The 110,622-nt window shown below is 70.9% G+C and carries 111 protein-coding genes and 1 pseudogene (1 of these 112 only partly in view); 62 read left to right on the top strand and 50 right to left on the bottom strand.

Features of this window, described 5'->3' with window-relative positions; genetic code table 11:
• A protein-coding gene (locus tag ABTX18_RS15285; protein ID WP_352123206.1) for a purine-nucleoside phosphorylase crosses the window boundary here: on the bottom strand, nt 1-497 show its 5' portion. The gene continues 328 nt to the left of window position 1, outside the view; only the first 497 of its 825 coding nucleotides appear in the window; it begins with the start codon at nt 495-497; its stop codon lies beyond the left edge, outside the window.
• 155 nt (nt 498-652) lie between these two features.
• Nucleotides 653-1,090: a gamma-glutamylcyclotransferase family protein gene (locus ABTX18_RS15280; protein WP_136327705.1), complete on the bottom strand. Its 438-nt coding sequence runs from the start codon at nt 1,088-1,090 to the stop codon at nt 653-655.
• Between the two features lie 264 nt (nt 1,091-1,354).
• Here ABTX18_RS15280 and ABTX18_RS15275 point away from each other — a divergent pair, with 264 nt between their 5' ends.
• Nucleotides 1,355-2,794, top strand: a complete 1,440-nt coding sequence (locus ABTX18_RS15275; RefSeq protein ID WP_352123205.1) for an NAD(P)H-quinone dehydrogenase — start codon at nt 1,355-1,357, stop codon at nt 2,792-2,794.
• 187 nt (nt 2,795-2,981) lie between these two features.
• On the top strand, nt 2,982-3,935 hold the full coding sequence (locus tag ABTX18_RS15270; RefSeq protein ID WP_352123204.1) for a DeoR/GlpR family DNA-binding transcription regulator: 954 nt from the start codon (nt 2,982-2,984) through the stop codon (nt 3,933-3,935).
• 21 nt (nt 3,936-3,956) lie between these two features.
• Here the strand turns inward: ABTX18_RS15270 and ABTX18_RS15265 are convergent, their stop codons facing one another.
• Both ABTX18_RS15265 and ABTX18_RS15260 read right to left on the bottom strand, forming a co-directional pair.
• Nucleotides 3,957-4,556, bottom strand: coding sequence for a TetR/AcrR family transcriptional regulator (locus tag ABTX18_RS15265; RefSeq protein WP_352123203.1), 600 nt, complete (start codon nt 4,554-4,556; stop codon nt 3,957-3,959).
• 170 nt (nt 4,557-4,726) lie between these two features.
• Nucleotides 4,727-6,481, bottom strand: coding sequence for an acetyl/propionyl/methylcrotonyl-CoA carboxylase subunit alpha (locus ABTX18_RS15260; protein ID WP_352123202.1), 1,755 nt, complete (start codon nt 6,479-6,481; stop codon nt 4,727-4,729).
• Between the two features lie 401 nt (nt 6,482-6,882).
• Here ABTX18_RS15260 and ABTX18_RS15255 point away from each other — a divergent pair, with 401 nt between their 5' ends.
• The gene (locus ABTX18_RS15255; protein ID WP_352123201.1) at nt 6,883-7,332 is read left to right on the top strand and encodes a hypothetical protein; all 450 of its coding nucleotides are present in this window, start codon (nt 6,883-6,885) and stop codon (nt 7,330-7,332) included.
• 9 nt (nt 7,333-7,341) lie between these two features.
• Here the strand turns inward: ABTX18_RS15255 and ABTX18_RS15250 are convergent, their stop codons facing one another.
• From ABTX18_RS15250 to ABTX18_RS15235, 4 genes are all read right to left on the bottom strand, one after another.
• Nucleotides 7,342-7,959, bottom strand: a complete 618-nt coding sequence (locus ABTX18_RS15250; RefSeq protein WP_352123200.1) for a nucleoside triphosphate pyrophosphatase — start codon at nt 7,957-7,959, stop codon at nt 7,342-7,344.
• Between the two features lie 52 nt (nt 7,960-8,011).
• Nucleotides 8,012-8,140, bottom strand: a complete 129-nt coding sequence (mmpB, locus tag ABTX18_RS15245) for a morphogenic membrane protein MmpB (protein ID WP_352123199.1) — start codon at nt 8,138-8,140, stop codon at nt 8,012-8,014.
• Between the two features lie 69 nt (nt 8,141-8,209).
• Nucleotides 8,210-8,416: an acyl-CoA carboxylase epsilon subunit gene (locus tag ABTX18_RS15240; RefSeq protein WP_352123198.1), complete on the bottom strand. Its 207-nt coding sequence runs from the start codon at nt 8,414-8,416 to the stop codon at nt 8,210-8,212.
• A 14-nt stretch (nt 8,417-8,430) separates the two neighbouring features.
• On the bottom strand, nt 8,431-10,014 hold the full coding sequence (locus ABTX18_RS15235; RefSeq protein ID WP_352123197.1) for an acyl-CoA carboxylase subunit beta: 1,584 nt from the start codon (nt 10,012-10,014) through the stop codon (nt 8,431-8,433).
• A gap of 157 nt (nt 10,015-10,171) precedes the next feature.
• On the opposite strand from ABTX18_RS15235, the gene ABTX18_RS15230 reads away from it, so the two are divergent.
• From ABTX18_RS15230 to hutH, 5 genes are all read left to right on the top strand, one after another.
• Nucleotides 10,172-11,035: a biotin--[acetyl-CoA-carboxylase] ligase gene (locus ABTX18_RS15230; RefSeq protein ID WP_352123196.1), complete on the top strand. Its 864-nt coding sequence runs from the start codon at nt 10,172-10,174 to the stop codon at nt 11,033-11,035.
• A 132-nt stretch (nt 11,036-11,167) separates the two neighbouring features.
• On the top strand, nt 11,168-12,352 hold the full coding sequence (locus ABTX18_RS15225; RefSeq protein ID WP_352123195.1) for an adenylate/guanylate cyclase domain-containing protein: 1,185 nt from the start codon (nt 11,168-11,170) through the stop codon (nt 12,350-12,352).
• A gap of 129 nt (nt 12,353-12,481) precedes the next feature.
• Nucleotides 12,482-13,294 (top strand): enoyl-CoA hydratase/isomerase family protein, encoded by an 813-nt coding sequence (locus tag ABTX18_RS15220; RefSeq protein WP_352123194.1) that lies wholly within the window; start codon nt 12,482-12,484, stop codon nt 13,292-13,294.
• A 100-nt stretch (nt 13,295-13,394) separates the two neighbouring features.
• Nucleotides 13,395-14,618, top strand: coding sequence for a GGDEF domain-containing protein (locus tag ABTX18_RS15215; protein WP_352123193.1), 1,224 nt, complete (start codon nt 13,395-13,397; stop codon nt 14,616-14,618).
• A 35-nt stretch (nt 14,619-14,653) separates the two neighbouring features.
• Complete coding sequence (gene hutH, locus ABTX18_RS15210) at nt 14,654-16,204, top strand: histidine ammonia-lyase (protein ID WP_352123192.1); 1,551 nt, start codon at nt 14,654-14,656, stop codon at nt 16,202-16,204.
• Nucleotides 16,205-16,276: 72 nt separating this feature from the next.
• Here hutH and ABTX18_RS15205 read toward each other — a convergent pair whose 3' ends face one another.
• Nucleotides 16,277-16,558: a hypothetical protein gene (locus ABTX18_RS15205; protein WP_352123191.1), complete on the bottom strand. Its 282-nt coding sequence runs from the start codon at nt 16,556-16,558 to the stop codon at nt 16,277-16,279.
• A gap of 139 nt (nt 16,559-16,697) precedes the next feature.
• Here ABTX18_RS15205 and ABTX18_RS15200 point away from each other — a divergent pair, with 139 nt between their 5' ends.
• The 4 genes from ABTX18_RS15200 (at nt 16,698) to ABTX18_RS15185 (ending at nt 21,118) form a co-directional block, all read left to right on the top strand.
• Complete coding sequence (locus tag ABTX18_RS15200; RefSeq protein ID WP_352123190.1) at nt 16,698-17,147, top strand: hypothetical protein; 450 nt, start codon at nt 16,698-16,700, stop codon at nt 17,145-17,147.
• 286 nt (nt 17,148-17,433) lie between these two features.
• A complete protein-coding gene (locus tag ABTX18_RS15195) occupies nt 17,434-18,699 on the top strand; it encodes a L,D-transpeptidase (RefSeq protein WP_352123189.1) in 1,266 nt (421 codons plus the stop codon).
• A 154-nt stretch (nt 18,700-18,853) separates the two neighbouring features.
• Nucleotides 18,854-20,308, top strand: a complete 1,455-nt coding sequence (locus ABTX18_RS15190; protein WP_352123188.1) for an ABC transporter permease — start codon at nt 18,854-18,856, stop codon at nt 20,306-20,308.
• 123 nt (nt 20,309-20,431) lie between these two features.
• On the top strand, nt 20,432-21,118 hold the full coding sequence (locus ABTX18_RS15185) for an ABC transporter ATP-binding protein (RefSeq protein ID WP_352123187.1): 687 nt from the start codon (nt 20,432-20,434) through the stop codon (nt 21,116-21,118).
• 54 nt (nt 21,119-21,172) lie between these two features.
• On the opposite strand, the gene ABTX18_RS15180 is transcribed toward ABTX18_RS15185, so the two are convergent.
• Nucleotides 21,173-21,832, bottom strand: coding sequence for an RDD family protein (locus tag ABTX18_RS15180; RefSeq protein WP_352123186.1), 660 nt, complete (start codon nt 21,830-21,832; stop codon nt 21,173-21,175).
• Between the two features lie 141 nt (nt 21,833-21,973).
• On the opposite strand from ABTX18_RS15180, the gene ABTX18_RS15175 reads away from it, so the two are divergent.
• Together ABTX18_RS15175 and gdhA are read left to right on the top strand one after the other, a co-directional pair.
• Entirely contained in the window at nt 21,974-22,357 is a 384-nt protein-coding gene (locus tag ABTX18_RS15175) for a DUF1330 domain-containing protein (protein WP_352123185.1), read from the top strand.
• Between the two features lie 234 nt (nt 22,358-22,591).
• The gene (gene gdhA, locus ABTX18_RS15170) at nt 22,592-23,965 is read left to right on the top strand and encodes an NADP-specific glutamate dehydrogenase (RefSeq protein WP_352123184.1); all 1,374 of its coding nucleotides are present in this window, start codon (nt 22,592-22,594) and stop codon (nt 23,963-23,965) included.
• 45 nt (nt 23,966-24,010) lie between these two features.
• Here the strand turns inward: gdhA and ABTX18_RS15165 are convergent, their stop codons facing one another.
• From ABTX18_RS15165 to ABTX18_RS15150, 4 genes are all read right to left on the bottom strand, one after another.
• Nucleotides 24,011-24,412, bottom strand: a complete 402-nt coding sequence (locus ABTX18_RS15165; protein ID WP_352123183.1) for a YrdB family protein — start codon at nt 24,410-24,412, stop codon at nt 24,011-24,013.
• A gap of 45 nt (nt 24,413-24,457) precedes the next feature.
• Nucleotides 24,458-25,123 (bottom strand): peptide-methionine (S)-S-oxide reductase MsrA, encoded by a 666-nt coding sequence (gene msrA, locus ABTX18_RS15160; RefSeq protein ID WP_352123182.1) that lies wholly within the window; start codon nt 25,121-25,123, stop codon nt 24,458-24,460.
• Nucleotides 25,124-25,197: 74 nt separating this feature from the next.
• On the bottom strand, nt 25,198-25,320 hold the full coding sequence (locus tag ABTX18_RS15155; protein WP_352123181.1) for a hypothetical protein: 123 nt from the start codon (nt 25,318-25,320) through the stop codon (nt 25,198-25,200).
• A gap of 82 nt (nt 25,321-25,402) precedes the next feature.
• Entirely contained in the window at nt 25,403-26,506 is a 1,104-nt protein-coding gene (locus ABTX18_RS15150) for a hypothetical protein (protein ID WP_352123180.1), read from the bottom strand.
• Between the two features lie 68 nt (nt 26,507-26,574).
• Here ABTX18_RS15150 and ABTX18_RS15145 point away from each other — a divergent pair, with 68 nt between their 5' ends.
• Nucleotides 26,575-27,723 carry a cystathionine gamma-synthase gene (locus ABTX18_RS15145; protein ID WP_352123179.1) on the top strand — a complete coding sequence of 383 codons (1,149 nt, stop codon included), beginning with the start codon at nt 26,575-26,577 and terminating at the stop codon, nt 27,721-27,723.
• Between the two features lie 75 nt (nt 27,724-27,798).
• On the opposite strand, the gene ABTX18_RS15140 is transcribed toward ABTX18_RS15145, so the two are convergent.
• From ABTX18_RS15140 to ABTX18_RS15115, 6 genes are all read right to left on the bottom strand, one after another.
• Entirely contained in the window at nt 27,799-27,990 is a 192-nt protein-coding gene (locus tag ABTX18_RS15140; RefSeq protein ID WP_352123178.1) for a DUF1059 domain-containing protein, read from the bottom strand.
• A gap of 57 nt (nt 27,991-28,047) precedes the next feature.
• Entirely contained in the window at nt 28,048-29,193 is a 1,146-nt protein-coding gene (locus ABTX18_RS15135) for an RNA polymerase sigma factor (protein WP_352123590.1), read from the bottom strand.
• Between the two features lie 32 nt (nt 29,194-29,225).
• The gene (locus ABTX18_RS15130; RefSeq protein WP_352123177.1) at nt 29,226-29,633 is read right to left on the bottom strand and encodes a YciI family protein; all 408 of its coding nucleotides are present in this window, start codon (nt 29,631-29,633) and stop codon (nt 29,226-29,228) included.
• Nucleotides 29,634-29,812: 179 nt separating this feature from the next.
• On the bottom strand, nt 29,813-30,064 hold the full coding sequence (locus ABTX18_RS15125; RefSeq protein WP_352123176.1) for a hypothetical protein: 252 nt from the start codon (nt 30,062-30,064) through the stop codon (nt 29,813-29,815).
• Nucleotides 30,061-30,555 (bottom strand): sigma factor-like helix-turn-helix DNA-binding protein, encoded by a 495-nt coding sequence (locus tag ABTX18_RS15120; protein WP_352123589.1) that lies wholly within the window; start codon nt 30,553-30,555, stop codon nt 30,061-30,063. Before ABTX18_RS15120 ends, ABTX18_RS15125 begins: the two co-directional genes overlap by 4 nt.
• Nucleotides 30,556-30,649: 94 nt before the next feature.
• Nucleotides 30,650-31,180 carry a MarR family winged helix-turn-helix transcriptional regulator gene (locus tag ABTX18_RS15115; protein WP_352123175.1) on the bottom strand — a complete coding sequence of 177 codons (531 nt, stop codon included), beginning with the start codon at nt 31,178-31,180 and terminating at the stop codon, nt 30,650-30,652.
• Between the two features lie 156 nt (nt 31,181-31,336).
• Between ABTX18_RS15115 and ilvA the strand changes: the two genes are divergently transcribed.
• The 3 genes from ilvA to ABTX18_RS15100 all read left to right on the top strand — a co-directional run bounded on the left by ilvA (nt 31,337) and on the right by ABTX18_RS15100 (nt 34,608).
• The gene (ilvA, locus tag ABTX18_RS15110) at nt 31,337-32,566 is read left to right on the top strand and encodes a threonine ammonia-lyase (RefSeq protein ID WP_352123174.1); all 1,230 of its coding nucleotides are present in this window, start codon (nt 31,337-31,339) and stop codon (nt 32,564-32,566) included.
• A gap of 189 nt (nt 32,567-32,755) precedes the next feature.
• Nucleotides 32,756-33,760, top strand: coding sequence for an ATP-binding cassette domain-containing protein (locus ABTX18_RS15105; RefSeq protein WP_352123173.1), 1,005 nt, complete (start codon nt 32,756-32,758; stop codon nt 33,758-33,760).
• The gene (locus ABTX18_RS15100) at nt 33,757-34,608 is read left to right on the top strand and encodes an ABC transporter permease (RefSeq protein WP_352123172.1); all 852 of its coding nucleotides are present in this window, start codon (nt 33,757-33,759) and stop codon (nt 34,606-34,608) included. Before ABTX18_RS15105 ends, ABTX18_RS15100 begins: the two co-directional genes overlap by 4 nt.
• A 57-nt stretch (nt 34,609-34,665) precedes the next feature.
• Here ABTX18_RS15100 and greA read toward each other — a convergent pair whose 3' ends face one another.
• Both greA and ABTX18_RS15090 read right to left on the bottom strand, forming a co-directional pair.
• Complete coding sequence (gene greA, locus ABTX18_RS15095) at nt 34,666-35,163, bottom strand: transcription elongation factor GreA (protein WP_352123171.1); 498 nt, start codon at nt 35,161-35,163, stop codon at nt 34,666-34,668.
• Between the two features lie 189 nt (nt 35,164-35,352).
• Nucleotides 35,353-35,763, bottom strand: coding sequence for a DUF4307 domain-containing protein (locus ABTX18_RS15090; RefSeq protein WP_352123170.1), 411 nt, complete (start codon nt 35,761-35,763; stop codon nt 35,353-35,355).
• Nucleotides 35,764-35,860: 97 nt separating this feature from the next.
• Between ABTX18_RS15090 and mca the strand changes: the two genes are divergently transcribed.
• Together mca and ABTX18_RS15080 are read left to right on the top strand one after the other, a co-directional pair.
• Entirely contained in the window at nt 35,861-36,742 is an 882-nt protein-coding gene (gene mca, locus ABTX18_RS15085; RefSeq protein ID WP_352123169.1) for a mycothiol conjugate amidase Mca, read from the top strand.
• A 1-nt stretch (nt 36,743) separates the two neighbouring features.
• Entirely contained in the window at nt 36,744-36,977 is a 234-nt protein-coding gene (locus tag ABTX18_RS15080) for a hypothetical protein (protein WP_352123168.1), read from the top strand.
• Nucleotides 36,978-37,185: 208 nt separating this feature from the next.
• Here ABTX18_RS15080 and ABTX18_RS15075 read toward each other — a convergent pair whose 3' ends face one another.
• The 3 genes from ABTX18_RS15075 to ABTX18_RS15065 all read right to left on the bottom strand — a co-directional run bounded on the left by ABTX18_RS15075 (nt 37,186) and on the right by ABTX18_RS15065 (nt 41,429).
• Complete coding sequence (locus tag ABTX18_RS15075) at nt 37,186-40,455, bottom strand: tetratricopeptide repeat protein (RefSeq protein ID WP_352123167.1); 3,270 nt, start codon at nt 40,453-40,455, stop codon at nt 37,186-37,188.
• Nucleotides 40,456-40,590: 135 nt separating this feature from the next.
• Nucleotides 40,591-40,842, bottom strand: coding sequence for a helix-turn-helix domain-containing protein (locus ABTX18_RS15070; RefSeq protein ID WP_352123166.1), 252 nt, complete (start codon nt 40,840-40,842; stop codon nt 40,591-40,593).
• On the bottom strand, nt 40,842-41,429 hold the full coding sequence (locus ABTX18_RS15065) for a DUF2975 domain-containing protein (protein WP_352123165.1): 588 nt from the start codon (nt 41,427-41,429) through the stop codon (nt 40,842-40,844). The genes ABTX18_RS15070 and ABTX18_RS15065 overlap by 1 nt, the downstream gene beginning before the upstream one ends.
• 181 nt (nt 41,430-41,610) lie before the next feature.
• Here ABTX18_RS15065 and ABTX18_RS15060 point away from each other — a divergent pair, with 181 nt between their 5' ends.
• Complete coding sequence (locus ABTX18_RS15060) at nt 41,611-43,632, top strand: thioredoxin domain-containing protein (RefSeq protein ID WP_352123164.1); 2,022 nt, start codon at nt 41,611-41,613, stop codon at nt 43,630-43,632.
• Between the two features lie 3 nt (nt 43,633-43,635).
• Here the strand turns inward: ABTX18_RS15060 and ABTX18_RS15055 are convergent, their stop codons facing one another.
• Together ABTX18_RS15055 and trhA are read right to left on the bottom strand one after the other, a co-directional pair.
• A complete protein-coding gene (locus ABTX18_RS15055) occupies nt 43,636-44,265 on the bottom strand; it encodes a TetR/AcrR family transcriptional regulator (RefSeq protein WP_352123163.1) in 630 nt (209 codons plus the stop codon).
• A gap of 96 nt (nt 44,266-44,361) precedes the next feature.
• Complete coding sequence (gene trhA / locus ABTX18_RS15050) at nt 44,362-45,063, bottom strand: PAQR family membrane homeostasis protein TrhA (protein WP_503061154.1); 702 nt, start codon at nt 45,061-45,063, stop codon at nt 44,362-44,364.
• A gap of 209 nt (nt 45,064-45,272) precedes the next feature.
• Here trhA and ABTX18_RS15045 point away from each other — a divergent pair, with 209 nt between their 5' ends.
• The 4 genes from ABTX18_RS15045 (at nt 45,273) to ABTX18_RS15030 (ending at nt 51,407) form a co-directional block, all read left to right on the top strand.
• A complete protein-coding gene (locus ABTX18_RS15045; RefSeq protein ID WP_352123162.1) occupies nt 45,273-47,099 on the top strand; it encodes a phosphoenolpyruvate carboxykinase (GTP) in 1,827 nt (608 codons plus the stop codon).
• A 279-nt stretch (nt 47,100-47,378) separates the two neighbouring features.
• Nucleotides 47,379-47,897: a hypothetical protein gene (locus ABTX18_RS15040; protein ID WP_352123161.1), complete on the top strand. Its 519-nt coding sequence runs from the start codon at nt 47,379-47,381 to the stop codon at nt 47,895-47,897.
• Between the two features lie 121 nt (nt 47,898-48,018).
• On the top strand, nt 48,019-48,846 hold the full coding sequence (locus ABTX18_RS15035; protein ID WP_352123160.1) for an ABC transporter ATP-binding protein: 828 nt from the start codon (nt 48,019-48,021) through the stop codon (nt 48,844-48,846).
• A complete protein-coding gene (locus tag ABTX18_RS15030; protein ID WP_352123159.1) occupies nt 48,843-51,407 on the top strand; it encodes an ABC transporter permease in 2,565 nt (854 codons plus the stop codon). Before ABTX18_RS15035 ends, ABTX18_RS15030 begins: the two co-directional genes overlap by 4 nt.
• Before the next feature lie 141 nt (nt 51,408-51,548).
• Here the strand turns inward: ABTX18_RS15030 and ABTX18_RS15025 are convergent, their stop codons facing one another.
• Together ABTX18_RS15025 and ABTX18_RS15020 are read right to left on the bottom strand one after the other, a co-directional pair.
• Nucleotides 51,549-51,968, bottom strand: coding sequence for an SCO4983 family protein (locus ABTX18_RS15025; RefSeq protein ID WP_352123158.1), 420 nt, complete (start codon nt 51,966-51,968; stop codon nt 51,549-51,551).
• A 100-nt stretch (nt 51,969-52,068) separates the two neighbouring features.
• A pseudogene (locus ABTX18_RS15020) lies at nt 52,069-52,407 on the bottom strand (Crp/Fnr family transcriptional regulator); the annotation flags it as partial.
• 234 nt (nt 52,408-52,641) lie between these two features.
• Here ABTX18_RS15020 and ABTX18_RS15015 point away from each other — a divergent pair.
• The 4 genes from ABTX18_RS15015 to ABTX18_RS15000 all read left to right on the top strand — a co-directional run bounded on the left by ABTX18_RS15015 (nt 52,642) and on the right by ABTX18_RS15000 (nt 55,207).
• Nucleotides 52,642-53,223 carry a COG4315 family predicted lipoprotein gene (locus tag ABTX18_RS15015; protein WP_352123157.1) on the top strand — a complete coding sequence of 194 codons (582 nt, stop codon included), beginning with the start codon at nt 52,642-52,644 and terminating at the stop codon, nt 53,221-53,223.
• Nucleotides 53,224-53,498: 275 nt separating this feature from the next.
• On the top strand, nt 53,499-53,993 hold the full coding sequence (locus tag ABTX18_RS15010) for a COG4315 family predicted lipoprotein (RefSeq protein ID WP_352123156.1): 495 nt from the start codon (nt 53,499-53,501) through the stop codon (nt 53,991-53,993).
• Nucleotides 53,994-53,998: 5 nt separating this feature from the next.
• Nucleotides 53,999-54,595, top strand: coding sequence for a DUF6529 family protein (locus ABTX18_RS15005; RefSeq protein WP_352123155.1), 597 nt, complete (start codon nt 53,999-54,001; stop codon nt 54,593-54,595).
• A gap of 66 nt (nt 54,596-54,661) precedes the next feature.
• Nucleotides 54,662-55,207 (top strand): MOSC domain-containing protein, encoded by a 546-nt coding sequence (locus tag ABTX18_RS15000; RefSeq protein WP_352123154.1) that lies wholly within the window; start codon nt 54,662-54,664, stop codon nt 55,205-55,207.
• A gap of 163 nt (nt 55,208-55,370) precedes the next feature.
• On the opposite strand, the gene ABTX18_RS14995 is transcribed toward ABTX18_RS15000, so the two are convergent.
• From ABTX18_RS14995 to ABTX18_RS14985, 3 genes are all read right to left on the bottom strand, one after another.
• Nucleotides 55,371-56,582 (bottom strand): pyridoxal phosphate-dependent aminotransferase, encoded by a 1,212-nt coding sequence (locus ABTX18_RS14995; RefSeq protein WP_352123153.1) that lies wholly within the window; start codon nt 56,580-56,582, stop codon nt 55,371-55,373.
• A 228-nt stretch (nt 56,583-56,810) separates the two neighbouring features.
• Entirely contained in the window at nt 56,811-57,023 is a 213-nt protein-coding gene (locus ABTX18_RS14990) for a DUF4287 domain-containing protein (RefSeq protein WP_352123152.1), read from the bottom strand.
• Nucleotides 57,024-57,089: 66 nt separating this feature from the next.
• A complete protein-coding gene (locus tag ABTX18_RS14985; protein WP_352123151.1) occupies nt 57,090-57,821 on the bottom strand; it encodes an SDR family NAD(P)-dependent oxidoreductase in 732 nt (243 codons plus the stop codon).
• Between the two features lie 102 nt (nt 57,822-57,923).
• Between ABTX18_RS14985 and ABTX18_RS14980 the strand changes: the two genes are divergently transcribed.
• From ABTX18_RS14980 to ABTX18_RS14955, 6 genes are all read left to right on the top strand, one after another.
• Nucleotides 57,924-58,814 carry a LysR family transcriptional regulator gene (locus ABTX18_RS14980; RefSeq protein WP_352123150.1) on the top strand — a complete coding sequence of 297 codons (891 nt, stop codon included), beginning with the start codon at nt 57,924-57,926 and terminating at the stop codon, nt 58,812-58,814.
• Nucleotides 58,815-58,901: 87 nt separating this feature from the next.
• Entirely contained in the window at nt 58,902-59,768 is an 867-nt protein-coding gene (locus ABTX18_RS14975; RefSeq protein WP_352123149.1) for an AraC family transcriptional regulator, read from the top strand.
• Between the two features lie 147 nt (nt 59,769-59,915).
• Nucleotides 59,916-60,755: a CPBP family intramembrane glutamic endopeptidase gene (locus ABTX18_RS14970; RefSeq protein WP_352123148.1), complete on the top strand. Its 840-nt coding sequence runs from the start codon at nt 59,916-59,918 to the stop codon at nt 60,753-60,755.
• Entirely contained in the window at nt 60,752-61,906 is a 1,155-nt protein-coding gene (locus tag ABTX18_RS14965) for a sensor histidine kinase (RefSeq protein WP_352123147.1), read from the top strand. The genes ABTX18_RS14970 and ABTX18_RS14965 overlap by 4 nt, the downstream gene beginning before the upstream one ends.
• Nucleotides 61,903-62,562: a response regulator gene (locus tag ABTX18_RS14960; RefSeq protein WP_352123146.1), complete on the top strand. Its 660-nt coding sequence runs from the start codon at nt 61,903-61,905 to the stop codon at nt 62,560-62,562. Before ABTX18_RS14965 ends, ABTX18_RS14960 begins: the two co-directional genes overlap by 4 nt.
• A gap of 114 nt (nt 62,563-62,676) precedes the next feature.
• Entirely contained in the window at nt 62,677-63,612 is a 936-nt protein-coding gene (locus ABTX18_RS14955) for a S1 family peptidase (protein ID WP_352123145.1), read from the top strand.
• Between the two features lie 59 nt (nt 63,613-63,671).
• On the opposite strand, the gene ABTX18_RS14950 is transcribed toward ABTX18_RS14955, so the two are convergent.
• The 3 genes from ABTX18_RS14950 to ABTX18_RS14940 are packed head-to-tail and all read right to left on the bottom strand — an operon-like array spanning nt 63,672 to nt 67,562.
• Complete coding sequence (locus ABTX18_RS14950) at nt 63,672-64,538, bottom strand: DUF1206 domain-containing protein (protein ID WP_352123144.1); 867 nt, start codon at nt 64,536-64,538, stop codon at nt 63,672-63,674.
• Nucleotides 64,539-64,582: 44 nt separating this feature from the next.
• Nucleotides 64,583-66,202: an N-acyl-D-amino-acid deacylase family protein gene (locus ABTX18_RS14945; RefSeq protein WP_352123143.1), complete on the bottom strand. Its 1,620-nt coding sequence runs from the start codon at nt 66,200-66,202 to the stop codon at nt 64,583-64,585.
• A gap of 43 nt (nt 66,203-66,245) precedes the next feature.
• A complete protein-coding gene (locus ABTX18_RS14940; RefSeq protein ID WP_352123142.1) occupies nt 66,246-67,562 on the bottom strand; it encodes an amino acid deaminase in 1,317 nt (438 codons plus the stop codon).
• 179 nt (nt 67,563-67,741) lie between these two features.
• On the opposite strand from ABTX18_RS14940, the gene ABTX18_RS14935 reads away from it, so the two are divergent.
• From ABTX18_RS14935 to ABTX18_RS14925, 3 genes are read left to right on the top strand one after another with little or no spacing between them, the layout of a single operon-like run.
• Complete coding sequence (locus ABTX18_RS14935) at nt 67,742-68,863, top strand: sugar kinase (RefSeq protein ID WP_352123587.1); 1,122 nt, start codon at nt 67,742-67,744, stop codon at nt 68,861-68,863.
• A complete protein-coding gene (locus ABTX18_RS14930; RefSeq protein ID WP_352123141.1) occupies nt 68,860-69,618 on the top strand; it encodes an IclR family transcriptional regulator in 759 nt (252 codons plus the stop codon). The genes ABTX18_RS14935 and ABTX18_RS14930 overlap by 4 nt, the downstream gene beginning before the upstream one ends.
• Before the next feature lie 6 nt (nt 69,619-69,624).
• A complete protein-coding gene (locus ABTX18_RS14925) occupies nt 69,625-70,053 on the top strand; it encodes a RidA family protein (RefSeq protein ID WP_352123140.1) in 429 nt (142 codons plus the stop codon).
• Nucleotides 70,054-70,105: 52 nt separating this feature from the next.
• Here the strand turns inward: ABTX18_RS14925 and ABTX18_RS14920 are convergent, their stop codons facing one another.
• Nucleotides 70,106-72,478, bottom strand: coding sequence for a protein kinase domain-containing protein (locus tag ABTX18_RS14920; RefSeq protein WP_352123139.1), 2,373 nt, complete (start codon nt 72,476-72,478; stop codon nt 70,106-70,108).
• A gap of 216 nt (nt 72,479-72,694) precedes the next feature.
• Nucleotides 72,695-74,362 carry a chitinase gene (locus ABTX18_RS14915; protein ID WP_352123586.1) on the bottom strand — a complete coding sequence of 556 codons (1,668 nt, stop codon included), beginning with the start codon at nt 74,360-74,362 and terminating at the stop codon, nt 72,695-72,697.
• Between the two features lie 840 nt (nt 74,363-75,202).
• Between ABTX18_RS14915 and ABTX18_RS14910 the strand changes: the two genes are divergently transcribed.
• From ABTX18_RS14910 to ABTX18_RS14845, 14 genes are all read left to right on the top strand, one after another.
• The gene (locus tag ABTX18_RS14910; RefSeq protein WP_352123585.1) at nt 75,203-76,063 is read left to right on the top strand and encodes a hypothetical protein; all 861 of its coding nucleotides are present in this window, start codon (nt 75,203-75,205) and stop codon (nt 76,061-76,063) included.
• A gap of 177 nt (nt 76,064-76,240) precedes the next feature.
• Nucleotides 76,241-76,951: a Flp pilus assembly protein CpaB gene (cpaB, locus tag ABTX18_RS14905; RefSeq protein ID WP_352123138.1), complete on the top strand. Its 711-nt coding sequence runs from the start codon at nt 76,241-76,243 to the stop codon at nt 76,949-76,951.
• 7 nt (nt 76,952-76,958) lie between these two features.
• Nucleotides 76,959-78,230, top strand: coding sequence for a CpaE/TadZ family protein (locus tag ABTX18_RS14900; protein WP_352123137.1), 1,272 nt, complete (start codon nt 76,959-76,961; stop codon nt 78,228-78,230).
• Between the two features lie 16 nt (nt 78,231-78,246).
• Complete coding sequence (locus ABTX18_RS14895; RefSeq protein WP_352123136.1) at nt 78,247-78,669, top strand: TadE family protein; 423 nt, start codon at nt 78,247-78,249, stop codon at nt 78,667-78,669.
• Nucleotides 78,670-78,672: 3 nt separating this feature from the next.
• Complete coding sequence (locus tag ABTX18_RS14890; RefSeq protein WP_352123135.1) at nt 78,673-79,041, top strand: TadE/TadG family type IV pilus assembly protein; 369 nt, start codon at nt 78,673-78,675, stop codon at nt 79,039-79,041.
• A 56-nt stretch (nt 79,042-79,097) separates the two neighbouring features.
• The gene (locus tag ABTX18_RS14885; protein ID WP_352123134.1) at nt 79,098-80,435 is read left to right on the top strand and encodes a TadA family conjugal transfer-associated ATPase; all 1,338 of its coding nucleotides are present in this window, start codon (nt 79,098-79,100) and stop codon (nt 80,433-80,435) included.
• 10 nt (nt 80,436-80,445) lie between these two features.
• Nucleotides 80,446-81,384: a type II secretion system F family protein gene (locus ABTX18_RS14880; RefSeq protein WP_352123133.1), complete on the top strand. Its 939-nt coding sequence runs from the start codon at nt 80,446-80,448 to the stop codon at nt 81,382-81,384.
• A 16-nt stretch (nt 81,385-81,400) separates the two neighbouring features.
• Entirely contained in the window at nt 81,401-82,285 is an 885-nt protein-coding gene (locus tag ABTX18_RS14875) for a DUF5936 domain-containing protein (protein WP_352123132.1), read from the top strand.
• Between the two features lie 52 nt (nt 82,286-82,337).
• Nucleotides 82,338-83,654 (top strand): sensor histidine kinase, encoded by a 1,317-nt coding sequence (locus ABTX18_RS14870; protein ID WP_352123131.1) that lies wholly within the window; start codon nt 82,338-82,340, stop codon nt 83,652-83,654.
• A gap of 47 nt (nt 83,655-83,701) precedes the next feature.
• A complete protein-coding gene (locus tag ABTX18_RS14865) occupies nt 83,702-84,799 on the top strand; it encodes a response regulator (RefSeq protein ID WP_352123130.1) in 1,098 nt (365 codons plus the stop codon).
• 252 nt (nt 84,800-85,051) lie between these two features.
• Nucleotides 85,052-85,282, top strand: coding sequence for a hypothetical protein (locus tag ABTX18_RS14860; RefSeq protein ID WP_352123129.1), 231 nt, complete (start codon nt 85,052-85,054; stop codon nt 85,280-85,282).
• Entirely contained in the window at nt 85,282-85,971 is a 690-nt protein-coding gene (locus tag ABTX18_RS14855) for a pilus assembly protein TadG-related protein (protein WP_352123128.1), read from the top strand. The genes ABTX18_RS14860 and ABTX18_RS14855 overlap by 1 nt, the downstream gene beginning before the upstream one ends.
• 32 nt (nt 85,972-86,003) lie before the next feature.
• Nucleotides 86,004-86,606, top strand: a complete 603-nt coding sequence (locus ABTX18_RS14850) for a hypothetical protein (protein WP_352123127.1) — start codon at nt 86,004-86,006, stop codon at nt 86,604-86,606.
• A gap of 8 nt (nt 86,607-86,614) precedes the next feature.
• Nucleotides 86,615-87,265 carry an OmpA family protein gene (locus ABTX18_RS14845; RefSeq protein ID WP_352123126.1) on the top strand — a complete coding sequence of 217 codons (651 nt, stop codon included), beginning with the start codon at nt 86,615-86,617 and terminating at the stop codon, nt 87,263-87,265.
• A 514-nt stretch (nt 87,266-87,779) separates the two neighbouring features.
• On the opposite strand, the gene ABTX18_RS14840 is transcribed toward ABTX18_RS14845, so the two are convergent.
• On the bottom strand, nt 87,780-88,703 hold the full coding sequence (locus ABTX18_RS14840) for a LysR family transcriptional regulator (protein WP_503061152.1): 924 nt from the start codon (nt 88,701-88,703) through the stop codon (nt 87,780-87,782).
• Nucleotides 88,704-88,845: 142 nt separating this feature from the next.
• On the opposite strand from ABTX18_RS14840, the gene ABTX18_RS14835 reads away from it, so the two are divergent.
• The 3 genes from ABTX18_RS14835 (at nt 88,846) to ABTX18_RS14825 (ending at nt 91,860) form a co-directional block, all read left to right on the top strand.
• Nucleotides 88,846-90,297: an MFS transporter gene (locus ABTX18_RS14835; RefSeq protein WP_352123124.1), complete on the top strand. Its 1,452-nt coding sequence runs from the start codon at nt 88,846-88,848 to the stop codon at nt 90,295-90,297.
• A gap of 19 nt (nt 90,298-90,316) precedes the next feature.
• Complete coding sequence (locus ABTX18_RS14830; RefSeq protein ID WP_352123123.1) at nt 90,317-90,859, top strand: pyridoxamine 5'-phosphate oxidase family protein; 543 nt, start codon at nt 90,317-90,319, stop codon at nt 90,857-90,859.
• 500 nt (nt 90,860-91,359) lie between these two features.
• Nucleotides 91,360-91,860, top strand: a complete 501-nt coding sequence (locus tag ABTX18_RS14825; RefSeq protein ID WP_352123584.1) for a hypothetical protein — start codon at nt 91,360-91,362, stop codon at nt 91,858-91,860.
• Between the two features lie 64 nt (nt 91,861-91,924).
• Here ABTX18_RS14825 and ABTX18_RS14820 read toward each other — a convergent pair whose 3' ends face one another.
• Together ABTX18_RS14820 and ABTX18_RS14815 are read right to left on the bottom strand one after the other, a co-directional pair.
• Nucleotides 91,925-92,116 (bottom strand): hypothetical protein, encoded by a 192-nt coding sequence (locus tag ABTX18_RS14820; protein ID WP_352123122.1) that lies wholly within the window; start codon nt 92,114-92,116, stop codon nt 91,925-91,927.
• Nucleotides 92,117-92,127: 11 nt separating this feature from the next.
• Entirely contained in the window at nt 92,128-92,979 is an 852-nt protein-coding gene (locus tag ABTX18_RS14815) for a DUF5753 domain-containing protein (RefSeq protein ID WP_352123121.1), read from the bottom strand.
• A gap of 313 nt (nt 92,980-93,292) precedes the next feature.
• On the opposite strand from ABTX18_RS14815, the gene ABTX18_RS14810 reads away from it, so the two are divergent.
• The 3 genes from ABTX18_RS14810 (at nt 93,293) to ABTX18_RS14800 (ending at nt 96,631) form a co-directional block, all read left to right on the top strand.
• Nucleotides 93,293-93,838 (top strand): ATP-binding protein, encoded by a 546-nt coding sequence (locus ABTX18_RS14810; RefSeq protein WP_352123120.1) that lies wholly within the window; start codon nt 93,293-93,295, stop codon nt 93,836-93,838.
• Between the two features lie 331 nt (nt 93,839-94,169).
• Nucleotides 94,170-95,612 carry a hypothetical protein gene (locus ABTX18_RS14805; protein WP_352123119.1) on the top strand — a complete coding sequence of 481 codons (1,443 nt, stop codon included), beginning with the start codon at nt 94,170-94,172 and terminating at the stop codon, nt 95,610-95,612.
• Nucleotides 95,613-95,899: 287 nt separating this feature from the next.
• Nucleotides 95,900-96,631 (top strand): Imm52 family immunity protein, encoded by a 732-nt coding sequence (locus ABTX18_RS14800; RefSeq protein WP_352123118.1) that lies wholly within the window; start codon nt 95,900-95,902, stop codon nt 96,629-96,631.
• 148 nt (nt 96,632-96,779) lie between these two features.
• Here ABTX18_RS14800 and ABTX18_RS14795 read toward each other — a convergent pair whose 3' ends face one another.
• The 4 genes from ABTX18_RS14795 to ABTX18_RS14780 form a co-directional block, all read right to left on the bottom strand.
• Nucleotides 96,780-99,119 (bottom strand): FG-GAP-like repeat-containing protein, encoded by a 2,340-nt coding sequence (locus ABTX18_RS14795; protein ID WP_352123117.1) that lies wholly within the window; start codon nt 99,117-99,119, stop codon nt 96,780-96,782.
• A gap of 143 nt (nt 99,120-99,262) precedes the next feature.
• Entirely contained in the window at nt 99,263-100,537 is a 1,275-nt protein-coding gene (locus tag ABTX18_RS14790) for a DUF1266 domain-containing protein (RefSeq protein ID WP_352123116.1), read from the bottom strand.
• A gap of 242 nt (nt 100,538-100,779) precedes the next feature.
• The gene (locus tag ABTX18_RS14785; RefSeq protein WP_352123115.1) at nt 100,780-101,772 is read right to left on the bottom strand and encodes a hypothetical protein; all 993 of its coding nucleotides are present in this window, start codon (nt 101,770-101,772) and stop codon (nt 100,780-100,782) included.
• A gap of 153 nt (nt 101,773-101,925) precedes the next feature.
• Nucleotides 101,926-102,264 (bottom strand): hypothetical protein, encoded by a 339-nt coding sequence (locus tag ABTX18_RS14780; protein WP_352123114.1) that lies wholly within the window; start codon nt 102,262-102,264, stop codon nt 101,926-101,928.
• 294 nt (nt 102,265-102,558) lie between these two features.
• Here ABTX18_RS14780 and ABTX18_RS14775 point away from each other — a divergent pair, with 294 nt between their 5' ends.
• On the top strand, nt 102,559-102,999 hold the full coding sequence (locus ABTX18_RS14775; protein ID WP_352123113.1) for a hypothetical protein: 441 nt from the start codon (nt 102,559-102,561) through the stop codon (nt 102,997-102,999).
• 56 nt (nt 103,000-103,055) lie between these two features.
• Here the strand turns inward: ABTX18_RS14775 and ABTX18_RS14770 are convergent, their stop codons facing one another.
• The 4 genes from ABTX18_RS14770 to ABTX18_RS14755 form a co-directional block, all read right to left on the bottom strand.
• Nucleotides 103,056-103,997: an FG-GAP repeat domain-containing protein gene (locus tag ABTX18_RS14770; RefSeq protein WP_352123112.1), complete on the bottom strand. Its 942-nt coding sequence runs from the start codon at nt 103,995-103,997 to the stop codon at nt 103,056-103,058.
• A gap of 124 nt (nt 103,998-104,121) precedes the next feature.
• On the bottom strand, nt 104,122-105,699 hold the full coding sequence (locus ABTX18_RS14765; protein WP_352123111.1) for an outer membrane protein assembly factor BamB family protein: 1,578 nt from the start codon (nt 105,697-105,699) through the stop codon (nt 104,122-104,124).
• Between the two features lie 323 nt (nt 105,700-106,022).
• Nucleotides 106,023-106,319 (bottom strand): hypothetical protein, encoded by a 297-nt coding sequence (locus tag ABTX18_RS14760; protein ID WP_352123110.1) that lies wholly within the window; start codon nt 106,317-106,319, stop codon nt 106,023-106,025.
• Nucleotides 106,316-106,708, bottom strand: a complete 393-nt coding sequence (locus ABTX18_RS14755; protein ID WP_352123109.1) for a hypothetical protein — start codon at nt 106,706-106,708, stop codon at nt 106,316-106,318. The genes ABTX18_RS14760 and ABTX18_RS14755 overlap by 4 nt, the downstream gene beginning before the upstream one ends.
• A 240-nt stretch (nt 106,709-106,948) precedes the next feature.
• Here ABTX18_RS14755 and ABTX18_RS14750 point away from each other — a divergent pair, with 240 nt between their 5' ends.
• Nucleotides 106,949-107,857: a YihY/virulence factor BrkB family protein gene (locus tag ABTX18_RS14750; RefSeq protein WP_352123108.1), complete on the top strand. Its 909-nt coding sequence runs from the start codon at nt 106,949-106,951 to the stop codon at nt 107,855-107,857.
• On the opposite strand, the gene ABTX18_RS14745 is transcribed toward ABTX18_RS14750, so the two are convergent.
• Nucleotides 107,854-108,357 carry a DinB family protein gene (locus tag ABTX18_RS14745; RefSeq protein ID WP_352123107.1) on the bottom strand — a complete coding sequence of 168 codons (504 nt, stop codon included), beginning with the start codon at nt 108,355-108,357 and terminating at the stop codon, nt 107,854-107,856. The two genes, ABTX18_RS14750 and ABTX18_RS14745, sit on opposite strands and share 4 nt — an antisense overlap.
• Before the next feature lie 316 nt (nt 108,358-108,673).
• Here ABTX18_RS14745 and ABTX18_RS14740 point away from each other — a divergent pair, with 316 nt between their 5' ends.
• Entirely contained in the window at nt 108,674-109,267 is a 594-nt protein-coding gene (locus ABTX18_RS14740) for a hypothetical protein (protein WP_352123106.1), read from the top strand.
• A gap of 60 nt (nt 109,268-109,327) precedes the next feature.
• Here ABTX18_RS14740 and ABTX18_RS14735 read toward each other — a convergent pair whose 3' ends face one another.
• Nucleotides 109,328-109,921: a hypothetical protein gene (locus tag ABTX18_RS14735; protein WP_352123105.1), complete on the bottom strand. Its 594-nt coding sequence runs from the start codon at nt 109,919-109,921 to the stop codon at nt 109,328-109,330.
• A gap of 243 nt (nt 109,922-110,164) precedes the next feature.
• Here ABTX18_RS14735 and ABTX18_RS14730 point away from each other — a divergent pair, with 243 nt between their 5' ends.
• Nucleotides 110,165-110,458: a hypothetical protein gene (locus tag ABTX18_RS14730; RefSeq protein ID WP_352123104.1), complete on the top strand. Its 294-nt coding sequence runs from the start codon at nt 110,165-110,167 to the stop codon at nt 110,456-110,458.
• Nucleotides 110,459-110,622: the final 164 nt, after the last annotated feature.

Below are 110,622 nucleotides of genomic sequence, written 5' to 3'. Positions count from 1 at the left end.
TACAAGTCGGTCAGGTCGACGAAGTTGGCGCCGATGATCGGCGACGCCGCCGTGAGGTTGATGTGGTCGCTGATCAGGACCGGCTGTCCGGGGCGCATGCCCTCGCGCAGACCGCCGCAGCCGTTCGTCAGCACGACGGTCTTGCAGCCCGCGGCGACGGCGGTGCGCACCCCGTGCGACACGGCGGCCACGCCGCGGCCCTCGTAGAAGTGCGTACGGCCCAGGAAGACCAGGACGCGCTTGCCGCCGATGCGGTACGAGCGGATCGTGCCGCCGTGGCCCTCGACGGCGGGGGCGGGGAAACCGGGGAGGTCCGTCACCGGGAACTCGGCCTCCGGAGTGCCCAGCGCATCGCCGGCGGGCGCCCAGCCGGAGCCCATCACGAGGGCGACGTCGTGGGTCTCGGCACCGGTCAGCTCGCGCAGGCGGGCGGCGGCGTCGGCGGCGGCGACGTGCGGGTCGCCCTGGATGTGGTCCGGAATAACTGATGCGTTCACGCCGATGAGCGTAACCGCAGAATCCCTACGCGCGTAGATGCTCCCGTACAGAGTCTTCTCGCGTTCGTTCGTGCGTTCGTACAGCCAAGCCGTCGGGATCTTGGAAAACCGCAGATCAGAGCGGGTCGGGGCGGGTCGGAGCGGGCTTGCGGCGCTCAGCAGGGGCGCTTGCGGAGTTCCATCACATAATCGTGCGGCGCACCCGCGGAATCGGCCGCGTCGGCCACCTCGCCCAGGTACCGGGCCGAAGGCAGTCCGCCCTCGTACCCGTTGAGTACGTACATCCAGGCCGGCTCCTCGCCGTCCAGCGTGTGCACCCGGACCCGCATGCGGCGGTAGATGTCGAGGCCCACGCCCTCCCAGCGGTCCATGGAGTCCTCGTCCATCGGCGCCAGGTCGTACAGCGCCACGAAGACCTGGGAGCGGGGCGCCTCGACCACCGTGGCCAGCGCGCCCTCCCAGCCCATCTGCTCGCCGCCGAACGTCAGCCGCCAGCCGTTCAGCCAGCCGGTGCCGCGCAGCGGGGAGTGCGGTGCGCGGCGCGTCATCAGCCGCGCGTCGAGGTTGCCGGCGTACGCGGCGTAGAGCGACATGAGATCGAGGGTACGGGAGGTGGTGGCGGGAGCGTCGATTCCTGAGAGGAACAACCGGGGGAACAATCCGGTCATGGTGCCCGGATTCACGGGCGGCCACCCTTGTGCGGGGCGCCCCTGCGCACGTATGGAGGGCCCCGGGGCGAAGCACCTTGGCGCGTGCGGGACAATGAAGTACGTACTGCATTCCCCCGGGGCGGCTCCCCGGACCCCCGGCCGGGGCAGCAGACGGCCGCGGGACGAGAAACGCGAGGCGGACTTTTCGTGACCCGGATCGTGATCATCGGCGGCGGACCCGGCGGGTACGAGGCGGCATTGGTGGGCGCCCAGCTCGGCGCGGAGGTGACCGTCGTCGACTGCGACGGCCTCGGCGGCGCGTCCGTGCTCACCGACTGCGTGCCCTCCAAGACCCTGATCGCGACGGCGGAGGTGATGACCACCTTCGACTCCTCGTACGAGGAGCTCGGCATCATCGTCGCGGACGACACGCCGCACATCGAGCAGGCGGCGCGTGTGGTCGGCGTCGACCTGGGCAAGGTCAACCGGCGGGTGAAGCGCCTGGCGCTCGCCCAGTCCCACGACATCACCGCCTCCGTCACCCGTGCGGGTGCCAGGGTGATGCGCGGGCGCGGCCGTCTGGAGGGCCTCCAGGCCGCCGACGGCTCCCGCCAGGTCGTCGTCACCGCGGCCGACGGCACGGCGGAGACGCTCACCGCCGACGCCGTGCTGATCGCCACTGGCGGTCACCCCCGGGAGATCCCGGACGCCCTCCCCGACGGCGAGCGGATCCTGAACTGGACCCAGGTCTACGACCTCGACGAGCTCCCCGAGGAGCTCATCGTCGTCGGCTCCGGTGTCACCGGCGCCGAGTTCGCCGGCGCCTACCAGGCCCTCGGCTCCCGCGTCACGCTCGTCTCCTCCCGGGACCGCGTGCTGCCGGGCGAGGACCCGGACGCGGCGGCCGTCCTGGAGGACGTCTTCCGCCGCCGCGGCATGAACGTGATGGCCCGCTCCCGCGCCCAGTCCGCCAAGCGGGTCGGCGACCGGGTCGAGGTGACCCTCGCCGACGGCCGGGTCATCACCGGCTCGCACTGCCTGATGGCGGTCGGCGCGATCCCGAACAGCGCGGGCATGGGCCTGGAGGAGGCCGGGGTCCGGCTCAAGGACTCGGGCCACATCTGGACCGACAAGGTCTCCCGCACCAGCGCGCCGGGCGTCTACGCGGCCGGTGACGTCACCGGGATCTTCGCGCTCGCCTCGGTCGCCGCCATGCAGGGCCGGATCGCGATGTACCACTTCCTCGGTGACGCGGTCGCCCCGCTGAACCTGAAGACGGTCTCCTCGAACGTCTTCACCGACCCCGAGATCGCCACGGTCGGCTACAGCCAGGCCGACGTCGACGCCGGCAAGATCGAGGCACGCGTCGTCAAGCTCCCGCTGCTGCGCAACCCGCGCGCCAAGATGCAGGGCATCCGGGACGGCTTCGTCAAGATCTTCTGCCGGCCCGGCACCGGCATCGTGGTCGGCGGCTGTGTCGTCGCGCCGAAGGCGAGCGAGCTGATCCACCCCATCTCGATCGCGGTCGACAACAATCTGACCGTGGAACAGATCGCAAAGGCCTTCACTGTGTACCCGTCCCTGTCGGGATCGATCGCGGAAGTGGCCCGTCAGTTGCACAGCCGCAAGACCGCGGGCGAGGGGTAGCCGTCCCGGGGAAACCGGCATTACGCGGCAACCCCCGGCAACTCAGGCGGCCCTCCTGCCGCCGTTCGATCAGTACGGAACAACAACGGGGCCGCCTATACCACTTGGCGGCCCCTTGTGTGTACAACTTCTGTTATTCGGCGCAAACAGCTGAAAACGTGCGTGCGGTGACGTTACTGTCAGTTCTGTGTTCGCTGCAGAACGTCGTCAGTTGATCCTCGAAATGGTGCGTGCCAACGGGGCGGTATCGCTCCGTGAGCTCGCCCGCGTCGTCCAGACCTCCGAAGTGACCGTACGGCGGGACGTGCGGGCACTGGAGGCAGAAGGACTCCTCGACCGCCGGCACGGCGGTGCGGTTTTGCCGGGCGGTTTTACGCGGGAGTCCGGCTTTCCGCAGAAATCCCATCTCGCCACCGCGGAGAAAACGGCCATCGCCGACCTGGCCGCCGGTCTCGTCGAAGAGGGCGAGGCCATCGTGGTCGGCGCCGGTACGACCACGCAGGAGCTGGCCCGCCGGCTCGCGCGGGTCCCCGGCCTGACCGTGGTCACCAACTCGCTGCTGGTCGCCCAGGCGTTGGCCCATGCCAACCGGGTGGAAGTGGTGATGACCGGGGGCACCCTGCGCGGTTCCAACTACGCCCTCGTGGGCAGTGGTGCCGAGCAGTCGCTCCAGGGCCTCCGGGTCTCGCGCGCCTTCCTGTCCGGGAGCGGGCTCACCGCCGAACGCGGGCTCTCCACGTCCAACATGCTCTCCGCGAGCGTGGACCGGGCGCTGGTGCAGGCCGCGGGGGAGGTGGTGGTCCTCGCCGACCACACCAAGCTCGGCTCCGACACCATGTTCCAGACCGTGCCGACGGATCTCATCACCCGTCTGGTGACGGACGAACCGGCCGCGCACGACGACCGGGCGGCCGCGGAGCTGCAGGCCCTGGCGGACCAGGGCGTGCAGATCGCGGTGGCGGGTGCGGGAGGTGGGCCCGCCTCGGCCGATGCCGGGCCGCCGGGCCGGTCCGCCCGTCGCGACATGCCCCTGCCGGGGCAGCGGCGCACGCACGCGCAGCCGTTGCGGGGGGCTTCGGTGCTGGCCGAGCAGGGGGGCCAGGGGGAGCGGGCTCGGGTGGCGGACCTGCGGCGGCGGTAGCGGGCGCGCCGGCCGCAGGGCTCAGGCCCCGCAGCTCAGCCCCCGTACCGTCAGCGTCAGCAGCCGGTCCGCCAGTTCCGGATCGTCCGGGAACTGCTCGGCGGCCAGTGCGATCGCGTTCGTCAGCTGCATCAGGTCGCCTATGGACACCTCGGCCCGCACCGCCCCGCTCGCCTGCGCCCGGGCCAGTAGCGCCGAACCGGCCTCGCGCAACGGCACGTTGCACGGGGACAGGGCCGAGGTCTCGTCCCGGCACGTCGACATGAGTGCCTGGGCAAGCCCCCGGTACTCACCCGCATGAGTGATGAGCGCGCCCAGCCACTCCACCAGGCCGGTGCACGGCTGCTCCACCTCCGCCAGTTCGCGGGAGCGGGTGATCAGGGAGGCCACCGCCTCCTGGAAGACCGCGCTCATCAGCGCGTGCCGGGTCGGGAAGTGCCGGTACAGCGTGCCGATGCCCACGCCGGCCCGTCGTGCGACGTCCTCCAGGGAGGCGTCGGTGCCGTGCTCGGCGAAGGAGTCGCGGGCCTCGGCCAGCAGCCGGTCGTAGTTGCGGCGCGCGTCGGCGCGCATGGGCCGGTCCGGCGCGCGGGCCGGTGTCCCTGCCGTACTCATCGCCATCGCGCAGTCCTCCCTGTGTCCGCCCCGGGGTCCAGGATGCCATCGCGCAACCGGAGGTGCCCTCCGTAACGCTGGACGGCCCGAGCCGCACCCCCGCAATGACCGGCGCCCCGCTCACGTCCGTGACGTGAGCGGGGCGCCGGTGGAACAGATGCGACGGATGCCGCGGATCAGTCCTTGATCTCGCAGATGACGGCGCCGGAGGAGACCGAGGTGCCGACCTCGGCGGCGAGGCTCTTGATGGTGCCGGCGCGGTGCGCGTTGAGGGGCTGCTCCATCTTCATGGCCTCCAGGACGACGATCAGGTCGCCCTCCTTGACCTCCTGGCCTTCCTCGACGGCGATCTTCACGATGGTGCCCTGCATCGGGGAGGCGAGGGTGTCGCCCGAGGCCGCCGAGCCGGACTTCTTGGCCGCGCGGCGCTTGGGCCTGGCGCCCGCCGCGAGCCCCGTGCGGGCCAGGCTCATGCCGAGCGAGGAGGGCAGTGAGACCTCGAGACGCTTGCCGCCGACCTCGACGACGACCGTCTCGCGGCCGGACTCCTCGTCCGTCTCCGTGTCGGCCGGAGCGGCGAACGGCTTGATCTCGTTGACGAATTCCGTCTCGATCCAGCGGGTGTGGATACGGAACGGGTCACTGGTGAACGCCGGGTCGGCGACGACCGCGCGGTGGAAGGGGATGGCGGTGGCCATGCCCTCGACGTTGAACTCGGCCAGGGCGCGGGCCGCGCGCTGGAGCGCCTGTGCGCGCGTCGCGCCGGTCACGATCAGCTTGGCGAGCAGGGAGTCCCAGGCGGGGCCGATGACCGAGCCGGACTCCACGCCCGCGTCGAGGCGGACGCCGGGGCCGGTGGGCGGGGCGAAGAGGGTGACGGTGCCGGGGGCGGGCAGGAAGCCGCGGCCCGGGTCCTCGCCGTTGATCCGGAACTCGAAGGAGTGGCCCCGCATCTCCGGGTCGCCGTAGCCGAGCTCCTCGCCGTCGGCGATGCGGAACATCTCGCGTACGAGGTCGATGCCGGTGACCTCCTCGGTCACCGGGTGCTCCACCTGGAGGCGGGTGTTGACCTCGAGGAAGGAGATCGTGCCGTCCGTGCCGACCAGGAATTCGACCGTGCCGGCGCCGACGTAGCCGGCTTCCTTCAGGATCGCCTTGGACGCCGCGTACAGCTCCGCGTTCTGCGCGTCGGACAGGAAGGGGGCCGGGGCCTCCTCGACCAGCTTCTGGTGGCGGCGCTGCAGCGAGCAGTCACGGGTGGAGACGACGACGACGTTGCCGTGGGTGTCGGCCAGGCACTGGGTCTCCACGTGGCGCGGCTTGTCGAGGTAGCGCTCCACGAAGCACTCCCCGCGCCCGAACGCGGCGACGGCCTCGCGGACCGCGGAGTCGTACAGCTCCGGGATCTCCTCCAGCGTGCGCGCGACCTTGAGCCCGCGCCCGCCACCGCCGAACGCGGCCTTGATCGCGATCGGCAGCCCGTGCTCCTTCGCGAAGGCGACGACCTCGGCGGAACCCTCGACCGGGTCGGGGGTCCCCGCCACGAGCGGGGCGCCTGCGCGCTGGGCGATGTGACGGGCGGCGACCTTGTCACCGAGGTCCCGGATCGCCTGCGGCGGCGGGCCGATCCACGTGAGACCGGCGTCCAGCACGGCCTGGGCGAACTCGGCGTTCTCCGACAGGAAGCCGTAACCCGGGTGGATCGCGTCCGCCCCCGAGTCCTTGGCCGCCTGGAGCACCTTGGCCATGTCCAGATAGCTGGCGGCCGGGGTGTCACCGCCCAGGGCGAATGCCTCGTCGGCCGCACGCACATGCAGAGCGTCGCGGTCCGGGTCTGCGTAGACGGCCACGCTCCCGATTCCCGCGTCCCGGCAAGCTCGGGCAACACGGACAGCAATTTCGCCACGGTTGGCGATGAGCACCTTGCGCACGATGGCTCCCTCCTTGAAACAAGCTGAGTTTAGGGACAACCGACACGGCCTAACGACCCGTCCCCACTCGTGAGCTTGCCCACACGGAGTGTGATTCGAGGCATTCTCGAGTCGCGAAATCCCTTGTGGCACCACGGTACGCCGGGGACCATGACCGCACAGTAGCCACGAGGTGTGGTCCAGGTCTCTGTCGGCACGGGCAGCGACCCCCCGTGATTCTTTGTCGGCTTCCTACTAAGCGACGCGAGATTCTTTGCGCGGCACACCCGGGCGTGCACAACAGGAGTGCGACGCCGCGGCGTCCGGGATGTGAAGGGGCCGCCCAACCCCTTGTCGTGGGCATTACCCGTTAGTAGGGTCCGCGCTATCGCAGATACTGCAGGTAACAGGGGGTGAGCTCCATGGTCCGCAGACCGGTGGCCTTCATAGCCGCGCTCGTGCTGTTCGCGGAGGCCGTGGGCATCGTGATCGTCAACGTGGTCCTCGGGACGGTCGTGAAGAACCAGGACATGTCCCTGGCGGGCACGGACCCCGATGTCATGTCCAAGGGCACCTGGGCGCTGGGCGCCGTCTCGGGACTCTTCCTGGTGCTGTGCGGCGTGCTGCTCCTGCTGGCCGGCATCCGCGACCGGGCCCCGGGGCGCGTCGCCCGGATCGTGCTCATCGGCTGCGCGGTCGTCCACGGGGTCCTGGGCGCGCTGACGGTCGGCCTGGTGGGCTGGCCGGCGTTCGCCTTCATGATGGTGGTGCTCGGCCTGATCGTGCTGACCCTGGTGGCGTACGGGCCCGGCGACGAGGAACCGGCCACCGGTGCCGAGCCCGAGCAGCCGGCGGCCCCCGCCCCCGCCTGAACGGGTCCCTCAGACCCAGAGGTCGGTGACCTGGATCCCGAGCTCGCCCAGCAGCCGCCGCAGCAACGGCAGCGAGAGCCCGATGACATTGCCCGGGTCCCCGTCGATGGAGTCCACGAACGGCGCGGAACGCCCGTCGAGGGTGAAGGCCCCCGCCACGTGCAGCGGCTCGCCGGAGGCCACGTAGGCGGCGACCTCGGCGTCCGAGGGCTCACCGAAGCGGACCGTCGTCGACGCGGTCGCGGCGGCGGTGCGCCCGCTCGCGGTGTCGATCACGCTGTGGCCGGTCCGCAGGACCCCGGAGCGGCCGCGCATGGACTTCCAGCGGGCCGTGGCCTCCTCGGCGTCGGCCGGCTTGCCGAGCGCCTCGCCGTCCAGTTCCAGTACGGAGTCGCAGCCGATGACCAGCGCCCCGGCGGCCTCCGGACGGGCGGCCACGGCGGCGGCCTTGGCCCGGGCCAGGACCAGCGCGAGCTCGGCCGGTGTCGGCGCGCTCAGCGCGTCCTCGTCGACCCCGCTGACGATCACCTCGGGCGCGAAGCCCGCTTGGCGCAGAAGGCCGAGGCGGGCGGGTGATTGTGAGGCGAGCACGAGGCGGCGGGGCGCGGGATCAGTCATGCGGGCCATCGTACAAATCGGCCGCCTGCGCGGTGCGCCGCCCTTGGCGCGGCTCGGCAGGTCAGTGGATTCCCAGGACGAACATCGCGACCACCATGGCCAGCGCGAGCACCAGACCGGCGCGCCGCAGCATCTCCTGGGCGTCGCGCAGTTCCTTCGGCGGCTCGTTCTCGGGGTCGGACCACAACATGATCCGATCCTGCCGCGCGAGCCGTGGCGGCGCCTGAGTACGCGTACTCAACCGCCGCCACACGCGCCCCTAAGCGGGCCAGTACGTACGTGCCCAGGCGCGCGGTCCCGGCAGGTGGCCGGCGCGCCGGGCCAGCCCGGCCGGGTCGGACCACTGCGCGGGCAGCTCCGGCGCGCCGGACGGCTCGGCGGACACCGCCGCGGCGCGCGCCCGGACCACCGCCAGTGCGGCGGCCAGCTCCTCAGGGGTCGGGTTGCCCCGTACGACCTTGATCATGGCCAGGACCCTTTCTAGAGGGGGATGTTGCCGTGCTTCTTCGGGGGCAGGGACTCCCGCTTGGTGCGGAGCTGCCGCAGCCCCTTCACCACATGGGCCCGGGTCTCCGACGGCATGATCACCGCGTCGACGTAGCCGCGCTCGGCCGCGACGTACGGGTTGAGGAGCGCGTCCTCGTAGTCCGCGATCAGTTCGGCGCGGGTCGCCTCCTGGTCCTCCGCGGCGGCGATCGTGCGGCGGTGCAGGATGTTGACGGCGCCCTGCGCGCCCATGACCGCGATCTGCGCGGTCGGCCAGGCGACGTTGATGTCGGCGCCCAGGTGCTTGGAGCCCATGACGTCGTACGCGCCGCCGAACGCCTTGCGGGTGATCACCGTGATCAGCGGGACGGTCGCCTCCGCGTACGCGTAGATCAGCTTGGCGCCGCGGCGGATGATGCCGCCGTACTCCTGGTCGACGCCCGGCAGGAAGCCCGGGACGTCGACGAACGTCAGCACCGGCACGTTGAAGGCGTCGCACGTGCGGACGAACCGCGCGGCCTTCTCGCTCGCGTTGATGTCCAGGCAACCGGCGAACTGCATCGGCTGGTTGGCGACGACGCCGACCGGATACCCCTCCACCCGGCCGAAGCCGGTGAGGATGTTCGGCGCGAACAGGGCCTGGGTCTCCAGGAATTCGCCGTCGTCCAGCACGTGCTCGATCGCGGTGTGCATGTCGTACGGCTGGTTCGCCGAGTCCGGGATGAGCGTGTCCAGCTCGCGGTCCTCGTCGCTGACCGCCAGGTCAGCCTCCTCCGGGAAGGCCGGGGCCTCGGAGAGGTTGTTCGACGGCAGGTACGACAGCAGCGACTTGACGTACTCGATGGCGTCCTTCTCGTCACCCGCCATGTGGTGCGCCACACCCGAGGTGGTGTTGTGCGTACGGGCGCCGCCCAGCTCCTCGAAGCCGACGTCCTCGCCGGTGACCGTCTTGATGACGTCGGGTCCGGTGATGAACATGTGCGAGGTCTGGTCGACCATGACGGTGAAGTCGGTGATCGCGGGGGAGTAGACCGCGCCGCCGGCGCACGGGCCGACGATCAGGGAGATCTGCGGGATCACACCCGAGGCGTGCACGTTGCGGCGGAAGATCTCCGCGAAGAGGCCCAGTGCCGCGACACCCTCCTGGATGCGGGCGCCGCCGCCGTCGTTGATGCCGATGACCGGACAGCCGGTCTTCAGCGCGAAGTCCATCACCTTGACGATCTTCTCACCGTAGACCTCGCCGAGCGAGCCGCCGAAGATGGTGAAGTCCTGCGAGTACACGCAGACGGGGCGGCCGTCGACCGTGCCGTACCCGGTGACGACGCCGTCTCCGTACGGCCGGTTCTTCTCGATGCCGAAGTTCGTCGACCGGTGCCGGGCGAATTCGTCCAGCTCCACGAAGGAACCCTCGTCGAGCAGGAGACCGACGCGCTCGCGCGCGGTCAGCTTGCCCTTCGCGTGCTGCTTTTCCACCGCGCGCGCGGACCCGGCGTGGGTCGCCTCGTCGATGCGGCGCTGCAGGTCCGCGAGCTTGCCCGCGGTGGTGTGGATGTCGGTCTCTTCCGGCTCGGACATCGGGTGGCGGCTCCCTGCCTGGTCACGGGGACGACGGTGCTGCTGGTCAGCGGACGGAACGGCTGACGGCCCGCACTGCGTACGGCTACTGATCCGTAGCGTATCGGCGCCGATACCGTTCGGCAGTGCGTCGTTTGACACACCTAGGGTGGCTTGCATGACACCCTCGGATGCGCCACAGAGCCGTTGGTCGGACCTGGACCGGCCGCCCCTGAACGTTCCCGCGCTGCGCCGCGGACTGCTGCTGCCGGGCGGGCTGTGGAGCGCCCTCGACGTCGTCGACAGCACCGGTTCCACCAACTCCGACCTCGCCGGGCGCGCGGCCTCCCTGGCCGAGGGCGCCGTCCTGGTCGCGGAGGAGCAGACCGCCGGCCGGGGACGCCTGGACCGCACCTGGACCGCCCCGGCCCGCTCGGGCCTGTTCTTCTCCGTCTACCTGACGCCGGGGGCCGTCCCGGTGCAGCGGTGGGGCTGGCTGCCGCTCCTGGCCGGAGTCGCCGCGGCGACCGGCCTGGCACGGTCGGCGGGCGTCGACACGTCACTGAAATGGCCCAACGACCTGCTGGTCACGGTCGAAGGACAGGAGCGCAAGACGGGCGGCATCCTCGCCGAGCGGGCCGGCGACGGCGTCGTCATCGGCATCGGCCTCAACGTCTCCCTGCGGGCCGACGAACTGCCCGCCCCCACCGCCGCCTCGCTCGCCCTCGCCGGAGCGGTCTCCACCGACCGCGAGACGCTGCTGCGGGGCGTACTGCGCTCCCTGGAGCAGTGGTACGGGCAGTGGAAGGCGGCCGACGGCGACGCGGCCGCCAGCGGACTCCAGGAGGCGTACGCGGCGGGCTGCGCGACGCTCGGCCGGACCGTACGGGCCCAGCTGCCCGGCGATCGCACGCTCACCGGCGAGGCGGTGGCGATCGACGGCGACGGCCGGCTGGTCCTGTCCTCGGACGACGGCCTGCGGGAACCGGTCTCGGCGGGCGACATCGTGCACCTGCGCGGCGCGGAGGGTGGACTGACGTGACTGGCGCGCAACCCGGCCCGCCCGTCCGGTAACGGCTCCACGACGTGAGGTAGGGCACACCTGCCGTATCGTTGAGGCGATCCACCGACAGATCGGCAGGGCAGTGCGCAGGGAACGGGCAGGAGGCGGCTGGTGACCGTCGACGACACGACCTCCGGAGCGGGCGACGAGCCCTCGCCGGACTCCTCGGTCCACGCGACACCGCATCACGAAGTCGACCACACGGCCGAGCCGACCGACGATCCCCTCGCGATCCGGCTGGAACAGCTGATCCTGGGCGCGGACCGGCGCTACACGCCGTTCCAGGCCGCCCGGACCGCAGGGGTCTCCATGGACCTGGCGTCCCGGTTCTGGCGGGCCATGGGATTCGCCGACATCGGCCAGGCCAAGGCGCTGACCGAGGCCGACGTCCTCGCGCTGCGGCGGCTGTCCGGCCTGGTCGAGGCCGGGCTGCTCAGCGAGCCGATGGCCATCCAGGTGGCCCGGTCGACCGGGCAGACCACCGCCCGGCTGGCCGAATGGCAGATCGATTCCTTCCTGGAGGGCCTCACCGAGCCGCCCGAGCCGGGAATGACCCGCACCGAGGTCACGTACCCCCTGATCGAGCTGCTCCTGCCCGAGCTGGAGGAGTTCCTGGTGTACGTGTGGCGGCGCCAGCTCGCCGCCGCCACGGGCCGGGTCGTGCAGGCCGCGGACGACGAGGAGATGGTCGACCGGCGCCTCGCCGTCGGCTTCGCCGACCTCGTCGGATTCACCCGGCTGACCCGGCGCCTGGAGGAGGAGGAACTCGGCGAACTCGTCGAGTCCTTCGAGACCACCTGCGCCGACCTGGTCGCCGCGCACGGCGGCCGGCTCATCAAGACCCTCGGCGACGAGGTGCTCTTCGCCGCCGACGACGCGCGCACCGCGTCCGAGATCTCGCTGCGCCTCATCGAGGCGATGGCCCTCGACGAGACGATGCCGGCGCTGCGCGTCGGCATCGCGTTCGGCACCGTCACCACCCGGATGGGCGATGTCTTCGGCACCACGGTGAACCTCGCCAGCCGGCTCACCTCGATAGCTCCGAAGGACGCCGTCCTGGTGGACGGGGCGTTCGCCGAGGAGCTGACCCGTACCGGCGACGCCCCGGTTTCCGAGGCCCGGGCCGCGGAGGAGGCGGCGGCCGCCGCCGAGCGGGCCGCGAAGGAGGGCGCGGACGGCGGGGAGCCGGCTCCCGCACCCAAATACCGCTACGGGCTCCAGCCGATGTGGCAGCGCCCGGTGCGTGGCCTCGGCATCGTCGAACCGTGGCTGCTGGCCCGCCGCGGCACGTCCTGACGGCTTCCTCGGCTCTGCTGCCGCGCCCTGTCCGGCACGTCCTGACCCGCGCCTGACCTCCCGCCCCGGGAGAGCTCTAGGATCCCTCCGGTAACGCTCGTTAACTCGTTGACCGACAGGGGTGCATTCATGACCGTCACGTCCGAGCAGCGGTTCGGGGAATTCGTCGTCGTACGGGGCCACGAGGGCCTGGAGCATGTGGCCGAGCTGGTCCTCGACCGGCCGAAGGCCATGAACGCCGTGTCCACGGACATGGCCCGGTCCATCGGCGCCGCCTGTGCCGCGCTCGCCGCCGACCCGGACGTCCGGGTCACCGTGCTCACCTCCAGCCACGAGCGGGCCTTCTGCGTGGGCGCGGACCTCAAGGAGCGCAACTCCTTCACCGACGCCGACCTGGTGCGCCAGCGGCCCACCGCACGCGCCGCCTACACCGGGGTGCTCGAACTGCCGATGCCGACGATCGCCGCGGTGCACGGCTTCGCGCTCGGCGGCGGGTTCGAGCTGGCCCTGTCCTGCGATCTGATCGTCGCCGACGCGACCGCCCTGGTGGGGCTGCCCGAGGTGTCCGTCGGGGTCATCCCGGGCGGTGGCGGCACCCAGCTGCTCCCGCGCCGGATCGGGGCGGCGCGCGCCGCCGAGCTGATCTTCACCGCCCGCCGGGTGGAGGCGGCCGAGGCGCGCGAGCTGGGTCTGGTCGACGAGCTGGTCGCGGAGGGTCAGGACCGGGCCGAGGCGCTCGCGCTCGCCGGCCGGATCGCGTCGAACTCGCCGGTGGGGCTGCGGGCGGCCAAGCGGGCGCTGCGGCTCGGCCACGGACTCGATCTGCGGGCGGGGCTGGAGGTCGAGGACGCGGCGTGGCGCTCGGTGGCCTTCTCGGGCGACCGTGCGGAGGGCGTGGCCGCGTTCAACGAGAAGCGGAAGGCGAACTGGCCCGGGGAATGACACCAGAGGTGACTCGCTGTGATCACTGCTCGACGACGCACCGCGCACAAGTCGGGTCGTGAACGGATCAATCCCTCGCAAAGCTACATAAGCTGGTGCGATGGGTGGTGACGATGCGCGACTGCGGGCCGTGGTCTCGCTTGCACAGGCGATGGCGGCGGCGCACACCCCGCGCGGGTGCTGGCGGGCGGCCGCGCTGGGGGCCTGCGAGGCGCTGGGCGGCAGCTTCTCCGCGCTGTCGGTCTGGGAGCGCGGCCCGGGCCGGCTGCGGGTCCTGGTCAACGCGGGCGAGCGGGCCGAGGGGGAGGAGGAGTTCCCCGACGACGAGACGTACCCGGTGCATCAGTTCCCGGAGATCACCGAGTTCCTCCACGAGCGGTGGGCCGGGGGCGGTGAGCCGGACGCCTGGGTGGAGACCGCCGAGGGGCCGGTGGAGCAGGAGCCCGGGGACGCGGACCCGGTGGACGAGGGAGGCGCGCACGGTTACGGACCCGGCTACTGCCACCAGCGGGTGGCGGCGCTGCGCCGGCGCGGGCGCGGGTGCTGTGTGGTCGCGCCGATCGTGCTGCACGGGCGGGCCTGGGGCGAGCTCTATGTGGCACGGCCGGTGGGGGAGCCGGTGTTCGGCCGCCGGGACGCGGACTTCGCCACGGTGCTGGCCGCCGTCGTGGCCGCCGGGATCTCCCAGACGGAGCGCCTGGAGGAGGTGCGCAAGCTCGCCTTCACCGATCCGCTGACCGGCCTCGCCAACCGGCGGGCCGTCGACATGCGGCTGGACGAGGCGGTGGAGCGTCACCGGGCGGACGGTGCGGTGGTGAGCCTGGTCGTCTGCGATCTCAACGGTCTCAAGTGGGTCAACGACACACACGGGCATGCCGTCGGTGACCGGCTGCTGGAACGTTTCGGCTCCGTCCTGTCCCGGTGCGGCGCCATACTGCCCGGGGCGCTGGCGGCACGGCTCGGCGGGGACGAGTTCTGCCTGCTGGCCCTGGGGCCAGGGGCGGACGAGGTGGTCGCGGTGGCGACGGAGCTGTGCGAGCGGGCCGCCGATCTGGAGTTCGGCAACGGGGTCGCCTGCGGGATCGCGTCCACGGGCGATCCCATCGGGCCGGTGGTCACCGGCCGGCGGCTCTTCCGGCTCGCGGACGCGGCCCAGTACCGGGCGAAGGCGGCCCGGTCCAGGACGCCCGTGGTGGCGGGGCGTGACGGCGAGGTCATCCGGCTGGCCGACTCCCCGCCCGGATCCGCCCACGACCGCCGCCGGCTGCGGGGAGCGGTCCCCGAGGCGGCGGACGAGGTAAGGGGTCATCCCGAGGACCACTAGTGACATGTGGGGTTTCAATCCGTACGCTTCTGAATATGGATATGCATACAGTCGTGGTGGGGACGTCCGGCACCACCGCTCAGGACGTCATCGCCGTGGCCCGCGGCAACGCCCGCGTCGAGCTCTCCGAAGCCGCGGTGAGCGCTCTGGCCGCCGCCCGCGAGATCGTCGAGGCGCTCGCGGCCAAGCCCGAGCCGGTCTACGGCGTCTCCACCGGATTCGGCGCCCTGGCCAGCCGCCACATCAGCCCCGAGCTCCGCGCACAGCTCCAGCGCAACATCGTCCGCTCGCACGCCGCCGGCATGGGCCCGCGCGTCGAGCGGGAGGTCGTCAGGGCGCTGATGTTCCTGCGGCTGAAGACGGTCGCCTCCGGTCACACGGGCGTGCGGCCCGAGGTCGCGCAGACCATGGCGGACGTCCTCAACGCCGGAATCACACCCGTCGTCCACGAGTACGGTTCCCTCGGCTGCTCCGGCGATCTGGCGCCGCTCTCGCACTGCGCCCTGACCCTGATGGGCGAAGGCGACGCCGAGGGCCCCGACGGGATCGTGCGCCCCGCCGGCGAGCTCCTCGCCGCCCACGGCATCACCCCGGTCGAGCTGCGCGAGAAGGAGGGCCTCGCCCTCCTCAACGGCACCGACGGCATGCTCGGCATGCTCGTGATGGCCCTCGCGGACCTCCGCAGCCTCTACACCTCGGCCGACATCACCGCGGCCCTCTCCCTGGAGGCCCTGCTCGGCACGGACAAGGTCCTCGCCCCCGAGCTGCACGCCATCCGCCCGCACCCCGGCCAGGGCGCCAGCGCCGACAACATGCTGCGGGTGCTCGCCGGTTCGGGCCTCACCGGCCACCACCAGGACGACGCGCCGCGCGTCCAGGACGCCTACTCCGTGCGCTGCGCACCCCAGGTCAACGGGGCCGGCCGCGACACCCTCGCGTACGCCGCGACCGTCGCGGAGCGCGAGCTGGCGTCATCCGTCGACAACCCCGTCGTACTTCCCGACGGCAGGGTCGAGTCCAACGGCAACTTCCACGGGGCGCCGGTCGCGTACGTCCTCGACTTCCTGGCGATCGTCGCCGCCGACCTCGGCTCGATCACCGAGCGCCGCACCGACCGGCTGCTCGACAAGAACCGTTCGCACGGACTGCCGCCGTTCCTCGCGGACGACGCCGGCGTGGACTCGGGTCTGATGATCGCCCAGTACACCCAGGCCGCCCTGGTCAGCGAGATGAAGCGGCTCGCCGTCCCCGCCTCCGCCGACTCGATCCCGTCCTCCGCGATGCAGGAGGACCACGTCTCGATGGGCTGGTCGGCCGCGCGCAAGCTCCGTACGGCCGTCGACAACCTCACCCGGATCGTCGCCGTCGAGCTGTACGCGGCGACCCGCGCCGTCGAACTGCGCGCCGCGCAGGGCCTGACCCCGGGCCCCGCCTCGCTCGCCGCCATCAAGGCGCTGCGTGCGGCGGGTGTCGAGGGCCCCGGCCCGGACCGCTTCCTGTCGCCGGACCTGGCCGCGGCGGACGCCTTCGTCCGCGCGGGCGGACTCGTCTCGGCGGTCGAGCCGGTCACGGGACCGCTGGCCTGAGCCGAGGGCCTCGCACGTACGCGCACCGGAGCGGCCACCGGGCGGACCGCCGGTGGCCGCTCCCGCGTACGGTCACAGGGCCGGCTGCGGACCTCCGCGACGGCCCGAATAGGTGACGACGCCGGCCCCCATGCCCAGGAACGCCATGCCGCCGATGACATACGGCGTCGTGTCGATGCCGGTCCCGGAGTGGGCGCCCAGGTCGGAGCTTGAGCCGGGGCCCGCGGCGCTGTGGCCTGCCGCGCCCGGCGCGGCACCCGCGTCGCCGGCGTTGGCCGACGGGACGAACCACAGGGCGCACAGCAGCGTTCCCGCGGCGGTGGCGGTCAGAAGCGGGCGGCGGGCGATGGCCACGGAATCGGTCCCCCTCGAGGCAGCCGTAAGGGAGAGGGCTCCGGCGAATACCGGGTCCCCTCAGGCCTGTTGCGCCGATGCTAATGAACGCAGCGGGTCGGGCGAAAGGCATGGCGGCCGACGGCTTACGCTCCGCCTCATGAGCACTTCTGAGACACCCCGATTCGTACGCCTTCGTGTCGAAATGGTGGTGGAGATCACGGACGCCGACGCCCTGAGCGGAACGGCGCTGGAAAGCCTTGCCGCGGAGTACGGCGAGCCCGGTGGCGAGGCCGCCGAGGAACGCACGCATGCCGAGACCGCGGTACGGGCAGACGGTGCGGAGGCCCTCGCCTCCCTGATCGACCCGTTCGACCTGGTCAGCGAGGTGCCCGGGGTCGAGCTGACCCAGGCCTCCTGGAGCAGCGAGACCATCGACTACGACCCGGAACACCCGGACGGATGGGACCTCGATGACGACCAGGACGAGGGCGGCGACGTGTACGCCTACGACGACGTCGAGGGGGACGACGGCGACGATGCCGCTTCCGGCGTCCCGCACAATGGGGAGGAGAACGACGAGGACGGCAGCACGGAGCGGCGGGCCTAGCCAGTGGAAACACCGGCCCCGGCCCGCTCCGGCGGACCGGGGCCGGCGTGCGTGACACGGCCGGTGGAACCGGATCGCGGCCGTGCGGTACAACCGGGTCGTGCACCGGCTCGTACGCAGGTGACAGGCGGGGGGAACCACGGCTGTCACCACGGCGTCGATGAGTGGTGTTCCCCACATCTCAGGCGGATGTGGAACGGGGCACCCGCACAAGGTGTTCTGGGAGTAGTGACGGGGCATCGCCGGCCGACGGGCCGGCACGGGGATTTCGGGGTTTTCGGCAACGATGGAGAAGCGTGTGATGACGGACAGCAAACGGCGCAAGGGCCTCATGGCCGCGTCGGCACTGCTCGGCGGCGTGCTGGTGCTCACGGCCTGCAGCGACGGCGACAAGGGCAGCCCCAGCCCCGAGAGCTCGAAGTCACAGGCGGCCGAGGTCGACAAGGCCGCGGCCGCGGAGGCCTCCGAGGCGCAGATAGCGATCTCGCCGAAGAACGGCGCGACCAACGCGAGCATCAACAACGCCGCCAAGGTCACCGTCACCAAGGGCAAGCTGACCGTCGTCACGATGACCACGGCGGCCGGTGAGAGCGTCAAGGGCACCCTCTCCGCCGACGGCACGAGCTGGAAGCCGGACGCCCAGCTGGCGCGTTCCACCACGTACAAGATCAACGCGACGGCACAGGACTCGAAGGGCCGCGAGGCGCACGAGAACACCTCCTTCACCACCGTGTCGCCCGCCAACAGCTTCATCGGGAACTTCACCCCCGAGGACGGCTCCACCGTCGGCGTCGGCATGCCCGTCTCGATCAACTTCAACAAGGCGATCACGGACAAGAAGGCCGTCCAGGCCGGCATCACCGTGACCTCCAGCAGCGGCCAGCAGGTCGTCGGCCACTGGTTCAACTCCCAGCGCCTGGACCTGCGCCCCCAGGACTACTGGACGGGCGGCTCCACCGTCACGCTGAAGCTGGCGCTCGACGGCGTCGAGGGCGCCGACGGCGTCTACGGCGTGCAGCAGAAGACGGTCACGTTCAAGATCGGCCGCAACCAGGTCTCGACCGTGGACGCCAAGACCCACATGATGACCGTCACCCAGAACGGCAAGACGATCAAGACCATCCCGATCTCGGCCGGTTCGTCGGACAACCCGACGTACAACGGCCAGATGGTGATCTCCGAGAAGTTCAAGGAGACCCGGATGGACGGCTCGACGGTCGGCTTCACCGATGACGACGGCAAGGGCGAGTACGACATCAAGGACGTGCCGCACGCCATGCGGCTGTCCACGTCGGGCACCTTCATCCACGGCAACTACTGGGGCGCCAAGTCGATCTTCGGCAGCGCCAACACCAGCCACGGCTGCGTCGGTCTCTCCGACACCAAGGGCGCCGGCGACCCGAACGCTCCCGCCGCCTGGTTCTACAACAACTCCATGATCGGCGACGTGGTCATCGTCAAGAACTCCCCGGACAAGACCATCCAGCCCGACAACGGCCTCAACGGCTGGAACCTCAGCTGGGCCCAGTGGACGGCGGGCTCCGAGGCCTGAGCAGGCCGCACCCCCGCACCACTCCGCACGCCAGGCGGCGGCACCGGATCCCCACGGATCCCGGAGCCGCCGCCTGGCGGCGTTACGGACGGTTCTCATCCCGCTCTCATCGTGGCCTTAACCCACCATCACAACCGGTCCCTAGCCTCGCGCCATGTTCTTCACCTACCTCCGGCGCGAACTGCGCCGCCGCAGAAAGGCGGCGCTCGTCGTCGCCTCGGGGCTCGCCCTCGGCATTGCGCTGGTCATCATCGTCAGCTCGGTCTCCTCGGGCATGAGCAAGGCCCAGGACAAGGTCCTTCAATCGCTGTACGGCCTCGGTACGGACATGACCGTCACCAAGGCCGCCGCGGCTCCGGGCTCCGGCACGGAGCGCCCCAGGTTCCAGTTCGACGCCAAGGACAGCGACGACGACGCGACACAGAGCACGGACCGCGTCATGGTCCAGGGCTTCCAGACGCTCGCCGCCACCACGGTCGGCAAGGTGGACGGGCAGAGTGGCGTCGCCGACGCCGTCGGCGGGCTGAGCCTGACCGTCATGAAGGTGGACGGCCAGTTCAAGCGCGGCGAGTTCAAGCAGGACGACACCGTCACCGAGGGCGGCGTCCGCGGTGGCCCCGGCGGCGGCAGCACCCAGCCGAAGGGCGAGGTCCAGGGCGGCGGCGCCTCCTTCGACGTCAACTCCTACACCGTGTACGGCACCGACGTCACCAAGCAGGACCTCGGCCCGCTGACCTCCTCGAAGATCACCGCCGGACGTACGTTCAAGACGACCGAGACGAACGCGAAGGTCGCAGTCGTCGACGCCGCGTACGCCAAGGAGAAGAAGCTCTCCACCGGCAAGACGGTGACCATCAGCGGCACCACGTACACGATCGTCGGCGTCTCGACGGCCGACAGCGGTGACGCAGCGGCCAACCTCTACATCCCGCTCCAGCAGGCGCAGACCCTCGCCGACGCGAAGAACAAGGTCACCACGGTCTACGTCAAGGCGGCGGACTCGCAGCAGATCGACAGCGTCAAGGCCGCGATCCAGAAGAACATCACCGGCACCACGGTCACCACGTCCGCCGACCTCGCGGACACCGTGTCCGGATCCCTGTCCACCGCGTCCGACCTCGCCTCCAGCGTCGGCAAGTGGCTCTCCATCGCCGTGCTCATCGCCGCCTTCCTGGTGGCCGGGCTCCTCACCTCCTCCGCGGTCAGCCGCCGCGTACGGGAGTTCGGCACGCTCAAGGCACTCGGCTGGAAGAGCGGCCGGGTCACCCGCCAGGTCATCGGCGAAGCCCTCGTCAACGGACTGATGGGCGGCGTCCTCGGCATCGCCATCGGCCTCGGCGGCGCGTACGCCGTCACCGCCGTCAGCCCCACCCTCACCGCCCAGCTCGGCTCCTCCGGCGGCGGCGCGATGCGCGGCGGCATGATGGGCGGCCCCGGCCGCCAGACCGCGTCCAAGGCGCTCGACATCGCCCTGACCGCGCCCGTCTCCCTCTCGATCATCCTGATCGCCGTCGGCCTGGCTGTGGCGGGCGGGCTGATCGCGGGCGCCTTCGGCGGCTGGCGCGCCTCCCGGCTGCGCCCCGCGGACGCGCTGCGCCGCGTCGAGTAGTCCCTGCGGGATGACCGGCACCGGGCATCCCGTAACCCCGTCCCCCAGCGATCCGCGATCCCCGAGGCGATTTCCGCGGCGGTCGCCCGGGATCCGCGTTCACCGCCCAGCAGGAGTTGGCCCATGTACACCCTTCAAGGCGTCACCAAGCGCTACACGCGCGGCAAGTCCACCGTCCACGCCCTCGCCGGCGTCGACCTGACCATCGAGGACGGTGGCCGCCTGGTCATCCAGGGCCCCACCGGCGGCGGCAAGTCCACGCTGCTGCAGATGCTCGGCGGCCTGGACCGCCCCACGTCCGGCAGCGTCGAACTCGACGGGGTGGACCTCGCGAAGCTCAGCGAGGCCAGGCTCACCAAGGTGCGCGCCGAGAACATCGGCTTCGTCTTCCAGAGCTTCAACCTCATCCCGACGCTCACCGCCCAGGAGAACGTCGAGACCGCCCTCGTCCCCCTCGGCGGCAAGGCGTCCGAGCGGCGCAGAAGAGCCGCCGAGGCGCTCGACTCGGTCGGGCTCGGCGAACGACTCGGCCACCTGCCCGGCGAGATGTCCGGCGGCCAGCAGCAGCGCGTCGCGATAGCCAGAGCCCTGGTCAAGCAGCCCAAGGTGCTGCTCGCCGACGAGCCGACCGGCAACCTCGACGAGTCCATGCGCGACGAGATCATGGAGGTGCTGGAGACCATGTGGAAGGAGCACGGGCTCACCTTCATCATGGTCACCCACGACAGTGCGATCGCCCGCAGGGCGCCGCGCCTGGCCACCATCCGCAAGGGCAAGGTCACCATCACGGAGAACGCCGCCGCGGCCTGACCCGGCAGCGGCTCATGCCCCGGGGCCGGCGGGCCCGTACGACGGTCCGCCGGTTCAACCGGCCCGGTCCGCGCGTCCTGACGGCCCGTCGGCTCGGGCAGTCCGCCCCGCGGCGGCCCGGCGGTGTGCCGCCAGGTCGATGCGGCGGACCTGGCGCAGGCCTGCCGGGTCGCCGTACCCGGCGCCCTCCGCCTGCCGGCCGGGACCGTCCGCGCCCCCGGACGCGGGCACCCGGGCCCGCAGCACGTACCAGGGCTGCAGCGGCAGCCAGCACAGCCCGTACAGCCAGCGCCGCACCAGCTGCACGAGGCCCGGACGCCCCAGGTCCGGCAGGCTCACCACCCGAATCCCCATGATCAGCTTCCCCGCGCCCGCGCCCACGACCGCGGTGAGCACCACCTGATTGAGGAACGAGAGGACGAGCACCGGCCCGATCAGCAGCACGCCGGCCCGGGGGAGGGCCGCCGACTCCGCGTAGGGCCGGACGAGTAACCCGGCGGTGACCAGGCAGAGATAGCAGTCGAGCCCCACGGCGAGGTAGCGGCGCGTCTCACCGGCCCGGGGCGGTGTGCCCGGCGCGGGCCGCTCCGCCCGGCCGGGTACGTACGCGGGCCCGGGCTGCCCGTAGCCGATCAGCGGGCCTGCGGCCAACGGCGGTGTTCTGTACGGAGTATGAGGATCCCGGCCCTTGCGGTTCCCCCGTGGTGTCGTCATGGCGGAATCATGTCTGATAGCCCGTCACCGCGGGCCCGGACCGCAGACTGCACCCCCCTTACCTCCCGGGTAATCGACGCCTTCCCCGGTCCTCGGCAGCATGGTGTCCACCAGCCGACACGACAGCCGGAGGACGAGACCATGACCGCCTACGCGATCGCCCACCTGTACCCCGAGGGCCTGCCCGGCGAGGAGGTCCTCGACTACATCGGGCGCATTCAGTCGACGATGGCCCCGTACGAGGGCCGCTTCCTGGTCCACAACACCCCGGTCGAGGTCGTCGAGGGCGACTGGCCCGGCGCCCTCGTCGTCATCGCCTTCCCCACGATCGAGGCGACCCGTGCCTGGTACGCCTCGCCCGCCTATCAGGAGCTGCTGCCGCTGCGTACGCGCAACATCCCGGGCGACGTGGTGTTCGTGGACGGTGTCGGCCCGGACTACGACGCGACGGCGACGGCGGCCGTGATGCGGACGGCGGTGCTCCAGGAGGCGGCGGCCGGCACGCCGGGCCCGCGCGGCACCTGAGGGCGGCCCGCCCGCGGACCTCACCACCACCCGCACGGGCTTGTGAGGTTCACCACTTCGGATGATGTACCGGCTCGCCGCAACCCGTCCGATTCCGCCCGGAACCGGCCTGGCGCCGGGCCGCTGCGGCCTTCCCGCGCAGGGCGGCAACGGATCACCATGCGGATGCCCGTGGAGCATCCGGCCGACCCACTGGGAGACTCGGGACGCCCCGACACGGAAGGTCTTGATCAGATGCCGTCCACTCGCGACTCCGCACCCGTGCACGCCGCCGCCCGCGTCATCGAGCCCTTGTACGCGGAGATCCTCCGCCGCAACCAGGGCGAGAAGGAGTTCCACCAGGCCGTACGGGAAGTCCTGGAAACCCTCGGCCCGGTGCTGGCTCAGCGGCCGGAGTTCGTGGACGCCCGGATCATCGAGCGCATATGCGAGCCGGAGCGCCAGCTCATCTTCCGCGTGCCGTGGTCGGACGACTCCGGCGACATCCACGTCAACCGCGGCTTCCGGGTCGAGTTCTCCAGCTCGCTGGGCCCGTACAAGGGCGGGCTGCGCTTCCACCCGTCGGTCAACCTCGGCATCGTGAAGTTCCTCGGCTTCGAGCAGATCTTCAAGAACGCCCTCACCGGCATGCCGATCGGCGGCGGCAAGGGCGGCTCGGACTTCGACCCGAAGGGCCGCTCGGACGCCGAGATCATGCGGTTCTGCCAGTCGTTCATGACGGAACTCCACCGCCACCTCGGTGAGTACACCGACGTGCCCGCCGGTGACATCGGCGTGGGCGGCCGCGAGATCGGCTACCTGTTCGGCCAGTACAAGCGCATCACCAACCGGTACGAGTCCGGAGTCCTCACCGGAAAGGGCCTCGGCTGGGGCGGAGCGCTGGTGCGCACGGAGGCGACCGGTTACGGCTGCGTCCTGTTCACCGCCGAAATGCTCCGCAGCCAGGGCGACAGCCTCGACGGCCGGCGCATCGCCGTCTCCGGCTCGGGCAACGTCGCGATCTACGCGATCGAGAAGGCCCAGCAGCTCGGCGCCACGGTGGTGACCTGCTCCGACTCCGACGGCTACATCGTGGACGAGAAGGGCATCGACCTCGCCCTGCTCAAGGAGATCAAGGAGGCGGGCCGCGGCCGCGTCTCCGAGTACGCCGAACGCCGCCCCGAGGCCGTCTTCGTGCCGGGCACCGGCGTCTGGAACGTCCCCTGCGACGTGGCGCTGCCCTGTGCCACGCAGAACGAACTCCACGAGGCCGACGCGCTGACCCTCGTACGCAACGGCGTGAAGGCGGTCGCGGAGGGCGCCAACATGCCCACCACCCCCGAGGCCGTCCGCGTGTTCCAGGAGGCCGGCGTGGCCTTCGCACCCGGCAAGGCGGCCAACGCGGGCGGCGTGGCCACGAGCGCCCTGGAGATGCAGCAGAACGCCTCCCGCGACTCCTGGACGTTCGCCCACACCGAGGAACGGCTCGCGCAGATCATGCGCCACATCCACGACTCCTGCTACGTCACGGCGGAGCGCTACGGCAGCCCCGGCAACTACGTGGCCGGCGCGAACATCGCCGGCTTCGAACTGGTCGCGGACGCGATGCTGGCGCAGGGGCTGATCTGACCTGCGGACACCGGCCCGGGCGGCGAGCGCGTCGCCGGCCGGTGTCTACTCCGCCGGCTGCGGCCGGCGCCGGAACGTCTCCGCCAGGGCCGTGTTCGCGACCACGACGGCGGCCATGACCAACGCCGCCACCGGGTGTCCCACCGCGTACAGGCCGTAGGCGCCGCCGCCCAGCACCACGGCCTTCACTACGAGCACCCCGGTCAGCGGCAGCCGGTAGCGGGCGCGGGGCGCGGCGAACAGGCCCCACAGAGTGATGGCGATCGCCAACAGAGCGGCGCCCAGGAGCAGTTGGGCGGGCAAGCCGTCCCCGAGGCTGTACCCCCACCGGAACAGGCAGGCCAGCGCGGCCACTTCCACCAGGAAGGCCAGAAGTTCGTTGGCGGCCCACCAGGGCCGGCCGCTCCACGAAGGGATCGCCGCTCCGTTCGCGCGGTCGTCGTGCATGATGCCCCCACCCTCGACGTTCACGTGCGAGCGAGGGTAGCGGGCTCAGCCCTCGGCCGCAGCGACACCGATCGGGCAGGAGACGCCCGTGCCGCCGATGCCGCAGTAGCCCGCCGGGTTCTTGTCCAGGTACTGCTGGTGCGCCGGCTCCGCGGGCCAGAAGGTGCGGCCCTGCGCCGGGAGGATCTCCGTGCTGATCTCCCCGTAGCCGGAACCCGTCAGGACCTTCTGGTACGCCTCGCGGGAGGCCGCCACGGCCGCCGCCTGCTCGGGGGAGTGGGTGTAGATCGCGGACCGGTACTGCGTGCCCACGTCGTTGCCCTGGCGGAAGCCCTGGGTGGGGTCGTGGGACTCCCAGAAGACCTTCAGGAGCTGGGCGTACGTGACCCTCTTCGGGTCGTAGACCACGCGGACCGCCTCCGTGTGACCGGTCAGGCCCGAGCAGACCTCCTCGTACGCCGGGTTCTCCGTATAGCCGCCCTGGTAGCCGACGAGCGTCGTCCAGACGCCGTCCGTCTCCCAGAACTTGCGCTCGGCGCCCCAGAAACAGCCCATCGCGAAGTCGGCGACCTCCAGACCCTCCGGATACGGGCCCAGCAGGGCATTGCCCAGGACGGTGTGGCGGGACGGGACGGTGAATTCCGGGGTGGCGCGGCCGCGCAGGGCCTCCTCCGGGGTGGGGAGCTGCGGGGTGCGGCGGTGCAGGAACATGCGGGGGCTCCTCCTGGATCGGTGTACTGCCCGTACAACGCCCCGGGAACGCCGCGGATTCCTGCGCCGGGCGGTCAGCGCCGGGGCGTGCCGTCCTCGGACTCGACGGTCTCCACGTAGGCGGCGGCCCGCTTGCGGGCCTTGAACCAGAAGTAGAGGCCGAGGCCGATCAGGATCAGGGGTATCAGTCGTGCCACGGGAACACCGGTCCTTGTCGGGGGTACGTGGGGCGTCTCTCGCTGCAACGGTCGCACATCGCGGGCCGCGGGCGGCCCGCCGCTACCGCGGCAGCGTCGCCGGGCTGCCGCCGTTCGCCTCGTAGCCCGCGACCGCCAGGGCGCGGTAGACCGTGTACTCGGCGGCCGGGTCGGAGTTCTCCGTCCACGGCAGCGCGCCCACGTGACCGTCGATGTGGACCAGCTGGTTCATCGCCTCGGACCAGCGCTCCATCCGCACCAGGAACAGCACCAGCAGATGACGGACGTGCGCGAGCATCGGGTCGTCGGCGCGGGCCGCGTGGACGGCGAACATCGCGCCCTCGACCGCCTTCGTCACCACCTGGCTCCGGTAGAAGCCCTGCACCAGATTGACCTCGGGAAGGTGCTCGTACACCGCGAAGAGCGGCAACGCGGCCAGCAGCGAGCCCTGCGGGGCGCGGGCGGCGGCCGCCGTCGCGAAGCGGTCGGCCTCCTCGCGCGAGCCGTGCCACTTCTCGCACCAGAAGTGCAGCGCCGCGATGTGCGCGCCCATGTGGGCCGGCGCCCGGTCGATGATCTTCGCCCAGAGCCGGTCGAACTCCTCGTGGGAATAGCCCAGTCCGCGCGCGACGGCCAGCTCCACCAGATACGGGACGGGGTCGCCCGGTGCCAGCAGGGCCGCCTCGCCGACCACCGTACGGGCCTCCTCCAGAATGATCCGGAAGTCGTCCGTACCGGCCGTCGAGGAACGCCACGCCTGCTGGACCAGGAACTCCGCGTGCACGGCCGCGCCGCCCGCGTCCTTCGGCGCCTCGGCCCGCCACTTGCGCAGCCACGCCCCGCCGACGCCCGGCCGCCGCATCAGCTCCAGCGACGCGGCCCCGGCGAACGCCTGCACCCGCTGCCACCGCACCTCGCCGTCCTTCGGCGTCCCCGACAGCAGCTGGGACGCGGCCCGCCACTCCTGGGTGTGCTGGACGACGTCGAGCACATCGAGGAGATCCTGGTCGGGGCCCGGCATCCGGATGTCCAGCTCCTCCTGGCGCACGAAGCCGTAGGTGTCCGGGTCCGCGGCGTCCGGGGAGCCGGGCGCGACCTGACGGATACTGCCGCGGCGGCGCAGCAGGAACGGGCCGGCGACCGCGGCGAGCATGCACAGGGCGAGCAGGAACCACAGAATCTCCATGCCCCCATTGTCACCGGACGGCACGGTGCTCGGTGAGTGGCCCCGGCAGCGGACTACGCTCGGGACCCATGAGCGATCAGCACAGCTTCGAGACTCTCGCCATCCATGCGGGAAACACCGCCGATCCCCTCACCGGCGCCGTTGTTCCGCCCATTTACCAGGTGTCCACGTACAAGCAGGACGGCGTGGGCGGCCTGCGCGGCGGCTACGAGTACAGCCGCAGCGCCAACCCGACGCGCACCGCGCTGGAGGAGAACCTCGCGGCCCTGGAGGGCGGCCGCCGCGGACTCGCCTTCGCGTCCGGCCTCGCCGCGGAGGACTGCCTGCTCCGTACGCTGCTGACGCCCGGCGACCACGTGGTCATCCCGAACGACGCCTACGGCGGCACGTTCCGGCTGTTCGCGAAGGTCGCCTCGCGCTGGGGCGTGGAGTTCTCGGTCGCCGACACCTCGGACGTGGCGGCGGTCCGGGCCGCGATCACCCCGCGGACCAAGGCGATCTGGGTGGAGACCCCGTCCAACCCGCTGCTGGGCATCACCGACATCGCGGCCGTCGCCGGTGTCGCCCGCACCGCGGGTGCGCGCCTCGTCGTCGACAACACCTTCGCCAGCCCCTACCTCCAGCAGCCCCTCGCCCTGGGCGCCGATGTCGTCGTCCACTCCACGACCAAGTACATGGGCGGCCACTCGGACGTTGTCGGGGGCGCCCTGATCGTCGACGACCCCGATCTGTCGGAGGAACTGGCGTACCACCAGAACGCGATGGGCGCCGTGGCCGGCCCGTTCGACGCCTGGCTGGTGCTGCGCGGCATCAAGACCCTCGCCGTACGGATGGACCGGCACAGCGAGAACGCCACGAAGGTCGCCGACCTGCTGACCCGCCACCCCAAGGTCACCCAGGTCCTCTACCCGGGGCTTCCCGAGCACGCGGGCCACGAGATCGCCGCCAAGCAGATGAAGGCCTTCGGCGGCATGGTGTCCTTCCGCGTCGCGGGCGGCGAGGAGGCGGCCGTGGAGGTCTGCAACCGCGCGAAGCTCTTCACGCTCGGTGAGTCGCTCGGCGGCGTCGAGTCCCTGCTGGAGCACCCGGGCCGGATGACGCACGCCTCCGCCGCCGGATCCCCGCTGGAGGTCCCGGCCGACCTGGTCCGGCTCTCCGTCGGCATCGAGAACGCCGACGACCTGCTGGCCGACCTGACGCAGGCGCTCGGTCAGTAGTCGTACGGACAGGAACGGACAGGAACGGGCGGGACCGGTGGGACCGGTCCCGCCCTCGGCCTTCTTCGCGCGCACTCAGGCCGGGGCCTTCTCGTCCTCCAGCGTGGCCCTGACCTGCTCCCGCAGTTCGGGGCTGTCCGTGTGCTGATGGACGGAGACCGCGTGCTCGGACGCGGCCCGCACGACTTCCTCTTCCTCGCCGGAGATGGTCAGCGAGCAGTTCGACTCGCTCGGGTACTTGCGGCAGTCGGCGATCTTCCTGGTCATCACAGCCTCCTCGGCGGATGCTCCTCCAGGATAGATCCGGCGGCCGTGCCCGACCCTTCAGCGATCCCGGCGGGCATTGAGCCGGGCCGCCTGGCGCGTCAGGTGGTCACGCTCGGCCAGGTTCGTGGCCTTGTGGGCCGCCTCGGCGTACAGCCGGGCCGCCTTGTCCGGATCGCCGTCGCGCTCGTGGAGGTACGCCGCCACCGCGGTGTACCGGGGCAGGGAGGCGTCCAGCTTCGCCAGCTCGGCCAGGCCGGCGCGCGGTCCGTCGGCCTCCCCGACGGCGACCGCGCGGTTGAGCCGGACGACCGGGCTGTCGGTGAGCCGGATGAGCTCGTCGTACCACTCGGTGATCTGCACCCAGTCCGTCTCCCCGGCGGTGGGCGCATCCGCGTGGAGCGCCGCGATCGCGGCCTGGGCCTGGAACTCGCCCAGCCGGTCGCGCGCGAGGGCGGCCTGCAGGATGCCGACGCCCTCGGCGATCAACGCGGTGTCCCACCGGCCGCGGTCCTGCTCGGCCAGCGGCACCAGGCTGCCGTCGGACGCGGTCCTGGCGGCACGCCGGGCATGGTGGAGCAGCATGAGGGCGAGCAGCCCGGCCACCTCCGGGTGGTCGACGGCGGCCGCGACCTGCCGGGTCAGCCGGATCGCCTCGGCGGCCAGGTCGACGTCGCCGGAGTACCCCTCGTTGAAGACCAGATAGAGGACGCGCAGCACGGTGGCGACATCGCCGGGCCGGTCGAACCGCACACCGGACACGGTGCGCTTGGCCCGGCTGATGCGCTGCGCCATGGTGGCCTCGGGCACCAGATAGGCCGCCGCGATCTGGCGGGTGGTGAGCCCGCCGACCGCGCGCAGCGTGAGCGCGACGGCCGACGCGGGGCTCAGCGAGGGGTGGGCGCACAGGAAGTAGAGCTGGAGCGTGTCGTCGCCCGCGGGGGACGGCCCGGGCACCGGCTCCTCCTCGGCGCGGTCCTCACGCCGGCGCCGAGCGGTGTCGGCACGCGTCGCGTCGAGGAACTTGCGCCAGGCCACCGTGACCAGCCAGCCCTTGGCATCGTGCGGAGGGTCGGCCGGCCAGACGCGGAGCGCCTCGACCAGAGCGTCCTGCACCGCGTCCTCGGCCGCCGCGAAGTCGGCTCCGCGGCGGACAAGGGCGGCGAGGACGCCCGGCGTGAGGCTCCTGAGCAGGACCTCGTCGATCGGGGGAGTCATCGGGGCGGTCACGGGGAAGGTCACTCCGTGATCGTGTGCGCCGCGGTCAGGAACGGGCGCAGCTCCAGCCACTCGTGGATCGGCTTGCCGCCCGCACCGGGGGCGGCCGACAGCTCCCCGGCCAGCTCGACGGCGCGCTCGTAGCTGTCGACGTCGATGATCATCCAGCCGGCGATGAGGTCCTTCGTCTCGGCGAACGGTCCGTCGGTGACCGGCGGGCGCCCCTCACCGTCGTACCGGACCCACGCACCCTCGGGGGCGAGCGCCTGACCGTCGACGTACTCACCCGTCTTCTCCAGCCCGGCCGCGAAGTCGTTCATGTACTGCATGTGGGCCGAGATCTCCTCCGGCGTCCACTGGTCCATGCTCACGTCGTTCACCGCGGCCGGGGCGCCGCGGTAGTGCTTCAGCAGCAGGTACTTCGCCATGATGGTTCTCCTTGGTGCTCGTGCGGCCCCTTGTGGCCGCGTTCACCCCAGGGACGGAGCCGGTCACGGGTTCTCGACATCGCCGTCCCACCTAGTTTTTTTCCGCGTGCGCGAACGAGGCGTTTCCGCGCGCGCGGCCGAGCGTAGGGGAGCCGGCCCGCGAGGCCGGGGTCCGCCGCCTACCAGCTCTCCAGCGGCGGCGTCGTCACGGCGGGCGGTGCCTGCCACGGCTGGGCCACCACCGCCCACACCATGAACGCCACCACCACCCCGGCCGCCGCCAGCAGCCACAGCCGGCGCAGCACCCGCCGCCGGCGCAGCAGCCGGGCACCGCGCTCCGCCGCCCGCGCCGCCAGGTCGGCGGGCACCTGCGGCCGGACGGTCTCCAGCATCCGCCGGACCTCGTCCTCCCTGCGCCCGGTCCCGCTCACGGTGCGGCCCCCAGGGCCCTGGGGCGGCCCCACCGCGTGGTCGGGTCCCGGGTGCCGCGCATGGTGGCCACCGAGCGGTTGCAGACCGCGCGGACCCGGTCCACCGGAATACCGAGCAGCGCCGCCGTCGACTCCTCCGGCACCCCCTCGTACAGGCGCAGCACCAGGACGAGGCGCTCCTGCGGGGTCAGCGGGTCCAGCAGACCGCCGCGCGGGCCGTGATGGCGCCACGCCTCCCGGGCGAAGCGTGTGGCCAGCTCCTGCCGGGTGCGGTTGTACGGGTCCTCCCCGCGCAACCCGTCCCAGTCCGCGTACGTCCGGGCCAGCGCGGCCGTCAGGAGCCGCCGCGCACGCTCGTTGGCCCCGGGCGGATCGGCGGGTTCGGCCGTGAGCAGGGTCGCGGTGTGCAGCAGCCGGCCCGCCGCACCCGCGACGAAGGCCTCGAACTCCTGGGTACGGCGCCGCTGTCGGACCGTATGGCGCTCTCGCACGAGGTCCATCGGAGCGCCCCGCGGTCCGCGGGTCAACCCCCACGACCGGTGGAAACGGGTCCCGCGGGCCAACTCCACACAGGCCCTACGGGCGCTATCCCGCCGACGGCGTCTGGTGCGCCGCCTGCCGCGCGGCCAGGGCGGCGTTGAAGCGGGTGAGCAGCGCGCAGAACGTGTTCCGCTCGTCCTCGGACCAGTCGTCCGTCACCTGCGACATCAACTCGCGCCGCGACGCCCGTACCTCGTCCAGCCGGGCCTGGCCGCGCGGCGACAACTGGAGCACGACCGCACGGCCGTCCTCCGGGTGCGAGGTGCGCTTGACCAGACCGGTGTCCACGAGCGGTGCGACCTGCCGGGTCACGGTCGAGGAGTCGATCCCCATCCCGGCGGCCAGCGCCTTGACACCCATGGGCCCTTCCCGGTCCAGCCGGTTGAGCAGCAGATACGCGGCCCGGTCCATGGAGTTGCGCACCTGGCCGACGCCGCCGAGGCGGGTCTGTTCGGCACGCCGGGCGAAGACCGCCACCTGGTGCTGCAGAGCGTCGAGAAGGTGGTCGTGACCCGGCTTCTCCGGGGTGGCGCCCCCGGAAGGAGACGCGGCAGTCGTCATGTCCTGAGGGGGCATGGCCGGGAGCTCTCTTCGTGCGGTGTCGGATGGGTGGGGGACAGAGTACGCGGCCCCGGGGCAACGCGTACCAGTGCCGCACAAACCTGCGGACATCCCCGCATGAGGGCACCTTCCGCGGCGCCCACAACCCCTTTCAGCTGCAAGACTTGCGGTATGAACTTCCCGCCGCCCGGCCGTTTTCCCCCGCTGATCCTCGACGACGTCCGGGGGGCGCAGAAGATGCTCTCCGGGGTCTCCCGGGTCACCCCGCTGGAGGGCAGTCGCCATCTGTCCGCGCTGGTCGGCGCACCCGTCCAGTTCAAGTGCGAGAACCTGCAGCGGACCGGCTCGTTCAAACTGCGGGGCGCGTACGTACGCATCTCCGGTCTGTCCCCGGTCGAACGCGCCGCAGGTGTCGTCGCCGCAAGCGCCGGAAACCATGCGCAGGGTGTCGCGCTCGCGTCTGCACTGCTCGGCGTACGGTCAACGGTCTTCATGCCCGTCGGCGCACCGCTGCCCAAGATCGCCGCGACCCGTGAGTACGGGGCGCAGGTGCGGCTGCACGGCCACGTCGTCGACGAGACGCTCGCCGCCGCGCAGGAGTACGCGCACGACACCGGCGCGGTCTTCATCCACCCCTTCGACCACCCCGACATCATCGCGGGGCAGGGCACGGTGGGACTGGAGATCCTGGAGCAGTGCCCCGAGGTGCGCTCGATCGTCGTCGGCATCGGCGGCGGCGGTCTCGCCGCGGGCATCGCCGTGGCCGTGAAGGCGATCCGGCCCGATGTGCGGATCATCGGCGTGCAGGCCGCCGGCGCGGCCGCCTATCCGCCCTCCCTGGCCGCCGGCCACCCCGTCTCGATCGGCGCGGTCCAGACCATGGCGGACGGCATCAAGGTCGGACGCCCCGGCGATGTGCCGTTCGGCCTCATCCAGGAGCTGGTCGACGAGGTCCGTACGGTCTCCGAGGACGAGCTGTCCAGCGCACTGCTGCTCTGCCTGGAGCGGGCGAAGATGGTGGTGGAGCCGGCCGGGGCCAGCCCGGTGGCGGCGCTGCTGAGCGACCCCAAGTCGTTCCGCGGGCCGGTGGTGGCGCTGCTGTCCGGCGGCAACGTGGACCCGCTCCTGATGCAGCGCATCCTCACCCACGGCATGTCGGCGGCCGGCCGCTATCTGAGCCTGCGGCTGCGCCTCACGGACCGCCCCGGCGCGCTCGCGACCATGCTGGGCGTGCTGACGGTGGCCGACGCCAACGTCCTCGACGTCAGCCATGTGCGTACGGACCCCAGGCTCGGCCTCACCGAGGCCGAGGTGGAGCTCCACCTGGAGACCAAGGGCCCGGAGCACTGTGAGGAGGTCGCGGCGGCACTGCGCGGGGCGGGCTATCTCGTCCTTACCTGACAGGTGGCCCGACCGCGGGCCCGACCGATGACCGATCCGTATCCCTTGTCGGACGCGATGTATCGCGTTACTGTGCGTGCGCCCGGCCCGGGAGCGTACACACGTTCGTCTGTGTCTTCACCGGGCGTGGCAACACGGGCAAATCTAGGATCTGTGAGGAAGTCACCGAACGCACTGGGGGAACCCCATATGCCAGGCGCCATCTACGCCGAAGGTCTGTTGAAGACCTTCGGAGACGTACGAGCACTCGGCGGCGTCGACCTCGACGTGCCGCAAGGCACCGTCCTCGGACTTCTCGGCCCCAACGGGGCCGGCAAGACGACCGCCGTACGCGTCCTCACGACGCTGCTCAGGCCCGACAGCGGCAGCGCCTTCGTCGCGGGCATCGACGTACTGAAGAAACCCAACGAGGTGCGGCGCTCCATCGGGCTGTCCGGCCAGTTCGCCGCCGTCGACGAGTACCTGACCGGCCGCGAGAACCTGCAGATGGTCGGCCAGCTCTACCAGATGTCCTTCCGCGACGCGAAGGTCCGGGCGGTGGAACTGCTGGAGCGGTTCAACCTGGCCGACGCGGCCGACCGGACCACCAAGACGTACTCCGGCGGCATGCGCCGCCGGCTCGACCTCGCGGCGGCGCTCGTCGTCTCCCCGCCGGTCATGTTCATGGACGAGCCGACCACCGGCCTCGACCCGCGCAACCGGCAGCAACTGTGGGAGGTCATCGAGGAACTCGTCGCCGGCGGCACCACGCTGCTGCTGACCACGCAGTACCTGGAGGAGGCCGACCGTCTCGCCCACGACATCTGCGTGATCGACCACGGTCTCGTCATCGCCCGCGGCACCTCCGACCAGCTCAAGGCCCGCACCGGCGGCGAACGCGTCGAGGTCGTCGTGCACCAGCCCGACCAGATCGCACCGGCGAGCGACGTCCTCACCCGCCTGGGCAAGGGGGCGGCCACCGTCGTCCCGCACATGCGGAAACTGACCGTCCCGGTCGACGGCGGCGCGAAACTCCTCGCCGAGGTCATCCGCGACCTCGACGCCCAAGGCGTGGAGATCGACGACATCGGACTGCGCCGCCCCACCCTCGACGACGTGTTCATCTCCCTCACCGGCCACGCGGCCGAGCAGGAGAAGACCGAGGAGAACGGGACCGACACGCGGCTCGCCGCCCGGCCGGAGGCAGAGAAGTGAGTGCCCTTACCGAGACACCCGCCGCCCCCGCACCCCGCGCGGGCGGCGGAATCGCCCAGTCCGCCCGCGACTCCCTTGTCATGGCCCGTCGGAACCTGATCAGGATGACCAGGATTCCAGAAGTGGTCCTGTTCGGGCTCATCCAGCCGATCATGTTCGTGGTGCTGTTCAGTTATGTCTTCGGCGGTTCGCTGGTGATCGGCGGCTCGACCAGCGCCGCCGGATACCGCGAGTTCCTCATGGCCGGCATCTTCGCCCAGACGGTCACGTTCGCCACGGCCGGCGCGGGCGCCGGAATCGCCGACGACATGCACAAGGGCCTGATCGACCGCTTCCGGTCGCTGCCCATGGCGCGAGGCGCGGTCCTCACCGGCCGTACCCTGGCCGACCTCGTCCAGACCACGCTCACCGTCATCGTCCTCACGATCGTCGCGCTGCTCGTCGGCTGGCGCGTCCACGAGGGCATCCCCAAGGCGCTGGGCGCGTTCGGCCTGCTCCTGCTGCTCGGCTACGCCTTCTCGTGGATCGGCGCCCTGATCGGGCTGTCCGTCCGCACCCCCGAGGCCGCGACCTCGGGCGGGCTCATCTGGCTTTTCCCGGTCACGTTCATCTCGAACGCGTTCGTGCCCACCGAGAACATGGCGAGCTGGCTCCAGCCGATCGCCGAGTGGAACCCGTTCAGCGCGACCGTCCAGGCCTGCCGTGAGCTGTTCGGCAACCCGGGAGTCTCTCCGTCCGACGCCTGGCCGATGGTCCACCCGGTCTGGGCCTCGCTGATCTGGTCCGTGGTGATCGTCGTGGTCTTCCGGACCCTCGCGGTGCGCAAGTACCGCTCGGTCGCCGTCTGAGCACGGACAGAGCCCCGGCCGCGTGCGGCCGGGGCTCTGTCATGTGTGGTGTGCGGATCAGCCGGAGTACGGCTTCGCCGAAAGGATCTTCACCTTGGCGGTCTTGCCGTTCGGCAGCTCGTACTCCGCGCTCTCGCCCATCTTCTTGCCGTTCACGCCCACGCCGAGCGGGGACTGCGGCGAGTACGTCTCGATGTCGGCGCTCGCGTATTCGCGGGAGGCGAGCAGGAAGGTCGTCGTGTCGTCCTCGTCGCCGTCGAAGGCGATCGTCACGACCATGCCGGGCTCGACCACGCCGTCGTCGGCCGGCGCCTCGCCGACCTTCGCGTGTTCCAGAAGCTGGGTCAGCTGGCGCACCCGGAGCTCCATCTTGCCCTGCTCCTCCTTGGCGGCGTGGTACCCGCCGTTCTCGCGCAGGTCGCCCTCCTCACGGGCCGCCGCGATCTTGACGGCGATCTCCGTGCGCGCGGGACCAGACAGGTACTCCAGCTCGGCCTTGAGCTGGTTGTACGCCTCCTGCGTGAGCCAGGTGACGTTTTCGCTGGTCTGGGTCACAGGGTGCTCCTCGTCGGTACTGGGAATACAAAGCATCGCCCTACCCCGAAGCATGCGCTTCCACGGGTGGGCGAAACCACGAGCCTAACAATTCGCAGGGGAAAGGGGGAGAAGGTAAACGGCTCGGAGTAGGAAACCGCAGGTCAGCGTCGCCAGGAGTCGCTTACATCACCCGTGCGGCGGTCAACGCTACGCGCCGCCGTCCTCCGTGCAGCTCAGCAGTTCGACGGCGGTCGCCCGGGACGTCGTCCGCAGGGTGAGGACCTGGTCGATCCGGTCGGTGGCGCCGTCGAAGCGGAAGTCCTTGCGGGCGACCTCCGTGCCGTCCTCGCTCTGCGAGCGGAGCGTGCAGTAGCCCTTGGCGTCCTTGTCCTTGCGGACCTCGAGGTGCACCTCGACGCGGTCGTCCGAGACGACCTTGAACTTGATCATCTCGGCGCTGAGGGCCTGGCCGCCCACATAGTCGTAACCGATCCAGCCGACCACGCCCAGCAGGGCGACGCCGAGGACCGAGCCGATGATCCTGAGCTTGCGGTCCGCGCGCTGGTCCGCCGAGCGGCCGTAACGGTTCTCGGGAAGCGTCTCGCGCACCGCCGTCATGATCGTTCCTCCCGTACCGGGGATCGAGGAATTTTCCACCCCCCGGTTCGGTCACTATAGAAGTTGCACTTCGCGACCAATCACTGAGGATCGAGTCTTGACTGAGCAGCTTCGACTGATGGCCGTACACGCCCACCCCGACGACGAGTCGAGCAAGGGCGCGGCCACCATGGCCAAGTATGTGTCCGAGGGGGTGGACGTGCTGGTCGTGACCTGCACGGGAGGCGAGCGCGGCTCCATCCTCAACCCGAAACTCCAGGGCGACGCGTACATCGAGGAGAACATCCACGAGGTGCGCAAGAAGGAGATGGACGAGGCCCGGGCGATCCTGGGCGTCAAGCAGGAGTGGCTCGGCTTCGTCGACTCGGGCCTGCCCGAGGGTGACCCGCTGCCGCCGCTGCCCGAGGGCTGCTTCGCGCTGGAGGACGAGACTGTCGCGGCGGGGCGCCTCGTCGCCAAGATCCGCGCGTTCCGGCCGCAGGTCGTCACCACGTACGACGAGAACGGGGGCTACCCGCACCCCGACCACATCATGACCCACACCATCTCGATGATCGCCTTCGACGGAGCGGCGGACACCGAGAAGTTCCCCGAGGCGGAGTTCGGCCCCGCCTGGACGCCCCAGAAGCTCTACTACAACCAGGGCTTCAACAAGCCGCGCACGGTCGCGCTGCACGAGGCGCTGCTCGCCCGCGGCCTCGAGTCGCCGTACGGGGACTGGCTGGAGCGCTGGAAGGAGTTCGAGCGCGCCGAGCGCACGCTGACCACGCACGTTCCGTGCGCGGACTTCTTCGAGATCCGTGACAAGGCGCTGATCGCGCACGCCACGCAGATCGATCCGGACGGCGGCTGGTTCCGCGTGCCGATGGAGATCCAGCGGGAGGTCTGGCCGACCGAGGAGTACGAGCTGGCGAAGTCCCTCGTCGATACCTCCCTCCCCGAGAGCGACCTCTTCGCGGGCATCCGCGACAATGCCTGATATGTACGCGACTCAGGCACTGACGCACCTCGTCCCGCTCGCCGAGGAACTCGACAAGAACAAGGTGACCCCCGGGGTCCTGGGCTTCATCGTCTTCGCAGCGCTCGCCGTGGGCGTGTGGCTGCTGATGAAGTCCATGAACCGGCACATGGGGAAGGTGGACTTCGAGGAGTCGCCGGAGGAGACGGACGCGGCCGGGGCCGCGGAGGTTGTGGGTTCCGCGAAGCGGAAGTAGTGCGGGGCGGGGGCGGGCCGGTGCGGGTGCCGGTGCGGGTGCCCCCGCCGGGTTGTCGGCCGGCTTGGCGAGGTGTCCTCAAGCGCCGGACGGGCTGAAAAGATGCCCTCAATCGCCGGGCGGGCTTGATTTGGGCCGGGGTGGTCCGTTGGGTGCCCTCATGCGCCGGGCGGGCTTGATTTGGGCCGGGGTGGTCCGATGGGTGCTCTCAATTGCCGGGCGGCGGGCTTGATGTGCCGGGTGGGCTTGCTTTGGGCGTCTGTGGGATGGCCACGCCCATGATTTCGCGGGCCTGGCGGGTCGGGGTCAGGCCCAGGCGCCAGGCCTGCCAGCCGTCCTCCAGGGACACGCCCCGGTTCAGGACCACCCGGAACGCCTCCGCGCAGTCGTCCAGCTTCGCGTCCCGTGTCGGATGGCCGGCCGCGATCAGGTCGGCCAGTTCCTGCTGGGCCACCACCGTGCCCACCTCGATGCCGCCCGGCGATGCGTATGGCAGCAGCGTGCAGCGCAGGAAGCGGGCCCAGTCCGCGCCCCGCGCGTCGCCGTACGAGTCGAACAGCGCGGCCGCCTCACCGCACAGCTCCAGGGCCTGCGGCGCGCGCTGGTTGCCCGCGTCGATCAGGACCAGCTCCAGAGCCGTCCAGGCCTCCCCGTGCGCGACCCCGATGCGGCGGAAGTCTGCCCGGGCGTCGACCAGCAGCTGACGGGCGAAACCGGAATTGCGCAGGTTGCCCGTCTGCGCGGCCCGCTGGTCGCGGGTGACGCGTCCCGAGTGGTGGCGGGCGCACGCCAGCCCGTACACGTCCCGCATCCGGGAGAACATCGTGCGGGCCCGTTCCAGCTGCCGTACCGCCTGATCGGTGTCCCCGGCCTCCTCCAGCGCCTGGCCCAGGTAGTACAGCGTCCACGCCTCACCCCGGGCGTCCTCGCTGTCGCGGTGGCGGGCCAGGGCCGCGTTCAGCTGCTCGACCGCGGGGGCCGGGTCGCCGTCCAGCAGCCGGGCCCGGGCCAGCTGGGTCAGCGCCCACGCTTCGCCCCGCTCGTCCCGGGTCCGCCCGTACAGATCCAGGGCCGTACGCAGCGCGGTCTCCGCCCGCTCCACATCGCCCATCCGCAGGCGCACCTGGCCCAGCTGGAACTGCGTCCACGCCTCCCCGTGCAGCGACTCGCCCTCGCGGTGCAGGAGGAGCGCGGTGTCCAGGAGCTCCAGCGCCTCGGCCAGGCGGGCCCGGTCCCGCTCCACCGCGGCCAGTGCGTGCAGCGACCACGCCCGGTCCGCGGCCTGGGACGCGGAGGACTGCAGCGCGATCGCCTCGCGCAGCCGGGCCGCCGCCTCCGTCAGGTTGCCCTGGTGGTGCAGAGTGATGCCGAGCGAGCACAGCGCCAGCGCCGTACCCGAGTCGTTCTGCGCCTCGCGGTACAGGCCGACGACGGACGACAGCGTGGTGCGGGCCTTGTCCAGCTCGCCGAGCTGGCGGGCCGCGATACCGGTCCGCCACTGCACCGACCGCTCCAGCAGCCCCTGGTCGACCGCCTGCGTCAGCTCACTGATCTCGCCCAGCCGGTAGAGGTCGCCGCGCAGCAGGCAGTAGTCGCACAGCGCGCCCAGGAGGTCGAGCACCGCGCCCTGGTCGACGCCCTCGCTGTGCCGCAGCGCGGACGTGATGAAGCTCGACTCGTCGTCCAGCCAGCGCAGCGCCGCGTCGAGGGAGCCGAAGCCGTGCGGGCCGAACTGCCCGGCCCGGGTGGACATCTTGCCGTCGACCATGCGGATCACCGCGCCCGCCAGTTCGGCGTAGTTCGCGATGAGCCGTTCCTGTGCGGCGGTGCGGTCCGCGGCCTCCTCCTCGTCGTTCAGCCGGGCCAGGGCGAAGCCCCGTACGAGATCGTGCAGCCGGTAGCGGGAGCCCCGTACGTGGTCCAGCAGCCCGGCCCGGGACAGGGCGGTCAGCAGCCGTCCGGCCTCCTGCTCGTCGGCCGACAGGAGCGCCGCGGCGGCCGCGGCGCCGAGGCTGGCGCGACCGGCCAGCGCGAGACGCCGCAGCAGCCGCCTGGCCTGCTCGGACTGGTCGGTGTAGCGCAGCCACAGGGCCCGCTCGACCGGCGGGACCGGTCCGTAGGCGGCCAGATCGGCGGCCAGGGTGCTGGGGGTGCGCTCCCCGAGCGAGGAGCCCGCTATCCGCAGCGCGAGTGGCAGGCCGCCGCACAGCTCGGTGATCGCCTCACCGGCCGGGAAGTCGTACGGGCCCTGCCCGTCGTCCTGGGACGCCCCGCGCAGCAGCTCCTCCGCGCCCGCCGCGTCCAGCGCCCCCACCTCCAGCTGGTGCACCCACGCCGGCAGGGACTCCGGCAGGTCGAGCGGCTCGCGGGCGGTGACCAGGACCAGGCTGTCCGAGCGCTCCGGGATCAGGGTCCGGACCTGCTCGGCGTCGCTCGCGTCGTCGAGGATGACCGTCACCGGGGTGCCGGTCAGGTGCTGGTGGTAGAGCTCGCTGAGCCGGCGCACCTGCTGCTCGGCGGAGGAGCTGTCACGGAAGAGCAGTTGTTCGCGGGGGGCGCCGAGCCGGTTCAGCAGATGCAGCAGCGCGTCCCGGGTCGGCAGGGGCGGTTCGTCGTCCGCGCCGCCGCGCAGGTCGACGACGCACGCGCCCCGGAACTGGTCCTTGAGGCTGTGGGCCGCCCGCACGGCCAGGGTGGTGCGCCCGGCGCCCGGTGGCCCGTGCAGGACGACGACGGCCGGCTTCGTCTCCGTCGACGCGCGGGCGGCCTGCACCCACTGGGCGATGCGGGCCAGTTCGGCCCGGCGTCCCGCGAACTCGCCTTCCGCGGTGGGCAGGTGGCCGAACGACTGCTCCAGGAGCGCGCGCATGCGGGCAGCCGCGCTGCGGTCCCCGCCGCGCAGTTGCGGTGCGGTCCGGTCCGCTGCGGCCTTCTTCTTCGCCGGGGTGCGGGAGGAGGCGGTCAGCATGCGCTGCTGGTCGATGAAGGGGCGGATGCCCCGTACCTCCAGGGCCGTCAGCCACTGGAGGCGCAGTTGTTCGGTGCCACCGGGCTGTCCGAGGGCTCCGGCCCGGCGGTGCGCGGCCGGCCAGTGCGAGGCGGTGACCTTGGCGACGGTGGCGGTGGCGCCGGCGACCGCGACGACGGCGCCCGCGCCGAGTGCCAGACCGGACGCCGTGCCGAGGGCGACGTCGGCACCGAAGGCCGCGGCGGCGGCAACCCCCGTGACCAGCAGGGGCGTTCCGAGCGTGGCCCGGTTGAACCGCCGGCCCAGGGGCTGCTGCCCGGCCGATGCGGCGTCGAGGGCCTGGGTGTACGCGGTGTACTCGTCGCCTGCCGCGGCCGCCAGCGTGTCCATCGCGGCGCGGCCGCGTGCCATCAGCGGGCCGGGGTCGGTCCGGCCGCCGGAGCGGCGCACCTCTTCCTCCACGGCCCGTGCCAACAGCCGTTCGGCTTCCGCCCGGTGGCTGTCCCGCATACGTCCCCCTCGGTTCCTGCCCCTTCGGCCGGTCCGGCGACCCGGCCGCGCGAGCTACCAGTCTCCTGTGCGGGAGCGGTGCGCGACAGGGAGTCCGCGAGGAGAAACCGGACTCTCGCGGTCAGCGGCGGCGGGTCAGGCCGGTCCGGCGGGGCCGGACGGGGCGGACGGGTCGTGCGTGATCAGGTCTCCCGGCTGGCACCGGAGGACTTCGCAGATCTTCGACAGGGTCGAGAAGCGTACGGCTTTGGCCCGCCCGTTCTTGAGCACGGACAGGTTGACGACGGTGATCCCCACCTGTGAGGAGAGTTCGGTGAGTGTCATGCCACGCTCGGCGAGGACGCGGTCGAGGTGGATCCGGATGCTGTGGGCTTCGTCGTCGGGCATCAGATCGTCGCTTCGATGTCCTCGCGCATGCGCACGCCTTCGCGCATGATCCGCCCCAGGATCACCGCGGCCAGGCCGGCGAGGACCAGGGCCATCGGCCCGGAAAGGCCCGGCCCGGAGTCCATCACCGGCGACATGCCGGCGGCGAGCCAGGACTGTGACCAGCCGACGACGAGGCCGGCCAGCGGTGTGCCCACGGTGACGAACCAGCCGAGAGCCGAGAGCCGTCGCGCCACCGTGTCCGTGAACGGCCCCTGCCGCAGGACGCCCGTCAGCAGCCGGGAGAAGAGCAGGAGCGCGAGGGCGCCGAACAGCAGCCAGGGCAGTTCGCCCCCGAGGTCGGCGGCCCGCTGCCCCACGGAGGGATCGTCCTGGCAGAGGCGCGCCGTGCTGCTGGACGCCTTCACGCCCTCGCCGACGGGCAGGCCGTCCGGCCCGAACGAGGCGTTGGCCCAGAACCCCGTCTTCACGCAGACCGCGCCGTCGTCGAGCATGTGGGTGGCCGCCGTGCCGAGGCAGGCGAGCCCGCAGAGCACGGCCAGGCCGAAGGTGACCGAGGCCAGAGCCCTCGTCATCCGTGTGTTCACGCACAACCCTCCATATCGATGGTCGATATGGAGGAGGCTAGTGGAACATATCGATATTCGACAAGTCGCCTCTGGTCTCGCCCGCGTCGGGAGGATGCGAGCCGGCACTCCTCCCCTCTGTTCGCGCATGGCCCCCTGTGGCGTATGGGCGGGGCGGAGGCGCGTGCGCAAGGATGGGGGCATGTCCAACCGACTTGCGCAGGCCACGTCCCCGTACCTCCTCCAGCACGCGGACAACCCGGTCGACTGGTGGCCGTGGGAGACGGCCGCGTTCGAAGAGGCCCGGCGGCGCGACGTGCCCGTGCTCCTGAGCGTCGGCTACAGCGCGTGCCACTGGTGCCACGTCATGGCGCACGAGTCCTTCGAGGACGAGGCCACCGCCGCGTACATGAACGAGCACTTCGTGTGTGTCAAGGTCGACCGCGAGGAACGCCCCGACGTCGACGCCGTCTACATGGAGGCCGTGCAGGCGGCGACCGGCCAGGGCGGCTGGCCGATGACCGTCTTCCTCACCGCGGACGCCGAGCCCTTCTACTTCGGTACGTACTTCCCGCCCGCGCCCCGCCACGGGATGCCGTCCTTCCAGCAGGTGCTCGAAGGGGTCGTGGCGGCCTGGACCGACCGGCGTGACGAGGTCGGCGAGGTCGCCTCGCGCATCGTCCACGACCTGTCCGAGCGCACCCTCGCCCACGGCGGCGAGGGCCTGCCCGGCGAGCCGGAGCTCGCCCAGGCGCTGCTCGGGCTGACCCGTGAGTACGACCAGAAGCACGGCGGTTTCGGCGGCGCGCCCAAGTTCCCGCCGTCGATGGCGATCGAGTTCCTGCTGCGCCACCACGCCCGCACGGGGGCCGACGGCGCGCTCCAGATGGCGGCCGACACCTGCGAGGCGATGGCCAGGGGCGGGATCTACGACCAGCTCGGCGGCGGATTCGCCCGCTACGCGGTGGACCGGGAGTGGGTCGTCCCGCACTTCGAGAAGATGCTCTATGACAATGCGCTGCTCTGCCGGGTGTACGCCCATCTGTGGCGCTCCACCGGGTCGGAGTCCGCACGCCGGGTGGCGCTGGAGACCGCCGACTTCATGGTCCGGGAACTGCGCACCCCGGAGGGCGGCTTCGCCTCCGCGCTGGACGCCGACAGCGAGGACGCGGACGGCAGGCACGTCGAGGGCGCGTACTACGTCTGGACGCCCGCCCAGCTGCGCGAGGTGCTGGGCGAGGAGGACGCCGCGTACGCCGCCGAGCTCTTCGCGGTGACCGAGGAGGGCACCTTCGAGGAGGGATCCTCGGTGCTCCAGCTCCCGGCGGCACAGACCACGGACGAGGCGCGCGCCGCCGACGTACGGGCCCGGCTGCTCGCAGCCCGCGAGCTGCGGGCCCGGCCCGGGCGGGACGACAAGGTGGTCGCGGCGTGGAACGGGCTCGCGATCGCAGCCCTCGCCGAGACCGGGGCGTACTTCGACCGGCCCGACCTGATCGAGCGCGCCACCGAGGCGGCCGACCTGCTGGTGCGGCTCCACATGGGCCCCGTCGCCCGGCTCGTCCGCACGTCCAAGGACGGTGTCGCCGGGACGCACGACGGCGTGCTGGAGGACTACGGCGATGTCGCGGAGGGCTTCCTGGCCCTGGCCGCCGTCACCGGCGAGGGGACCTGGCTGGAGTTCGCGGGCTTCCTCACGGACATCGTGCTCCAGCACTTCACCGGCGAGGGCGGGCAGTTGTACGACACGGCGGACGACGCCGAGCAACTGATCCGCCGCCCGCAGGACCCCACCGACAGCGCGACCCCGGCCGGCTGGACGGCGGCGGCCGGTGCGCTCCTCTCGTACGCCGCGTACACCGGATCGGAGCCCCACCGCACGGCCGCGGAAGGCGCGTTGGGCGTGGTGAAGGCGCTGGGCCCGCGGGCGCCGCGGTTCATCGGCTGGGGGCTCGCGGTGGCCGAGGCGCTGCTCGACGGGCCGCGCGAGGTGGCGGTCGCCGGACCGGTCGGCGGCGCCCTGCACCGTACGGCCCTGCTCGGGCGGGCGCCCGGCGCGGTGGTCGCGGCGGGGGAGACGGCGGGGTCGGAGTTCCCGCTGCTGGCGGAGCGCCCGATGCTGGGCGGTGCGCCGACGGCGTATGTGTGCAGGCACTTCGTCTGCGAGGCGCCGACGACGGACCCGGAGGTGCTGGCCGGGGCGCTCAGGGGCGCCGGGAGCTGAGGCTCACAGCCGCAGGCCGGTCTCCAGGGTGTCCAGCGCCTCGTCGATCATCGTGATCAGGTCGCCCTCCTGGCCGTGCTCGCCCCAGTACAGCGTGACCTCGCGCAGCGCTCCCAGCACCGCCGCGGTGAAGATCCGGATGCGCAGGTCGTCCGCGCTGCGGCCGGTCCGGTCGGCGAGGACCTGGGAGAGCAGCTTCGCGGTGTCCGACATGGTCTCCGTCATCCGCGCGCGGATGGCGGGGATCTCCACCATCAGCCGGGTGCGCCGGCGCAGTTCCTCTTCCTCCGCGGTGACGAACGACGTCAGGGCCTCGCGCATCATCAGCCGCAGGGACTCCAGCGGAGGCTCGTCCAGCGGGCGGCTGCGGAGCGCGGTCACCATGAGCGGGTCGTACGCGTCGGTGAGGACGATGTCCTCCTTGGTGGCGAAGTACCGGAGCACCGTGCTCGGCGACACCTCGGCCGCCTCCGCGATCTGCTCGATGGTCGTCGCCTCGTAGCCCTGCTCCTGGATGAGGCGGTACGTCGCCGTCCGGATCGCGACCCGTGTCTTGAGCTTCTTGCGCTCGCGCAGCCCCATCGGCTGTGCGTCGGGTGCGGTGAGGGAGGAGGTACGGGGGGTGGCGGCCATGGTCGCCATTGTCGGGGATCGGCCGGGGCCGCGGCCCATCGTCCTCCACGAAGGGCCGCGGCCCTTCGTGGAGCGGAGGGGGCGTGCGGGGGGTGCTCAGGCGTGGTTGTAGGCCACCAGGGAGATGCCGACGTAGTGGACGACGAAGGCCGCCAGGGTCAGCGAGTGGAAGACCTCGTGGAAGCCGAAGTAGCGCGGTGACGGGTTCGGCCGCTTGATGCCGTAGATGACGCCGCCGGCGCTGTAGAGCAGCCCGCCGACGACGACGAGCACCAGCACCGCGACCCCGCCGGCCCGCATGAAGTCCGGCAGGAAGAAGACCGCCGCCCAGCCCATCGCGATGTAGCAGGGGGTGTAGAGCCAGCGCGGGGCGCCGACCCAGAAGACCCGGAAGGCGATGCCCGCGACCGCCGCCGCCCAGACCGCCCACAGGAGCGGCGTCCCCGTGGACTCGGGCAGCAGGAGCAGGGTCAGCGGGGTGTAGGTGCCCGCGATGATCAGGAAGATGTTCGCGTGGTCGAGCCTGCGCAGTACGGCCTCGCCGCGCGGCCCCCACGTACCGCGGTGGTAGACCGCGCTCACGCCGAAGAGCAGGCACGCCGTCGCTATGTAGATCCCGCAGGCGATCCGGGCGCGGGTGCTGTCCGCGAGTGCGATGAGCACGATGCCCGCGATGAGGACCGCCGGGAACATCCCGGCGTGCAGCCAGCCGCGCATGCGTGGCTTCAGCTCGGCGTCGTCGTCGGTTCCGGCAGGTTTCAGCCCGGCGGGGTCGGGCGCGGCGGCGGGAGCAGTCATTCCCGCATCGTACCTACGCGTCCGTAGGTATCGGATCCGAGTGGCGATGCTCACGTGGGCGGCCCCCTGGACATATGGGCGGATCGGTCGGATGATCAAATGAGTGCGGTCGGCACCGGATGAGCGCCAGGGAATTCGAAAGGGTAGAAGCATCCGGGTCGCAGCCCCCACGGGGCCTACCAAACACACACCCTCATCAAGGAGCGATCGTGGCGCGAGACATCGCGGCTCCCCTCACTGTCCCCACCCACCACCAGGAGCTCGTCGCCTGGGTCGACGAGATCGCAGCCCTGACCGAGCCGGACCGAGTGGTCTGGTGCGACGGTTCCGAGGCCGAGTACGAGCGCCTGTGCGGGGAGCTCGTCGCCAAGGGCACGTTCACCAAGCTCGACGAGATCAAGCGCCCGAACTCGTACTACGCCGCCTCCGACCCCAGCGATGTCGCCCGCGTCGAGACCCGGACGTTCATCTGCTCCGCGAAGGAGGAGGACGCCGGTCCGACGAACCACTGGAAGGACCCCGCCGAGATGCGGGAGATCTTCGTGGGGGAGAAGGGTGTCTTCCGCGGCTCGATGCGGGGTCGCACCATGTACGTCGTGCCCTTCTGCATGGGCCCCGTCGGCTCGCCGCTCTCCGCCATCGGCGTCGAGATCACCGACTCCGCGTACGTCGCCGTCTCCATGCGCACCATGACCCGCATGGGACAGGCCGTCCTTGACGAGCTCGGCACCGACGGCTTCTTCGTCAAGGCCGTCCACACGCTCGGCGCACCCCTGGAGGAGGGCCAGGAGGACGTCCCGTGGCCCTGCAACTCCACCAAGTACATCTCGCACTTCCCCGAGGACCGCGAGATCTGGTCGTACGGCTCCGGCTACGGCGGCAACGCCCTGCTCGGCAAGAAGTGCTACGCGCTGCGCATCGCCTCCGTGATGGCACGCGACGAGGGCTGGCTCGCCGAGCACATGCTGATCCTCAAGCTGACGCCGCCGCGCGGCGAGTCGAAGTACGTCGCCGCCGCGTTTCCGAGCGCCTGCGGCAAGACGAACCTGGCCATGCTGGAGCCCACGATCTCCGGCTGGACCGTCGAGACCATCGGCGACGACATCGCCTGGATGCGGTTCGGTGAGGACGGCCGCCTCTACGCGATCAACCCCGAGGCCGGCTTCTTCGGCGTCGCGCCCGGCACCGGCGAGCACACCAACGCCAACGCCATGAAGACCATGTGGGGCAACTCCGTCTTCACCAACGTCGCGCTCACCGACGACGGCGACGTCTGGTGGGAGGGCATGACCGAGGAGCTTCCGCAGCACCTCACGGACTGGAAGGGCAACGACTGGACCCCCGAGTCCGGCACGCCCGCCGCCCACCCCAACGCCCGCTTCACCGTCCCGGCCGGCCAGTGCCCGATCATCGCCCCCGAGTGGGAGGACCCGAAGGGCGTGCCGATCTCGGCCATCCTCTTCGGCGGCCGCCGCGCCTCGGCCGTCCCGCTGGTCACCGAGTCCTTCGACTGGCAGCACGGCGTCTTCCTCGGAGCGAACGTCGCCTCCGAGAAGACCGCCGCCGCCGAGGGCAAGGTCGGCGAGCTGCGCCGCGACCCGTTCGCCATGCTGCCGTTCTGTGGCTACAACATGGGCGACTACATGAACCACTGGCTGAAGGTCGGCGCGGACAAGCCGGACCAGTCGAAGCTCCCGAAGATCTACTACGTGAACTGGTTCCGCAAGAACGAGGCCGGCAAGTTCGTCTGGCCCGGCTTCGGCGAGAACAGCCGCGTCCTGAAGTGGATCGTCGAGCGCCTGGAGGGCAAGGCCGAGGGCGTCGAGACCCCGATCGGCATCCTGCCGGCCAAGGGCTCGATCGACACCGAGGGCCTGGACCTGTCCGAGTCCGACCTGGACTTCCTGCTCAACGTGGACAAGGAGGTCTGGCGCGAGGAGGCGGCGCTGATCCCCGAGCACCTCAACACCTTCGGCGACCACACGCCGAAGGGCCTGTGGGACGAGTACCGGGCGCTGGTCGAGCGCCTGGGCTGATCCCCCGAAACTCCGCGGTCGGCCCCCGACATCCGCCCTGACCTGTGGGGTCAACGGCCCGCCGCGGTAGGGACGTGCACGAACACGGCCCTGGCCCCCGGAACCGGCAGCGGTTGCGGGGGCCACTCCCTTTCCCCGGGGGGCTCGGCTGTCACGGGTGCCCCGGCCTGCCGTGTCCGTACTCCGGTTGTGACCGGTCCGAGCTGTCCCGGGCGCGTACCCCGGCTTACGTTTGACCGGGCCGTGCCGGGGGGTGCGGGGAGCAGGGGGAGCGGGATCATGACTTACGCCGGTCTGCCGCCGTACCCGGACCAGCACACCGGCATGCCGCCCCGGCGCGCCCGCACCCCGCGCTGGGTGGTGGCCCTGACAGTGGTGATGGTCTCGCTGCTGGTCCTGTCGCCGGTCGCGCTCGTGGTGGCGTTTTTCTACGCCTCGGGGAAGAACCACGAGGGACTGCGTTTCCCGTCCCAGGACGTGAGCATCTCCTCCTGCCGGAAGGACGCGCTCACGGGTGACCCCGTGGCCGAGGTGCGGGTCACGAGCCAGGCGAATCGGCCCGGGAGCTTCACGGTGCACCTCGCGTTCCGTGACCAGCGGGGCAAGGACGGGGGCGAGGGCAGGAGCGAGCCGGCGGGAAAGCGCACCGTCGTCTTCAAGGACCTGGCGGTGGGCGCGAGCGCGAGCAGCCGGATCACCGGGCCGGTCCCGGTGCGGGGCGGGCCGCAGTGCGTGCTCGCCGACGTGACGTTCCTGTCGACCGCGCTGGCCCGGAGGCCGGCGAACCCCGTCCCGTGACGGGGGCCCACCCCCTACCGCGGTAGCACCCTCACATTGGCTCCGGGGTATGACGCCCGGCGCCCGGCCGTCCCCGCACGCTGTGCACCGTCAGCACGAGCAGAGCGCGAAGGGGCAGATCATGAGGCGACGCAACGGCAAGCAGCGGGAAGCGGCCGGCCGGCCGGAGGGGCCGCCCGGCACGTCCGCGGCCGCCGTCGAGCTCCTCGGCGTCCGGCGGCAGTACGGCCGCGGCGCGGGCACCGTGCACGCGCTCGCGGGCGTCGACCTCGCCCTGCCGCGCGGCACGTTCACCGCGGTCATGGGCCCCTCCGGATCCGGCAAGTCCACCTTCCTGCAGTGCGCCGCCGGGCTCGACCGGCCCACCTCGGGATCGGTCCGCCTGGGCGGCACGGAGATCACCGGCATGAGCGAGAACGAGCTCACCGAGCTGCGCCGCAACCGCATCGGCTTCGTCTTCCAGGCCTTCAACCTGCTGCCCTCGCTCACCGTCGAGCAGAACGTACTGCTCCCCATGCGCCTCGCCGGGCAGCGCCAGGACCGCCGCCGGGCGGACGCCGTCCTCGCACAGGTCGGCCTCGCCGGCAAGGCGAGGCGCAGGCCCGGCGAGCTCTCCGGCGGCCAGCAGCAGCGCGTGGCCGTCGCCCGCGCCCTGGTCAGCAGCCCGGACGTGGTCTTCGCGGACGAGCCCACCGGCGCCCTCGACACCGGCACCGCCGCCGAGGTCCTCGGCCTCCTGCGGCACGCGGTGGACGCCCTCGGCGCCACCGTCGTCATGGTCACCCACGATCCGGCCGCGGCAGCCTGGGCCGACCGGGTGCTGTTCCTCGCCGACGGTGCGTTCGCCGGCGGCCTGGAGCGCGGGTCGGCGGAGCAGATCGCCGCGCGGATGACGGCGCTCACCTCCCGTACCGCCCCTGTGGGCGCTATGGCGGGGGTTGCGGCGTGAGATTCGTCCCCAACGGTCTCGCCCGCGCGGCCGTCCGCTTCAAGCCCGCGTCGTTCGCGGGCACCTTCGTCGCGCTGATGATGTCCGCGCTGATCGTGTCGGCCTGCGGCATCCTCCTGGAGACCGGCCTGCGCGCGTCGGTGCCACCCGAGCGGTACGCGAACGCGCCGGTCGTCGTGGCGGCGGACCAGTACGAATACCTCGTCACGGGCAGCGGCGAGGACCGTGAGGAAGAGGCGGTCCCGCTGCCGGACACGGCACGGCTGGACGCCGGACTGGTGGCGAAGGCCGCCACCGCCCAGGGCGTGGCCGCCGCCGTCCCCGACTTCACCTTCCCGGTGCGGGCGGCGGCCGACGAAGGGGCCGCCCCGGGGCAGCACGCCACCGGCGCCCGCGAACTGCCCGTTCCGGGCGGCGTGCTCACCGGGCACGGATGGGGCTCGCACGCCTTCACCGGCACCGCGCTGACCACCGGCTCCGCGCCCCGTGAAGGCGAAGTCGTGCTCGACGCGGGAACGGCCCGCACCGCGCACGCCTCCGTCGGCGACACCGTCGCCCTGCGCACCGCCACCGGGCAGGGAGAGTTCCGCGTCGCGGGCGTCGCCCGGGCCGGATCCGCGGACACCGCCCACGACACGGGAGCCGCCGCCCTCGCCTGGTTCGCCGACGCCCAGGCGCCCACGCTTGCCGGCCACCCCGGCAAGGCGGACGCCATCGCCGTACTGGCGAAGCACGGCAGCGACGCCGACGCCCTCGCCGGCTCCGTGAAGAAGGCCCTCGCCGGTTCCGGCGCCGACGTGCACGTCGGCGACGACCGGGGCGCCATCGAGGACCCGGGCCTCGGCTACGCCAAGCAGACGCTCTTCGGGATCGGCGGCTCCTTCGGCGGCATCGCCGCCATCGTGGCCATCTTCACCGCGGCCGGGACCGTGGCCCTGTCCGTATCCCAGCGGGCCCGCGAATTCGCGCTGCTGCGGGCCGTCGGAGCCACCCCGCGCCAGATCCGCCGCGCGGTCGCCTCCGAGGGACTGCTCGTCGCGCCGCTCGCCGGAATCCTCGGCTGCCTGCCCGGCATCGGGCTCGCGCGCTGGTGGTTCGGGCAGCTGCAGGACCGGGGGGCGATCCCCGAGGCGGTGCGGGTGCACGTCTCCGGCCTGCCCCTTCTCGTCGCCGTCGGCATCGGCCTGCTCACCGCGCTCGCCGCGGGCTGGGCGGCCGGGCGCAGGCCCGCGAGGACCAGGCCGGGCCAGGCGCTGACGGATGCGTCGGTGGAGCGGCTGCGGCCGGGAGTGTTCCGTACGGTGCTGGGCATCGGCGCCCTCGTCGGCGGCGCCGTCCTCACCGGGGTGTCCGCCGGTTCCGCGGGGGACGACGCGGCCGGCGCCGCCCTCGGCGTCGTCATGCTCTTCATGCTCGCGGTCGGGCTGCTCGGACCGATCGTGGCGCGGGTGTCCGCGGGCCTCTTCGGCCTCCCGCTGCGCGGGGCGGGCCCGGCCGCTCAGCTCGCGGCCGCCAACTCCCGTACCAACGCCCGCCGCCTCGCCTCCGCGATCACGCCCATCGTGCTCGCCATGGCCTTCGGCTCGACGCTCGTCTTCATGCACACGAGCGAGAACCACGTGGCCGACAAGCAACTGCGCGCGGGCATCACCGCGGACCACGTGGTCACCGACCCGGCCGGGCTCCCGGCGGACGCGGCGGCCCGGGCCGCCCGCGCACCGGGCGTGGAGGCGGCCGTCGGCCTGCTGGACACACAGGTGCTGGTGCCGGTCGGCTCCGGCGAGTTCAAGTCGCTCCTCGGCGCGTCGACCCAGGGCGTCACCGGCTCGGGCGCCGAACTCGCGCAGGTGCAGGACCTGGACGTACGCGAGGGCAGCCTCGACCGGATCGGCACCGGCCGCATCGCCATCGACAGGACCCTGGCGAACTCGGCCGACGCCGGCGTCGGCGACAAGCTGCCGCTCTACCTCCCGGACGGCACCGAGGTCAGCCCGCAGATCGTCGCCGTCTACGGACGCGGCCTCGGTCTGGCGGCGGTGACCATGGACCGGGCGTCCCTCGCCGGGCACGTCACCTCGGGCTTCGACCGTACGCTGCTGGTACGCGGCGGCGCGGAGAAGGACCTCACCGCCCTGGGCCAGGTCACCGATGCCTCCGGCTACGCCACCGAGCAGAACCTCGACGCGAAGCTGGGCGCCTGGTCCAACACCACCATGGCCGCGGTCCTCGGCGGCTTCGCCGCCATCGCCGCCGTCAACACGCTGGTGATGACGGTCCTCGACCGCCGCCGCGAACTGGGCACCCTGCGCCTCGTCGGCTCCACCCGGCGCCAGGTGCTCCGGATGCTGCGATGGGAGAGTCTGCTCGTCTCCGTCGTCGGCGTCGTCCTCGGCTCCGCGATCGCGGCGGCCACGCTGATCCCGATGATGCGCGGCACGACCGGCGAAGGGCCGTACGTACCCCCGCTGCTGTACGGATCCTTCGCGGCCGCCGCCTGCGGCCTGGCCCTGCTCGCGGTCACGCTGCCGGGGCGAGCCGTGCTGCGCCGCCGGTCGTCGTAGCTCATGCCTGAGGGGCGCAACGGACAGCACGTCGGTCCCGCCGCATGCGTGAGGGGCGGCAGCCGACAACATGTCGCTCCCGCCCCTCACGAAAGAGGTGGCACCCGGTCCACGCGCCTCGACGGCTGTGGACCGGGGCCGTCAGAGGGCGCCGACCAGCCGCGGCGGAGCGGCGGGGGAGTCGGCGGCGGCAGCGGCGGAGACCGCTGCGGTGTGGGCGTCCATACGCTCGGCCGAGAGGATCGCGACCACCGTGTCGGCGCGGGACGCCGCCACGACCAGCGCCCGGCCCGCGAGGGCGTGGGCACGGCGGTGGAGGGTGATCGCGGGCGCGTCGCTCAGGCGCGCGTGCCGGGCGGGCGGTGCGCCGCGCAGCCTGGCTACCTGTCCGGCGATGCGGTCGCCCGCCTCGCCGAGACCCAGTTCGTCGGTGACCGCGAGCAGCGCCGCCAGGTGCCCGGCGAGCTGAATGTCCAGCTCCTCCTCGCGGGTGCGGTGCGGGAAGTCGCCGGCGTGGTCGGCCGGTGTGTGGACCGATTTGGTGCGGATCGGTTCGTACATGGATGGCCTCCTGGTGATGCTGTGAGGACCATCCTAGCTTGGATTCAGTCTAAAGTTGTCTGTCTTCGAGGCTGGATGGCCGGGCAGCGGCAAAGCTTGTCTAAAGGCCCCAGCCGCGCTTGCGGGCGATCTGCACGTTCTCCAGCACGCCGGGCGCGTGGGGAACGAGGATCGCCGCGGAGTGAAGTAGGTGGTGACCAGGTACGAGATGAGGGCCTGCTCGCTCAGGCCCATGAAGCGCACCGACAGGCCCGGCTTGTACTCGTCCGGCAGACCGGTCCGGCGCAGGCCGATGACGCCTTTACAGCCCACGGGCGTCGGACTGGCGCCCGATCGCGGCGATCGTCCTCGGGTGGGCCAGGAAGAACCTGGTACCCCGGCGGCGGCAGAGGAGTTCGTCCATGTCGTCCCGGCTGGGCGGTCCCGAGTGGCACCGGACGGTCCGCAGGGCGATCCGCCGGACCGGTACGTCCCACCGCCCGCATCGCACCACGTCCCGGAAGCGTGCGGGAGCCGGCTGACGGCACCACGTTGGTGCCGCGGTTTCGGGGGTGGTCCCGGCCGTCCGCCGGGGACAGCCCGGGTGGCTCCTCCCGGGTGGCCCGCCCCCGGCGCCTGCTGTCGACTGTGACCAACGGCCCCGCCGAGGTGGCCGAGGACTGAGGAGCCAGTGATGACACGCCACACCAGGACGGCCGCCTTGCTGTCTTCGGCACTGCTGCTGGCGGCCGCGGCAGCCGGATGCTCCGACAACGGGTCCGCCGGTGGCAGCACCCGCGGGGCCGACACCGGCGGGCAGAACAGCGGCCGTCAGGTCGATGTCCCCGCCGCGGCGTCGAAGTCCCCCGCCGCGACCAAGTCGTCCGCCGCGACCGTCTCCGCGAAGAAGGGCACGTTCGGCAAGTCCCTCGTGGACAGCAAGGGCATGACGCTCTACGTGTTCGACAAGGACACCAAGAACAAGTCCAACTGCGACGACTCCTGCGCCAAGTCATGGCCGCCGCTCCTCGACACGGACGCACCGACCGCAGGCAGCGGGGTCAAGTCGGACCTGCTGAAGACGACGCCCCGGAGCGGCGGCAAGAAGCAGGTGACGTACAACGGCCACCCGCTGTACCGCTTCAACGGGGACCGGAAGGCCGGTGACGCCAACGGACAGGCCACCGACGCGTTCGGCGCCAAGTGGTACGTCATCAGCCCCGAGGGCAAGAAGATCACCACTCAGCCGACGAACGACACCGGCAACGGCTACTGATCCCCGCCGGTCCGCCTCCGAGGGCGGGGCGAAGAGCGGCACAGCCGACCCGGAAGCCACCCAGGACTGCCTCGTGCTGCGTCGGGCCCTCGAGCAGCGCGCCGGACGCCGCCGGCGTCCCGGCCCTCGCGAGGCTGCCCGGCCATCGGCGCCGGTCCGCGCCACCGACCCAGCGAAGTGAGCTGGGTGAGTGGTCTTGCCGGCGGCCCTGGGAGAGGCCCACGAAGGCGGGCAGGAATGTCGAGCCCGTACCACGCCCATCAGCGGAGCCCTCGATGAAGCGCACATCCATGGCAGCCATCTGTGCTGCCACAGCCCTGCTCACCGCGACCCTGAGCAGCTGCTCCGACAGCTCCGGAGATTCCTCGGCGGACGGCTACGGTTCGACGACCTCCACGAAGGTCGAGCAGGCCATCGTGAAAACGAAGACCGCCGGAAAACTCGGCACCATTCTCGTCGACGACAAGGGCCGCACCCTGTATCTGTTCCTCGCCGACAAGAAGAACCAGTCGAAGTGCACCGGAGACTGTGCCGAAGCCTGGCCACCGCTGATGAGCAAGGGCACCGCCGAAGCCGGCAAGGGGGTGGACGAGAAGCTGCTCGGCCTCACCAAGCGTTCAGGGTCGGCCGAACAGGTCACGTACAACGGCCACCCCCTCTACTACTACGCGGGCGACACCGATCCCGGCCAGACCAACGGCCAGGGACTCGACCAGTTCGGCGCCGCGTGGTACGTGCTGGACGCCAAGGGCAAGCAGGTCGTGAACTGAGCGGCGTGAGCGGGGCGAGCGGCGACCGCGGAAACCGGAGACGGAGTCCCGCTGCCCGCGCTGCCCTCGGTGTTCTTGGTGTCCTCGTTCCCGTCGCGGTCGGCGTCGGCACCTACCTCTTCGGCGAGCAGCACACGCCTGACTTCAACAGTGGTCTCTACGGCGAACACGGCATCACCGCCATGGATCTGAAAGCGCGGCTCGGCAGCGCCCTGCTGTGCGTCGCGCTCATTCAGCTCTGTCTCGCCCTGTGGATGTACGGCCGCGTGCCCGGTGCCCGGCCCGCGTCCCGGCCCGTGCGGCTCGGGCACCGGGTGCTCGGGCTCCTGGCCCTTGTCTTCTCCCTGCCGATCGCCTACCACTGCCTGATGACCTACGGGATCGAGACGACGTCCCCGCGGGTAGCGATCCACTCCTTCACCGGATGCGCGTTCTACGGCGCGTTCGTGGCCAAGGTGATCGTCGTACGCAGCCGGCACCTTCCCGGCTGGCTGCTCCCTGCGATGGGCTCCCTGCTCGTGCTCGGTGTGGCTCTCCTGTGGTACACGGCGGCCCTCTGGCAACTCGGCGGCGGCGCGGCCCCGGGCTTCCCCTCGACCTGAGCACACGGTCGGACACGTTGCCCTAAGATCGACCGGCCGTAGGACGCCGACGTCAGGAGGGACGCGATGACCGGTCAGGTCGCCGCGGTGAGCCGCAACGAGGCGTACTCGTTCAGCAAGCGCCAGCGCTCTTCCATCACGCTGCTCGCGGGGCTCGGGGTGGAAGGGGACGTGCACGCGGGTGAGACGATCCGCCACCAGTTCCGCATGACCTACGAGCCGGACGCGCCCAACCTGCGCCAGGTCCACCTGATGCACGAGGAGCTCTTCGACGAGCTCGCTCTCAAGGGCTTCACCGTCTCCGCGGGCCAGCTCGGCGAGAACATCACCACGCGCGGAGTGGATCTCCTGGGCCTTGCGACAGGTGCCTTGCTCCGCCTCGGCGAGCAGGCGGTGCTCCAGGTGACGGGACTGCGCAACCCGTGCGCGAAGATCAACGACTTCCGCCATGGCCTGCTCGGTGAGGTGTTCGCCATGGACCCCTTGTCCGGCGAGTTCACCTTCAAGTGTGGAGTCATGGCCGTGGTCCGCCGTGGAGGGACCGTCCGCCCCGACGATGCCGTCGAGGTCGTCATACCGCCCCTGCCCCACAGACCACTGGAACGGGTCTGAGTCCTACGGGAAGTACCGGCCGGGACGAGGCCGGCGAGCCGTACCCGTCGTCCGCGAAGCGGTGGCCTCCTGCAAGCGGTGGGGGAGCCGACGCAGTATCGGCGTCTCCCGGCGACCGTGGAAAGCGGGCTGCCCCACCCACGTAGGGCGGGTGGGGCTGGGCTCAAACCTGTCCGTACCCGTCCAGGAAGTGGGCGATCCGGCCGATCGCGTCCGTCAGGTCCTCCGTGGAGGGCAGCGTCACGACGCGGAAGTGATCGGGGTCGGGCCAGTTGAACCCCGTGCCCTGCACCACCATGATCTTCTCGGCACGCAGCAGGTCGAGGACCATCTGCCGGTCGTCCTTGATCTTGTAGACCTTGGGGTCGAGCCGGGGGAAGAGGTACAGCGCCCCCTTCGGCTTCACACAGGTCACGCCCGGAATCTGCGTCAGCAGGTCGTACGCCACGTCCCGCTGCTCCAGGATCCGGCCGCCCGGCAGCACCAGGTCGTTGATCGACTGCCGCCCGCCGAGCGCGGTGGCCACGGCGTGCTGCGAGGGCATGTTGGCGCACAGCCGCATGTTGGCGAGGATCGTCAGCCCCTCGATGTACGAGGAGGCGTGCGCCTTCGGCCCGCAGACGGCCAGCCAGCCCGACCGGTACCCGGCGACGCGGTAGTTCTTGGACAGCCCGTTGAAGGTGAGCACCATCAGATCGGGGGCGATCGTCGCCGTCGGCGTGTGCGTCGCGCCGTCGTACAGGATCCGGTCGTAGATCTCGTCGGAGCAGACCACCAGGTTGTGCCGCCGGGCGATCTCCGTCAGTTCACGCAGCATCTCGTCGTCGTAGACGGCGCCTGTGGGATTGTTCGGATTGATGATCACCATCGCTTTGGTGCGGTCGGTGATCTTCCGCTCGATGTCGGCCAGGTCCGGCATCCAGTCCGACTGCTCGTCGCACCGGTAGTGCACGGCCGTGCCGCCGGCGAGCGAGACGGAAGCCGTCCACAGCGGATAGTCCGGAGCGGGTACGAGCACCTCGTCGCCGTCGTCGAGCAGGGCCTGCATCGACATCTGGATCAGCTCGGAGACGCCGTTGCCCAGGTAGATGTCCTCGACGTCGAGGTCGATCCCCTTGGTCTGGTAGTGCTGCATCACCGCCCGCCGCGCGGACAGCAGGCCCTTCGCGTCGCCGTACCCGTGCGCGCCCGACAGGTTGCGCAGGATGTCTTCGAGGATCTCGGGCGGGCACTCGAAACCGAACGCGGCGGGGTTGCCGGTGTTCAGCTTGAGGATGCGATGACCTGCTGCTTCCAGCCGCATCGCCTCCTCGAGCACGGGGCCTCGGATCTCGTAACAGACGTTGGCGAGCTTCGTGGACTGGATGACCTGCATGTCTGCGAGCTTACGACTGTGTTTCGCGGGCCGCCCGGCCTTTCCCCGTCCATTGACCCACCCGGGTCGCTCCGTCCGCCGCCCCGGCTTCCATCACCATGCCCGCCGCGCCCCCGGACCGTCGGAATCCGGGGCGCGGGCGGGGCCGGGGCTTGGAATGGGGTGGAACGGGGACGTGACAGGCCGGACCGGGTGACATGCACCACGGCGCGCCGCGGCCCTCGGTTACTACTGGGCCTTGTCCTCGGCGAGGGTGTGGGCGACCAGCGCGTTGGCGTGGCCGTGCCCCATCGCGTGCTCGGACTTGAGCCAGTTCACGAGTTCCATGTGCTTGGTCAGCGGCGAGGCGCGGATGAGGTCCTTCCACTCCGCTACCGGACGGCCGTACTTCTGCTCGATCGACGGGAAATAGCTTGCGGGGCCCTTCACTGCATCGGTCATGCCGGAAGTCTGGCAGCCGGGTCTGACAGCCGGTCCCTTCTCATCCGACTCGTCCGCCGGCAGGCATTACCAGGGCACGACGCCGGCGTCTTCGAAGAACTGACCGGTCGGGCCGTCGTCGGGCAGCGTCGCGAGCTTGATGGCGATCGCCGCGCCCTGCTCCGGGGTGCGCACGCCGCGGAAGCCGTTGAGGTCGGTCGCGACGTAGCCGGGGCAGCCGGCGTTGATCAGGATGTCCGTGCCGCTCAGCTCCCGGGCGTACTGGAGGGTGACGGCGTTCAGGAACGTCTTCGACGGCGCGTACGCCACGGCCACCGGACCCGCCGTCTCCTCGGCGGCGGCCCCTGACTGCCGGGTGAGGGAGCCGACGCTGCTGGACATGTTCACGATCCGGGGCGAGGAGGAGCGGCGGAGCAGCGGCAGCATCGCATTGGTGACGCGGATGACGCCGATCACGTTGGTCTCCACGACGGTCCGGATGGTGGCGGGATCGACCCGGGTGGGCTCCTGCGGCATGCCGCCCGTGATGGCGGCGTTGTTGACGAGCACGTCGAGGCGCCCTGTCCGCTCCTCGATCAGCCGTGCGGCGGCGGTCGCGCTCGCGTCGTCGGTCACGTCCAGCGGTACGCCGAACGCGTCGACGCCGGCCGCGCGCAGTGCCTCCACCGCGGCCTTGCGGCGTTGATCATCCCGGGCGCCGACTCCGACGCTCCAGCCGAGGGCGCCCAGGCCTGCGGCGATCTCGTAGCCGATTCCCTTGTTCGCGCCGGTGACCAGCGCAGTTGTTCGTTCGCTCATGGGGACCATGCTGCGCTCGGACCCGGGCCGCGGTCCAAGACCGATCGCGGGGGGAGCGATACCGTCAGGGTATGGATCCGGCATCCGGAGTAGCGTGACCGCATGGAGACCCGGGAACTGCGGTATTTCGTCGCTGTCGCCGAAGAGCTGCACTTCGGGCGCGCCGCCCAGCGGCTCGGGATGGCGCAGCCGCCCCTGTCGCGGGCGATCCAGCAGCTCGAACGCCGCCTCGGGGCCGTACTGCTGGACCGGACCAGCCGCGCGGTCACGCTGACGGAGGCCGGCTCGGTGCTGTTGACCGAGGGCCGCGCCGCGCTCGACGCGGTCGACGCCGCCGAGCGCCGGACCCGCCGCGCCGCCCTGTCCATGACCGGACGTCCCGGCCTGGTCCTGGTCACCAAGGCCAGCGCGTCCAGAGAACTGCTGGCCGGACTGCTCGACGCGTACGCCGCCGAACCCGGCGCGGTCCCCGTCGACGTCATCCTGTGCGGTCCGGCCGAGCAGGAACGATTCCTGCGCGAGGGGCGGGCCGACGTCGCGCTGCTGCACCGGCCGTTCGACTCGACGTCCGGGTTCCACACCGAAGAGCTCAGCACGGAGGGCCAGGTCGCGGTCCTGCCGGCCGGGCATCCGCTCACCGCCCGGGCCGATGTGCGCATGGCCGACGTCACCGCGCTGCCGGGCCTGCCCCTGCCACGCTGGCCCGCCCCCGACGGCACCTACCCGCCCGGCCCCGGTCCGCAGGTCCGCGACCACGCGCAGCTGTTGCAGCTCGTCGCGCTCGGCCGGGCCTGCGCGGTCTCACCCGAGTCGTGCCGCGCCCAACTGCCCGCCGACCTCGCCGCCGTGCCCGTGCTGGACGCCCCGGCGGTCACGACCGTGATCGCCTGGCCACCGCACAGCCGGTCCAGAGCCGTCGCCGACCTCGTCCGCACCGCGACACGTCTCCAGGAGGGCCATCAGCTCGGCCGGGTGCCGCCGCCGGCCCGCTGAGGCACCCGACCGGACCGGGCACAGGATGTCGGGTGGGGCACGGTGGTCCCTTCCTAGCGTGGTGGGTGAAAGGGAAGGAGGCCCGGGGTGCTGGAACGGCTGAACGAGGCCATGGACCACATCGAGCGCCGTCTCGACGACCGCATCGATGTCGCCGAGCTGGCCAGGACCGCCCTGACGTCGGAGTACCACCTGCGGCGCATGTTCTCCGCGCTCGCCGGGATGCCGCTGTCGGAGTACATCCGGCGCAGGCGGCTCACGGTCGCCGGTGCCGAGGTGCTGGCCGGTGAGCGGACGCTGCTCGATGTCGCGGTGCGGTACGGCTACGCCTCGGGCGAGGCGTTCGCCCGTGCGTTCCGGGCGGTGCACGGCATCGGTCCGGGTGAGGCCAGGCGTACGGGGGCCGCGCTGCGGTCCCAGCCCCGGATGTCCTTCCGCCTCGTCGTCGAAGGGACCAGCAGCATGCGATACCGGATCGTGGAGAAGGAGACGTTCTGTGTGGTGGGGAGGAAGGCGCGCGTTCCGCTGGTGCACGAGGGGATGAACCCGGCCATCGTCGCGTTCGTCCGGAGCATCGACAAGGAGACCGTGGAGCGCATCAAGAGCCTCTGTGACCAGGAGCCGGAGGGGATCGTCCAGGTCAGTGACGACCTCGCCGAAAGCCGGGCCGAGGGGACCGAACTGGACTACTACCACGGGGTGGTGAGTTCGTTGCCCGTTCCGGACGACATGGACGCGCTTCCCGTGGCGGCGGGCACCTGGGCCGTCTTCGAGAGTTCCGGGGCCTTTCCGCAAGCGCTCCAGTACCTGTGGCGCGACGTGTTCACCGAGTGGTTCCCGTCCAACCCGTACCGCAGCCGGCCGGGGCCCGAGATCCTGCGTACCCGGCTCTCGCCCGACGGGGCGCAGGCGGAGGCGCAGTTGTGGATCCCGGTGGAGCGGACCGGGGACTGACGGGCGCTCGTCCGCCAGGGACCGCGCTGTCCCCCGTGCGAGCTACGCGCAGGTGTCCACTGAGCGGTGACGACTCGGGGGCGCCGGATCCGTAGCGTCGGAGCGTAGCCGCGGGGAGACCCCTGCGGGCCCGGCAGAGGAGTGCGCATGAGAGTCGTATGGCAGTTGGTGGCCGTCGTGGCGGTGTGGATGATCGGTGGTCAGTGCGTGGCCGCCGTGGACGGGAATCCGTGGCTCACGCTGGCTCTCGGCCTGCTGACCGCGGTGCTCGCCGTGGCGGCCTACCGGTGGGTGGTGGGGCGCACCGAGCACCGCCCGGTCACCGAACTGGCCAGGGAGGGCGCGAGGGTGTCCGCCGGACGCGGGGTGCTGATCGGCGTGGCGCTGTTCGGGGCCGTCATCCTGAGCATCGCCGCCTCAGGTCAGTACCACGTCAACGGCATCGGCTCGGTCACCGGCGCGGTGGGGCTGATCGGCTTCATGGCGGCCGCCGCGGTCACGGAGGAACTGCTGTTCCGTGGGGTCCTGTTCAGGGTCATCGAGGAACGCGGCGGCACCTGGATCGCGCTGACGCTGACCGGCACCGTGTTCGGCCTCATGCACCTGCTGAACCCGAATGCCAGCCTCTGGGGCGCCATCGCCATCGCCATCGAGGCCGGTGGCATGCTCGGCGCCGCGTACGCGGCCACCCGCACGCTGTGGCTGCCCATCGGCGTGCACCTCGGCTGGAACTTCGCCGCGTCCGGCATCTTCAGCACCGAGGTCTCGGGCAACGACACCCCGCAGGGGCTCCTCGACTCCGCGACCTCCGGCTCGCACCTGCTGACCGGCGGCGACTTCGGGCCGGAGGGCAGCCTGTACGCGGTGCTGTTCGGGGCGATGCTGACGACGGCGTTCATGTGGCTGGCCCATCGGCGCGGTCACGTGGTGCCCCGGCGCAGCCGGCGCGTCGCCGAGGCAGGGACCGCCACTAGAGTTCCCCGGTGACCAGACTTCGGAGTCTTCCGGAACAGTGGCACCGGCTGGACGTCACGGTGCGCGATCTCCCCCTCGGGCTGCTGCTCCTCGCCATGTCGCTCCTGCCCGCGCTCCACAACCGCGGTACGGAGATCGGCGGTCTGCCGGCCCATACCCTCGACGCGCTCGGGGTGGTGGTCGTCTGCCTCCAGAGCCTCCCGCTCGCCGTGCGCCGGCGGTGGCCGGCGGCCGCTCTCGCCCTCGTGGCGCTCGGCTTCGCCGTGGACCAGCTGAGCGGATACCACCTGATCGCGGGCACCGCGCTGCCCATCGTCCTGCTGAGCGCGGGATCGCATCTGGAGCGGCACCGGCGCGCTACCGTGCTCGCCCTCTCCGGGGCGTATGCCGCGCTGGCGGTCGCGCTCTCCCGGACGGGGCCCGGTGAGAGCGTGGCCGGCTACGCGGCCTTCTACTCGGCCCTGGCCCTCGCCTGGGGCGCCGGGTCGTGGCTGCGCCACACACGCGCCCTGGAGGCCGAACGCCGCCGCCGGGTCGCCGAGGACGCCCGCCTCGCCGAACGCACCCGCATCGCCCGCGAGCTCCACGACGTGGTGACCCACCATGTGACGGCGATGGTCGTCCAGACCGAGGCGGCCCGCTATCTGACCGCCGCACCCGACCGGCTCGACCAGACCCTGGCCACGGTCACCGACACCGGCCGGCGGGCCATCACCGACCTCCGGCACCTGCTCGACCTGCTCGACCCCGGCCATGGCCCCGAGGCCAGGACGCCGACCGTCGGCCGGATCCGTACCCTCGTGGAACAGACCCGCCGGTCCGGGCAGGCGGTCGAGTTCACCGAGCAGGGCACCCCAGCGGCCTCGACCGGCAGCGCGGACCTCGTGGCCTACCGGGTCGTCCAGGAAGCCCTGACGAACGCCCTCAAGTACGCCCGGGGCAGCACCACTTCGGTGCAGGTGCAGCACAGCGAAAGAGAGATCACCGTGGAGGTCAGCACGGATGGCTCCGGCTCACGGGCCCGGGTCCCCGGCGGGAGCGGGCGGGGCCTGGTGGGGCTTCGCGAGCGCGTCGACGTCCTGGGCGGCGACTTCAGCGCGGACCCCCGCGCGGACGGCGGCTTCGTCGTCCGGGCGCGCATACCCGCGGGGAGCCCCTCGTGACCGCGCCCGTCCGGGTCCTCGTCTGCGACGACCAGATCCTGGTCCGCACCGGCCTGGCCACCATCATCGGCGCCCAGCCCGACATGGAGGTGGCGGGCGAGTGCGGGGACGGGCGGACCGCGGTCGACCTGGCCCGCCGCCTGCGCCCGGACGTCGTCGTGATGGACATCCGCATGCCGGTGCTCGACGGCATCGAAGCCACCCGCCTGCTGGCCGGCGCCGGGGTGGCGCATCCCGTCAAGGTGCTCGTGGTGACCACGTTCAACCTGGACGAGTACGTGTACGAGGCGCTGCGCGCCGGCGCGAGCGGGTTTCTGTTGAAGGACGCGCCGCCCTCCCAGCTGTTGCACGCGATCCGGACCGTGCAGACGGGCCAGGCGCTGCTGGACCCCGAGGTGACCCGCCGCCTGGTGGGCCGGTACGCCGCCCGGATCCGGCCCACCGGAGGCCCCCCGGAGGACCTGCCGCTGACCCCGCGCGAACTGGAGGTCCTGCGCCTCATCGCGGACGGCTTCTCCAACAGCGAGATCGCCGTGACCCTGCTGATCAGCCCGGAGACCGTCAAGACGTTCGTGTCACGCATCCTCGCCAAACTCGGACTCCGTGATCGGGTCCAGGCGGTCGTCTACGCCTACCGGCAGGGCCTGGTGACCTGAATTCGCCCCTTGTGGCGTTCCCCCCAGTGCGCCAACATGCGCATGTCAAACCGGAAGAACTCCGGTCGCAGAGGCTTCCCATGCTCTGCGCAGGTCACGTGAGGGGACCCCCACATGCAAAAGCCTCTCGTCGGCGCGCTCTTCGCGGTGCTGCTCCTCGGAGCCGGCACCGCTCCCGCGGCAGCGGTCACAAGCCACGACGCGACAGCGCCCAGCACGGTCAAGGTATCGGCATCGGCCTCGGCAGCAGCATCCGCGGGCCGCGCCGCATCGGATGCGGCGTCATCCGGCCCGGCGGCCGCGCAGATCAAGCCCCAGGCCATCGGCTTCGCCGGGACGGTGGCGCTCAGCAACTGTTCGGGATCGGTCGTCCGCACGCCCGCCTCCCAGCCGGGCGACCCCGCGCTGGTGCTCTCCAACGGCCACTGCATGGAGTCCGGATTCCCCGGCCCGGGCGAGGTCGTGTTCAACCAGCGGTCCACCCGCAGCTTCACGCTGCTGAGCGCCTCGGGCAGCGGTGTCGGCACCGTCCGGGCGAGCAAGATCGCGTACGGCACGATGACGGACACCGACATATCGGTGTACCAGCTCACCTCCACGTACGCCCAGATCGAGAGCCGTTACGGCATCAAGGCGCTGGAGCTCAACACCACGCACCCGGTGCAGGGCACCGCGATCACCGTCGTGTCCGGGTACTGGAAGCGCACGTACAGCTGCAACATCGACGGGTTCGTCTACCGCCTCAAGGAGGGCGAGTGGACCTGGAAGGACTCGGTCCGCTACACCTCCGCCTGCCAGACCATCGGCGGTACGTCCGGCTCGCCGGTGATCGACAACGCCACCGGCAAGGTCGTCGCCGTCAACAACACCGGTAACGAGGACGGACAGCGGTGCACGGACAACAATCCGTGCGAGGTCGACCAGAACGGGCAGGTGACGGTCCGCGAGGGCATCAACTACGCCCAGGAGACGTACGGGATCGCGGCGTGCATCGGCGCCGGCAACGTCTTCGACCTCAGCCGTGCGGGGTGTGCGCTGCCCAAGCCGTGACGGGGTGATGGGGCGGGGCGGGGCCTGACACGCATGGGCCCGCCCCGCCCGCTTCCCGGTCACAGCCTGCGCCACCGGGCGTTCGCGCAGGAGAAGAGGCCGAAGGCGACGAGTCCGGCCGCGATCAGGGCCAGCAGCCATGGGCCGGCCGGAGTCGTGCTGAAGGAGCGCAGGGTGTCGTCCATCCCCTTGGCCTCGCCGGAGCGGGCCTTCGCCGCGGCGGCGACGGCGAATCCGCCCGCCACCGCGAAGACGAGTCCGCGCGCGACGCCGCCGAAGACACCGGTGATGTCCACCGTCCGCCGCGCGGCGGGTGACATGGCGCCGAGACGCAGATGCTTGTGGAACTTCCGCAGGGCGGCCCGGCCCGCGATCCACAGACCGGCACCCGCGATGACCGCGCCGCCCGCCGCCACCAGCCAGCGGCCGCCCGGCATGCCGAGCACCTCCGCGGTGACGTCCTTCGACTGCGTGTCGCCGGAACCGCTGCCGCTGCCCCGGTCGCCCGCGGCGAACAGCAGGACCGAGTACGCGACGAAGGCGTAGAAGACCGCCCGTCCCGCCGAGGCCAGGCGCTTGGACGCCTTGTGCCCGTCCGGGCCGGCGGCCCCGAACGCCGCCTCCGACAGCCGCCACAGGACCATGCCCACCAGGGCGGCGCCCAGGACCCACAGCAGGACGGAACCGAAGGGCTTCTGCGCGATCTCCGCGAGCGCCCCGCCCCGGTCCGCCTGCTTGCCCTTCTGGTCTCCGCCGGCTCCACCTCCGCCGCTGTCGAACGCGATGCGCAGTGCGAGAACGCCGACGAGGAAATAGATCACTCCACGGGCCACGAAGCCCGCCCGGCCGCCGGCCTCGACCGCCCGGCTGTTTCCCGCCCGTCTCGCCTGTCCCCGGCCCCTGCGGGCTGTCGCAGCAATATCCATTGCTCCCGGCTGCCCGGGAACGGCTGCGGAAAACTCCCGCGCCCCTACCGCCGCCCCGTGGACCGCACCGACCGGCCCGCCAGGACCTGCGTCCGCTTGCCGTCCTCGATGACGAAGCGGCCGTCGATCAGCACGTGCGGGATGCCGGCCGGAAGGGTGCGGGGCGCGTCGAACGTCGAGCCCGCCGCCACCGTCGCCGGGTCGAAGAGCACCAGGTCGGCGCGGTAGCCCTCGCGCACGTACCCGCGGTCCGGCAGCCGCAGGCGGGCCGCCGGGCGGGAGGTGAGATGGGCGACGCACTCCTCCAGCGAGAGGACACCCAACTCCCGTGCGTACCGGCCGAGATAGTGCGGGAACGTGCCGTACGCCCGGGGGTGCGGCTTGTCGCCCTGGAGGATGCCGTCGCTGCCGCCGGTGTGGACGCGGTGGCGCATGATCTGCCGGACGTTCTCCTCGTGGCCCACGTGCTGGAGGATCGTCGTCCCGAGCCCGTCGTCCATGAGCAGCCGCCGCGCGGTCACCCAGGGCTCCTCGCCCCGCAGGCGCGCGGACTCGGCGACCGTACGCCCGACGTGGGCGGCGAGGGCCGGGGTGCTGACGCCGGAGATCTCGATGGTGCCCCACTCGATCGGCACCCCGTGGCAGCCGTCCGACCCCACGACCTCCAGGTCGTGGCGGATCCGCGCCGCCGTCCCGTCGTCGGCCAGGCGCGCCAGGACCGACCCGGGCCCGCCCTCGCTCGCCCAGCTCGGCAGCATCGCGACCAGGGTGGTGCAGCCCGGGGTGTACGGGTAGGTGTCGAGGGAGATGTCGGCGCCCGCGTCGAGCGCCTGGTCGAGGAGGGCCAGGAGCTCCGGGGCACGGCCCTCGTTCACACCGAAGTTCATGGTGGCATGGGCGAGATGGAGGGCGCAGCCCGCGCCGCGGGTGAGCCGCACCATCTCCTCGTACGCCTCCAGGGCCCCGGCTCCGTACGAGCGGTGGTGCGGGCAGTAGTAGCCGCCGTGTTCGGCCACCACCCGGCACAGAGCGGTGAGTTCGGCGTCGGCCGCGTACATGCCGGGGGTGTAGGTGAGTCCGGAGGACATGCCGACGGCGCCCTCGGCCATGGACTGCGCGACCAGTTGCTTCATCCGGGTGAGCTCGGCGTCGGTGGCGGGCCGGTCGTCCCAGCCGACCGCGTACATGCGGACGGTGCCCTGCGGGATCAGATAGGCGGCGTTCACCGCGATGCCCTGGCCGTCGAAGTTGCGGTCGAGCCGGTCGAGGTACTCGCCGACGGTGCGCCAGTCGAAGTCGATGTCGCTCCCGTCGCCGTTCCACCCGGTGATGGCGCGGCGGACCTCGGCGAGGGTGCGGTCGTCGGCGGGTGCGTACGACAGCCCGTCCTGGCCGAGTACTTCGAGGGTGACGCCCTGCGCCGCCTTCGCGCTGTGGTCGGGGTCGCGGAGCAGAGCGAGGTCGCTGTGGGCGTGCATGTCGATGAAGCCGGGCGAGAGCGCGAGTCCGGCGGCGTCCAGGGTGCGGGTGGCACTGGGGCGGGGCCCGGGGGAGTCCTGGCGGTGGATCTCCGCGACGCGCCCGTCGGCGAGGGCCACGTCGGCGCGGTAGGAGAGGGTGGCGGTGCCGTCGATGACGCGGGCGTCGCGGATGACCAGGTCCATGAGTGCTGTGCCTTTCGGGGGCCGCCGGGCTCGGCGGCCGGGATCAGAAGAACGTACGGATGTAGTCCGCGACCGTGCCGTCCGCCTCGACCAGCGGAATCAGCTGCCACTTGTCGAAGCTCGTGCAGGGGTGCGAGAGCCCCATCCCCACCCAGTCCCCGACCTCCAGTTCGGCCCCTTCGTCCGTGCGCACCCAGGCGTGCTGGTCCGACAGGCCGGTGATCTCGATCCCCGACGCCGCCCGCACCGAGCCGTCGCGCCCGGACCGCACGACCTGCGCCTGGGGGAGGTCGAGGTCGTAGGCCGCGTCCCGCTTGCCCGCGTTCAGGAACGCCTGCTCGGCTGTCGGACGCGACACGACCTGGGCCCAGAGCCGGAAAGCGGGCTGCAGCGCGCCCTCTTCGGGGACCCGGTTGAAGGGGGTGAGGTGGCGGTAGTGCCCGTCGTCGTGCGAGACGTACGCGCCGGAGCGCAGCAACTTCAGTACGGGGGAGGAGAGCTCCGGGATCTCCGCGAACACGTCCGCGACCGCGTCGAACCACGCGCTGCCGCCCGCGCTGATCACGATCCGCTCGCCGGAACCCAGTGCGGCGAACCGCCCCGCCGCGTCGAAGTCGGCTGCCAGGCCCACGAGTCGGCGCAGCCACTGCCGTACCCGCTCGCCGGTCGCGTCCGGCACCTCGCCCTCGTAACCGGCCACGCCCACCAGGCGCAGCGTCCCGGCGGCGGCGACCGCGTCGGCGACGGAGACGCAGTCGGCCTCGGTGCGCACGCCCGTGCGGGCGCCCTCGCCCGCGCCGAGTTCCACGACGACGTCGACGGGTCGGGAGGCGCCCGCAGCGCGCAGGGCCTCGTCCATCAGCTCGACGCCGCGCACCGAGTCGACGTAACAGACGAACCGGAAGTCCGGGTCGGCGTCCAGCTCGCCCGCGAGCCAGGTCAGCGCGACGGCGTCGACGAGCTCGTTGGCGAGGAAGATCCGCTGCACCCCGAACGCCCGGTAGACGCGCGCCTGGTGCGGGACCGCCGCGGTGATCCCCCACGCGCCGTGCTCCAGCTGGCGGGCGAACAGCTGCGGGGACATCGAGGTCTTGCCGTGCGGGGCGAAGGCGAGGCCGTGGCGCTGTGCGTACGTCTCCAGGAGGGCGAGGTTGTGCGCGACGGACTCGGCCGACAGGGCGAGCACCGGGGTGGTGAACCCGCCGGTGAAGAGGTTGCGCCGCTCGGCGGCCAGCTCGCCGACGGTCAGGCCGGCCGCGTCGGGCGGGAGCGCCTTGAACCGGTGGTCGACGCGCTCGTCGGTGAGACTGGCGAGCCCGGTGAGACCGGAGGGTCCGGGGGCGGGGCGTTCGGCGGCCATGGGGGGGGTGCCTCCTCGGGCAGTGTTGCACCATATGCAACGGTCGTTGCGTATATTGCTCAAGGCTGTCTAACATCCGAGCCGACGCCCGGTCAATGACGGAACCCGGCGCTACCGCCCGCCCGACCCGAGGAGCCCGAGTGTCCGGAACCCCGGCCAGGACCGACGCCGAAGCGGCCATGGACGTCGTGTGCCTCGGTGAGTCCATGGTGACGTTCCTTCCCTCGCTGCCCGGGCGCCTCGCCGACGTACCGTCCTTCGGCCGCGGCATAGGCGGCGCCGAGTCCAACGTGGCCTGCGCCCTCGCCGCGGCCGGGCACCGCGCGGCCTGGGTGAGCCGGGTCGGGGCGGACGGCTTCGGCGACCACCTCGTCGAGGCGATCTCCGCGTACGGGGTCGACACCTCGGCCGTGCGGCGCGACCCCGCCCGGCCGACGGGGGTCTACTTCCGTACGGCGACGGACCGTGGCACCGATGTCCACGAGGTGGCGTACTACCGGGCCGGCTCCGCGGCCTCCGCGATGTCGCCCTCGACCGTTCCGTACGAGGCGCTGTTCGCGGGCCGGGTCCTGCACCTGTCCGGCATCACGGCGGCGCTGTCCGCCGGCTGTCTGGCCCTGCTGCACGAGCTGACCGCGCCGCGCCCGGGCCGCCCGCTGGTCTCGTTCGACGTCAACCACCGCCCGGGCCTGTGGCGCGCCGCCGACGCGTCGCCCCGCGTCCTGCTGGACCTGGCCCGCCGCGCGGACCTGGTCTTCGTAGGTGAGGACGAGGCGGAGGAGGCGTGGGGGATCGTGGGGGCGAAGGCCATCCGTGAGGCGCTGCCGGAACCGGCGGTGGTGGTCGTGAAGCGGGGCGCGGAGGGCGTGACGGTCTTCTCCGGACCGGGGCTCAGCCCCGGACCCCGCTCCTCGATCTCCCCCAGACTTCGTCCGGGGGGACCCCCAGAGGCTGAAGAGGTCACCCCGGCCGAAGCGGTCACCCCGACCGAAGAGGTCACCCCGGCTGAAGAGGTCACCCCCGTCCCCGCCCTCCGCGTGGACGTCGTCGCACCCGTCGGCGCAGGCGACGCCTTCGCCGCTGGGTTCCTCTCCGCCACCCTGCGCGGACTGCCCCTCCGCGACCGAGCCCGGCACGGGCACCTGATGGCCGCCGCCGTCCTCACCGTCCCCGGCGACCTCACCGACCCGCCCGCCCGCGACCTCGCCGACCGCCTCACCGCCCTCGACGACACCGCCTGGGGGAGACTGCGTCTCGGCCCCGGGTGGACGGGGGACGACACGGAGGTACGTACGACATGAGTCAGACCGTCGACCGGGCGCTCAGCATCCTGCCGCTGCTCGCCCAGGGGCCCGCCGACCTCGGGCGGGTCGCCGAGCGGCTCGGCGTCCACAAGTCCACCGCCCTGCGCCTGCTCCGTACGCTCCACGAGCACGGGCTCGTCTACCGCCAGGAGGACCAGCGCTACCGCCTCGGCGCCCGGCTCATCGCCCTCGCGCAGGAGGCCGTCGAGAACCTCGACGTACGGGAGATCGCCCACCCCCACCTCGTCGAGCTCAACGCGAACTGCGGACACACCGTGCACCTCGCCGTGTACGAGGAGAACGAGGTCCTCTACATCGACAAGGTCGAGAGCCGCTACCCGGTCCGGATGTACTCCCGCATCGGCAAGCCCGTCGCGATCACCGTCGCCGCCGTGGCCAAACTGCTGCTCGCCGACCTGTCCGAGGCCGAGCGGCGTGCGATCGCGGAGAAGCTCGACTACCCCACGTACACGTCCCGTTCGACCCCCGGCCCCGGCGCCTTCCTCAAGGAACTCGCCACCGTGCGTGAACAGGGATGGGCCACCGACCTCGGCGGCCACGAGGAGTCCATCAACTGCGTCGCCGCCCCCATCCGCGGGGCCGACGGGCGCGTCGTCGCCGCGATGTCGGTCTCCGCACCGAACGTGGTCGTGACGGCCGAGGAGCTCCTCACCCTGCTCCCCCTGGTCCGTCGCACCGCCGACACCATCAGCCGGGAGTACTCCGGCACCAACCCACCCAAGAAGGCCTGATCAGCGATGACCGACAGCACCGACAAGTCCGTGAAGACCGCCCTCACCCCGAGCACCCACACCACCCCGCCCGCGAAGTTCTCGCACGGCGTGCGGAAGGGCAACATCCTCCAGGTCGCCGGACAGGTCGGCTTCCTGCCCGCCGTGGAGGGCCGCGCGCCGACCCCGGCCGGTCCCACCCTGCGCGAGCAGACGCTCCAGACGTTCGCCAACGTCAAGGCGATCCTGGAGGAGGGCGGCGCGAGCTGGGACGACGTGATGATGATGCGCGTCTATCTCACGGACGTGGACCACTTCGCGGAGATGAACGAGATCTACAACACCTACTTCGGCGAGCAGAACCTCAAGGAGGCCCCCGCCGCCCGCACGACGGTCTACGTCGGCCTGCCCAAGGGCCTGCTCATCGAGATCGACGCCCTCGCGGTCCTCGGCTGAACCGGACCGGCACGGCGCCCAGCCGCACAACGGCGCCGTGCCACACGCCCGTTCAGGCGGCCGACGCGCAGATGATGCTGCGGCCCTTGTTCACCTGCCAGTACCAGAACCGCTGCCCGCTCCCGGACGGGCACGTCCAGTTCTGGCCCGCCACTGGAGCCCGGTAGAACCCCGTGATCCGCAGGATCGACTGGCCGGCCTCGGGCACGGTCGACGCGTTGCAGCGCCACACGACCGTCAGATCGGCGCTGGTGGCCCCTTCGACGTCCGCGGGGAAGCACTGGCCGACCTGGTACACCCGGTCGAGGCAGAGCGTCCGTTCGACGTCGTCGTCACCCCGTCGGCTCCACCAGGTGAAGCCCGCCCCGGTGTCGCAGGAACTGGAGCCCCCGGTCCGCGTGCTCACGCGGTTGACGTGCATGTACGCGTTCGAGGCGCTGCAGCTCACCCGGATCGGGCGACTGGCGCTCATCTCGTTGTGCCCGTCGTTGTAGACGTCGAGGCAGTCACCGGCGCGCACAGCGGCGAACGCCCGGTCCGTGGCGTCCGGGGTGGGAGTCGGAGTGGGCGTGGGCGTGGGCGTCGGATCGTCGTCCACGACGGCGTCGCCGGAAATGTCGTCGTCATCGCTGCTGTCGCTCCCGCTGTCCGTGTCCGTACTGGTGTCGAGGCCACCGTCCGACGATGTCGAGGCGGTGCTGCCGGAGGTGGTACCGCCCGAGATGGAGGAACTGCCGCTGCCGCCGCCCTCGCTCCCCGTCTTCTCCCAGGGCTGCCAGATCAGCAGCGCGATGACGACGGCCACGGTGAGCAGCCGGCCCAGCCCGGACCCCTTCCCCGACGAGCCGCCCCCGAGGGGTGTCGGGGCGGCCGGGGCGGTGCTGGGTGAGGACGCTTGCGCCCGGACGTCACGGGCGGCACGCTGCCGGGCCGCTTCCTGCTCCGCGGCCCGCCGCGCGGCCTCGCGCTGGGCCCGCACCCGTGCCGACCGCTCGGCCTCTTCCCTCGCCTCCCGCGCCGCGCGCTCCGCCTCGGCCCGCGCCCGCGCCGCGCTGTCCGCCCGGGCGCGTTCCTGATCGGCCCGCCGCTGCGCGCGCTCCTGCTCGGCGCGCGCGAGCTCCTGCGCCGCGCGCTCCCGCTCACGCCGGGCGCGCTGGGCCTCCAGACGCTGGGCCGCCTGCCGCTCCGCCTCCAGGCGGGCCGACTCGACACGTTCCTGCTCGGCGCGTTCCTGCTCGGCCTGCTCCGCGCGCTGCCGCTCGGCCAGTCCGGCGAGGGCCGCCATTTCCTGGCGCGCCCGGTCGCGGCGGGTCCGGTCTCGGGCCGCACGGGCCTCCCGCTCCGGCGGGTAGACGAGCGTCGGCGGCGGAGGCGGCACGACGCCGGTGCGCTGGGCGTCGCTGCGCTGGACGACGGTGGGGGCGGTCGGATGCGCCGCCGCCGGGTTCGGCGGCGGGCTCGACGGCTGGTTCGGCGTCGTCGGGTCCGTCGTGCTCGTCCCCCGGCCGTTCGCGAGTTCCAGTCCCTGCGTCGCGTACGCCCCGATCAGCGCCGTCCACCGCGGCGGCAGCCACCGGGTGCCGCTCTGGGACGCCGGAAGGCCTTCCTGGTCCCGGCGGAAGCGGGCCAGCAGGTCCGCGGGCTCCGGGCGCCGGCCCGGGTCGACGGACAGGCAGGGCCGGATCGTCGCGACGAGCTCCTTCGGCAGTCCGTCGAGGTCGAGTTCGCCGCGCTGGACGCGGGCCAGCAGCCGCAGGGTGTCGCCGTCGGCGGCGTAGGGCGGCCGGCCGGTGGCGAGCAGGAAGAGCGTGGCGCCCAGCGAGTAGACGTCGGACGCGGCGGTCGACTCCTCGCCGCGCGCCTGCTCGGGGGAGGTGAAGGCGATCGTGCCGAGGGTGAGCCCGGTGAGCGTGAGGTCACTGGCGTGCGAGATGCCGAAGTCGATGACCCGGGGCCCGTCCAGCGGCAGCAGCACGTTCTGCGGCTTCACATCGCGGTGGACGATGCCCACTCCATGCAGGGTGACCAGGGCCTCCGCGGTGCCGGCGGCTATCCACCGTACCGCCGACGCGGGTAACACCCCACTTGTGCGCACGAGTTCGGAGAGCGGGGGAGCGGCGATGTAGTCGATCGCCATCCACGGCCGCTCCGCGTCCGGGTCCGCGTCCCGGACCCGTGCCGTGTAGGCGCTCGCGACCCGTTGCGCGACCGACACCTCGCGTGCGAAGCGCCGCCGGTCGATGTCGCTGACGGTCCCCTCGGCCAGCAGCGTCTTCACGGCGACGAGACCACGTCCGCCGCCGTGGCCGCTGCGGGCGAGGTAGATCCGCCCCATGCCGCCGGACGCGAGCCGTCCGATCAGCCGGTACGGTCCGAGCGTCGCCGGATCGTCCCCACCCAGCGCCTGAACCCGGGCCCCGGCCATGTCACTCCCCCTGTCGCACCACCACCGCGCCCGACAACCGTGCCACGAGGCCGCCCGAACAGCCATCGAATGCGGCAACTCCCCGCACTCTGTTGCGCGTCCGGTACAGGCCGGGAGCGCCGGCCGGACCCCGCACACGCAGCAGCGCCACCGGGGGAGCGGCGGCGCTGCTGGTCAGTGACGCGTGATGCGCAACAGAGGGTGTGCGGGAGTGAGTTACGGCAGAGCGTGGACGTGCGGGCCGACCGCGTTCGACCAGGCGTTGCCCGAGGTCGCGTCCCAGTTGGTCGACCAGGTCATCGCGCCGCGCAGACCCGGGTAGGTCTTGGCCGGCTTGAAGGTGCCGCACCCGGTGCCCTTGGCGAGGCAGTCCAGCGCCGCGTTCACGATCGACGGGGAGACGTAGCCGCTGCCCGCGCCCCGGGTGGAGGCGGGGACGCCGAGGCCGACCTGCGACGGGTCGAGGCCGCCCTCCAGCTGGATGCACGCCAGCGCGGTGAGGAAGTCCACCGAGCCCTGCGAGTAGACCTTGCCGTCGCAGCCGAGCATCGAACCGCTGTTGTAGTACTGCATGTTGACGACGGTCAGGATGTCCTTGATGTTGAGCGCCGTCTTGAAGTACTCGCCCGAGGTGGACTGCATGTCGATGGTCTGCGGGGCCATCGTGATGACGAGGCCGGAGCCCGCCTTCTGCGACAGCGAGCGCAACGCCTTCGTCATGTAGGTGGAGTTGAGGCCGTTCTCCAGGTCGATGTCGACGCCGTTGAAGCCGTACTCCTGGATGAGGGTGTAGAGCGAGTTGGCGAAGTTGGTGGCGGAGGCGTCGCTGTTGACCGAGACGGATCCCTTCTCGCCGCCGACCGAGATGATCACGTTCTTGCCGGCCGCCTGCTTGGCCTTGATGTCGGCCTTGAACTGGTCGACGGTGTAGCCGTTCAGCCCCGCCGAGTCCAGGTTGAAGGTGACGGCGCCGGGCGTGGTCGTGGCGTCGGCGAAGGAGACCGCGATGATGTCGTAGTTCGCCGGCACGTCACTGAGCTTCTGCACGGTCGCGCCGTTGTTGAAGTTCTGCCAGTAGCCGGTGACCGCGTGCTTGGGCACGGAGGTGCCCGGGTTCGGGTTGCCGCCGCCCGAGGTGGCCGTGCGGCCGCTGACCGTGGCGGACTTGACGGACTCACCGGCCGCGTTGGTGGCGGTCACCGCGAACTGGTAGGCGGTGTCGGCCGTCAGCCCCGTGATCGTCGCCGAGGTCCCGGTGGAGGTCGTGGCCTTGGCGCCGTTCTTGTAGACGGTGTAGCCCGTCGCGCCGGAGACCGCGTTCCAGGACAGGGCGAGGGACGAGGAGGTGGCCGTGCCGACGGTGAGACCGGCGGGGGCGGCGGGGATCGTCGGGGCGGGGTCGGTGCCGCCGCCGCCGTCGGGTCCGGTCACCGAGACGTCGTCGACGAGGTAGGCGGGCTGCCCGTACCAGCCGTGCGTGTACACGGTGACGGAGGTGGTGCTGGGCCCGGTCGTGAAGCTGGTCGAGAGCTGGGACCAGCCGCTGGAGCCGGGGGTCCAGGTCGACACGTCGGTGGTGCCGGTGCCGCTGGCGCCCAGGTAGACGTACGAGCCCTGGACCCAGGAGCTCAGGGCGTACGTCGAGTTGGGCTTCACCGCGACGGTCTGCGTGCACTTGGCGTTGTCCAGGCCGGCCGGCGTCGCCTTGAGGGCCGCGGTGCCGCCGTGCACGGGGGAGGAGACGGTGGCGCCCGAGCCGCCGGAACAGGTCCAGTTGGAGAGGCCGGACTCGAAACCGGCGTTCTTGGCGACGTTGACGTCGGCTGCCTCGGCGCTGCTGACGAGACCGGTGAGGGTCAGCGCGCCCGCGGCGACGACGGCCATGGCGGAACCGAGGAGCGGGCGGCCGTGACGCCGTCGGTGGCTGGGCGTGGGGGTGGGTGCGGGGGAACGTTCCACTTGCTGCCTCCGGAAGGAGAGAGTCGGGGATGGCGGGGGAGCGGCACGGGGATGCCGGGGGTATGACACGGGAGTACGGGGGGTGGTGCCGGCGCGTGGAATCGAGGAACGGTGGCCACCGTTGGGCGCTAAAGCTGGTCCAGACCAATCGAGTTGTCAAGACCTCTGGCGATGACCGGCCGCAATGCCCCGCGGGGAGAGGTGACATGGGTGGGGGCGCGGACGGGTATGGGGAGGTGTGGTGGAAGGGATGCGAACGAAGCGTGAGCGGCAGCGTGGGCGGATTGCGGACCGCCGGTCCGTTCACTCCCGAGGGGGAGTCGGTCGCCCGTGGGCGGAGTGTGCGCCCGTCGCCTGTGTCGCTCGCATGGGCGGACGTAGGCCCAAGGGCCCTAATTCGGGCCCATAGTTCACTCGAGGTACACAAGGACGTCGAGGGCTGTCGCGTGAAAGCGCTCCCACGGCTCTGACGTGCAGGGAGTGGGCGAATGGATCATGAATTGCGCCGGTTTCCCCGACTGGGTCGTTGAATGGTACGCAATTTAACGACCAGCTACTTGGGGCGGTTTGTCACGCGAACGCCCTATGCGGAGTTCGTGAGTCCGGCCTCACTGGGCCCCAAAGGTGTTCTCTGCCTCGCAGTACGTGGATAAAGTGCTGAGGCAGGAGCGCCTGGGTAAGGAGCACCTGGCAGGACGATTGCGGCCGGCGGTACGCGGCGGCCGGAGCCGAACGGGGAAGAACAGCGTGCCGACAGCAATAGCAGTGACGAGTGCTGACCTCGTGCTGCCCCCGACCGATCAGCAGACGCCCCCGGCGGTGGTCCTGCGGGCGCCCGACGACCATCCGCTCGAGCAGGCGCTGGGCGATATGCACCTGCTCCTGGAGCAGCACGGCTACGTCATCGCGGTCTACCCCGCCAGCATCCCCGCCGCCCACGAGCGACGGCTGCACATGATCCGCTCCATGCTGGAGAGCGACCGGATTGCGCTGATCAAGTCGGATCTGCCCCCCTTGGGCGTGGCCGTACTGGTGCGCCAGTTGCGGCAGTTGTCCATCTGTGACTTCAGCGCCGGGGTCGTCGCCTCCGCGGCGAGGCTGCTCTCCCACTACATCTACGCCGGAGCGCTGCTGAACTCGGTCACCAAGCTGGACCGGGTTCCCGTCAGCCTGAAGGCGCACGCGAAGTCGTGGGTCCCCGGCTCGCAGTTCGGTGTGCTGGCCAACCCGAACCCGCAGCTGATCAAGATCGGCTCCGGGGATCTCGCCGGGCCCGAATTCGCCACCCATCTGCTGGTGGCCAAAGGCCAGTTGCAATCCGAGTGGGTGACGTCCACGATCGCCCCGGCCTGGCAGACACAGGCCGTGCACGAAGTCGCGTTGCCCGCGGATTCGCCCGCATGGTGGGGCAGTTCGAAGATGATCGAATTCGCCGCCTTCCTGCCCGATATCTCACTGATTTATCAGCTGGTTTCTTCGGTTCGCAGGGAGGTCTGCACCTGGTGCGGAAATGAACTCATCGGCGACCGTTGCGGTCTCTGCTCGGCCCCGCTGAAACCGCCGGAGAACCAAACGTTCGGTTCCGGTGTCCTGAACCAAGGAACACCCATGCACCACGGGTCGTGAGCCATCGCGGCGGCGGTGTGCCGGCGCTGCCCCCACAGCCCGGCCGACAGCGCACGGCGCAGCCGGTCCGTTCCGTAAGGGCGGACGGACGCCACCGCGTGACCCGCGACGGCCCGACCCCGCTCCGCTCCTCTGTCCGCTCATCACCCCACGTCTCCCAACGAGGTTGCTCCGCTCATGAACTCACGGCAACGCCGCGGCGTCATCCTTCTCCTTCTCTCGGTCCTCTGCGCCTTCGGTGCGTTCGCCGGTGTGCTCTCGGTGATCAGTGATGTGAACTCGAAGGTAGGTCCGGAGGTGACTGCCTACCAGGTCAAAGCGAACATAGCGCCCTACCGGCCGCTGGACCCGGGGCAGTTCAAGAAGGTCTCGATGCCGAAGCGGTGGCTGTCCAAGAACGCCGTCACCGACCTCTCGGTGCTGGACGGCAAGATCGCCGTCACCAACCTCCGCGCGGGCTCGCTGCTCCAGGAGGACATGATCGTCAAGCGTCCGGCACTCGAGAGCGGGCAGCAGGAGATCGCGATCATGATCGACGCAGCGACGGGTGTCGCCGGCAAGATCAATCCGGGCAACCTGGTCAACATCTACGCGACGTTCGCCGGCCAGAACGACAAGGAACAGCCCACCTCGCGCGTCATCGTGCCCAACGCCAAGGTCATCGACGTCGGCGATCTGACCGCGCTCGAGCCGAAGAGCGGCGACCGCAGCGGCCCGAGCGAGGCCGTGCCGATCACCTTCGCCCTGGACACCACCGACGCGCAGCGCGTCGCCTACGCCGAGTCCTTCGCGGAACACGTCCGGCTGGCCCTCCTGCCGAACGACAGCCCGACCACGCTCCGTCCGGGCGAGGGCAGCTACAACCTCGACGAAGACAAGAACAAGTGAGGACCGGATGAGCACACGAATCCTCCCGGCTGTCGGCGATGCCGACGCCGCCCGATCCATCACCACGCTGCTCAGCCAGCTCCCCGACGCGGAGCCGGCCGGGCCACTGGGTGACTCGACCGCGCTGCTCGACACCCTGGCCCGGCTCGCCGCCGAGTCGCTGGACGAGCTGCCCGAGGTCGTGCTGGTGCACGAGCGGATCGGTCCGGTTCCAGCCCTCGAGCTGATCCGGGAGGTGGCCCTGCGCTTCCCGGCGGTCGGGGTCGTGCTCGTCACCGCCGACGCGAGCCCCGGGCTCTACTCGGCAGCCATGGACTCCGGCGCCCGCGGCCTGGTCGGCCTGCCCCTCTCGTACGAGGAGCTGGCCCAGCGCGTCCAGGCCGCCGCCGGCTGGTCCGTCGGGGTCCGCCGCCACCTGGGGGCGGGCGCCGAGGTCTTCACCGGCCCCGGCGGCACGGTCGTCACCGTCAGCGGCGCGAAGGGCGGCGTCGGCGCGACGGTCACCGCCGTACAGCTGGCCCTGGCGGCCCAGGCATCGGGCCACACCGTCGCCCTGGTCGACATGGACCTCCAGTCCGGGGACATCGCCTCGTTCCTCGACGTGCAGTTCCGCCGCTCCATCGTCGACCTGGCCGCGATCAGCGACATCTCGCCCCGCGTCCTGTCCGACGCCGTGTTCAGCCACACCAGCGGGCTCGCCCTGCTGCTGGCACCCGGCGAGGGCGAACGGGGCGAGGAGGTCAGCGACCGGTCCGCCCGGCAGATCGTCAGCGCGCTGCGTTCGCGGTACGAGGTCGTGGTCATCGACGGCGGCAGCCAGATGAACGGCGCCAACGCCGCGGCCATCGAGATGGCGGACATCGCGCTGCTCGTCACGACACCCGATGTGGTCGCGGTACGCGGCGCGAAGCGCATCGTACGGATGTGGGACCGGCTCCAGATCCGCAAGGCGGAAGAGACGACGACCCTCGTCAACCGCTACAACCGCAACACCGAGATCCAGCCCCCACTGATCCAGAAGATCACCGGGACCCGGATCGCCGGCACGGCGATCCCCGCCAACTTCAAGGAACTTCAAGGAGCGGTCGATGCCGGCCGCATGCACGAACTGGACGCGAGGAGCGTCGTCAAGCAGGCGCTCTGGGCCCTGGCGGGCGAACTCGGACTGGTGAAGGTCCCCGCCGGGGCGGAAGGCAGCGGCAAGTACAAAAACGACCGGGGTTCGATCGGGCGCTCCCGCAGACGGGGCGATTCCGCGGGCCGTGGCAAAACCGACTGAGGGGGCAGGTTGATCCATGGCGACCACCGAGAGGGCGGAAACCGGAATAGGCAGGAGGCGTGAGCGGAGGCGTGACCGCGACCGCGGACAGACCGCGATCGAGTTCGTCGGGGTCACGCCACTGATCATCCTGCTGCTCGTCGCGCTCTGGCAGTGCGCGCTGTTCGGCTACACGTTCATCCTGGCCGGGAACGCGGCGGATGTGGCGGCGCGGGCGGGGAACCTCGCGAAGGGGAACCAACGGGCCGCCTGCGTGCAGGCTGCGGAAAAGGACCTGCCGAGCGCCTGGCACGACAAGGCTGATTACGACTGCCCCGCTGCTCCGGGGTCCGCGCTGTACGAGGCCAAGGTGACGCTCACCGTCCCCGTACTGGTCCCCGGAGTACTCGACTGGGGCCCGAAGGTCACCGGCGAAGCAGCGTCCGCGAGGGAGGGCTGATCCATGACCGGGAACAAGCGAAGGTCCGCGCGCGACCGAGGCCAGGTCGCCATCGAGTACCTGGGCTTCATCCCCCTGTTGCTCCTGGTCGCGCTGTGCGCCATCCAGCTGGGCATCGCCGCGTACGCCGTGAACCAGGCGGGGACGGCCGCGCGGGTGGCTGCCCGCACGGCAAGCCACGAGCGGCCACCCATGGATCCGGAGCTCGCCGGTAAGCAAGCGATGAGCGGCTGGCTCGCGGACGAGGCGGACGTGCCTACGTCGATCGACACAGAAACGGTGACCGCCACCGCCTATGTCGTCATCCCCAGCATCATCCCCGGCATCTCGTTCCACAAGGCCACCCGCACCTCCACCATGCCCCGCGAATAACCGACCGCACCGATCCCCGCACCACACCGGCAAGCCCGGACCAAGGAGTCAGCACCATGAGCCTGCGGGCACGCATCACCGCCCCCGAGGAGCACGGCGGGGGGCGCGAGGACGGCCATATGGTCGCCTCGTACCGAGCCAAGCTGCTTGAGGAGATCGACCTCGCGGAGATGTCCTCGCTGGCCGCTGCCGACCGGCGGGCCCGCCTGGAGCGCGTACTCGGACACATCATCAGCCGCGAAGGGCCCGTCCTCTCGACCGTCGAACGTTCGCAGCTGATCCGCCGCGTCGTCGACGAGGCCCTCGGCCTCGGCATCCTGGAGCCGCTGCTCGAAGACGCGTCCATCACCGAGATCATGGTGAACGGACCGGACCAGATCTTCGTCGAGCGCAGCGGCAAGGTCGAACAGCTCCCGATGCGCTTCGGCTCGCACGAACAGCTGATGCAGACCATCGAGCGCATCGTGTCGACCGTCAACCGCCGCGTGGACGAGTCCAATCCGATGGTGGACGCGCGTCTGCCCAGCGGCGAGCGCGTCAACGTCATCATTCCACCGCTTTCCCTGACCGGCGCGACGCTCACCATCCGACGGTTCCCGAGGGCCTTCACCCTCCAGGAGATGATCAACTTCGGTTCGCTCGACGAACAGATGCTGATCCTGCTCTCGGGCCTCGTCCAGGCCAAGCTCAACATCATCGTCTCCGGAGCCACCGGCACCGGCAAGACGACGCTGCTCAACGCGCTCTCCGGGCTGATCCCCAACAACGAGCGCATCATCACCATCGAGGACTCCGCCGAACTCCAGCTCCAGCAGAGCCACGTCATCCGGCTGGAGTCCCGCCCGGCGAACGTCGAGGGCAAGGGCCAGATCAGCATTCGCGACCTGGTCCGCAACTCCCTGCGTATGCGCCCCGACCGCATCGTCGTCGGTGAGGTCCGTGGCGGCGAGTCGCTCGACATGCTCCAGGCGATGTCCACCGGCCACGACGGCTCCCTCGCGACCGTCCACGCCAACAACGCCGAGGACGCGCTGATGCGTCTGCAGACCCTTGCCTCGATGTCGGAGATCAAGATCCCCTTCGAGGCCCTGCACGACCAGATCAACAGCGCCGTCGACGTGATCGTCCAGCTCACCCGGTTCGCGGACGGCGGTCGAAAGGTCACCGAGATCGCGATCCTCGACTCGCACGGCCGCGACAACTACCGCATCGTCAGCGTCGCCCGCTTCATTCCCCAGCCGATGGCCGCCGACGGACGGATCTACGGCCAGTTCCAGTACCTCCCGCTCCCGCGCAAGGTCGCCGAACGCCTCTACATGGCCAGCCAGCCCATTCCCCAGGCCTTCGGCGTCGCCTCGTCCGACGAACAGCTCGCCACCCGAGAGGCCAAGTAGGTACCGCGCCATGGACAATCTCCCCCTCCTCACGATCGGCGCCACGCTCGTCTGCGGCGTGCTCGGCGTCATGGGCCTGCACGCGTACGCCGGCGGCAAGGCCGACCGCGACGCGCTGGTCGACCGCCTCTCGCACACCGGCCAGATCCAGGCCGTCGGACGCCACCGCCGCTTCCAGGGCGTCGACCGCAGGCTCCGCAAGACCGGACTGGGCCGCAAGATCGAGCTGAAGCTCGCTGCCACCGGCCTGGAGATCACGCCCGGCGAGTTCTTCGTCTACGCGCTGGTCGCCATGGCGGGACTCTGGATGATCGCCTCGTCGGTCCTGGCGTCGTTCTTCGGCCCGGTCGCCGCGCTGATCGGGCTCTGGGGCACCAACGCCTTCCTGAACTACCAGCGCACCAAGCGCACCGAGCGCTTCATCAATCAGCTCCCCGAGCTCTCCCGCATCCTCGCCAACGCCACCCAGGCCGGTCTCGCCCTGCGCACCGCGCTCTCCATGGCGGCCGACGAGCTGGAGGACCCGGCCGGCGAGGAACTCGCCCGGGTCGCGCGCCGCCTCAGCGTCGGTGAATCACTCGACGACGCACTCAGCGAACTTACCGACCGGCTGCCGTCGCGCGAACTCGTCGTCCTGGTCACCACCCTCGTTCTGTCCAACCGGGCCGGCGGTACGGTCGTCAGCTCCCTGCGCAACCTGACGGAGACGCTCGAAGAGCGGAAGGAAACCCGGCGTGAGGTCAAGACCCAGCTGTCGCAGGTCACCGTCACGGCCTATGCGGTCCCCGGCTTCGGCATCGGAGCCATGCTCCTGATGAACGCCGTGATGCCGGGCGCACTCGACCGTATGACCGGCGCGTTCATCGGCCAGGTCGCGGTCATCGTCTCGCTCGTCCTGTACGCGATCGGATTTGTCGTGATCCGCCGCCTGTCCCGTATCGACGTCTGAGGGAAGGAGCGGACACATGGACCTGTTGCTCGCACTCGTCGTAGGTCTCGCCGTGTACGGAGCGATCGCCGGCATCCGGATGTACCGGGCCGACGCCAAGCTCCCCGGCGACCTCGCCATCGCCCTGGAGGTCGGCTCCACCCGCACCAGCGCGGTCGGCTCCGGCATCGACCGCATGGGCATGCGGTGGGCCCCTGCGGTGCTCAGGATGATGGGCCCCAAGGCCGTCAACAAGAAGCGCCACCAGATCGACATGGCCGGCAACCCCGGCGGCCTCACCATCGACCGCTACGCGGCCCGGCGCGCGGTCTACGGGGCGCTCGGCGTGTTCGGCGCCCTGTCGACCCTGATGCGCGGCCAGATCTTCGTCTCCATCCTGCTCCTCGCGTTCGGCGCCTTCTGGGTGGAGGTCGGCATCTGGTCGGCCGTCCGCGTCCGCAAGGAGCACATCGAGCGCACCCTCCCCGACTTCCTCGACGTCCTCGCGGTCGTCGTCTCGGCGGGCCTCGGATTCCGCCAGGCGCTGGAGCGCGTCGCCGAGAAGTACGAGGGGCCCTGGGCGGACGAACTCCGCATCACGCTGCGCCAGATGGACATGGGCGTCAGCCGGCGGCAGGCCTTCGAGGAGCTGCGCAAACGCAACGACTCGGAACAGGTCGCGATGTTCGTGACCACGCTCCAGCAGGGCGAGGAGCTGGGTGCGCCGATCGTCGAGACGCTGATCCAGATCGCCAACGACATGCGCCGTACGGACGCGCAGAACGCCCGCCGGAAGGCGGCCAAGGCCGTCCCGAAGGCGACCTTCGCGGTCACGTCGTTCCTGCTCCCGGGAACGCTGCTCATGCTGACGGTGGGATTCGTGTACGGGGCCGACGTCGACTTCTCGTTCATCAAGGGATGAGCCGCGTGACGGGGGAAAGTCGCTACCACGAGCTGAAGGAGGTGACAGGCGCATGGCATTCCAACTCAGCGATTCCCAACCAGGATTGACGAACGAGATCCGCCAAGCGCTCGCGAACCCGGGCGCGCAGCCGGCCTTCGCGATCCAGCTCAACGCGCTCCAGGCCATGTGCCGTCAGGTTTTCGGCTTCCGGCTGGCGATGACGGCCATAGCGACACCGTTCGCGATCGACCGCACCGCACCCGGCCTGGCCACCTGGCTGATCGGCGCGGCGATCCTCGTCACCTTCATGGGCTCCTACGTCCTCTTCCGGGACTGGGAGCGCTTCGGCCCGCTCTTCCTGCGCCACCCCTGGCTGCTCGGCGTCGACGCCCTCTTCGGCGCCCTGCTGCTGATCACCGCCACACCGGAATCCACCCTGGCGTACGTCACGGTCTGTACGCCGCTGCTCGCCGGGCTCGTCTATGGCTGGCGGGGTGCGGCCGTCTTCGCCGCACTCCAGACCTTGATCATCTTCGGCGTGTACGGGACCGACACGAAACTGGATGCCCGTGACGCCACCGCGTTGCTCCTCCCCGGCTTCTGCATCATTGCCGGGGCGGTCGGCGTCACCCTGCGTAATCTGCTGCTCCGCTTCGGGACGGCGAGTCAAGCCCTCACCGAGACCCGGGCACGGCTGGCAGTACATGAGGCCATCGAGGGTGAACGCACCCGGCTCGCCCGAGAAATGCACGACTCCGTGGCCAAGACGCTCCACGGCCTCGCCATGGCGGCCGACGGCCTGGCCAGCTCCTCGGACCGGATGGAGCCGCTGACCGTCAAGCACCAGGCCGAGCTCGTCGCCCGTTCGGCCCGCCGCGCGGCAGCGGAATCACGTGAGCTGCTCTCCGACCTGCGACGCGAGTCGGGACTCGACGGCGGAATCGACGTGGTGGCGGAGCTGCACGCCCGCGCGGACGACTTCACCCGACGCCACGGCCTCACCGCGACGTTCCGGCTGCTCAACGACGCCCCGGTGCCGCCCGTGCCACAGGTGGTCGCCCGGCAACTGCTCACCATCGCCTCCGAGGCGATGGAGAACGCCAACCGTCACGCCCGCCCCACCTACCTCGTCGTGCTCGCCGGGGTGAAGGGCGACGTCCTGCGGATCAGCGTGTACGACGACGGGCGCGGCCTGCCCGCCGGCGTCACACTCGACGACCTCCGCCGCGCCGGCCACTTCGGCCTCGTCGGCATGGTCGAACGCGCCGCGTCCATCGGCGCCCGTATCCGGATCGGCAAGGGCAAGGCGGTCACCGGTACGGAAGTCCGCCTGGAACTGCCCCTGGCCGCCCTGGCTCAAGCACCACCCGCTGCACCGCTCGACTGACCCGCTCCCCCCACCCGTCCCCACCAACCATGAGAGGAGGTCGCAGAATGCCGGACGACGTCTCACGCGCCTCGGGCCAGAACTGGGCGGCAGAGCACCACGCCTCCCAGCACACGTCCTCGCACGCCACGCCAGTCACTTCCGAATCCAGCTCCCCGGGGTTCCCCAGCCCCCAGCAGACCGCGGCATCCGGCCCCATGCCCGCCTTCCCCGCTGCTCCCGACCTGCCCGCCCCCGGCCCGCTGCGGGTCGTCGTCGCCGACGACAACCCCGTGGTCCGGGCCGGCCTCGGCGTCCTGCTGTCCGGCCGCAACGACATCGAGGTCGTCGCCGAGGCCGCGGACGGCCGTCAGGCGTACGACATGGCCGTGCAGCACCGCCCGGACGTCGTACTGCTCGACGTCCGCATGCCGGGCGTGGACGGCATCTCCGCACTGCCGCACCTGGTGCGGGTCGCCCCCGTAATGATGCTGACCTACAGCCGCGAGAGCGAGATCGTCCACGAGGCGCTGAGGCTGGGCGCGGGTGGCTATCTGGTGCACGGCGAGTTCACCGCTGACCAGCTTGTGCAAGCCGTACGTGACACGCAGAGCGGCCGCGCCCACTTCACCGCCACGGCGGCGAACGCACTCCTGGCCCACATGCGCCAGGGCCCCGGACACGGGGGATCGGTCCTGCCGGAAGGCCTCGGTACGGCACTCACCTCTGGCGTCCCGTACCAGCAGCCCGGATATGACGGTCACACTCCCGGGCTGCCGCAGCAGTACGATGCGTATGCACATTCGCCCATGCCGCTGCCGACCCCCCAACGGCCTCCATATGGTGCACGACCGGCCGTTTCTGCTCAGGGTCTTTCGCACCTGCAACCAAATATGGGACAGTCATCGGTAACCGGGGGGTCGAGCGCGCCCCCGGACCGGCAGCAGTACGGACTGAGTTCACGGGAGGTGGAGGTCATGGACCTGATCGCGTCCGGCATGAGCAATCAGCAGATCGCCGCCACGTGCTTCATCAGCGAGAAGACGGTCAAGAACCACATCAACCGCATCTTCACCAAACTGCACAGCGGCAGCCGCAGCGAGGCGATCGCCCGATGGCTCGGCACGGCGTCGGCTGCCGGACCTGCCACACGGGGAGACAGGTAGTCATGACTGATCGGGGGATCGAGCGAGACGTCGCGCGTACGGGCCCGGGGACCCAGCCCCGCGCGCTCAGGGCCCAACTGCTGGATTGGGCCCGGGAATGGGCCCTGGGACCCTCTGGTGGGCATGGTGTTCCGCCGTATGTTTCTCATGTCGCAAACGGCACCGGCCAGGAGGAAGCCGGTAACGGGAGTGACGACAAAGGAACTTGCGAGTCGGCCGGCAGTCGGTCGGCCGAATCTGGAGGGGAACACCATGTCGAACATCACCCTGAAGACCGCCGTCCGCGTCAACGGCTGGGCCAACACCGCCGTCTCCAAGATCCAGAAGCGCTACGAGACCGCGGACCGCGGCCAGACGGCCTTCGAGTACCTCGGCATCATCCTGGTGGTCGTCGCGATCATCGGTGGCATGGTGGCTGCGGGCATCGGCGGCGCGATCACGGCTCGCATCACGGGCCTGGTTGGCTCCATCACCGCCGGCTGATGCTGGGACGCAAACAGCGCGACGCAGGGCAGGCCTTCCCCATCTACATTGTGATGGTGGTGGGCCTGCTCTTCCTCGCGTTCGCGTTCTTTGCTGTCGGTCAGGCCTCCGCCACGCGGAACGGTGCCCAGGGTGCTGCGGATGCCGCCGCGCTCGCTGCCGCTCAGGAGGCCCGGGACAACCTGGGAGTGCCCTTTCTCGCCGCTTTGCGGGAGCCCAACGGCCTCAACGAGTTCCTGGAGAACCATCGCTACTTTGACGCTGGCTGCTGGAAGGCGCGGCAGTTGGCCTATGCCAACGATTCGCACCTCCATAGCAACGACCGTTTTGGTCGGTCTCCTTGCGGCTGGGACGAGGGCTTCCTGCGGGACAGGGTTACCGTCAGCGTCGAAACCGATTACACGGTGGGTTCTTCGGTGATCCCCAGTACGAAGACCACACACGGCAACGCCACGGCCACCGCCGTCATCGAGTTCCGGTGCTCGCCGAAGCTCAAGGATGTGCCGAGCGATGACCCGGGATCCGATGAGGGGGACGACGGAGAGGATAAGGGCGGCAAGCCGGAGCTTCCCATACCCACTCTGTTCTGTGACGGCCAGAGTGACGGATTTGAGGTCGATCCCGCCCACCCGGAACTGTGGGAGTCCGTCGCCAAGACCATCTTCGCCGTGCACTTGATCGACGACTGACAGCGAACGAACCAGTAAAGGAAATTGAACCCATGAGCATTCGGCGCACCATGAAGTCCCGAAGGGCGGTGGCGGCTGCCTCGATGGCGGCTGTGCTGTCTCTCGTTGTCACCGGCTGCGGTGGCGATGACGGTGGAAACAAGGAGGATGCCGGCTCATCGTCATCCGCCAAGCCGTCTGGAGAGAACAAGGGCGCGGGAGAGGACACCGCTGCCGGGGACAAGGTGGACCCGAATGTGAAGCTCGCAGAAGTCAAGGGGCAAGGAGGGGTCACGCTCGTCGTTAATCAGGCGCAGCGTGACTCTGGCGGCTTTATTACGGTGCAGGGCGAGATCAGGAATGACAGCGACCAGGCGAAGAACTCCGGCGGTTGGGCAGGCTCCGAACTCCAACTCATCAACAAGAACCCCAATTCGGTCGCTGGAGCAGCGCTGATCGACAAGACTGGAAAGAAGCGCTACTACATTCTCCGGGACACTGAAGGCCGGTGCCTTTGCACTACGGGTATTGTGCCGATCCAGCCCGGGAAGTCGACGCCGGTGTTCATGCAGTTCCCGGCACCGCCTAGCAGTACTGCGGAAGTTGACTTCTTCCTGCCGACATTCGCCACCACCACGCTGAAGATCTCTGAGTGATGGTCGACATGAACACAATCCGCACACAGCGCAGGCAGGCCCGCGTTGCCGGACGCTCTGTCGTCGTGGCCATCCTTCTGGCGGGGACCACCGCGTTTGGGGCTACGACCGCCTTGGCGGACGACGGGCCGAGCCTCCCTCCGGGCACGGAGGCCTCGTCCGAGCCGCCCGTCAAGCTCGACAGCAGCGACCCGGACCTCAAAATGCCGGAAGGCGGCACCCTCGCTCCCGGCAAGGTTCTCGACATCATTCAGGTTATTGAGGACCAGGGCGGCGAGGAGCGGCGCGAGGATACGAACGCGGACATCAAGTTCGCGCTCCAGGCCGAGGTGCTCTTCGGCAAGGACAGCGCCAAACTGAGCGCCGCCGCCAACTCCCGTATCGCCGCGATCGGTGCCGAGATCAAGAAGCAGAACGCCACCAAGGTGCGCGTCTTCGGCTTCACCGACAACCTCGGCTCTTCCGCACACGGCGACGTGCTCTCCAAGCAGCGCGCCGACGCCGTGCAGAGGGTCCTGGTGACGTCCACGGGCGCGAACGTCACGTTCGAGATCCGTGGCTACGGCGAGCAGTACCCGATCGCCGACAACAGCACGGAAGAGGGCCGCAAGAAGAACCGCCGCGTGGAGGTCTCCTTCCCGCGTGGCGACTCCTCCTGAGGTACCCCGCACCACAGCAGTGATTGTAGGGTCTCAAAACTCGCTGCATAATCTCAGAGAGAATTGCACGGCGGCGGCATTCATGCCGCCGCCGTGAAACTCGCAGTTCGGAGCGTCACCTATTCAGGTGACGAGAACAGTGATCTATCCCGCCCGCGTTCGCTGCGCTGGCACCCTGGCTGCACGGGTAGTTGATGTGTGGCTGGGGGTGCGGTGAGGGAATCTGCCGCGTCTGTGAGCGTCCGTCCCGAGGGGCGCGCGGTGGTTGAAGACTGGGCCTCGGGGTGGGGTCGATCTCCCAGCGGGCGCGTACCACTCCGTCGCTGTCGGGCATGACGGCGCCGAGCAGCGGGACGCGATCGTCGGCGTACGTGGACAGGATCATCGCGGCGGAAGCGCTGGAGAGACGGGCGCGGCTTGTCCCGTCTCCTCCTACTGCCTCACCAGCCGGTCCCGGGGAGGGCCGGTTCGGCCGAGGGCCTCATCACCCGGGGCCGACGCCCGGGGCGGCCGATCATCCGGGTATCGCTCTCCTGGGATCGGCCGGAGCCATGTCCTGTGCGATCTCGCCTGCTACGCGACCGAAGAGTTCTATCGCCCGGTTGCCGCTGTCGGACCGCCACATCAGGCCGTATCCGAGGGGCTTGTCTCCCTCCACCGGGACGTAGGAGATACCGGGACGGCCCTGGTAGAGGGCAATGTGGGCCCCTGACAGCAGGGCTCCCTTGCCGCCGGCGACGAGTGTCAGAGCCTCCTGGAAGTTGGTGACGGAGGGCCCCTGCGCGATCGGCCTGCCGCTGGGTGTGCGCGTCGGCAGTTGATGCTCCAGCCAGTACTCCGGGATGTCTCCCGCGATCGTCAGCAACGGCACACGGGCCAGGTCCTCAAGCGTCACCGTGTCCCGTCCGGCCAGGGGATGCCCGGCTGCGACAGCCAGCACCCTGTCCTCGGCGAGGAGTGTGGGGCCGCGGGTCAGGTCGTCCTCGCGCACGGGGAAGTCCGTCAACTGGAGGTCGAAAGCGCCGTTTCGTAGCATTCCGTACGGATCGGAGAGCGGCACCTCGCACACCTCGACCGCGAGTTCGGGATGGGTGATGCGCAGCTTCTCGATCGTCTTCATCACCATCTCGCCGGCCAAGGGCGTGGAAAAGCCGACGTGCAGGACTCCCTCGATGCCGCGTGCCGATGCCGCGGCACGCATCAGGGCGTTCTTGATGCCGCTGTAGTGCGGTTTGAGGTCGTCACGGAGGCGGCTGCCCAGGCTGGTGAGGGCTACATGTCGGCTCGTGCGCGTGAACAGAGGCGCTCCGACACGGCGCTCCAGCTTCTGGATGAGCTGGCTTACCCGGGCGCGGGAGAGATGCAGGCGGGTGGCGGTACGGCCGAAGTGCAGCTCTTCGGCGAGCACGAGAAAGCAATCGAGCTCGTTCTGGTCCACGTGCATCTCCAGGATCGCATGGAACTCGGATCGGTAAGCGTGGCTTTCCGAACGTTGCGATCATCGCTGTTGTTCCCGTCCGGGGCGTGACGAAAGCTTGAGGCACCACCAACACCAATGACTCCGGAAGGAGTTCATCGTCATGAGTGCCTTGAGTACTTCGAGCGGGCTGAGCGCACACAAGTGGGGCATCCTGCTCGTCCTGTGCGGCGCGATCTTCCTCGAAGGCATCGATGTCGCCATGCTCAATGTGGCACTGCCGTCGATCCGCGCCGACCTCGGACTCGCCACCGGTGAGCTGCAGTGGGTCATGAGCGCCTACGTACTCGGTTACGGCGGCTTCATGCTCCTCGGCGGACGGGCGGCCGACCTGTTCGGACGCCGTCAGATGTTCGTCTTCTGGCTCACCGTCTTCCTGCTGTTCTCCGGGCTCGGCGGATTCGCCACAGAGGGATGGATGCTGATCGTCGCGCGGTTCATCACGGGCGTCGCCGCAGCTTTCATGACCCCGGCGGGCCTGTCCATCATCACCACGGGTTTCGCCGAGGGCCCGGAGCGGAACAAGGCCCTGCTCTTCTACTCGGGCACCGCCGCGGGAGGATTCACGATCGGCCTGGTCGCCGGTGGTCTCCTCACCGCCATCGGCTGGCGGTGGGTCTTCTTCGCCCCGGTCGTGCTCTCCTTCGTCATCCTCGTCGCGGCCCTCGCGTTCGTCCCCAAGTCTGCACGCCCGGACCGATCCGGTAAGCGTGTCGACGCCGCCGGCGCACTTACCGTTACCGCTGCCCTCGTGCTCATGGTGCTGGGCGTCGAGCGTGCGGCCCACGCCGGGATCACCACCAGCGCCGGAACGTTGCTGGCCGCGCTGGCATTCTTCGCGGCCTTCCTCGGCATCGAACGGCGCTCCCCCGAGCCCCTGGTCCACATGGGCATCTTCCGCAACGGCTCCCTGGTGCGGGCGAACCTTTCGGCGATGCTGTTCGCCGCCGGCTTCTTCGGCTTCCAGTTCCTGATCGTGCTGTATCTCCAGGAACTGCGTGGCTGGTCGACGCTGCAGACGAGCTTCGCGATGCTGGTCATCGGGGTCGACGCGATTCTCTCGCCGACGCTCACCCCACGGCTGGTCAACCGCTTCGGCAACGCCAAGGTGATCTTCGGAGGGCTCATGCTTGCGGTGCTCTCCTACGGGCTGTTCCTCCCGTTGGGAGCGGACTGGAGCTACGCGGCGATGTTCCCGAGCCTGATCGTCCTCGGCCTCGCGTTCTCCCTGGCGTACGGCCCGCTCACCATCGTGGCCACGGAAGGGATCGCGGAGGAGGAGCAGGGACTCGCGGGCGGCCTTCTCTACACCGCCTTCCAGTTCGGCGCCGCCCTCGGGCTCTCCGCAGTCACCGCCGTCAGCGTGGCCGCCACGCACGCGGAGACTCCTGACGCACTGCTGGACGGTTACCGGGCCGGCCTGCTCGTCCCGTTCGCGGCGGCGGTCGTCGCCGCTGTCATTAGCGCCTTCGGCCTGCGCACCCGGCGCGGCGACGAGCCGTCCGCCGCGGTGGATGCTGCCGCTGAGCGAAGCAGCGTCCCCGTCTCCCGCTGATCCTCGAAAGGACAGACTCATGACCGACACCGTCAGCGAGTTCTCCGAGATCCAGGACGCCTTCCTCGACTACATCCGCGATACCAAATACGCGACCATGGTCACTGTCGACCGTCACCGCCGTCCGCGCGCTCGTGTGCTGCTGCCCGTGTGGGAGATCGTCGACGGCGTGCCGGTCGGCTGGCTCGCCGCGTACCGGACCCCCGTCAAGAGCGCGCACCTCGCGGGCAACCCCCACACGACGTACGCGTACTGGAGTCCCCGTCAGAACGCGGTCTTCGTGGACAGCGTCTCCGCCTGGGCCGACGACGAGGAATCCAGACTTCATGCGTGGGGCCTGTACAAGCGGGGCGGCCCGCCGGGTGTGGGCTACGACCCGGTCCACTACTGGCGTGGCGGTCCCGACGATCCCGGCTACCACGTGCTGCGGATCGATCCCTGGCGCATACAACTCGTCCGCGGTTCCGATCTGCGCAGCACGCTGTGGCGGACGCAGGACCCCGGCCTCGGAGATCACCTCGTCCGCCGCCCCGAGGAACTCGTTCAAGGCGGCGTCTGTTGAATCCGCGTGAGAAGGACGGACGCCCCCGCTCCGACGGGGGTCATCCGTCCTTCTCACGCTTGCTTACCGCTCCGGCGGCCGTGGGGCCGGTGATGTCACGGCCGTGATCACGGCTGCGGCGGGTCCAGGACAGTCCGAAAGCCGCACCGGGAACAGCGCGCGAGTGACGCAGGTCAGGACGGGGGTGGGGTCGGGTTTGGCGGGGTTATTTCCCTGAGTTCTTTAAAAGCCTTTAGACGTCGTGGGCAGCCGCGTCCTCGTGCACCGGGTCGTGGCCTCGTACGTCGTGGGCATCCACGACCCGGTGGAATCGGATGCGAAACGAGGTCGAGTGCGAGTCGAGCCCGAACCGCAGTACCGGCACACGGGCCGCGAAGGGGGTTCGACACGGGAGATCAGTGACCCCGTCGAGGCCCTGATTACGTGCCCGGTACTGTCCGCTTGTTCGAAGCGAGCCCCAAGGTTATGGGGCCCTGCGAGGGAGGGGAGCAGTGAGCGGTATGGAGCCGACCGGCAACTGGGAGCTGAGCGCGGACGAGGGCGGGGTGCTCGCGGGTCGCTGGTGGAAGTGGGCGATGTCAGCCCCGGACGACGTCAGCCCGGTCCGGGACACGACGGGGGAGCACGCCGCGTGGAATCAGCCGAGCGATCTGTGGTTCCTCGCCGGTACGTACGGCGGACGCGTGGTGCGGCGTTGCGTGATCCCCACGGGCAAGCCGATCTTCTTCCCCGTGCTCAACATGCGGATCGACAGGGCGTACGCGAAGGTTCCCCCGTCCATGAAGGTGGCGGAGGCCTCGGCGTTCCTCAACGGCCTTCCGGTACCTCTGCAGGAGTTCTCGGGACTGTTCCGGACAGGGCTGAAGCGCCACTTCGCCTGGGGGATATGGGGCGGCATATCGCCCCTCGCTCCCGGGCACTACGTGCTGGAGATCAAGGGCAGGGCCGAGGGCGGCTTCTGGGTCGACACGTCGTACCACCTGGACGTGCGGGACTTCTGATCCGGCCGTACGCACGTCCCGCGTCCGGCACCGCGACGCATCGCGGTGCCGGACGCGGGCGCTGTCACAGCAGGTGGTCGGCCTTGCCGGCCTTTATGTCGCGGATCATCTGCTGGAGTGACTCGCGGCTGTCGGTGAGGTAGCGGTCCTCGGCGCCGGTGACGGCGATGTACCCGTTGCCGTCAGCGTCGGTTCCCAGCCTGAAGCAGTTGTTCCCCTCGCCGCAGTAGGCCGCTTCCCAGTTGATCTCTGACATCTCGAACGTCCTCACATTTGGGCTGAGATGGCGTGGACGAAGTCTCGTGATTCGGCGGGGCCGAGCGATGCGTGCTCCAGCCAGTCCAGATGGGCACGGTACTTGGTCAACTGGCCTTCCGCATGCATGAAGTCGGGGCCGTGGGCGGAGTCGAGCTGGACGGTATCCAGCTGGGGCACCACTCCGTGCGCGTACAGAATCGCGTGGCCGGCACCGGGGAACGCCCCGCGGCTGACCGGGATGACACGGATGTCGATGTGTTCATGCTCAGACATGTCGCAGAGGTGGCGAAGTTGCGCCTTGGTGACCTGCCGCCCACCGAACTGCATGCGCAGGGCGGCTTCGTGCACGTAACCCACGTACGGGACGGGCGTCTCGCGTTCCAGGACCTGCTGTCTCTCCATCCGGTGGGCCACGCGCAATTCGACCTCCAGTCGTGACAGCGCGGGCAACACGGCACCGAATACCGCACGGGCATAGCCGTCGGTGTGCAGGAGGCCCGGCAGGTGCACAGTCTGGGCCGTGCGCAGGCGCGTTGCGTGCCATTCCAGCTCGGCGATGTCCAGCAAGCCCGGGGGCAGTGTGCCCCGGTACTGCTCCCACCATCCGCGCTCGCGCTGTTCCGCCATCTCCACCAGTGCTTCGACGTACTTGTCGTCGGCGCAGGCGTAGTTGCAGGCGAGGGTACGTACGCGAGCCGGGGTGATGGGGCGGACCCCGACCTCCATGTTGGAGATCTTCGTTCGGTCCACGCCCAGCAAGCCTGCCGCGTACGCGGTGGTCGCCTCGGCGGCGAGGCGCATCTTGCGTAGTTCGGCGCCCAGCCGCTTCTGGCGCTCTGTCGGAGTGGAACTGCTCGGCATGAGGCCCTTCTTCCGCCGACGGTGGACACAGTCTGTCCCCGTAGGAGGGTCTAGTCCAAGACCAAGAGAGGCAATTGCCTCGAAGGCTGGGACATGAGTGCCCCCTTGCGCTACATTCAGTAACGCACCGCTCACGCAACGACAAGTAAGAAGTGCATCACGCGGTCCTGCCCGCAAGCTCCTCCCCTGGGAGGGGCGGGGCCGCGTCAGGGGGGCAGGCCACTGCTCGTCGTCCATATCGCGTGGAGCCATTCGTGCGCACCCATGAGGAAGAGAGACCCGCCAACTCGTCACCTGTAACGGGGAGTCAGCCATGCACTCATCTCCACTCACCGCACTCTGCCCGGCCACCGCCGAGGCGTATCTGCCGTCGCCGTTCTCGGAGGCGTACGCGCACTCCGTCCAACCCCGCCCACCCCAGCCCTACCTCCGTCCGAAGGGCAGCTCCGGGCGGTCCGTGCTCCGGCTCTCCCTGAGCTTCACCCTCCCCGGCGACCTCCGCAGCGCATGCATCGCGCGTACGGCGACGGCCGCCGCGCTGGAGGCGCACGGCTTGGCCGCGTACGTGTGGCCGGTGACGTACGCGGTCACCGAACTCGTCTCCGTGACCGCGAGGATGAGCCCGGGCCGGGAGCTCTACGTATCGCTGCGGCACCGCGACGACGCCATCCGCCTCCTGGTCTGGGACCAGCATCCGCACCACGCCGAACCCGCGCTGGCCGACCTCTGCGGTTCGCGGCGCCGACGGGCCCTGTGGCTGCTGGCGGCGGTGGTCGAAAACTGGGGAGGGGAGTGGGGGGTGTGTGAGGAGGAACAGCCCCGGCACGGCAGTAAGTCGTGGGCAGTTCTGCCCCGTTGACGCCCGGGGGGCCAGGTCCGGAGCGGCAGTCGAGCGTCCAGGTTATGGCCTGGCGCGAGGAGAAGGGCAGCGTCGCTACCGCCTCCAACGAGTTCTTCGGTAAAGCGCGCATGTTCCGGCGAACCCGTGCGAAGCAGGGCGAAGATTCCCAGATTCGGCCTTGCGGAGACGACGCAAGAGGGCCACTCGTGAACGTCGTTGTCGGATGATCACCCCGGTGCGTAGGGTCGCCGGTGACACGCACCGACCGCGTCTGAGGTCGGAGGCTCCGCCGCCGGGCCATGAGCGGCGGCTACGGGGAAGGAACCAGTTGAAGAGGCGTTTCGTGGCAATGGCCGCCGGAATAGCGGCCGTTGCGCTCGCACTGCTCGGGCCGGGCAGTCCACAGGCTCAGGCCGAGCAGGGTGTCCAGGCCGCGGAGGACTATGGCCTGTCGTTGGACAACTTCGTACTGCGGCCGGTACGCAACCAGGCCACCTTGGGCAGCCTCACGAGCGAGCTCAAGGCCGACATCCCAACGGTCGGAGTCAACAGGATCCTCCAGGAGGCGAACAACACGGGGACACGGGAGCGGTCCGGCTCCTGCAACCTGTCCGCGTCGGCCGGGGTCGCCATCCCGAACCTGTACAGCAGCATCTGCTTCGACCCCGACGACGCGGGAACCGCCGGCGGCACCCCCGAGTGGCGTCCCCAGGGCGTGACGAGTGTCGCCGACGCCGACGCGGATCAGGTCTGGGGCGATCCCGAACCCGACATCGGTTGGTACCCGGCCGAACACCGGCCGATGATCGTCACCTGGTACCACCTGGACGACGTCACCGATTCCCCTGACGAGAACGGGAAGAACACCGACGTCAAGGGCGCGCGGATCAGCATCATCGACAAGGACACCGGCAAGTACGCGCACGTCCTGCTGGTCTATCCGTACGACAACGTCAACCAGAACGCCAGTTACATGAGCCTGCGCGCGTCGCAGCACTACGGAAAGGGTTCCCTGCACGCCGGCGGCGTCGTGTGGTACGGGTACAAGCTGTACGTGCCCGACACGGCCCGTGGTTTCCGCGTGTTCGACCTGCGGGACATCATGGATCTCAAGGCCGCGGGCGACAAGGGCAACCTGACCGAGAAGCGCATGGTGGGCCGGCAGGACGGCGTCTACTACGGTCACGGCTACCGGTACATCCTCCCCGAGAGCACCGGCTGGACCAACTCCGCATGCGACGACTTCGACCTCCCAGGCGGCCTGCCCGGCTGTGACATGCAGGACGAGGCCAAGAAGTGCACCGCGGACGACCGCACCCCGAGGACCAGTTACGCGAGCCTGGACCGCTCCGGATCCGTACGGCACATCGTGAGCGGTGAGTGGTGCTCGGCAGCCGACGTGTCCGGTCCGAATGAGACGGGCCGGGTCATCCGCTGGCCGATGGAGACCAGCGGCGGAGTCCCGCGTACCGACGCGAACGGGATGTGGCGGGCCGACGCGGCCTACCGCATCCCCTATGTCCCCGCATGGGACCAGAACGGCACCGTCCAGGGCGCGGCCGTGATCGACGGGACCTGGTACCTGAGCCAGAGCTACGGTTCCACGAAGCTGGGCAGCCTGATCAAGGCCACCCAGCCCGGCACCAGCACCGGAACGCTGACCGCCGGCGACCGCAGCGTCGCGGCGATCGGCGTGGAAGACCTCTCGGTCTGGCCACGGGACGGAGCCGACCTCGTCTGGACCGTCAGCGAATTCCCAGGGAAACGCATGCTGTACTCCGTCACCCAGTAACGGAGCCCGCCGGCTGCCCCGCCCCGGCGGGGCAGCCTTGGCCGGGGGCTTGGGTCCTCGATCGTTCGTCGGATACGGCCTGGCCCGGGGGGTTCAGAGGCGGCCGGGCAGCCCGGGTTCACCCATTGGCCCTCACGGGGGATGACCGATGACCCCGGGGACGTCGAGGCCCGGCATATCGCGGATCCACGCCGTCGATCGTGGGTACTTCTGCCCCGTTGAGCCTCCACACTCCGACGAGGTTGTGAACGGGGCGGAGCTGAAGCGGCCACGAGGAGGAGAACGAGGTGCTGAGCGTTGTGGTCCATGCGTTGTGGGGTGTCCGGGCGGAGGATCCCGGCCGGCTCGCGGAGCGCTGGGTGGGGCTCCTGGACGGGCTGGCGAAGATCGGATCCGGCGGCTGCACGACCTGGCGTGGGGCCGAGTCGGAGGACGACCTGTCCGCGGCACCGGTGGAACGGGTCGCGTCCGGCGTGCGGGCTTACGTGGAACGCACCAACACCGAGCCCGACGCGCCCTACATCGGCTACACGTCCTTCCTCTGGTCCGGGCGACTCGAAACGGTGAAGGTGACCGTCGCGATCAACGCGGGAGGGTCCGCGAACCGGGTGTCCGACTCGTGCGTCGTGGAACTCGAGTCGACGGCCGCTCCGGGGTCCGTCGAGTTGATCAACCGGTCGGCGGACGTGCTGCACCTCCTCGCCGGATGCTGGGGGCCCGACTGGGGCGAGTCGTACAGCAGGGAGGAGTTCCGTGCGGTGAAGGCGGAGTTCGGTCTCCGTGCCGGCGCCCCGCGCGGCGGCCGGTCGGTGTACCTGTCGCCCGGCCGTGCGGCACTCGCTCCCGAGGGCCTGCCGGGGTCGTACACGCCCACCGCGACGGGTGGTCTGCTCATCGATCTCACACGGGGCGGCACGGCGCAGCCGTCCGTCGGGTCGATCATCGAGACGAACCGGCAACTGCTCGCCGCCGGAGCCCTCGAACCGCTGCCCGTGCCGTTCGACCGCGACAGGTTCTGACCCAGGGCGTCTTCACGTCCCGAACGCCTTGCCGCGCCGCCGTACTGCGGCTCCGCCTGACAACGCCCCGGACCGGAGCGGTGGTGGTGCGCGCCTGCGCGCGTACCGTGCCGCTCCGGCCCGGGGTCCCGTTCAAAGCTCCCGGGTCTCAGAACCCGGTCTCGTAGAAGGAGTCGGCCGGCAGCACGCCGTTCCCCTTCCCGCCCTTGAACGGGGCGCGCCAGTCGCCGGTGCCCGCATAGAAGTACGAGCCGGGGTTCGGGCTCGCCCCTCGCTTCAGCGCGAGCAGGTCGGGGCGGCCGTCGCCATTGCCGTCACCGATGCCGATCAGGTCGGTGTACGTGTTCCAGCCCGACCCGATCCTCGTACGCGGGGCGAACGTGCCGTTGCCCTTGCCGAGGTAGAGCCACAGGACACCGGCCTTGTCGCGTGCGACGAGGTCCCCGGCGGCTGCTCCAGCGAGGTTGCCGGCGGCGGTGAGGTCGTTGTAGATCCCCCAGCCGCCGCCGATCCTCTTCCGTGCGGAGTAGGGGGCGTTGGCGTTGCCCGTACCGCTGTAGAGCCAGAGGACGCCGGACTTGTCCGTGGCGACCAGATCGGCCCGCCCGTCGTTGGTCAGGTCGCCGCCGCCGGCGAGCCGGTCGTAGATCCCCCAGCCGCCGCCGATCCTCTTCCGGGCCCGGAGCGGCTTCGTGCCGTCGCCCGTGCCCTCATAGAGCCAGAGCACGCCGCTCCTGTCCCGGGCGATCGCGTCGCTCACGGACGTGCCCGCGATGTTGCCGACGGATTCCAGCCGGTCGTACACCTGCCAGCCGGGACCGACCTGCCAGCCGCCCTCGTGGACGAGGTTGTCGCCCGCCGCGGACGGCTGCATCCCGAAGCGCGCAAGCTGACCGCCGGCGTCACGGCTGAACACGTCGGGGGTGCCGTTGTCGTCGTAGTCGTGCGGGGCCACGGGACGCGTCACGGTGAACCGGCCGGTGGTCTTCAGTTCCGGACCGATGCCGTCGTCCGGCCGCGCGGTGATCTCCCAGGTGTACTCACCGCCCGGCGCGGGCCGGGTCGACTCGAAGCTCGTCAGCTCCTTGCCGTTCCAGTGCATGCCGACGGTCCGACGGGCCGGCGTTCCGCCTTCACTCACGAGCGGCCACTCCAGCCGCTGCCCCGTCCGCACGTGGACCAGCGTCGCCCACACGTACGCGTCGCCCCGGGACAGGTCCCAGCTCATGTCGACGCCCTTGGCGAGCTGGGCACCGGTGATCACGGCCGGGACCTTGCTGCCGAGAAGGGTCACCGCGGTCGCCTGACCGGTCGGCGCGACCATCGTGGCGACGGGCTTCCCGTTCGCGCCGAGGGCGACCCGGTAGAGGCCTTCCCCTGCCGCCGTGGTGCCGCCGCGCACCATGAGCGAGCCGTCGGGCGCGGGCGCGGAGGACGAGGCGTGGGTGAGGAGCTGGACCGTTTCGCCGGTCTCGGCCGACTCCGCGACGAAGGGTCGCGGGGGCTTGGGGTTCACGCCGCCGTACGGCCCTTCGCTGTACTCGAGGGAGCGCGGCTGGCCCAGGGTCACCCAGTCTCCGAGCAGCCGGAAGTCGTCGCCGTAGAACCCCTCCGCCTTGAGCTGCTTGCGCTCGGCCGTGCCGCGACGGGCGACGACGATCGCCCGGGCCGCAACGTTGGCCTCCTGCCACGCCACATGGGTGTCGGAGACGGCCGACTCGGTCATGCGCCAAGGATCGCCTCCCTGGAGGTGCTCGGAGACGATGGTGGCGGTGGCGAGATCGACGACCACCTTGCCGCGGACCTCGTTGTACCCGAGACCGCAGTCGAACAGGACGGTCTGCGCGGTGTGGGCCGTCGCGTTGAGGTCACACATCCCGGACGGCATGCCGGGCACCGCGCGATCGGTCAGGGTCCCGCCCCGAACGGTGACGAGATGAGGACGAGGCAGAAAGTCCTCCACTTCGCTCTCGGTCTGCACCATGACGATCAGGGTCGAGCCGACCACCCCGCTGTACCAGGAGTCCTCACCGAAGGTGGCGAGGTCCACCTCCACGGGCTCCGCCGAGGGCGTGGCCATGTCGTGGAACTTCAGGAACCGGCTGTCGCCGATGTCCGCCGCGTCGCCCGTCACCACGATGTCCGAGGCCCCGCCGGTCACCGAGGCGGCGGACAGCACGGTGGACGTGCCGTCCGCGTAGCGCGTCCAGCGGTACTCGGGGGTGGTGGCGTTGGTCCGCGACAGGAAGCCGGTGGTCCCGGCGCTGACGATCTCCGCGTTCAGCGGGAACCGTACGGCCGTCTCCTGCCCAGTCGCGTCGCCGGCGCTCACCGGCAGGGCGGCCGCGGTGGCTTGGGTGCCCGTCGCGGCGGTGGCCGGACCGGCGGCGAGCGTCCCCCCGGTGGCCGCGAGAACGGCGGTGACGGCGAGGGCCGTCAGACGTCGACCGGGTCTGTGCGTGTGCCCTTGGGCACGTGTGTGCTTCAAATGTGCTCCTCCCCTAGAGCGCAGGACATTAGCCGGTGGGGCCGGCCGGATCCGCGCTGGGGTGGACCTTGATCGCGGGCGTACGCGGGGGTGTTGGGGCGCGCGGCGACGGCCACGTTTTTCCCTCGGCCTGCCTGCACTCCTCAGGTCCAGGGGAGCGTGCGCCAGGGGCTGGCCGGGTCACTGGTCAGGGCGCGGTGGGTCGCGAGGGCGGTCTGGTACCACTCGCCGAACTCCTCTTCGTCGAAGTGGAGGCAGCGGCCGAGAACGTAGGCGGCCGAGAAGTCCTCCCACGAACGGTAGTTGAGCTGCACGAGACGGCCGGCGCGGACCACGGCCGCCTCCGCCTCCTGCAGGGAGCACAGGCGGGCGGCGAGGCCCCAGCGGGCCATCCCGGAAGCGCGGCCGTAGTCCCAGCCCTCGACGCTTTGGACGAAGCCCCCGTCGGGCAGCACGCCGTCGGCGCGGAACCGCGCCTCGTAGCGGGCGATGCGGCCGATCAGCCTCTGCACGCCGGTCACTTGACCCTCCAGCTCCGCGGCGGTGACGGTGCGGCCCAGGGTGACGCCGTCCGCGGTCAGGCGGGGTTCGGCGGCGGCCTCGGCGCGCCGGCGCACCACCTTCACCGCGGCCTCCCGCCAGTGGTCGACGTCGATGGGGCCCGCGAAGTCCAGGGCCATGGAGCGGCGCAGTTGCAGGACGAACTCCCAGACGCTGCTGACCATCCCGGCGCTCAGCAGCTCCTCCTGCATGTCCTGCCAGTCCTCGCGGGTGGTGACGCCCCACCAGCGTTCCAGCGTGCGCTTCTCGATGCGGTAGCCGCTGCCGTGGTAGGCCATCGAGTTCCAGTAGTGGCCGTTGCGTACGTTGATGTGCGCGCCGGCCGCGAGGCCGAAGGCGACGAGGCCGCTGAGTGGCCCGCCCGTCTCCAGGGTGTGGACGGCGCCCCGGGCCAGCCCCGGCCGTTCGACCGGGGCGGAGTGGCGCTGCCACAGGGCGCGGCCCTCCGGCCCGGCCGGCAGGATGCCCTCACAAGGGCTGCCGGGATTGACGACGAGGTAGGGCGGGTCGTTCTGGCTCCAGGCCTCCGCGAACCAGCCCAGGTCGTAGCAGTTGTAGACCGGGTCGGCGACGGGCGGCGGCAGCATGCCGCCGGTGTAGACGGCCAGGCACATGGTCCGGGTCTGCGGGTTCCAGTAGGGGTGGAAGCGGGTGCTGCCCGGGTTCGCGTCGACGTACGCCCGCGACTGCATCATGTACAGGTCGGCCCGGGCGACGAGGTCGTAGTACGCGGGCCAGTCGCCGCGCGCCTTCGCCTCGTACAGCCCCCGCTCGACCGCGCTCGGCGCCTGCCAGCCCTGCGACGGGGCCGTCGGACCGGGCAGGGCTCCTCCGTCGTGACCTGTTGTCAAACCCATGGGCAAACCTTAAGGGGCGGCCGGCACGGTCGGCGTGCCGGACCCTTCGGGCGGGGCCGACCTGAGCGAGTGCGCCGAGGCCGCCCTCGAAGGCGTCGGCGGCGTCGGCACACTCGGAGGCGTCCAGGCGCAGGGCCTCCCGATCCGCACCACGACCTACGCGTGGACGCCGGCCGGGAAGTTGAGATCGATGTGGGCGCTTTTGGCGTGCTCCTGGGGCCCGGAAAGCGCCTACATCGATCTCAACTTCGGCTCACCCGGAGCTCGTGGAGTGCCCCGGTGATGTCCGTGAGGACCCTTTGTGGGTGGCGGTAGATGTCCGTGGCCGTGAAGCGGAGGATGCGGCGGATCTCCGGGCAGCTCTGGAGCTCGTTGAAGCGGCGGACGTCCTCGGCGTGGGCGTCGCGGGTGCCGTGGAAGGCGTAGCCCTCGACCTCGACGACCAGGCCCTCGGCGCGGAAGAAGAAGTCCGGGCGGAGGTGCCGGCCGGTCGGGGTGCGCAGGGCCGCTTGCGTCTCGGGGTGGAGTCCGGCGTCGTGGAGCAGGAGGCGGGCGACCGTTTCGGCGGGGGATCCGGAGGCGGGGTCGAGGAGCGGGAGCAGCGTACGGGCGCGGGCGGCGCCGTGGCGGGGGCTCGCGAGTTCGGCGTGGAGCTCGGCGAGGCGAATGAGCGGAGGGCGGCGCGCGCCGCGCACCCGGCGGGCGGACAGGGCGGAGTCCGCGACCACCACCGCCTCGGCGCGCGGGAGTTGTCGCATCAGGTCGCCGACCGTGCGGGCCGCCGACGTGACGTGGAGGGAGCGCCGTACGGTGCGGTCGGCGGGGGTGAGGGAGAGCTGGTGGAAGCGGATGCCGAGGCGGCCCCGGTACGCGCCCGGGCGCGGGTGGGTGAACTCCACCACCTCGTCGCCCGGGGCGCGAAGGAGCTCGAGACGGTGAAGGGCCGCCGCGGTGCGGTGGCTGCACACGAGGTGCGGCTGGAGGGTCTGTACGGCCCAGGCGCGGGTGAACCAGTCGACCCGGCGCCCCGGGGCGGCCCAGGCACCCGGGGTGATCAGCTGCCAGTTTCCTCGCCTCAGCCCGTACGCCAACCGCCTCCGGTTCCAGCCCGCTTCGACGGCGCGGGCGGTGAAGAGGACACCTCCGGGCGCGAGGAGCGCCAGTCCTTGTGCGTGCTTGTCCGGGCGGGGGCGGGGGCGGGGCGAGTGTGCCTTTGTGACGCCTGCCGTGTTCATGGGGCCACGATTCCGCAAGGCGCCGGGAAGCGTGTCGGCCTGTGGATAACTGCGTCGCCGCCGCGATGACGTGGTCCGCCTCCTGGTCGTGGACGAACCAGCATCCCCGCCACGTCGACCGGGCGGGCCGTCCCCGCCACGTGATACCGCGGTTCACCCCAGCGGAGGATCGCCGGCGGCCGGCCCGGCGGCCATACGTCCGGGCACGTCGTAGGGCGGGGACGGAAGGTTCCGGACGGCGTCCGACCGGCTGACGATCTTTCGAAGTTCGCGGGCGGTTCGGGGGGATACAGCCTGCATCACGATGTCGAGGAGAGCGCGGGCTTCGAAAGGGTCGCCGCAGCAGTACCAGTGCACGTTGCCCCACTCGTGGTCCTGCCACAGAGCACGTTCGGGCTGGTGGACGTAGTCCTTCCACAGGCCCACAGCCGTGCTGGCGTCGCCCGGCCGCAGATGGTTCCGGGTGCGTTCGAGTGCGAGGATCTCGGACACCGCACGGGAAGACAGGCCGTCAATCACTGGCCGTGCACCCGGTGTCCGGTGTCTGCCGGCGGCGCCGGCGCGGATCCGTCCTGGCCGCCTACGCGGCATGGACCATTCGGCTCGTGGTCATGCGGTAATGGTGCCACGATCTCGAACGGCGTCTCGAATGGATTCGCTCGATGGATTCGGCTCGCGCGAAGGACACCAAGACAGCGAAGGCGCTCATCCAGGCGGTTGTCGACGCCCAGATGGGCAAGTACAAGGGCTACGAGAACCACCCCGGGGCTCGATCGAGGAATGCTGATGACCTCAGACGCGCAACCAGACCTGCAGCCGGACGCCCAACCAGACCTGCGGCCGGACGCCCAACCAGACGTGCAACGGGACGCGCAGCCAGACGTGCGACTGGTGAAGGATCTCGTCGCCGAGATCGCCGCCTTCGAGGACCTCTACGAAACGCATGTGTTCAACCAGGACGGGGTGCTGCCCCACGTCTTCTTCTGGGACGTCACCCAGGAGACCGTGCGGTCGTACCTCGGTCGCGACGCGGACGCGCCGGACTGGCGGCGCACCCTGCGGTTCCTGGAGGGACAGAGCGCGCGGAACGTCCCCGGGATCGACGAGGTCGTGGTGACGTCGTTCCTGGAGTACCTGCCGTTCCCCGGGCAGCCGGGGCACGAGATCGTCGGCGAGCTGGGGCCCGTCCTGGCGGCGAGGTTCGCGCAGGTCCGCCCTGCCGGATGACGCAGCGGGCCGCCCTCCCCGTCGGGGAGAGCGGCCCGTCCTGCCCGTCCGTACGGTTACAGCAGGTTGTAGGCCTGGAAGCCGCGGCCGATCTGGACCGGGCTCTTGAACACGGCTGAGGCACTGCCCGTGCCCGAGTACCGGAACAGGTCGCCGTTCAGCTTGCGCGCGACCAGGTCCGTCCTTCCGTCCGCGTCGAGGTCGCCGACCGACAGGAGGCGGTCGTACACGTTCCAGCCGCCGCCGATCTTCGTACGCGCGGCGAAGGGGGCCTTGTAGTTACCGGTGCCCTTGTAGAGCCACAGGACGCCGGACTTGTCCTGGGCGACGATGTCGGCCTTTCCGTCACCGGTCAGATCCGCCTGACCGGCAAGCTGGTTGTACTGGCCCCAGCCGCCACCGATCCGCGTGCGCGCGGTGACCGTGCCGTCCGGGTAGCCGAGGTAGCCCCAGAGGACGCCGGACTTGTCCAGGCCGATGAGGTCGGCCTCGGGGGCCCCGCCGAGGCTGCCGGGGGAGAGGACCGTGGTGTAGATGTTCCAGCCCTTGCCCACCTGCTCGCTGTACACATCGAAGTCGTCGCTCCAGGTGTAGTACAGCCGCCCGTCCTTGCGGAGGTTCCAGGTTCCGTCGCTGTAACCGTCCTTGTCGTTGTCGACATCGATGGCGTCTGCCGCGAACTCGTAGGTGACGCCCACGTCGTACTGGGGCTCGAAGCCGCCCTTGCGGTCGGCGAAGTACAGGTACAACTCTGAGGTCCGCTTGTGCACCGCGGTCATGGGGAACGTGGGTGTCTCCACGGCCTCGGCGGCGGCGCGCAGACCCGGGTTCGTGGCGCGCTGGGCGGCACGCTCGGCCTCGGCCGACGTGCGTGCCCGGTCGGCGCCGACGGGGTCGCCCGAGGCGAAGGACGTACCGGCCGTGGCGGCCAGGGCGACCGTGGCGGCGACGGTGGCGAGAGCGCCGCGAACCGTACGGCGGCGTCGAATGTTGATCACGAAAGTCCCCCCTGGAACTGATCAGCCTGCTCACTCGACAGCGCATGGTGCGTGCTGTCGTTGATCGAAAGACTCTCACGAGGGTCTGACAATGCCCGACCGGTGCAGGTGCCGGTGTCTGCGCTCAGTTCCCGCCGGGGGCGAAGGAGATCATCTCGGCGTGCGGCTGTGCGTCGTCCCCGTTGACCATGGTCGGGGTGATGATGATCCGGTCCTTCGCATAGGCCAGATTTCCCGCGAACACGTCATACTCCGCCCTCTTCGCCGCGACGGGGTGGCGCAGGACCTCCTTCTCCGTGTCGGCGCTGCCCGGGCCGATCCGGAGGATCCGACCAGGCTTTCTGGTGGTGGCGGCTTCGTACACGAGGGCCGCCTTGCCGGTCACCATGTGCAGCGGGTGCAGGGCGGGGCCGTTCTCGGACTTCACGCCCCAGACGAGCCTTCCGGTGCCGAGGTCATAGGCGCCCACCCGGTCGGTGCCGCCCAGTGCGACGAGGCCGTTGCCGACGAGGGCGCCCCGACAGTTCTGGATGCCCTGGCCCGCATCCCCGGAGTCGGCGCAGTGCTTGAATCCCTTCGGCCTGGCGTCGATGGTCCGGCGCAGCTTCCCGCCGGGGCCCAGGGAGACGACGCGCCAGTCCTCCGTGCGCCGTTCCGCGTGAAGGGTGGTGAAAACCACCGGCTCCACGGAGAGCACTTTGCCCACCTCCCAGCCGGGCTGGGTGCGGTACCGCCAGAGCGTCCTGCCGGTGAGCGGATCGACCCCCCGGAGCGTGCTGTACGGGGTCTTCGACCCGATCGCGCAGCCGTAACTCACCACGAGCCGGCGGCCGCCCGCGACATCGTCCGGGTAGCACCCTCCGGCCTTCTCCTTGGGGATGTCGTAGAGCTTGGCCCCGTCACTGATCCGGTAGGCCGCGGCCCGCATGCTCTGGACGATCGCGAGGGTGCCGCCGCTGATCGCGCTGTGCACGATGATCGTGCCATCCATCGAGCCGGTCTCGGTCAACTCCTTGTGCCAGCCGGCCTTTCCGGTGCGCAGGTCGATCTCCTGGAGCTGATTGCACCGGCTCTTGGCCCGGTTGTGGTGCAGCAGGACGACCTTGCCGTCGGGGGTGGGGTTGACCGGCGTCTCGCAGACCGTGCTGGGCAGTTTCAGGCTCCACGCCTCGGAGCCGTCGGAGAGGCGGCGGGCGGTCACCTTCTTGTGCACCGCCTGGACGACGGTGTCGCCGACGATCCACAGGTCGTTGGCCAGGATGTTGCCCCGGGGCAGATCGGTCGGGTCGTCGACGACCCAGGCCGTCGCATCCCCGGGCTTGCGCGCCGCGTTGATCTCGGCCGACGTCGGGAATCGGTCGGGCGTGGGGGTGGAGGAGGCCGGTGGACTGCTCGAAGCCTCCGTTGCGGAGGGCTCGGGTGTGCCGGCCACCACTGGCGCTGCCGACTCGTGTTCGCCGTCGCCGCCGGTCAGGGCGTACACGCCGCCGCCGGCCATGAGCAGGACGACGGCGACGATGACGGCCACGGGCCCCCGGCCGAACCGCCTGCGCCGGGGCGGTCCGGGCGGACCCTGCCCCTGATGGGCGTACGGACCGGGCGGCGGACCGGGCGGCCCCTGCCCCTGATGGGCGTACGGATTGTGCGGCACCGGCTGCTGCTGTGGCCGCGGTGTGTACCAGGGCCCTGGTGTGTGTGTCATCGGCGTCCCCCTCGTCGTACGGACGGCTCGGCCCGGTCGTCATGTCCCGGCCCAAGTCCGTTCCGGCGACAGCGTAATGAGGGCCGGGCCGAGGAGTGTGCGCATTGCTCACATTGGCAGGGCGCCCGGCGTTCCGGCGTTCCGGCGTTCCGGCAGGGCGCGGACCGGCTGCGGTTCGCCCTGCGGGCGGCGGGGATGTTGTCGGGTGAACGAAGAACACGGATCGCCGGGAGGGGCCGTCGGTAACCGACTGATTACACCGAGCGGGAGAACGGCCGGCCGGACGTCGACGTGATCGGCTACGGCACTCTCTGTGGGCGCACCTACCCGAACCGCTCCAAGGGCGTCCGCACGCCCGCCCGGAAGTCGGACAGGGCGGCACCGATATCCAGGGCCGAGCCGTAGAAGAGCACCGACCGGTCACCCGCCACCAGGATGCTTCCGCCACCCCGCACTTGGTGCACGACCGCCACCGCGTCGTCCTCGGGCAGCAGCACATGGCCGAGAGCGGCGTCCGGCGATATGCGGCGGTACAGCGCCTCGCCGAACTCGATCAGCTGGTGCTGCTCCGGCGTGGGCGCAGTGGTACCCCCAGCCGTTCCTGTGCGCGCGTCACTCATCCCGCCACCCCCTCCTCACCGAGCTCCGCCGTCAGGTCCGCGTCGCGCATCCCGGGCAGTGCGTACCCCTCGGCCTCGTCCCACGGGATGTCGAGATCCTCCACGTGCACGCGCCACTCCGCATCCGTCAGGGCCCGGCGCAACTCGGTCACGGAATCCAGCACATGAACGATCACGGGCAGCAGGCGGTCCGGCTCCGACGGCATCCTGGTGGACCCGTCGACGATGTCCTCCGGCTCCGAGACGGACCCTTCGTACAGATACAGACTTTCCTCGTCGTCGTACGGGAACGACGCCATGTGCGCGGCGACGATGCGCTCGACGGACGCGGACTCGGCCTCGGTCAGCGGTGTCGCGCGCTGCGCGCGGTAGTAGAGGGAGACGCTCATGACGCGAGCGTACGACCAGGGTGTGACACTGATGCCGACACCGAGGTCCGGTCGGCAGTCGCCGGTCGCCGGTCCCACGCACGGCCGCCTCCCGGTCCCGTACCCCGCCTCCGCCACGAACCGGGTGTATCAGCTCTGAACGGGAGCAGTAGAGGATTGGCGCAGCTTGGCGTCGCCACGGCCGTTCCAACGGGCGGCGCCCGACCCTGCCGGCCCTCCTCCCTCTCCGGAGTCGCATCCGTGTCCCGTAAGTTCAGCCCTACCGCCGCCGGGGCGCCGGCCCACCCGGACGGCTGCCCCGGGAAGCCGCGGCACTGGCCCGTCGCGCTCCGGCGCACGCCCGTCTCGCTGTGGAACGACGACCTCTCGGACTGGGCGGCGGCCCTCACGTACTACGCGATACTCGCGCTGCTCCCCGCTCTCCTGGTGACGGTGTCCGTCATCGGGCTGACCGACCCGGGTGCGACGAAGGCGCTGATCGCCGACATCACCGCCTTCGCCCCGGCGGAGTCCGGCGCCGCACTGCGTCAGCCCCTGGAGGCGGCCACCGAGCAGCGCACCGCAGTCCGGCTGCTGGTCGCGACCGGGAGCGTCAGCGCGATCTGGTCCGCGTCCAGCTATCTGGCCGTGTTCCGGCGGGCCCTGCACGCGATGCACGGGGTGCCCGACACCCGGCCCGCCCTGCGCAGCGCACCCATCATCGCCGCCTGGGCGATCGGGCTGCTGCTGCTCCTGATGACCAGCGCGTTCGCCCTCGTGCTCTCCGGACCGCTGGCCCGCTGGCTCGGGAACCGGATGGGGCTCGCGCATCTGGGGGACGCGGTGTGGGCGGTGCTGAAGTGGCCCGTGCTGCTCTGTCTGGTCGCCTGCCTGATCATGGTCCTCTTCCGGACCGGACCGGCATCCGCACGCGGCACGCGGCAAGGGCTGCCGGGCGGCGTACTGGCGGCGCTGCTGTCGCTGGTGGCCTCGGCGGGATTCACGTTGTACGCCACGTACATCGGGTCCTACAGCCGGCTCTACGGCTCACTGGCCGGGCTGGTGGTGTTCCTGATCTGGGTGTGGTTCACCAACCTGGCGCTGCTGGCCGGCGCCCAGTTCAACGTCGAGCTGAACCGGGCGCGGCACAGCGCCCAAGAAAGGCCCTAGTCTCCGGTGGTGCCGTCGACGGTCTCCCGGATGATGTCGATGTGGCCGTTGTGCCGGGCCGTCTCCTCGATGAGGTGCAGCAGGATCCAGCGCAGATCGTGGTGCCGGCCGTCCCCGCGCGGCTTCTTGGCGTGGGTGTCCAGGTCATGCGCCGCGACGAGCTCCCGGTAACGCGCGCTCTGCTCCTCGTACTCCGACAGCACATCGGCGAGCGGCATGTCGACGGCGATGCGCATCTCGCGGTCGGGGTCCTCGTCCGTCCACGGGCCCTCGTCCTCCCCGCCGAGGAACACGACCTCGAACCAGTAGTACTCGACCCACCGGAGATGGTTGACGATACCGGCGAGGGTCATCAGGGGAGAACCCGGCAGCGGGGCCTTGACGGCGTTCTCCTGCGAGAGTCCCTCGCACTTGGCCAACGCGGTGGCGCGGGTGTAGTCGAGGAAGGTGGTCAGCTGGGTGCGCTCGTCCCAGGCGGGAGGCGAATCGGTGCGTGTCATCGGCGTACACGATGGCCGGTCGTCGGCACCCTGTCCACTGCTTAACGGCGGAGCCCCCGCTTGAACGGCGGAGCTTCCCGCGGCATTGGGGTCCGCTGTGGGCCCGTGGGCCCACGCACCGGGCGGTGGCGCTCATTACGCTCGTGGTGACCAACCGTGAGCGCCTCGCGACACCGCCCGACCGGCGGCGGGACGGGTGCGCCCGCATGCGCGGGGATCTCCACGCTCTACCTGACCAGCAGGGCGGCTACCCTCCTCCGGCACGTGCCGGGGTGCGTCCGGGGTGCCCGGATTCTCTTCATGAGGTGACGTGTCGATGAGTGACGGATTCTTCTACTCGTACCACCTGGGCTGGAACCGCCCCGACGCCGAAGCGCTGCTCGGCGACCTGGAGGCGGCGGGCGTGCGGCCGGACCACCCGGTCACCCGGCGCATCACACTGACCGGACCGGGCCCCCGGACCACCGTCACGCAGTCCCGGGTGACGAGGGACCAACTCGTGCTGCTGGCAGGTCTGCAGCGGCTGGACCAGGTCGATTTCCTGCTCTGGCTGAGCAGCGGCGCGGAGATCCCCACCCGCGTCCAGCGAACGCAGGACGGCACGGTGGCGCTGCAGTTCGCCCTCGGAGGCCTGCGACCGGACGAGCGGGAAACGGTCGTACGCGCGGTGCGGGAGGCGATCGGGAGGGCGTCGTTGCTGTGCGTGGGCTTCGTCGTCGACCGGGAGGGCGCGTCGGCGGCCACCGACTGGAGGGGGTTCATCGTGCAGGGGACGGTGTACTTCGACCACTGGCCGGACACGCTCGCGGTGCGACCGGAAGTGGCGGCCGTGCAGCCGCAGTTGAGCGGGGTGGGCTCGTTCCGGCAGTCGCCCTGGGTGGTGTACGGAAGCGAGGTGCCGAACCGGTAGGGGCAGCGGTCGAGGGGCAGGCCCCTCGGCCTGTCCGGCGGATCAGGGGTCGGACAGGCCCTAGCCGACGACCCCCGCCGTGGCGAGTGCGGCAACCATGCCGGTGGCCACCAGGACGCCCCCGACGTAGCCGGTGGCGGTGGCGCCGCCGTCACGCCAGTAGTACGGCGCGGACCGCGGCGCGTCGGCGTCGTCGTCCATCAGCCGGTCCACGGCCAGGCCCACCGCCGCCCCGGTCGCCAGGGTGACGACGGGCAGCAGGACCGCCTCCATGTCGGGGAGCTGCCACAGCACCGCGTACCCGTAGCCCAGCGCGGCCAGCGGCACGCCGAGGGCGGCCGACAGATACAGCGGCCGGGACGCGCGCTGCTCCGCGGGCAGGACCCGGGCGGCGGCCAGCACGGTCAGCACGGTGGTGAGCACGGCGGGCACGTGCTGGAGCGCCAGCCGCCACGTGAAGGCGTCCAGCCGTTCGTCTGTGGCCAGCAGGTCGACGATCCCCCGGGAGACCACATATGCGGCGATGACGTGGACAACGGCCCCGACGGCCCAGCACCGGGCGAGCGCCAACAGCGCACCGGTCCCGCCGCCTCTCCCCGGACGACCGGCCCCGTGCCCCGCGCTTCCCTCTCCCCAGCCGCTGCCACCGTTCACGGGTTCTCCCTCTCCGACGTCCGCTCACCAGCCGGTATCCGGCTCGGTGGGAGCGTACGGCGGTCCGACCGGGGTGACCTGGGTCTATGGCCCCAAAGTTGGGCCCACACAGGCGGTGGGGGACGGTGCCGGCCGTCGGGTGATGTGATGAGGGAGCTCGGTGTCGCACCACCGATACGACGCCGCCGCATCAGCGAAGGGCCGACGGCCGTTGACCGGACTCCGATACGGGTGCCGGGTGAAGTGGATCCTTTCGTTGCCTTCTGGCTGCCGTACGTGCGCGAGCAGTTCGCCGATGCCGCCTTCCGGTGGACCGCGCAGGTGGACGAGGTGGATCGGATCGTGCCGTGGGCGATGGAGCGGGCACTGCGTTTCGTCGCGCGTCGCTGTGCGGTGGAGCAGGCGATGTGGATGCTTCGCTGGACCGTGGACCGTGGACGTGCCGGAAGGCGTGGCGCGTTGCGGCGGATCGCCGCCGATCCGGCGGTCGCTGCGGGTGTGCGGGGCCTGGCCGCGGACGGGTTGCCCGGATCCTGAGGGCCGGTCTCGGTGACGTTTGTCGGCTGCGGGGGAGTTGGGGCCTGGGGCCCATGACGGTGGGCCCGGGGCGCCCGTAGGGTCGAAAGCATGTCATCCATGGGGGAGTTGCGTCGTCGGTGCCGTCGGTGGGCGCGGGGTTCCGTGCCGCGTACGGGTGTGCG

The sequence above is a fragment of the Streptomyces sp. NPDC096323 genome (assembly GCF_040302845.1).
Taxonomy (GTDB): Bacteria; Actinomycetota; Actinomycetes; order Streptomycetales; family Streptomycetaceae; genus Streptomyces.
The sequence above is the reverse complement of the archived record's forward strand: the minus strand, read 5'-3'. Positions and strand labels throughout refer to the sequence as shown.

What these genes read in the sequence shown, in the direction of transcription:
- hutH (WP_352123192.1), top strand. Translation starts at nt 14,654, where the DNA reads ATGGATATGCATACAGTCGTGGTGGGGACGTCCGGCACCACCGCTCAG.
- ABTX18_RS15035 (WP_352123160.1), top strand. Translation starts at nt 48,019, where the DNA reads ATGAGGCGACGCAACGGCAAGCAGCGGGAAGCGGCCGGCCGGCCGGAG.
- ABTX18_RS14875 (WP_352123132.1), top strand. Translation starts at nt 81,401, where the DNA reads ATGGACCTGTTGCTCGCACTCGTCGTAGGTCTCGCCGTGTACGGAGCG.
- ABTX18_RS15090 (WP_352123170.1), bottom strand. Translation starts at nt 35,763, where the DNA reads ATGACGGCGGTGCGCGAGACGCTTCCCGAGAACCGTTACGGCCGCTCG.
- msrA (WP_352123182.1), bottom strand. Translation starts at nt 25,123, where the DNA reads ATGTTCCTGCACCGCCGCACCCCGCAGCTCCCCACCCCGGAGGAGGCC.
- ABTX18_RS14885 (WP_352123134.1), top strand. Translation starts at nt 79,098, where the DNA reads ATGAGCCTGCGGGCACGCATCACCGCCCCCGAGGAGCACGGCGGGGGG.
- ABTX18_RS14925 (WP_352123140.1), top strand. Translation starts at nt 69,625, where the DNA reads ATGACCGACAGCACCGACAAGTCCGTGAAGACCGCCCTCACCCCGAGC.
- trhA (WP_503061154.1), bottom strand. Translation starts at nt 45,063, where the DNA reads ATGACTGCTCCCGCCGCCGCGCCCGACCCCGCCGGGCTGAAACCTGCC.
- ABTX18_RS14865 (WP_352123130.1), top strand. Translation starts at nt 83,702, where the DNA reads ATGCCGGACGACGTCTCACGCGCCTCGGGCCAGAACTGGGCGGCAGAG.
- ABTX18_RS15075 (WP_352123167.1), bottom strand. Translation starts at nt 40,455, where the DNA reads ATGCGGGACAGCCACCGGGCGGAAGCCGAACGGCTGTTGGCACGGGCC.
- ABTX18_RS14850 (WP_352123127.1), top strand. Translation starts at nt 86,004, where the DNA reads ATGAGCATTCGGCGCACCATGAAGTCCCGAAGGGCGGTGGCGGCTGCC.
- ABTX18_RS14760 (WP_352123110.1), bottom strand. Translation starts at nt 106,319, where the DNA reads ATGAGTGACGCGCGCACAGGAACGGCTGGGGGTACCACTGCGCCCACG.
- ABTX18_RS15080 (WP_352123168.1), top strand. Translation starts at nt 36,744, where the DNA reads ATGTACGCGACTCAGGCACTGACGCACCTCGTCCCGCTCGCCGAGGAA.
- ABTX18_RS15105 (WP_352123173.1), top strand. Translation starts at nt 32,756, where the DNA reads ATGCCAGGCGCCATCTACGCCGAAGGTCTGTTGAAGACCTTCGGAGAC.
- ABTX18_RS15255 (WP_352123201.1), top strand. Translation starts at nt 6,883, where the DNA reads ATGGTCCGCAGACCGGTGGCCTTCATAGCCGCGCTCGTGCTGTTCGCG.
- ABTX18_RS14980 (WP_352123150.1), top strand. Translation starts at nt 57,924, where the DNA reads ATGGAGACCCGGGAACTGCGGTATTTCGTCGCTGTCGCCGAAGAGCTG.
- ABTX18_RS14825 (WP_352123584.1), top strand. Translation starts at nt 91,360, where the DNA reads ATGGAGCCGACCGGCAACTGGGAGCTGAGCGCGGACGAGGGCGGGGTG.
- ABTX18_RS14740 (WP_352123106.1), top strand. Translation starts at nt 108,674, where the DNA reads ATGAGTGACGGATTCTTCTACTCGTACCACCTGGGCTGGAACCGCCCC.
- ABTX18_RS15175 (WP_352123185.1), top strand. Translation starts at nt 21,974, where the DNA reads ATGACCGCCTACGCGATCGCCCACCTGTACCCCGAGGGCCTGCCCGGC.
- ABTX18_RS15235 (WP_352123197.1), bottom strand. Translation starts at nt 10,014, where the DNA reads ATGTCCGAGCCGGAAGAGACCGACATCCACACCACCGCGGGCAAGCTC.
- ABTX18_RS15040 (WP_352123161.1), top strand. Translation starts at nt 47,379, where the DNA reads ATGACTTACGCCGGTCTGCCGCCGTACCCGGACCAGCACACCGGCATG.
- ABTX18_RS15240 (WP_352123198.1), bottom strand. Translation starts at nt 8,416, where the DNA reads ATGATCAAGGTCGTACGGGGCAACCCGACCCCTGAGGAGCTGGCCGCC.
- ABTX18_RS14820 (WP_352123122.1), bottom strand. Translation starts at nt 92,116, where the DNA reads ATGTCAGAGATCAACTGGGAAGCGGCCTACTGCGGCGAGGGGAACAAC.
- ABTX18_RS14890 (WP_352123135.1), top strand. Translation starts at nt 78,673, where the DNA reads ATGACCGGGAACAAGCGAAGGTCCGCGCGCGACCGAGGCCAGGTCGCC.
- ABTX18_RS14765 (WP_352123111.1), bottom strand. Translation starts at nt 105,699, where the DNA reads ATGACACACACACCAGGGCCCTGGTACACACCGCGGCCACAGCAGCAG.
- ABTX18_RS15180 (WP_352123186.1), bottom strand. Translation starts at nt 21,832, where the DNA reads ATGACGACACCACGGGGGAACCGCAAGGGCCGGGATCCTCATACTCCG.
- ABTX18_RS14830 (WP_352123123.1), top strand. Translation starts at nt 90,317, where the DNA reads ATGACCGACACCGTCAGCGAGTTCTCCGAGATCCAGGACGCCTTCCTC.
- ABTX18_RS15280 (WP_136327705.1), bottom strand. Translation starts at nt 1,090, where the DNA reads ATGTCGCTCTACGCCGCGTACGCCGGCAACCTCGACGCGCGGCTGATG.
- gdhA (WP_352123184.1), top strand. Translation starts at nt 22,592, where the DNA reads ATGCCGTCCACTCGCGACTCCGCACCCGTGCACGCCGCCGCCCGCGTC.
- ABTX18_RS15025 (WP_352123158.1), bottom strand. Translation starts at nt 51,968, where the DNA reads ATGTACGAACCGATCCGCACCAAATCGGTCCACACACCGGCCGACCAC.
- ABTX18_RS14805 (WP_352123119.1), top strand. Translation starts at nt 94,170, where the DNA reads ATGGCCGCCGGAATAGCGGCCGTTGCGCTCGCACTGCTCGGGCCGGGC.
- ABTX18_RS14915 (WP_352123586.1), bottom strand. Translation starts at nt 74,362, where the DNA reads ATGGCCGTCGTCGCCGCGGGCGCGCTGACCCTCACCGGTCTCGTCAGC.
- ABTX18_RS14935 (WP_352123587.1), top strand. Translation starts at nt 67,742, where the DNA reads ATGGACGTCGTGTGCCTCGGTGAGTCCATGGTGACGTTCCTTCCCTCG.
- ABTX18_RS15250 (WP_352123200.1), bottom strand. Translation starts at nt 7,959, where the DNA reads ATGGCCCGCATGACTGATCCCGCGCCCCGCCGCCTCGTGCTCGCCTCA.
- ABTX18_RS14920 (WP_352123139.1), bottom strand. Translation starts at nt 72,478, where the DNA reads ATGGCCGGGGCCCGGGTTCAGGCGCTGGGTGGGGACGATCCGGCGACG.
- ABTX18_RS14835 (WP_352123124.1), top strand. Translation starts at nt 88,846, where the DNA reads ATGAGTGCCTTGAGTACTTCGAGCGGGCTGAGCGCACACAAGTGGGGC.
- ABTX18_RS15230 (WP_352123196.1), top strand. Translation starts at nt 10,172, where the DNA reads ATGACACCCTCGGATGCGCCACAGAGCCGTTGGTCGGACCTGGACCGG.
- ABTX18_RS14900 (WP_352123137.1), top strand. Translation starts at nt 76,959, where the DNA reads ATGAGCACACGAATCCTCCCGGCTGTCGGCGATGCCGACGCCGCCCGA.
- ABTX18_RS14990 (WP_352123152.1), bottom strand. Translation starts at nt 57,023, where the DNA reads ATGACCGATGCAGTGAAGGGCCCCGCAAGCTATTTCCCGTCGATCGAG.
- ABTX18_RS15070 (WP_352123166.1), bottom strand. Translation starts at nt 40,842, where the DNA reads ATGCCCGACGACGAAGCCCACAGCATCCGGATCCACCTCGACCGCGTC.
- mmpB (WP_352123199.1), bottom strand. Translation starts at nt 8,140, where the DNA reads ATGTTGTGGTCCGACCCCGAGAACGAGCCGCCGAAGGAACTGCGCGAC.
- ABTX18_RS15200 (WP_352123190.1), top strand. Translation starts at nt 16,698, where the DNA reads ATGAGCACTTCTGAGACACCCCGATTCGTACGCCTTCGTGTCGAAATG.
- ABTX18_RS15115 (WP_352123175.1), bottom strand. Translation starts at nt 31,180, where the DNA reads ATGCCCCCTCAGGACATGACGACTGCCGCGTCTCCTTCCGGGGGCGCC.
- ABTX18_RS15190 (WP_352123188.1), top strand. Translation starts at nt 18,854, where the DNA reads ATGTTCTTCACCTACCTCCGGCGCGAACTGCGCCGCCGCAGAAAGGCG.
- ABTX18_RS14985 (WP_352123151.1), bottom strand. Translation starts at nt 57,821, where the DNA reads ATGAGCGAACGAACAACTGCGCTGGTCACCGGCGCGAACAAGGGAATC.
- ABTX18_RS14950 (WP_352123144.1), bottom strand. Translation starts at nt 64,538, where the DNA reads ATGGATATTGCTGCGACAGCCCGCAGGGGCCGGGGACAGGCGAGACGG.
- ABTX18_RS15220 (WP_352123194.1), top strand. Translation starts at nt 12,482, where the DNA reads ATGACCGTCACGTCCGAGCAGCGGTTCGGGGAATTCGTCGTCGTACGG.
- ABTX18_RS14870 (WP_352123131.1), top strand. Translation starts at nt 82,338, where the DNA reads ATGGCATTCCAACTCAGCGATTCCCAACCAGGATTGACGAACGAGATC.
- ABTX18_RS14790 (WP_352123116.1), bottom strand. Translation starts at nt 100,537, where the DNA reads ATGGGTTTGACAACAGGTCACGACGGAGGAGCCCTGCCCGGTCCGACG.
- ABTX18_RS14895 (WP_352123136.1), top strand. Translation starts at nt 78,247, where the DNA reads ATGGCGACCACCGAGAGGGCGGAAACCGGAATAGGCAGGAGGCGTGAG.
- ABTX18_RS14815 (WP_352123121.1), bottom strand. Translation starts at nt 92,979, where the DNA reads ATGCCGAGCAGTTCCACTCCGACAGAGCGCCAGAAGCGGCTGGGCGCC.
- ABTX18_RS14945 (WP_352123143.1), bottom strand. Translation starts at nt 66,202, where the DNA reads ATGGACCTGGTCATCCGCGACGCCCGCGTCATCGACGGCACCGCCACC.
- ABTX18_RS14755 (WP_352123109.1), bottom strand. Translation starts at nt 106,708, where the DNA reads ATGAGCGTCTCCCTCTACTACCGCGCGCAGCGCGCGACACCGCTGACC.
- ABTX18_RS14810 (WP_352123120.1), top strand. Translation starts at nt 93,293, where the DNA reads ATGCACTCATCTCCACTCACCGCACTCTGCCCGGCCACCGCCGAGGCG.
- ilvA (WP_352123174.1), top strand. Translation starts at nt 31,337, where the DNA reads ATGAACTTCCCGCCGCCCGGCCGTTTTCCCCCGCTGATCCTCGACGAC.
- ABTX18_RS15195 (WP_352123189.1), top strand. Translation starts at nt 17,434, where the DNA reads ATGGAGAAGCGTGTGATGACGGACAGCAAACGGCGCAAGGGCCTCATG.
- ABTX18_RS15150 (WP_352123180.1), bottom strand. Translation starts at nt 26,506, where the DNA reads ATGGAGATTCTGTGGTTCCTGCTCGCCCTGTGCATGCTCGCCGCGGTC.
- ABTX18_RS15145 (WP_352123179.1), top strand. Translation starts at nt 26,575, where the DNA reads ATGAGCGATCAGCACAGCTTCGAGACTCTCGCCATCCATGCGGGAAAC.
- ABTX18_RS14845 (WP_352123126.1), top strand. Translation starts at nt 86,615, where the DNA reads ATGAACACAATCCGCACACAGCGCAGGCAGGCCCGCGTTGCCGGACGC.
- ABTX18_RS14940 (WP_352123142.1), bottom strand. Translation starts at nt 67,562, where the DNA reads ATGGCCGCCGAACGCCCCGCCCCCGGACCCTCCGGTCTCACCGGGCTC.
- ABTX18_RS15165 (WP_352123183.1), bottom strand. Translation starts at nt 24,412, where the DNA reads ATGCACGACGACCGCGCGAACGGAGCGGCGATCCCTTCGTGGAGCGGC.
- ABTX18_RS14745 (WP_352123107.1), bottom strand. Translation starts at nt 108,357, where the DNA reads ATGACACGCACCGATTCGCCTCCCGCCTGGGACGAGCGCACCCAGCTG.
- ABTX18_RS15010 (WP_352123156.1), top strand. Translation starts at nt 53,499, where the DNA reads ATGAAGCGCACATCCATGGCAGCCATCTGTGCTGCCACAGCCCTGCTC.
- ABTX18_RS15215 (WP_352123193.1), top strand. Translation starts at nt 13,395, where the DNA reads ATGGGTGGTGACGATGCGCGACTGCGGGCCGTGGTCTCGCTTGCACAG.
- ABTX18_RS14860 (WP_352123129.1), top strand. Translation starts at nt 85,052, where the DNA reads ATGTCGAACATCACCCTGAAGACCGCCGTCCGCGTCAACGGCTGGGCC.
- ABTX18_RS15015 (WP_352123157.1), top strand. Translation starts at nt 52,642, where the DNA reads ATGACACGCCACACCAGGACGGCCGCCTTGCTGTCTTCGGCACTGCTG.
- ABTX18_RS14970 (WP_352123148.1), top strand. Translation starts at nt 59,916, where the DNA reads ATGAGAGTCGTATGGCAGTTGGTGGCCGTCGTGGCGGTGTGGATGATC.
- ABTX18_RS14775 (WP_352123113.1), top strand. Translation starts at nt 102,559, where the DNA reads ATGACCTCAGACGCGCAACCAGACCTGCAGCCGGACGCCCAACCAGAC.
- ABTX18_RS15185 (WP_352123187.1), top strand. Translation starts at nt 20,432, where the DNA reads ATGTACACCCTTCAAGGCGTCACCAAGCGCTACACGCGCGGCAAGTCC.
- ABTX18_RS15140 (WP_352123178.1), bottom strand. Translation starts at nt 27,990, where the DNA reads ATGACCAGGAAGATCGCCGACTGCCGCAAGTACCCGAGCGAGTCGAAC.
- ABTX18_RS15000 (WP_352123154.1), top strand. Translation starts at nt 54,662, where the DNA reads ATGACCGGTCAGGTCGCCGCGGTGAGCCGCAACGAGGCGTACTCGTTC.
- ABTX18_RS15060 (WP_352123164.1), top strand. Translation starts at nt 41,611, where the DNA reads ATGTCCAACCGACTTGCGCAGGCCACGTCCCCGTACCTCCTCCAGCAC.
- ABTX18_RS14930 (WP_352123141.1), top strand. Translation starts at nt 68,860, where the DNA reads ATGAGTCAGACCGTCGACCGGGCGCTCAGCATCCTGCCGCTGCTCGCC.
- ABTX18_RS15130 (WP_352123177.1), bottom strand. Translation starts at nt 29,633, where the DNA reads ATGGCGAAGTACCTGCTGCTGAAGCACTACCGCGGCGCCCCGGCCGCG.
- ABTX18_RS14855 (WP_352123128.1), top strand. Translation starts at nt 85,282, where the DNA reads ATGCTGGGACGCAAACAGCGCGACGCAGGGCAGGCCTTCCCCATCTAC.
- ABTX18_RS14955 (WP_352123145.1), top strand. Translation starts at nt 62,677, where the DNA reads ATGCAAAAGCCTCTCGTCGGCGCGCTCTTCGCGGTGCTGCTCCTCGGA.
- ABTX18_RS14995 (WP_352123153.1), bottom strand. Translation starts at nt 56,582, where the DNA reads ATGCAGGTCATCCAGTCCACGAAGCTCGCCAACGTCTGTTACGAGATC.
- ABTX18_RS14880 (WP_352123133.1), top strand. Translation starts at nt 80,446, where the DNA reads ATGGACAATCTCCCCCTCCTCACGATCGGCGCCACGCTCGTCTGCGGC.
- cpaB (WP_352123138.1), top strand. Translation starts at nt 76,241, where the DNA reads ATGAACTCACGGCAACGCCGCGGCGTCATCCTTCTCCTTCTCTCGGTC.
- ABTX18_RS14785 (WP_352123115.1), bottom strand. Translation starts at nt 101,772, where the DNA reads ATGAACACGGCAGGCGTCACAAAGGCACACTCGCCCCGCCCCCGCCCC.
- ABTX18_RS15265 (WP_352123203.1), bottom strand. Translation starts at nt 4,556, where the DNA reads ATGGCGATGAGTACGGCAGGGACACCGGCCCGCGCGCCGGACCGGCCC.
- ABTX18_RS15055 (WP_352123163.1), bottom strand. Translation starts at nt 44,265, where the DNA reads ATGGCCGCCACCCCCCGTACCTCCTCCCTCACCGCACCCGACGCACAG.